Source organism: Paenibacillus arenilitoris (assembly GCF_014705655.1).
Classification (GTDB): domain Bacteria; phylum Bacillota; class Bacilli; order Paenibacillales; family Paenibacillaceae; genus Pristimantibacillus; species Pristimantibacillus arenilitoris.
In genome coordinates, this window is the sequence record NZ_JACXIY010000030.1 from 1 (window position 1) to 96,586 (window position 96,586).

At 58.6% G+C, this 96,586-nt stretch carries 97 protein-coding genes, 1 pseudogene and 1 riboswitch; of the genes and pseudogenes, 23 read left to right on the plus strand and 75 right to left on the minus strand.

Annotated elements, in window-relative coordinates; translation table 11 throughout:
• Positions 1–347 precede the first annotated feature (347 nt).
• The 3 genes from IDH41_RS22735 to IDH41_RS22745 all read left to right on the plus strand — a co-directional run bounded on the left by IDH41_RS22735 (position 348) and on the right by IDH41_RS22745 (position 2,537).
• Positions 348–1,082, plus strand: coding sequence for a collagen-like protein (locus tag IDH41_RS22735; RefSeq protein WP_190865187.1), 735 nt, complete (start codon positions 348–350; stop codon positions 1,080–1,082).
• A gap of 20 nt (positions 1,083–1,102) precedes the next feature.
• Positions 1,103–1,834: a collagen-like protein gene (locus tag IDH41_RS22740; RefSeq protein WP_190865189.1), complete on the plus strand. Its 732-nt coding sequence runs from the start codon at positions 1,103–1,105 to the stop codon at positions 1,832–1,834.
• Between the two features lie 202 nt (positions 1,835–2,036).
• Positions 2,037–2,537 (plus strand): CBO0543 family protein, encoded by a 501-nt coding sequence (locus tag IDH41_RS22745; protein WP_190865191.1) that lies wholly within the window; start codon positions 2,037–2,039, stop codon positions 2,535–2,537.
• A gap of 15 nt (positions 2,538–2,552) precedes the next feature.
• Here the strand turns inward: IDH41_RS22745 and IDH41_RS22750 are convergent, their stop codons facing one another.
• Together IDH41_RS22750 and IDH41_RS22755 are read right to left on the minus strand one after the other, a co-directional pair.
• On the minus strand, positions 2,553–2,801 hold the full coding sequence (locus IDH41_RS22750) for a hypothetical protein (protein ID WP_190865193.1): 249 nt from the start codon (positions 2,799–2,801) through the stop codon (positions 2,553–2,555).
• Positions 2,791–2,988, minus strand: a complete 198-nt coding sequence (locus IDH41_RS22755; RefSeq protein WP_190865195.1) for a hypothetical protein — start codon at positions 2,986–2,988, stop codon at positions 2,791–2,793. The genes IDH41_RS22750 and IDH41_RS22755 overlap by 11 nt, the downstream gene beginning before the upstream one ends.
• 185 nt (positions 2,989–3,173) lie before the next feature.
• Here IDH41_RS22755 and IDH41_RS22760 point away from each other — a divergent pair, with 185 nt between their 5' ends.
• The gene (locus IDH41_RS22760) at positions 3,174–3,332 is read left to right on the plus strand and encodes an asparagine synthase (protein ID WP_190865196.1); all 159 of its coding nucleotides are present in this window, start codon (positions 3,174–3,176) and stop codon (positions 3,330–3,332) included.
• 54 nt (positions 3,333–3,386) lie between these two features.
• On the opposite strand, the gene IDH41_RS22765 is transcribed toward IDH41_RS22760, so the two are convergent.
• On the minus strand, positions 3,387–4,373 hold the full coding sequence (locus IDH41_RS22765) for a 2-hydroxyacid dehydrogenase (RefSeq protein WP_190865198.1): 987 nt from the start codon (positions 4,371–4,373) through the stop codon (positions 3,387–3,389).
• A 237-nt stretch (positions 4,374–4,610) separates the two neighbouring features.
• Between IDH41_RS22765 and ku the strand changes: the two genes are divergently transcribed.
• Positions 4,611–5,453, plus strand: coding sequence for a non-homologous end joining protein Ku (ku, locus tag IDH41_RS22770; RefSeq protein WP_190865200.1), 843 nt, complete (start codon positions 4,611–4,613; stop codon positions 5,451–5,453).
• A 48-nt stretch (positions 5,454–5,501) separates the two neighbouring features.
• Entirely contained in the window at positions 5,502–6,455 is a 954-nt protein-coding gene (locus IDH41_RS22775; protein WP_190865202.1) for an ATP-dependent DNA ligase, read from the plus strand.
• A 348-nt stretch (positions 6,456–6,803) separates the two neighbouring features.
• Here IDH41_RS22775 and IDH41_RS22780 read toward each other — a convergent pair whose 3' ends face one another.
• Positions 6,804–7,559, minus strand: coding sequence for an N-acetylmuramoyl-L-alanine amidase family protein (locus IDH41_RS22780; RefSeq protein ID WP_190865204.1), 756 nt, complete (start codon positions 7,557–7,559; stop codon positions 6,804–6,806).
• Between the two features lie 167 nt (positions 7,560–7,726).
• Between IDH41_RS22780 and IDH41_RS22785 the strand changes: the two genes are divergently transcribed.
• Complete coding sequence (locus IDH41_RS22785; RefSeq protein WP_190865206.1) at positions 7,727–7,885, plus strand: hypothetical protein; 159 nt, start codon at positions 7,727–7,729, stop codon at positions 7,883–7,885.
• A 100-nt stretch (positions 7,886–7,985) separates the two neighbouring features.
• On the opposite strand, the gene IDH41_RS22790 is transcribed toward IDH41_RS22785, so the two are convergent.
• From IDH41_RS22790 to IDH41_RS22855, 14 genes are all read right to left on the minus strand, one after another.
• Complete coding sequence (locus IDH41_RS22790) at positions 7,986–8,765, minus strand: glucosaminidase domain-containing protein (protein ID WP_190865208.1); 780 nt, start codon at positions 8,763–8,765, stop codon at positions 7,986–7,988.
• 238 nt (positions 8,766–9,003) lie between these two features.
• Positions 9,004–9,825 carry a TatD family hydrolase gene (locus tag IDH41_RS22795; protein ID WP_190865210.1) on the minus strand — a complete coding sequence of 274 codons (822 nt, stop codon included), beginning with the start codon at positions 9,823–9,825 and terminating at the stop codon, positions 9,004–9,006.
• Between the two features lie 146 nt (positions 9,826–9,971).
• Complete coding sequence (locus tag IDH41_RS22800; RefSeq protein ID WP_223829979.1) at positions 9,972–10,751, minus strand: ABC transporter ATP-binding protein; 780 nt, start codon at positions 10,749–10,751, stop codon at positions 9,972–9,974.
• A gap of 151 nt (positions 10,752–10,902) precedes the next feature.
• Complete coding sequence (locus tag IDH41_RS22805) at positions 10,903–11,682, minus strand: ABC transporter permease (RefSeq protein WP_190865212.1); 780 nt, start codon at positions 11,680–11,682, stop codon at positions 10,903–10,905.
• On the minus strand, positions 11,672–11,974 hold the full coding sequence (locus tag IDH41_RS22810) for a thiamine-binding protein (protein WP_190865214.1): 303 nt from the start codon (positions 11,972–11,974) through the stop codon (positions 11,672–11,674). The genes IDH41_RS22805 and IDH41_RS22810 overlap by 11 nt, the downstream gene beginning before the upstream one ends.
• Before the next feature lie 39 nt (positions 11,975–12,013).
• On the minus strand, positions 12,014–13,066 hold the full coding sequence (locus IDH41_RS22815) for an ABC transporter substrate-binding protein (RefSeq protein ID WP_190865216.1): 1,053 nt from the start codon (positions 13,064–13,066) through the stop codon (positions 12,014–12,016).
• Positions 13,067–13,244: 178 nt separating this feature from the next.
• A riboswitch (TPP riboswitch) is annotated at positions 13,245–13,356 on the minus strand.
• A gap of 52 nt (positions 13,357–13,408) precedes the next feature.
• The gene (locus IDH41_RS22820; protein ID WP_190865218.1) at positions 13,409–14,629 is read right to left on the minus strand and encodes a glycosyltransferase; all 1,221 of its coding nucleotides are present in this window, start codon (positions 14,627–14,629) and stop codon (positions 13,409–13,411) included.
• A gap of 88 nt (positions 14,630–14,717) precedes the next feature.
• Positions 14,718–15,809 carry a GerAB/ArcD/ProY family transporter gene (locus tag IDH41_RS22825; protein WP_190865219.1) on the minus strand — a complete coding sequence of 364 codons (1,092 nt, stop codon included), beginning with the start codon at positions 15,807–15,809 and terminating at the stop codon, positions 14,718–14,720.
• A gap of 19 nt (positions 15,810–15,828) precedes the next feature.
• Positions 15,829–17,049, minus strand: a complete 1,221-nt coding sequence (locus IDH41_RS22830; protein ID WP_190865220.1) for a Ger(x)C family spore germination protein — start codon at positions 17,047–17,049, stop codon at positions 15,829–15,831.
• A gap of 18 nt (positions 17,050–17,067) precedes the next feature.
• Positions 17,068–18,615, minus strand: coding sequence for a spore germination protein (locus IDH41_RS22835; protein ID WP_190865221.1), 1,548 nt, complete (start codon positions 18,613–18,615; stop codon positions 17,068–17,070).
• Between the two features lie 117 nt (positions 18,616–18,732).
• Positions 18,733–18,933, minus strand: a complete 201-nt coding sequence (locus IDH41_RS22840) for a CLC_0170 family protein (RefSeq protein WP_190865222.1) — start codon at positions 18,931–18,933, stop codon at positions 18,733–18,735.
• A gap of 37 nt (positions 18,934–18,970) precedes the next feature.
• Entirely contained in the window at positions 18,971–20,206 is a 1,236-nt protein-coding gene (locus tag IDH41_RS22845; protein ID WP_190865223.1) for a Ger(x)C family spore germination protein, read from the minus strand.
• A complete protein-coding gene (locus IDH41_RS22850) occupies positions 20,175–21,296 on the minus strand; it encodes a GerAB/ArcD/ProY family transporter (RefSeq protein WP_190865224.1) in 1,122 nt (373 codons plus the stop codon). Before IDH41_RS22850 ends, IDH41_RS22845 begins: the two co-directional genes overlap by 32 nt.
• A 3-nt stretch (positions 21,297–21,299) precedes the next feature.
• Entirely contained in the window at positions 21,300–23,012 is a 1,713-nt protein-coding gene (locus IDH41_RS22855; RefSeq protein WP_190865225.1) for a spore germination protein, read from the minus strand.
• A 222-nt stretch (positions 23,013–23,234) separates the two neighbouring features.
• Between IDH41_RS22855 and IDH41_RS22860 the strand changes: the two genes are divergently transcribed.
• Together IDH41_RS22860 and IDH41_RS22865 are read left to right on the plus strand one after the other, a co-directional pair.
• Entirely contained in the window at positions 23,235–24,527 is a 1,293-nt protein-coding gene (locus tag IDH41_RS22860; protein WP_190865227.1) for a DNA polymerase IV, read from the plus strand.
• A complete protein-coding gene (locus IDH41_RS22865; RefSeq protein ID WP_190865229.1) occupies positions 24,524–24,850 on the plus strand; it encodes a YolD-like family protein in 327 nt (108 codons plus the stop codon). The genes IDH41_RS22860 and IDH41_RS22865 overlap by 4 nt, the downstream gene beginning before the upstream one ends.
• 16 nt (positions 24,851–24,866) lie before the next feature.
• Here the strand turns inward: IDH41_RS22865 and IDH41_RS22870 are convergent, their stop codons facing one another.
• The gene (locus IDH41_RS22870; RefSeq protein ID WP_223829980.1) at positions 24,867–26,147 is read right to left on the minus strand and encodes a DUF2515 domain-containing protein; all 1,281 of its coding nucleotides are present in this window, start codon (positions 26,145–26,147) and stop codon (positions 24,867–24,869) included.
• Between the two features lie 173 nt (positions 26,148–26,320).
• Here IDH41_RS22870 and IDH41_RS22875 point away from each other — a divergent pair, with 173 nt between their 5' ends.
• Positions 26,321–27,016, plus strand: a complete 696-nt coding sequence (locus IDH41_RS22875) for an SOS response-associated peptidase (protein WP_190865231.1) — start codon at positions 26,321–26,323, stop codon at positions 27,014–27,016.
• 48 nt (positions 27,017–27,064) lie between these two features.
• Here IDH41_RS22875 and IDH41_RS22880 read toward each other — a convergent pair whose 3' ends face one another.
• The 5 genes from IDH41_RS22880 to IDH41_RS22900 form a co-directional block, all read right to left on the minus strand.
• A complete protein-coding gene (locus IDH41_RS22880) occupies positions 27,065–27,352 on the minus strand; it encodes a stage VI sporulation protein F (protein WP_190865233.1) in 288 nt (95 codons plus the stop codon).
• 75 nt (positions 27,353–27,427) lie between these two features.
• Positions 27,428–29,479 (minus strand): ATP-dependent DNA helicase RecG, encoded by a 2,052-nt coding sequence (gene recG, locus IDH41_RS22885; RefSeq protein ID WP_190865340.1) that lies wholly within the window; start codon positions 29,477–29,479, stop codon positions 27,428–27,430.
• 7 nt (positions 29,480–29,486) lie between these two features.
• On the minus strand, positions 29,487–30,344 hold the full coding sequence (locus tag IDH41_RS22890) for a DegV family protein (RefSeq protein WP_190865235.1): 858 nt from the start codon (positions 30,342–30,344) through the stop codon (positions 29,487–29,489).
• Positions 30,345–30,374: 30 nt separating this feature from the next.
• Positions 30,375–32,096, minus strand: coding sequence for a DAK2 domain-containing protein (locus IDH41_RS22895; RefSeq protein ID WP_190865342.1), 1,722 nt, complete (start codon positions 32,094–32,096; stop codon positions 30,375–30,377).
• Between the two features lie 56 nt (positions 32,097–32,152).
• On the minus strand, positions 32,153–32,512 hold the full coding sequence (locus IDH41_RS22900; RefSeq protein ID WP_190865237.1) for an Asp23/Gls24 family envelope stress response protein: 360 nt from the start codon (positions 32,510–32,512) through the stop codon (positions 32,153–32,155).
• Positions 32,513–32,805: 293 nt separating this feature from the next.
• Here IDH41_RS22900 and rpmB point away from each other — a divergent pair, with 293 nt between their 5' ends.
• Positions 32,806–32,994 carry a 50S ribosomal protein L28 gene (gene rpmB / locus IDH41_RS22905; protein ID WP_190865344.1) on the plus strand — a complete coding sequence of 63 codons (189 nt, stop codon included), beginning with the start codon at positions 32,806–32,808 and terminating at the stop codon, positions 32,992–32,994.
• A 96-nt stretch (positions 32,995–33,090) separates the two neighbouring features.
• Here rpmB and spoVM read toward each other — a convergent pair whose 3' ends face one another.
• From spoVM to IDH41_RS23010, 21 genes are all read right to left on the minus strand, one after another.
• On the minus strand, positions 33,091–33,171 hold the full coding sequence (gene spoVM, locus IDH41_RS22910; protein ID WP_010345573.1) for a stage V sporulation protein SpoVM: 81 nt from the start codon (positions 33,169–33,171) through the stop codon (positions 33,091–33,093).
• Positions 33,172–33,292: 121 nt separating this feature from the next.
• Positions 33,293–33,565, minus strand: coding sequence for a hypothetical protein (locus IDH41_RS22915; RefSeq protein ID WP_190865239.1), 273 nt, complete (start codon positions 33,563–33,565; stop codon positions 33,293–33,295).
• A gap of 11 nt (positions 33,566–33,576) precedes the next feature.
• Entirely contained in the window at positions 33,577–34,221 is a 645-nt protein-coding gene (gene rpe, locus IDH41_RS22920; RefSeq protein WP_190865241.1) for a ribulose-phosphate 3-epimerase, read from the minus strand.
• A gap of 5 nt (positions 34,222–34,226) precedes the next feature.
• Positions 34,227–35,189, minus strand: coding sequence for a ribosome small subunit-dependent GTPase A (rsgA, locus tag IDH41_RS22925; RefSeq protein WP_190865243.1), 963 nt, complete (start codon positions 35,187–35,189; stop codon positions 34,227–34,229).
• Positions 35,152–37,254, minus strand: a complete 2,103-nt coding sequence (gene pknB, locus IDH41_RS22930) for a Stk1 family PASTA domain-containing Ser/Thr kinase (protein WP_190865244.1) — start codon at positions 37,252–37,254, stop codon at positions 35,152–35,154. The genes rsgA and pknB overlap by 38 nt, the downstream gene beginning before the upstream one ends.
• 5 nt (positions 37,255–37,259) lie before the next feature.
• On the minus strand, positions 37,260–38,024 hold the full coding sequence (locus IDH41_RS22935; protein WP_190865246.1) for a Stp1/IreP family PP2C-type Ser/Thr phosphatase: 765 nt from the start codon (positions 38,022–38,024) through the stop codon (positions 37,260–37,262).
• Between the two features lie 7 nt (positions 38,025–38,031).
• On the minus strand, positions 38,032–39,078 hold the full coding sequence (rlmN, locus tag IDH41_RS22940) for a 23S rRNA (adenine(2503)-C(2))-methyltransferase RlmN (RefSeq protein WP_190865248.1): 1,047 nt from the start codon (positions 39,076–39,078) through the stop codon (positions 38,032–38,034).
• A 100-nt stretch (positions 39,079–39,178) separates the two neighbouring features.
• Complete coding sequence (gene rsmB / locus IDH41_RS22945; protein ID WP_190865250.1) at positions 39,179–40,633, minus strand: 16S rRNA (cytosine(967)-C(5))-methyltransferase RsmB; 1,455 nt, start codon at positions 40,631–40,633, stop codon at positions 39,179–39,181.
• Positions 40,630–41,577: a methionyl-tRNA formyltransferase gene (gene fmt, locus IDH41_RS22950; protein WP_190865251.1), complete on the minus strand. Its 948-nt coding sequence runs from the start codon at positions 41,575–41,577 to the stop codon at positions 40,630–40,632. The genes rsmB and fmt overlap by 4 nt, the downstream gene beginning before the upstream one ends.
• Before the next feature lie 4 nt (positions 41,578–41,581).
• Positions 41,582–42,067, minus strand: a complete 486-nt coding sequence (def, locus tag IDH41_RS22955; RefSeq protein WP_190865253.1) for a peptide deformylase — start codon at positions 42,065–42,067, stop codon at positions 41,582–41,584.
• A 41-nt stretch (positions 42,068–42,108) separates the two neighbouring features.
• Positions 42,109–44,601, minus strand: coding sequence for a primosomal protein N' (gene priA / locus IDH41_RS22960; RefSeq protein ID WP_190865255.1), 2,493 nt, complete (start codon positions 44,599–44,601; stop codon positions 42,109–42,111).
• A complete protein-coding gene (coaBC, locus tag IDH41_RS22965) occupies positions 44,598–45,812 on the minus strand; it encodes a bifunctional phosphopantothenoylcysteine decarboxylase/phosphopantothenate--cysteine ligase CoaBC (RefSeq protein ID WP_190865256.1) in 1,215 nt (404 codons plus the stop codon). Before coaBC ends, priA begins: the two co-directional genes overlap by 4 nt.
• A gap of 57 nt (positions 45,813–45,869) precedes the next feature.
• Positions 45,870–46,394, minus strand: coding sequence for a YfiT family bacillithiol transferase (locus tag IDH41_RS22970; RefSeq protein WP_190865258.1), 525 nt, complete (start codon positions 46,392–46,394; stop codon positions 45,870–45,872).
• Between the two features lie 86 nt (positions 46,395–46,480).
• The gene (locus IDH41_RS22975) at positions 46,481–46,669 is read right to left on the minus strand and encodes a hypothetical protein (RefSeq protein WP_190865259.1); all 189 of its coding nucleotides are present in this window, start codon (positions 46,667–46,669) and stop codon (positions 46,481–46,483) included.
• 58 nt (positions 46,670–46,727) lie between these two features.
• Positions 46,728–46,916, minus strand: coding sequence for a hypothetical protein (locus tag IDH41_RS22980; RefSeq protein ID WP_190865261.1), 189 nt, complete (start codon positions 46,914–46,916; stop codon positions 46,728–46,730).
• Positions 46,917–47,112: 196 nt separating this feature from the next.
• Positions 47,113–47,322: a DNA-directed RNA polymerase subunit omega gene (gene rpoZ / locus IDH41_RS22985; protein ID WP_190865263.1), complete on the minus strand. Its 210-nt coding sequence runs from the start codon at positions 47,320–47,322 to the stop codon at positions 47,113–47,115.
• A gap of 16 nt (positions 47,323–47,338) precedes the next feature.
• On the minus strand, positions 47,339–47,956 hold the full coding sequence (gene gmk / locus IDH41_RS22990) for a guanylate kinase (RefSeq protein WP_190865264.1): 618 nt from the start codon (positions 47,954–47,956) through the stop codon (positions 47,339–47,341).
• Between the two features lie 13 nt (positions 47,957–47,969).
• A complete protein-coding gene (remA, locus tag IDH41_RS22995; RefSeq protein WP_005548256.1) occupies positions 47,970–48,230 on the minus strand; it encodes an extracellular matrix/biofilm regulator RemA in 261 nt (86 codons plus the stop codon).
• 305 nt (positions 48,231–48,535) lie between these two features.
• Complete coding sequence (locus IDH41_RS23000; protein ID WP_190865346.1) at positions 48,536–50,425, minus strand: bifunctional homocysteine S-methyltransferase/methylenetetrahydrofolate reductase; 1,890 nt, start codon at positions 50,423–50,425, stop codon at positions 48,536–48,538.
• A 30-nt stretch (positions 50,426–50,455) separates the two neighbouring features.
• Complete coding sequence (gene dapF, locus IDH41_RS23005) at positions 50,456–51,286, minus strand: diaminopimelate epimerase (RefSeq protein ID WP_190865266.1); 831 nt, start codon at positions 51,284–51,286, stop codon at positions 50,456–50,458.
• A gap of 121 nt (positions 51,287–51,407) precedes the next feature.
• Entirely contained in the window at positions 51,408–54,191 is a 2,784-nt protein-coding gene (locus tag IDH41_RS23010) for a calcium-translocating P-type ATPase, SERCA-type (RefSeq protein WP_190865268.1), read from the minus strand.
• A 179-nt stretch (positions 54,192–54,370) separates the two neighbouring features.
• Between IDH41_RS23010 and IDH41_RS23015 the strand changes: the two genes are divergently transcribed.
• Positions 54,371–56,116, plus strand: a complete 1,746-nt coding sequence (locus tag IDH41_RS23015; RefSeq protein WP_190865348.1) for an Rqc2 family fibronectin-binding protein — start codon at positions 54,371–54,373, stop codon at positions 56,114–56,116.
• Positions 56,117–56,280: 164 nt separating this feature from the next.
• Here IDH41_RS23015 and IDH41_RS23020 read toward each other — a convergent pair whose 3' ends face one another.
• The 7 genes from IDH41_RS23020 to IDH41_RS23050 all read right to left on the minus strand — a co-directional run bounded on the left by IDH41_RS23020 (position 56,281) and on the right by IDH41_RS23050 (position 63,405).
• Complete coding sequence (locus tag IDH41_RS23020) at positions 56,281–57,144, minus strand: PHP domain-containing protein (protein ID WP_190865270.1); 864 nt, start codon at positions 57,142–57,144, stop codon at positions 56,281–56,283.
• A complete protein-coding gene (locus tag IDH41_RS23025; protein ID WP_190865272.1) occupies positions 57,135–58,046 on the minus strand; it encodes a selenium metabolism-associated LysR family transcriptional regulator in 912 nt (303 codons plus the stop codon). The genes IDH41_RS23020 and IDH41_RS23025 overlap by 10 nt, the downstream gene beginning before the upstream one ends.
• A gap of 132 nt (positions 58,047–58,178) precedes the next feature.
• Positions 58,179–58,616, minus strand: coding sequence for a hypothetical protein (locus IDH41_RS23030; RefSeq protein ID WP_190865274.1), 438 nt, complete (start codon positions 58,614–58,616; stop codon positions 58,179–58,181).
• Positions 58,617–58,808: 192 nt separating this feature from the next.
• Positions 58,809–59,072 (minus strand): YlbG family protein, encoded by a 264-nt coding sequence (locus IDH41_RS23035; RefSeq protein WP_190865276.1) that lies wholly within the window; start codon positions 59,070–59,072, stop codon positions 58,809–58,811.
• A gap of 22 nt (positions 59,073–59,094) precedes the next feature.
• Positions 59,095–59,583 (minus strand): YlbF family regulator, encoded by a 489-nt coding sequence (locus IDH41_RS23040; protein WP_190865278.1) that lies wholly within the window; start codon positions 59,581–59,583, stop codon positions 59,095–59,097.
• 70 nt (positions 59,584–59,653) lie between these two features.
• A complete protein-coding gene (locus tag IDH41_RS32025; RefSeq protein ID WP_190865280.1) occupies positions 59,654–61,705 on the minus strand; it encodes a helicase-associated domain-containing protein in 2,052 nt (683 codons plus the stop codon).
• The gene (locus IDH41_RS23050) at positions 61,702–63,405 is read right to left on the minus strand and encodes a DNA repair helicase XPB (protein WP_190865281.1); all 1,704 of its coding nucleotides are present in this window, start codon (positions 63,403–63,405) and stop codon (positions 61,702–61,704) included. The genes IDH41_RS32025 and IDH41_RS23050 overlap by 4 nt, the downstream gene beginning before the upstream one ends.
• A 178-nt stretch (positions 63,406–63,583) precedes the next feature.
• On the opposite strand from IDH41_RS23050, the gene IDH41_RS23055 reads away from it, so the two are divergent.
• Positions 63,584–64,432 carry a thermonuclease family protein gene (locus IDH41_RS23055; RefSeq protein ID WP_190865282.1) on the plus strand — a complete coding sequence of 283 codons (849 nt, stop codon included), beginning with the start codon at positions 63,584–63,586 and terminating at the stop codon, positions 64,430–64,432.
• Between the two features lie 54 nt (positions 64,433–64,486).
• Here the strand turns inward: IDH41_RS23055 and IDH41_RS23060 are convergent, their stop codons facing one another.
• Together IDH41_RS23060 and IDH41_RS23065 are read right to left on the minus strand one after the other, a co-directional pair.
• Positions 64,487–64,918 carry a CBS domain-containing protein gene (locus IDH41_RS23060; protein ID WP_190865283.1) on the minus strand — a complete coding sequence of 144 codons (432 nt, stop codon included), beginning with the start codon at positions 64,916–64,918 and terminating at the stop codon, positions 64,487–64,489.
• Positions 64,919–65,009: 91 nt separating this feature from the next.
• Positions 65,010–66,188 (minus strand): amidohydrolase, encoded by a 1,179-nt coding sequence (locus IDH41_RS23065; protein ID WP_190865284.1) that lies wholly within the window; start codon positions 66,186–66,188, stop codon positions 65,010–65,012.
• Positions 66,189–66,440: 252 nt separating this feature from the next.
• Between IDH41_RS23065 and IDH41_RS23070 the strand changes: the two genes are divergently transcribed.
• Together IDH41_RS23070 and ftsW are read left to right on the plus strand one after the other, a co-directional pair.
• Complete coding sequence (locus tag IDH41_RS23070) at positions 66,441–66,785, plus strand: YugN family protein (RefSeq protein WP_190865285.1); 345 nt, start codon at positions 66,441–66,443, stop codon at positions 66,783–66,785.
• A 10-nt stretch (positions 66,786–66,795) separates the two neighbouring features.
• On the plus strand, positions 66,796–67,956 hold the full coding sequence (gene ftsW / locus IDH41_RS23075; protein WP_190865286.1) for a putative lipid II flippase FtsW: 1,161 nt from the start codon (positions 66,796–66,798) through the stop codon (positions 67,954–67,956).
• Between the two features lie 72 nt (positions 67,957–68,028).
• On the opposite strand, the gene IDH41_RS23080 is transcribed toward ftsW, so the two are convergent.
• Entirely contained in the window at positions 68,029–68,412 is a 384-nt protein-coding gene (locus IDH41_RS23080; RefSeq protein WP_190865287.1) for an Asp23/Gls24 family envelope stress response protein, read from the minus strand.
• A 183-nt stretch (positions 68,413–68,595) separates the two neighbouring features.
• Here IDH41_RS23080 and cax point away from each other — a divergent pair, with 183 nt between their 5' ends.
• Positions 68,596–69,654: a calcium/proton exchanger gene (cax, locus tag IDH41_RS23085; protein ID WP_190865289.1), complete on the plus strand. Its 1,059-nt coding sequence runs from the start codon at positions 68,596–68,598 to the stop codon at positions 69,652–69,654.
• A 71-nt stretch (positions 69,655–69,725) separates the two neighbouring features.
• Here cax and IDH41_RS23090 read toward each other — a convergent pair whose 3' ends face one another.
• From IDH41_RS23090 to IDH41_RS23110, 5 genes are all read right to left on the minus strand, one after another.
• Positions 69,726–70,013 (minus strand): YlaN family protein, encoded by a 288-nt coding sequence (locus IDH41_RS23090; protein ID WP_190865291.1) that lies wholly within the window; start codon positions 70,011–70,013, stop codon positions 69,726–69,728.
• A 138-nt stretch (positions 70,014–70,151) separates the two neighbouring features.
• Positions 70,152–70,394 carry an HPr family phosphocarrier protein gene (locus tag IDH41_RS23095; RefSeq protein WP_190865292.1) on the minus strand — a complete coding sequence of 81 codons (243 nt, stop codon included), beginning with the start codon at positions 70,392–70,394 and terminating at the stop codon, positions 70,152–70,154.
• 136 nt (positions 70,395–70,530) lie between these two features.
• Positions 70,531–71,646: an aminopeptidase gene (locus IDH41_RS23100; RefSeq protein WP_190865294.1), complete on the minus strand. Its 1,116-nt coding sequence runs from the start codon at positions 71,644–71,646 to the stop codon at positions 70,531–70,533.
• A 2-nt stretch (positions 71,647–71,648) separates the two neighbouring features.
• On the minus strand, positions 71,649–72,428 hold the full coding sequence (locus IDH41_RS23105) for a hypothetical protein (protein ID WP_190865296.1): 780 nt from the start codon (positions 72,426–72,428) through the stop codon (positions 71,649–71,651).
• A 135-nt stretch (positions 72,429–72,563) separates the two neighbouring features.
• Positions 72,564–74,423 carry a sensor domain-containing diguanylate cyclase gene (locus tag IDH41_RS23110; protein WP_223829981.1) on the minus strand — a complete coding sequence of 620 codons (1,860 nt, stop codon included), beginning with the start codon at positions 74,421–74,423 and terminating at the stop codon, positions 72,564–72,566.
• Between the two features lie 439 nt (positions 74,424–74,862).
• On the opposite strand from IDH41_RS23110, the gene rpsD reads away from it, so the two are divergent.
• Positions 74,863–75,462, plus strand: a complete 600-nt coding sequence (rpsD, locus tag IDH41_RS23115; protein ID WP_190865354.1) for a 30S ribosomal protein S4 — start codon at positions 74,863–74,865, stop codon at positions 75,460–75,462.
• 106 nt (positions 75,463–75,568) lie between these two features.
• On the opposite strand, the gene IDH41_RS23120 is transcribed toward rpsD, so the two are convergent.
• Positions 75,569–77,059: a flotillin family protein gene (locus IDH41_RS23120; protein WP_190865300.1), complete on the minus strand. Its 1,491-nt coding sequence runs from the start codon at positions 77,057–77,059 to the stop codon at positions 75,569–75,571.
• Between the two features lie 26 nt (positions 77,060–77,085).
• The gene (locus tag IDH41_RS23125; RefSeq protein ID WP_190865302.1) at positions 77,086–77,616 is read right to left on the minus strand and encodes an NfeD family protein; all 531 of its coding nucleotides are present in this window, start codon (positions 77,614–77,616) and stop codon (positions 77,086–77,088) included.
• A 266-nt stretch (positions 77,617–77,882) separates the two neighbouring features.
• Between IDH41_RS23125 and IDH41_RS23130 the strand changes: the two genes are divergently transcribed.
• Both IDH41_RS23130 and IDH41_RS23135 read left to right on the plus strand, forming a co-directional pair.
• A complete protein-coding gene (locus IDH41_RS23130; protein ID WP_190865304.1) occupies positions 77,883–80,930 on the plus strand; it encodes a transglycosylase domain-containing protein in 3,048 nt (1,015 codons plus the stop codon).
• An 18-nt stretch (positions 80,931–80,948) separates the two neighbouring features.
• On the plus strand, positions 80,949–81,332 hold the full coding sequence (locus IDH41_RS23135) for a VOC family protein (protein ID WP_190865306.1): 384 nt from the start codon (positions 80,949–80,951) through the stop codon (positions 81,330–81,332).
• 101 nt (positions 81,333–81,433) lie between these two features.
• Here IDH41_RS23135 and IDH41_RS32210 read toward each other — a convergent pair whose 3' ends face one another.
• Entirely contained in the window at positions 81,434–81,550 is a 117-nt protein-coding gene (locus IDH41_RS32210; RefSeq protein WP_397328462.1) for a putative collagen-binding domain-containing protein, read from the minus strand.
• Between the two features lie 18 nt (positions 81,551–81,568).
• Positions 81,569–83,293, minus strand: a complete 1,725-nt coding sequence (acsA, locus tag IDH41_RS23140) for an acetate--CoA ligase (protein ID WP_190865308.1) — start codon at positions 83,291–83,293, stop codon at positions 81,569–81,571.
• 183 nt (positions 83,294–83,476) lie between these two features.
• Between acsA and IDH41_RS23145 the strand changes: the two genes are divergently transcribed.
• Together IDH41_RS23145 and IDH41_RS23150 are read left to right on the plus strand one after the other, a co-directional pair.
• A complete protein-coding gene (locus IDH41_RS23145; RefSeq protein ID WP_223829982.1) occupies positions 83,477–84,112 on the plus strand; it encodes a GNAT family N-acetyltransferase in 636 nt (211 codons plus the stop codon).
• A gap of 47 nt (positions 84,113–84,159) precedes the next feature.
• A complete protein-coding gene (locus IDH41_RS23150) occupies positions 84,160–85,338 on the plus strand; it encodes an acetoin utilization protein AcuC (protein WP_190865310.1) in 1,179 nt (392 codons plus the stop codon).
• 57 nt (positions 85,339–85,395) lie between these two features.
• Here the strand turns inward: IDH41_RS23150 and IDH41_RS23155 are convergent, their stop codons facing one another.
• From IDH41_RS23155 to IDH41_RS23170, 4 genes are all read right to left on the minus strand, one after another.
• Complete coding sequence (locus tag IDH41_RS23155; protein ID WP_190865312.1) at positions 85,396–86,097, minus strand: 5'-methylthioadenosine/adenosylhomocysteine nucleosidase; 702 nt, start codon at positions 86,095–86,097, stop codon at positions 85,396–85,398.
• A gap of 5 nt (positions 86,098–86,102) precedes the next feature.
• Positions 86,103–87,107 (minus strand): catabolite control protein A, encoded by a 1,005-nt coding sequence (ccpA, locus tag IDH41_RS23160; protein ID WP_190865314.1) that lies wholly within the window; start codon positions 87,105–87,107, stop codon positions 86,103–86,105.
• Between the two features lie 453 nt (positions 87,108–87,560).
• Positions 87,561–87,974 carry a hypothetical protein gene (locus IDH41_RS23165; protein WP_190865316.1) on the minus strand — a complete coding sequence of 138 codons (414 nt, stop codon included), beginning with the start codon at positions 87,972–87,974 and terminating at the stop codon, positions 87,561–87,563.
• A gap of 157 nt (positions 87,975–88,131) precedes the next feature.
• Entirely contained in the window at positions 88,132–88,569 is a 438-nt protein-coding gene (locus IDH41_RS23170) for a VanZ family protein (RefSeq protein ID WP_190865318.1), read from the minus strand.
• 51 nt (positions 88,570–88,620) lie between these two features.
• Here IDH41_RS23170 and IDH41_RS23175 point away from each other — a divergent pair, with 51 nt between their 5' ends.
• On the plus strand, positions 88,621–89,151 hold the full coding sequence (locus IDH41_RS23175) for a type 1 glutamine amidotransferase domain-containing protein (protein WP_190865320.1): 531 nt from the start codon (positions 88,621–88,623) through the stop codon (positions 89,149–89,151).
• Here IDH41_RS23175 and ptsP read toward each other — a convergent pair.
• The 6 genes from ptsP to IDH41_RS23205 all read right to left on the minus strand — a co-directional run bounded on the left by ptsP (position 89,148) and on the right by IDH41_RS23205 (position 95,926).
• Entirely contained in the window at positions 89,148–90,890 is a 1,743-nt protein-coding gene (gene ptsP / locus IDH41_RS23180) for a phosphoenolpyruvate--protein phosphotransferase (RefSeq protein WP_190865322.1), read from the minus strand. The two genes, IDH41_RS23175 and ptsP, sit on opposite strands and share 4 nt — an antisense overlap.
• The gene (locus IDH41_RS23185; RefSeq protein WP_190865324.1) at positions 90,887–92,773 is read right to left on the minus strand and encodes a glucose PTS transporter subunit IIA; all 1,887 of its coding nucleotides are present in this window, start codon (positions 92,771–92,773) and stop codon (positions 90,887–90,889) included. Before IDH41_RS23185 ends, ptsP begins: the two co-directional genes overlap by 4 nt.
• A 164-nt stretch (positions 92,774–92,937) precedes the next feature.
• The gene (locus IDH41_RS23190) at positions 92,938–93,513 is read right to left on the minus strand and encodes a hypothetical protein (RefSeq protein ID WP_190865326.1); all 576 of its coding nucleotides are present in this window, start codon (positions 93,511–93,513) and stop codon (positions 92,938–92,940) included.
• A 106-nt stretch (positions 93,514–93,619) separates the two neighbouring features.
• Entirely contained in the window at positions 93,620–94,054 is a 435-nt protein-coding gene (locus tag IDH41_RS23195; protein WP_190865328.1) for a CoA-binding protein, read from the minus strand.
• A gap of 27 nt (positions 94,055–94,081) precedes the next feature.
• Complete coding sequence (gene aroA / locus IDH41_RS23200) at positions 94,082–95,377, minus strand: 3-phosphoshikimate 1-carboxyvinyltransferase (protein WP_190865330.1); 1,296 nt, start codon at positions 95,375–95,377, stop codon at positions 94,082–94,084.
• A gap of 21 nt (positions 95,378–95,398) precedes the next feature.
• Positions 95,399–95,926: a shikimate kinase gene (locus tag IDH41_RS23205; protein ID WP_190865332.1), complete on the minus strand. Its 528-nt coding sequence runs from the start codon at positions 95,924–95,926 to the stop codon at positions 95,399–95,401.
• A gap of 135 nt (positions 95,927–96,061) precedes the next feature.
• On the opposite strand from IDH41_RS23205, the gene IDH41_RS23210 reads away from it, so the two are divergent.
• A complete protein-coding gene (locus IDH41_RS23210) occupies positions 96,062–96,394 on the plus strand; it encodes a hypothetical protein (RefSeq protein WP_190865334.1) in 333 nt (110 codons plus the stop codon).
• Positions 96,395–96,406: 12 nt separating this feature from the next.
• Here IDH41_RS23210 and IDH41_RS23215 read toward each other — a convergent pair.
• Positions 96,407–96,586, minus strand: a pseudogene (locus IDH41_RS23215) (NADP-dependent phosphogluconate dehydrogenase); the annotation flags it as partial.

Here is a 96,586-nt window from a genome sequence, read left to right on the forward strand (position 1 = left end):
CACGGCCTAAACCGTTGATTTACCTTTCACGCTACAGGTCTGCCTTTTGAGGCACACTGTATCGAAAAATCGCAAGATTCAAGTTATATCATTAGAACAAGAGAGTTGATAGATATCGCCGTTACGATTACGGTAAAACCGCGGCTTCCCCACGAATGTCGCGATAAAAACGAAAGCCCTAATTCTCATAAATGTTTGAAGGCCTCCGCTTTCGCATAGTCTTCGACTTTCGCGGCGCCCTTTTGCTTCTATAATAGGCCCCTGTCTATAAATCTAGTTACCTGTCTATCACCTCCCTTTTGCAAAAACATATGATAACGCATCTATATCGGGAGGGGTGTAGTTATTTGATTCTCGAGACGATTCGTCGCGATGAAGAATTGCAAAAGAAAGGTGCCGATCACTGCAGGAACGATTTGCAAGTAGTAGCCCCAAGGGGGAGACAAGGCCCCGCGGGGGCACGGGGACGGCGAGGACCTTCCGGGCCGCAGGGGCTGCCGGGCATTCCCGGGGCAGGGCTGCTGACCTTCTATAATTTCGTTCAAATTCCGAACCCGATGACGGCGGGCGGGCCGGCGATCGTCGTGCTCACGCCTCCGGCCGCGCCTGCGACAACGGGGCCCGAGGTGCAGGTCAGCAATCAATTTCTGGAGCTTCGCGGCATCGCCGCCAGCAGCCGAATCGTTTTGTCGGTCACCGTTGTTTGGGGTTTTTCCTTCGTCACGCTCCCCGCGCCCGAGGTGGCCGCCGGAACCCAGCGAATACAATTCAGCCTGTTTCGCGACGTACCGTTGACGGGACTGCGCATAGCCCAAATCATATCGGCCGGCACCGTGACGCAGATCAACACGGAAGGCACGGATACGACGACCGTGACCGGTACGTTCACGTCCTCCTTCAGCTGCACCGATTCGGGTTTGACGGGCGGGGCCAACTATTATTTGACGGCAGCCGCCGGTCCTTCCACCGGGATTAGCACGAATCTGATTACCATGGATCCTGAGCCTATCGGTACGTTTATGAATATCAACATCAGCGAAGTTCATATTAGCGGGAAGGTTATCGGACCTAACGCTGTCTAATCGACCAGGAGGTGTAAACCGTGCATTGCGCACCGCGCCGTAAAAAAAAGGTGTTAACCAAAAAATGCTGCACGCGTAAAATTAAAGTCATCGTCCGCCGCGGACCGAGAGGACCCGCTGGCCGCGTAGGACCAAGAGGTCCCGCCGGACCTGCGGGCCCTCAAGGCGTGCCCGGCCCGGCGGGAACCGGGCTGCTGTCCTCTTATGATTTTGTGGAAATACCGGATCCGATGGTTGCCGGCGGCCCGGCCATTACATCGGTTCCGCTGCCCGTTGCGCCTGCGACAGTCGGACCGGAGGTACAGGTTTCGGGCGAATTCGTAACGCTTGGCGGCATCGGTGCAGGAAGCCGGGTAGCGCTTAGCGCGACCGTCGTCTGGAGCTTTATGTTCTCAACCGCCACTCCCCAATTGGCGGTCGCGAGCCAAGTGATGCGATTCAGCATTTACCGCGACGCGGCAATAACGGGCACGCTGGTCGGGACGATCGTGGACGGCGGTACCGTTACGGAAATCAATACGGAGACCGGAACGACGGAAATTCTAGGCGTTTTCACGTCAGCGTTCACGATTACCGATACCGGCGCGCCGGGACCGTCGGCGAACTATTTTTTGACGGCTGCCGCCGGCCCGGCCTCCGGCTTCAGCGTCGCCGATGGACCTATGGGACCTATGCCGATTACGAATTTTAATAACCCGGTTATCACCGAGATCCATTTTAACGGCGAGGTTATAGGGCCGAATACGATCTAAGATATCGTGTCATTCGACTGAACTAAACAAACGGCCTTTCCCCTCGATCGCCGGATCGATGCGGGAGAGGCCGTTCCTCTTCCTTCGCCCCCTGAGCCGTGAATACCTCTGCAGCAATTCGCCAATCCTATCCACTAATGCTTGAAATGGATCTCCACTCGTCCGGGCATTCATCTACTAATGAGACTGCGGGGGCTTCATCATGTATTTGGTTACCAATGCTCTATTCTTTGCGGCTCTATTCGTCACCGGCGCGGCAAAAAAATGGAGAGCGCATTACGCTACGATGATCTATATCGCCTTTTGCAATCTTCTTTATAGCCTCTTGTGCGACGATTATTTGCTATGGTCGTTCCACCCGGCAATATTTAAGAATCACAAAACGATTGACCTGTTGAATACGTTCGTGTTGCTCCCTTCCACTACGCTCCTGTACTTAGTCTTTTACCCGACCCGCGGCAGCAGAAAGCTTGCGTATTACCTGTCATGGATTGCCGGCTTCTCGCTGCTGGAGTACGTCTGGAAGCGCTTCGGCTACATTACGTACGGCCACGGATGGAATTATTATTGGTCGGTCGCCTTTTACTTCGCGATGTTTTTCTCGCTCCGGCTCCATCATACGAAGCTTGCCCTGGCCTTGCTCTTTTCGGCGGTTACGGTCGTGCTGCTTCTTGTCGTGTTCAAGGTACCGGTCTTGAAATGATCGGTCAAGCCTTGCTTAACGCAGCCAATTTCCCCGATTCGGGGCAGGCTTATCCTCCGCCCTGACATACATCACGCGAAACGAGTGCTCCTTCCGGTCCCACAGCACGAAGCCTTCCTTGACGAGCAGATTGATCGCGTCCTTCACTTGGTCCTCCGTCCGCTGCGAGCGCTGGCTGACGTAGCCGACATCGATGCGGCACGGATCGTTGCGATAGGTGTTCCATAGGACGGTCAACACTTTGCGGGAGGTATCATCCAGCATGCCGCTTCACCAACTCGACGTCGATGATCCGGTCGATGAGGAAGACGCGCGGGGCGCTGGCCGTTAGGCAGTATGCCTTCACTCTGCCGCCTCCGACCGACTTGATCTCGATCGTACGGAAGGAAATATTCCGATTGCGGTTCATATAGATGATCTGGACGGTTCGGCCGACCAACGTTTCAAGCATGGGTCTTCACCTCGAATAAGAACGTTTGTTCTTATCATATGCCAAACGTGCGTTCGAGTTCCATGTTAATTTCATCCAGCCGAGTCGGGCAAATGATCGAAGAAGCTTGGCCCGCCTGCATACGATTCGCCCTTTCGAAGCAAAATAGAATGTCTTGCCAAACATAACCAAAAGGAGTGTTGAATGTGCGCGAAGGTTTGATTCCTGCCGTTCTCGGGACGGTCGTTACGGCTTCCGGTGCCACGCTGCTGAGGAGCAAGTATAAGCTTGCGGCAACCGGTATACTCGGCTTCGGTCTCGCTCATGTCATTCTTGGGGCGATCGACCTGGTGGAGCACCGGTAAGTTTGGCGAGATGAAGGAGGGAGGCTGCGCCCGCAGCCTCCCTCTCTTGCGTTCTTATTCGCTTGCCGCAAAGGCGTCCCGGTTCACCAAGTGCGCCGGCAGCTCGCCGGAGAGCCCTTGCAGCAAACTGTCCGCCGCGATTTCCGCCATCCGGGTCCGCGTCCGGATCGAAGCGCTCCCGATATGCGGAAGCGTGACGACGTTCGACAGCGTCAAGAGCGGATGATCGAGCTTGACCGGCTCCTCTTCGAAGACGTCAAGGCCCGCCGCCCATATCGTGCCGCTTGCCAGCGCGTCGTAAAGCGCCCGCTCGTCCACGATGCCGCCCCGGGCCGAATTGATCAGGATCGCCGACGGTTTCATGAGATTCAGCTCGCGCGCGCCGATCAAATTGCGGGTGTCCGGCGTCAATGGCGCCATGACGCACACAAAGTCGGAATGCGCGAGCAGATCGTCCTGCTCCGCGTATTCGATGGCCATGCTCTGCTCGGCCTCCCGCTTGCGGCTGCGGTTATGATACAGAACGCGCATGTCGAACCCTTTGGCCCTGCGGGCCAGCGCCTCGCCGATCCTCCCCATCCCGATAATGCCAAGGGTCGCCCCGTATACGTCCTGGCCGGTAAGCTGCATCGGCGACCAAGCCGACCACCCCCCCGCCCGTAAAAAATCGGAAGCTTCGACGATTCGGCGCGCGGCCGCCATGAGCAGCGCGAACGTCAAATCGGCCGTCGTCTCGGTCAGCACGCCCGGCGTATTCGCTACCATAATTCGTCTCCGGCTCGCTTCTTCGATATCGATGTTGTTAAAGCCGACCGCCATCGTGCTGACGACCTTCAAACGGGGAGCGCCGGCCAGCAGCCGCGAGTCGATCGCGTCCGTCAGCATGCAGTATAAGCCGTCGGCATCCCGAATTTTCTCCTCCAGCACCTCCCGCGGAACCGGGATATCCGCCTCCGGCCACATGTCGACTTCGCAAGCCTCGGCCAGCTTGCGCACCGCGTGCTCCGGTATCGTTCGCGTAATATAGATTTTTGCCTTCATCTCTTCCGATCACGTCCTATCGCTTTAGTCTCGCGCCCCGCTAGGGCGCCCTCGCGGTTTCGCCGCTCATTCGCAGCCGTCCATCGACTTTGCCGGACAACTTTGCGCATTATATTCCAATCTTTAGCCTATTCGCCTCCCGCATGCCTTTCTCCTCTCGCAACCATCCGAACGAATAAAACCGCCCCGTTTAAGCGCATCCTATTGGAATAATCCGACAATAAGGAGACTTACGCCATGCATACCGTTTGGAAAGGCGCGATCAGCTTCGGGCTTGTCCACGTCCCGGTCAAAATGTTTACGGCGACGGAGGACAAGGACATTCATTTCCGCAGCCTGCACAAGGAATGCGGGATGCCGATTTCCTACGCCAAAACATGCCGCCACTGCGATAAGGAAGTCGTTCCCGAGGATATCGTGAAAGGCTTCGAGTACGAGAAGGGCAAATACGTGATCGTCAAAGAAGAGGAGCTGGAGAGCATCAAGCCGGAATCCGCCAAAACGATTCATATTTTGGATTTCGTCGATTTAACGGATATCGATCCGATCTATTTCCAAAAAGCGTATTACCTGTCCCCCGACATGGCCGGCGGCGGCGCCTACAGCCTGCTCGTCGAGGCCATCCGAAAAACGGGCAAAATCGGCATCGCCAAAATCGCGATTCGCAGCAAAAGCAGCCTGGCCGCCATCCGGGTCGTCGAGAACTGTCTCTGCCTGGAGACGATGTTTTTCCCCGACGAGATCCGTTCCGTGTCCCAAGTGCCGAACTTGCCCGAGCAGCCCGCGGTGAACGAGAAGGAGCTGACGATGGCGACGATGCTGGTCGAGCAGCTCAGCGAGCCTTTCCAGCCCGACAAATATACCGACGACTACCGCAAGGCGCTGCTTGAATTGATCGAGCACAAAATCGCCGGCGAGAGCGTCGACATCGTGTCGGCGCCGGCCGCCGAAGCCCGTACGAACGTCATCGACCTGATGGCCGCGCTGCAAGCGAGCCTGGAAGCCGCGAAATCGCCGCCGCCCGCCGAGCAGCCCAAGCGGAAAAGAACAAGCAAAAAAACGAAGGACAATGTGTCTTGAGCCGCTCAAGCCGCCTCCTTCGAGCTATCGCATTTTGGGAGGTTGGCCATGGAACTCAAGCCCGTTTTTCCATTCGAGCCCGTAAGCGCGTCCGTTTCCCCCGAAGGAAGCAACTGGGTGGCGCAAATCAAATGGGACGGCGTCCGGATCCTGCTCTATTACGACGGCGGCGGGACGAGGCTGTTCAACCGGAAATTGAACGAGAGGACGCTGCAGTTTCCCGAATTTGCCGACATCGGCGCGTTCTGCAAAGCTCATTCCGTTATTCTGGACGGCGAAATGATCGCGTTCGATCAGAACAAGCCTTCGTTTCACGAAGTGATGAGAAGGGACAGCTTGAAGCAGGCGCACGGCATCGCGCAAGCCGTCTCCCGGATTCCGGTGACCTACATGGTGTTCGACGTATTGTTCTGCAACGGGGAATGGGTGACGGACCGGCCGCTCGAATACCGGCAAGCGCTGCTGGGGCAAATGATCGTTCCGCAAAGCCATGTGCAGCTCTCGCAAAATTTCGACGACGGCGAAGCCTTGTACGAATTGATGACACGGCATCGAATGGAGGGCGTCGTCTTCAAAGACCTCCGCAGCGCGTACGGCATCAACGGAAAAGACGGGCGCTGGAGAAAACGGAAGGTCAAGAAGGACCTCTACGCCGTCGTAGGCGGGGTTACATTCAGGCACGATACGGTGAACGCCCTGCTGCTCGGCCTCTATTCGGACGACCGGGAGCTGATTTACATCGGCCACGCCGGCACCGGCAAACTAACGCAAAAAGATTGGGCAGCCATTACCGAAGGCACCCGAAGAATGAAAGTACCCGATAGGCCTTTCCTTAACGAGCCGGCAAGGTCCAAGGAGGCGGTCTGGGTCAAGCCCGAAATCGCCGTAAAAGTCGAATTTCTCGAGCTCACGCCGGGCGGGACGATGCGTCACCCGAGCATTCAGGCCATCGTCGGCCTGAACGGCCGCGAATGTACGATCGATCAGTTGAAGGGGCTCTAGGCGAATGCCGCTCCATGCCAAATACCCAAGCCGAACGGGTCAATCGCGCATAAACTGCATTGTACGATGAAGCAAGGAGGTGTTACGATAATGTCCGGTCTCGTAGGTGGAGCTTTTACAAACACGGGTACAATTTTGGTACTTTTTATCCTTTTGGTGATTATTGCATGCAGCTGTGGGCTAGTAAGCCCTTACGGTAAAGGCTATTGATTTTGATTCTCCGGGCGGCGTATCCTCCGTTGCGCCGTATCCCGCGGGAAAAATCGGAAGGCTCATTTCGATGGGCCTTCTTTTTCGTTTCGAGCCCAATAGAGAAGCCTCCGATCAGGGAGGCTTCCGCTACGTGCGTTACTGCGTAGGCTGGCCGCTCGCGATCCTCAGCTCGTTCGCCAGCCGGTTGAACTCCTTCCGAGCCTCCGGAACGTCCGTCGCCATATAGGCCGCGCTCAAAAACCGAATGATTTTGTTGGCATCCTCCGCCGTCATAGGGCCGCTCACCTCCCCCGGTTCCTCTACTTCCGCTTCCTCCACGATATACGGGACGTTGAAATATTCGCATAAGCCGCGCGCCAGCTCCTCCGCGCACTCCGCGCGGTAAGCCCCGGACAGCAGCAGCGCCGCGTCCTCCCTGTTCGTCATAAACGCGCATTCGACGAGCACGGCCGGCATGACCGTATCGCGCAATACCGCGAAGCTGCCGCTCGTCTTCACGCCGCGGTTCGGGAGCGGGGTTCCGCCCGTCAAATGGCGGTGTATGATCTCGGCCGCCTTGCGTCCTTCCGCGCTGCCGGTATAGTAATACGTCTCCGTACCTCTTGCGCCGTTCCAGCCTCCGATCCCGAAAGCATTGGCGTGAATGCTGATATAGAAATCGGCGCCCGCCGTATTCGCGAGCCGAATCCTCGCATGGAGCGGCGTGTCCGCGTCGGTCGGGGCAACGGGCAGCGTGCGGAAGCCGCAGCGCCGCAGATGGGTATCCAGCATGGCCGCTACCGCCCGGTTGAATTCATTTTCCCTCATGAACGAGCCGTCAGGCAGCATAGGCGTGCGCTTCCCGGCCGTCTCCATGCCATGTCCGTCGCATATTGCGATGAGTTTGGCCATCCTCCTTCCTCCTTCCTTCTCTCTTATCAGCGTATTGCGCCCCCCGGCTATCGGTGAACCCGTCTTTGCAAAATCGGTCAACATTCGCGTATTTTTGAAACCGTACCGTCCATAAAAGCGTTAATACCGAATATACTTTCTGGAAAAGGCTAGGAGGCGATTCAAAGATGGAAACGTTTGGCAGAGGCTGCCTGTACATTATTTTGGGCATTGTTGCGGTCATGGCGTTAGCCTTCATCGTAGGTGGCACGATCACGATTCCGTGGTACATTCTCATTCCCCTGATCATTCTCGCGTTTTGGGCCGCATCCAAAAAAAACAAATGAAAATCCGGCTGCCGGATACGCTCGTCTATCCGGCCGCCGCAATAGAGCCGGCGTTCTCGCTTTTCGCGCCTGCTCTCTTTTTTTTGAGGCAGCCTCCCCGTCAGTCCAGCAGCACGGCTCTTGCCGACGCGTCCCAGCTTGCCGTCATGCCGATTACGGCCGCCAAATCGCGGATTGGCACGTAGCCGGTCGATTCCGACAAAACCGTCACCAGCGCCTGCCCGTTCACCGTTGCCTGCTTCGTTGCCGCCACCCAGTCGATTTCCGCGCCGAGCGCCTCCCCCAGCAGCCTCGCCGGCACCCAAGTTACGCCGCGAAGCAGGTAGCCGTCCGTCATGACCAGGCCGTCATGAAGCACGGCGACGGACTCGGCTTCCTCCAGCATCGACGGGTTCGGCACTTTTTTGGTGCCCGCCGCATCGTACCTCTTAAGCCCATACCGCTGCATGATCGATTTCAGCTTGGAGGCGTAAGCGGGGTCCGTTGCGTAGCCGCTTGCCTGCAGCATATCCGCCTGCTGCTCGGGCGTCATCGACCGGCGGACGCGATCGTATCGCGGGTTGGCCAGCAGCAGGTCCGAATCCTTATAGAAGTGATAGACGCTTTTGTAAGCGCGGAACGCGGCTCTCGTACTCGCGTTTCGTCCGTCGACGTACTCCCATGTGCCCTTCACGACCGCTTGCCCCTGCCAGTAAGCATTGACCTGCCCGCTTCCGACCTTAATGCCGCCCAAGTTGTTCCAGGAATGAATGACGCCGCCGGTTTCGAGCAGGTTTTGCGCAAGCCGAACGGAAGGAAACATCGTCGAACCTTCCCTTCGGACACGTATGACCGTAGGCGCCAATTTCGCGAAAAATTGATCTCTCGTCAGTGCAGCCATCTTCCTTCTCCTTCCCGCCAACGATTAAGGCATGTAATCTCAGGCTTTCCTTACTTAATTTATGCGGCGGACGCCCGAGGGGCAACGGACAAATCGGCATATATCCCGCCAACCGTGACGATGAGCGGGTCGAGGGAACGGCGCACGGACTTCCCTCGCCCTCGCGACGAGCGGCATACGCACGAAAAGGCCGGCCTAGCGGATCGCAAGATTCCGTTAAGCCAGCCCTCTGCCCAATCTATAATTGCTCCCGCATGCCGTAGAAGCGGCGCGTATTTGCCAGCAGACGCCTGCCCGTCTCCTCGGCGGGGAGCCCCCTCAGCGCCGCGATACGGCTCGCCGCGTCGGCAGCCATCTCCGGCCGCGTCGCACGGCCCGCGTAGGGACCTTCGAAGGGCCACGGCCCGTCCGTCTCCACCATCATCAGCTCGAGCGGATAGCGTTCCGCGATCGGCCGGATCTCGTCCTCGTAGGCGACGTCCGGCGTAACCGAGATCATGTAGCCGCTGCGCGCCATGCGTCGCATGACTGATTCGCTTCCCTTGAACCAATGGAAGTGGGCGCGCCGGACGCCGTTCCTCTCCAATAAATCGCACGCCTTGTCCGCGTCCTCGTACACCGCGTGGAGCACGATCGGACGATCCAGCTCCGAAGCGAGCGCCGCGAACCGGTCCAGCAGCTCCAAATAAGGCTCCTCGTCGAAGCGCCCGCCGGCTGCCTCCGCCTCCGTCCGCGTATAGTACGGAAGTCCGACTTCGCCGATCGCGAACCGTTCCCCCGCCTCGTGCCGCTCGCGGATCCATGCGAACAGCCGGTCGATCTCCTCCGCCGGCGGAATCGGCTGTTCCGGATGAAAACCGTATGCGGGGTGAACGCGTCCGGGGAAGCGCTGCGCAAGCGCCCGGTTCGCCTCGGAGGAAGCCAGATGCATCGACACCGCCACGACGGCCTCGACGCCGCGCGAGAAAGCGTCCTCGAGCAGCCCGGCGCGATCCTCCTCCGCATACAAATCTATGTGTACATGCGCGTCTATGCATAGCGCCTTTGCGTTGTCCGCCATCGTCCATCCTCCTAAAGTTTTGCACAGCAAAACGGCTTCGTAAGCATGGGCTAAAGTTTTGCGCAGCAAAACGGCTTCGTAAGCACGGGCTAAAGTTTTGCGCAGCAAAACGGCTTCGTTAACCTTTGGCTTCGTTTTACGCGCGCTTACGGCTGCCTCAACAGCTCGTAAATTCGCTGCTTCATCGCATTGAACGCCGGTTCGGTCCAAAGCGCTTCGCGGCGCGGCCGCGGGAAGGGAACCGCGAATTCCTCCAGCACGGCGGCCGGTGAAGCCGACAGCACGATGACGCGGTCGGACAAATAGAGCGCTTCTTCGATGCTATGCGTTACAAGCAGCACCGATCTTCGGCTCTCCTCCCAGATGGACGTGAGCCACTGCTGCATCTGCAGCCGGGTGAGCGCGTCCAAGGCGCCGAACGGCTCGTCGAGCAGCATGAGCGGCTGCGGCGCGAGCAGCGCCCGCAAGAACGACACCCGCTGCGTCATGCCGCCGGACAGCACATGCGGGTAAGCATCCGCGTATTCGCCTAGTCCGATCCGCGCAAGCCACTCTTTCGTCTCCCGCTTGGCCGTCCGACGGTCCAGGCCCGATATCGTCAGCGACAGCTCGATATTGCCGGCGACGGTCCGCCACGGCAGCAGCGCCGATTGCTGCGGCACGTACGAGATGTGGCCGCGCTCGCCCGTCGTCTTTTTGCCGCCGATCCATACTTCGCCTTCCGTAGGCGGCTCCAGTCCGCCGATAATTTTGAACAGCGTCGTCTTGCCGCTTCCCGATGGCCCCACGATCGAGACGAATTCCCCTTTACCGACCGAAACCGACAAGCCCCCGAGAACCTCCTTGGCGGCGTCCCCATTGCCGAACCGCTTCCGGATCCGCTCCGCCTTCAGCGCCATGCGGTCATCCGCCGTACCAGTATGCATAACTTTGCCTCCTCAAAGGTTTGCACAGCAAACCTTGCTTCGTAAGCATCTGCTTAGGTTTGCGAAGCAAACCTTGCTTCGTAAGCATCTGCTTAGGTTTGCGAAGCAAACCTTGCTACGTAAGCATCTGCTTAGGTTTGCGCAGCAAACCTTACTTCGTAAGCTCGCCGCTTCCGGGCCGCCAGCGAATGAGCAAGCGCTCCGCCAGCGCGACCAGTCCGAACAACAGCAGGCTGAGCGTCACGATGATAATTACCGCCGCGTAGACGCGGTCGGGCTGGAAGCCTTTGGACGAGATCAGCATGAACGCCCCCAGCCCCTTGTTCGTGCCGAGCCATTCCGCCACGACGGCGCTAAGCACGCTGTACGATGCGGCGATCTTCAGGCCGGAGAACAAATGGACGATCGCATGCGGCAGCTCCAGCCGCCAGAACAGCTGCCACTTGCCGGTGCCGATCATCCGGAAGTAGTCGCGCAGCTGCGGATCCGGGTTTTCGAGCCCGCTCAGCATAGCGATCGTAATCGGGAAGAAGCAAACCATCCCGACGAGAATCGCCTTCGGCAGCAGCCCCCAGCCGAGCAGCATCGTCAGAATCGGCGCGATCGCGACGATCGGGACGTTCTGCGACAGCACGAGCAGCGGGTAGGCGACGTTGCGCAGCCACGGGATTAAATGCAGCAAAGCGGCGAGCCCGAAGCCCGCCGCCGATCCTCCCGCGAAGCCGATCAGCATCAGCCGCACCGTCGCTCCCGTATGGTCCATTAACCGCGGCCAGACGGCAATCGCCTCCTGCACGATCGATACGGGCGCCGGAAGCAGCCACGGATCGATGCCGCCCCATGTGACCGCCGCCTGCCAAAGCGCGAGAAGCGCCGCCAGCGTGACGGCCGGCGGCCAAATCTTCGCCCATAAGTTTCGCTTATTGCCCATCGGGGTATTTCTCGAGCAGCCGTCCCATCGAAGCGCCGCTGCCCGGATTGTAATAAATTTTCACCTGCGAGATGACGGACGGGCAGCCCATCTCCGCCATCGCCTCGCTCATCGTCCGCACGACGCCGAGCAGATGGCCGAGCTCGCCCTCCATCGTCGTCTCCAGCGGCGCGACGCGGTAAGGCACGCCCGCCGCTTTAATAATGTCGATCGCGCGGTCGACGTAAGGAATGACGCTCTCGCCTCCGGGCGTCGTCGGCAAAATTTGAATGCTTACCAATGCGTTTGCCACCTAGATCCCCCATTTCCTAAAGTTCGATAACGCCGGCCGTTACTCCGGCAAAAACTCGTTCGTGAACGCCTTCTCCGCCTCCAGCTCCTTCTCGAGCAGCTTGTGCTCGAACATCCAGTCGGCGTAATTTTCCCATACGCTCAGCTTCTGTTCACCCCAACGAGGCGCGTCGTCCTGGTATTTCGGGCTGAGCCATTTCTGGCTGGCGCGCACGAGCTCGGCGTTGAGATCCGGCTCGGCCTTGATCAGCACTTCCGCCGCGTCCTCTGGATGATCGATCGCGTATTGATACCCTTTCGCCGCGGCCGCCGTGAACGCCTTAACGAGCTCCGGCTTGTCCTTGATCAGCGTTTCGTTCGTCGCCAGCACCGGCGTATAGTAATCCAGCTTGTCGCTGTAATCGGTCAAATAAACCATATTGATTTTCTCGCCGCGAAGCTCCGCTTCCACCCCGGTCCACGCGTAATAAATCCACGCGAAATCGATGTCCCGCTTAACCGCCGTGAAGAAGTCGCTGTCGCCGATGCTTACGATGTTCACTTTGCCGACGTCCGCGCCTCGCTCCTGCATGAGCGAGGCGATGACCGCTTCCTCGACGGGAGCGCCCCAGCCGCCGTACGACTTGCCCTCGAACTTCTCCGGCGCGTCGATCCCCTTCGCGAGCGGCGAAGCGAAGCCGGACGTATTATGCTGAATGACCGCCGCGATCGACACGAGCGGCACGCCCGCGATGCGGGCCATCGTAATCGACTCCTGATAGCTTACGCCGAACTGCACCTCGCCCGAGGCGACCATCTGATCGGCTCCGCTTTGGCCGGGCTGAATAATTTCGACGTCGAGGCCCTGCTCCTCGAAAAACCCTTTATCCCTGGCGACGTAAAGTCCGGTATGATTCGTATTCGGCGTCCAGTCCAGCACGACCTGCACCTTCTCGAGCGGCTTGCCCGCTCCCCCTTCCTGCTCCTGCCCGTTCCCGCTTGCGGCCGGCGCGTTATTGCCGCCGTTTCCGCCGCAGCCGGCCAGCGCCAAAGCCATGACGAGCATGGCGGCGGCGATTCTCCATGACGCTTGTCCTGCTTTCAACCGCTTCATGATGCCTGTTTCCCCTCTCCGTACCTCTATTTGTCGTAAGCTGACGACGCCCCGGCCATATCCGGTTCGATCACCTAATAAAAAAAAGCGCCCTCCCGATCCGGAGGACGCCATGCATTCGGCTGCGCGGCTGCCCGCATAAGCAATAGACTCGGCCGCTTCGACCGGGTCCGCTTGCGCGAACAAAGCTTTTTGTCCCTACGCTGGCATTACCCAGATCAGGTTAACGGGTCGGAATTGTGCTGCTCATTCCCTCTCAGCCGGCTTTACCAGCTCCCCGGAACATATTCGGTTTCGTCAACAAGGTCAATTGTATAGCAAAACCGGTCCAAAAGGCCAGCATTATTTTGGCGGCGACGCCGATGCGGCTTTCCGCCTGCGACCGAACGCGAGCAACCAAGAGGATGCGGGCCCGCCCGCCGCCTCGATCTCTACGCCGGTCAAGCCGGCAAGCCGGTAAAGCTTCTTGATTCGCCGCTTGCTGTACAAGCGGCTCTCGAAGCGGCCGAGCAGCCAGCCGTTCGGCTTCAGCGAGCAGGCAAGCCGCTTCAGCGCCCGCGGCTTGCCGTACGCGCGGGCGCGGCCCGCGATAATGCCGTCCAGCCACGCGGCCTCAATCGGCCGCGCGCGCCGCCCGTTCGGGCGGAACACCGTAATGCCGGCCGCCCGCGCCACGTCCGCCGCCTTCGAGGACGGCTCCGAGCCGTACCATGCCGCCCCCGGAAACAGCTTCTTCAGCTGCAGCAGCGACGCCCCGCAGCCGCAGCCGATCTGCATAATGGCGCGTTCGCCGCGCATATAGCCATGCGACGCCCGCTCGAGCATCGCGCGGATATCCGGTTCTCCATCCGCGGCCGCGCAAGGGGAGAAGCCCCATTTTTGCCTGAACAAGGATGCGTCGGCACGAGGCTCCGGGCCGTCTTCCCCTTGATGAACGTAAACATCGCCGCAGTATAGGAGCGCATAGCCGGCCAGCCGCAGCCGCAGCCCGAAATCGATATCCGCGCAGCGGGCGCCGGCGAAGCGCTCGTCGAACGGTCCGGCCTTCCCGTAAGCGGACCTGCGCAGAAGCAGGCACGAGCCGTCAAGCGCCAGCCGCTCCTCCCGCTTCGACCGGTCGGGGACGGCATGCAGCGCGGAGGCGGCAAGCTCCAGCTCCTCCTCGGTTTCATAGGCGACCGGCAGGCGCCCTCCCGCATTGCGGCTCGTCGCCGGGCCGGCCGCGCCGACTCGCGGATCGCCCAGCAGGCCTCGCTGCAAGGCGTCAAGCCAGCCCGGCGTAACGGCCGCGTGCCGGTCCAGCAGCGCGACGAGCTCGCCGGATGCCGCCGCGATCCCGCGATTGCGCGCCTTCGCCGTCCCTTCGTTGCAACCGCTCTCTATTACGGCGGCTCCGATTTCGCGAAGCGCCCGCGCCGCCGCGCCCCCGTTAACGACGGCGATCAGCTCGGTACCGCTTCGGTCCGTATGCCGCCGCACGCGCTCCACGCACCGCATCGCGCTCTCCGGTTCGCCGCCGGCCATTACAATGACGCTTGTCATGCCGATCCTCGCATCGCTCACGCGAATCCCCCTCAAGCCAGGCTATCTCCATAAACTATGTTCGAACAGCCGGTCCGGTGAGCGTTCGCCGCCTATAATACACCATAAACTAGGATGTCTTAGTCTTAGCCTTATACTTCTTCCTGACGCCGACCAGAAGCATGAGCAGGGGCAGCGCCACCTGGAACAGCGGCACGACCTTCAGCGTAATGTCGAGGCCGATCCAAATATGGTACGTATTGTTCGGTTCGAGGAACGAAGAGCCGTAAATGAGTAGGCCGATCGGCATGACGCAATAGCGGTACGCGATGCCCGTCACGGCATTGACGCTGAAGACCGACGCCATGTACAGCGCCGTCATCTTCACGTACAAGCCGATGAACAGCAGCAGCGTGACGATGACGTCAAGCCTCTCGAGGAAGTTGGCCAGCCTGATGAGCTGGACGACCTCGAGAAGCGGCAGCGAAGATACCGAGGCCAGCTCCGGCCCGAGTACGGACATGATGACGACGTTCATCATGATGAGGAATATCGATACGCCCGTCTGCGACCAGTACGTGATGCGGCCGATCTCCTTCTTCTCGGCGACGTATTTCCAGAAGACGAGCATAATGACGATTTGGCCGAACGGAAAGGAGAGCAGATCGGGGAACGCGGCTCTCCATACCGGCGCGAAGCCGTTCTCCAGCACGGGGCGCAAATGATGAATGTCGGGCAGCCCGGTTATGAGCAGCAGCAACAAGACGAGCGCATAGCTGACCGCCGCGATCGGGAACAGCAGCTGTCCGACCCGGACGAACACCTCAAGCCCCTTGCTGACCGTATAGGCGGACGCGAGCAGAATAAGCAGCATGACGATCCATTTCGGCGTTAAAGTCAGGAGCGCCATCGACGTCAGCTCGCCCACGTCCCTTACGTTGCGCATCGATTCGTACGCGAACCAGCAGGCGTGGAGCAGCCCGACGGCCCCGCCGAGCCACTTGCCGAAATGCATCATGTACAGCTCGGACAGCCCCGCTTCCGGCGCGCGCTTATGGATGCGAAGGTACATGACGGTAAGCAGCAGCCCGGCGGCGGCGGCAAGCGTCATGGCGATCCAGGCGTCCTGCTTCGCCTTGATGCCGAGCTCGAACAGCGGCGTGCTGCCGATCAGGAAAACAATGATGAGTATCGACATCTGCCTTTTCCCGATTTGCTGCATACCGTCCCTCCTATTCCGGCTACGAACGCGCCTTCTTCTGCGTTTTTTTGAACCCGCTTCCGCTCATGCCGGTCGTGCCCACCTTCATGCGGACCGACAGCCGCGCGTCCATCCGGGAGAACTCCTCCGGCCAGTCGTCCTTCATGCTCTTCCATGCCTTGCTGTCGTTCTGCCGAATGCTGCCGCCGAAGCCGACGACATCCGTCTTGTGCTTACGGACGGCCTGCCAGCCGAGTTCCATCTCCCGCTTGATTTCTTCCTCGATCGCCTTCTCGACCTTCCCGACGTCGCCCGGCTTCGTCAAATCCCCTTCGCAATTGTATTCCATCAGCGTCCCTTCGGCGTCGACCGCCACGTGCATGACCCACTTGCCGCCCGACTTCTCGGGGCGAAGCTTCGTCTTCGCGCGCGTAACGAGCACGGAGGACTCCTTCAGCCCCTTGTCGTCCTCCCTGCACGAGAAGGCGACCGTCGCCCGTTTGATATGGCCGGCCAGCCACATGACGCCGCGGCTCTCCGATTTCGAAATCCAGCCGACCAGCCTATCCTTGTCGATGAGCCCAAGGTCGTTCAGCCTTACCTTGGACGGCGTATTCGTGCGGCTGAGCTTGTCCGCCTGATCCAGGCTCTCGCTCGAACCCGCGACCGTCAGGCTCGGGATGCCGGTCGCCTGCGACGCCCCGAGCAGGTCGAACAGCACGTCGTGCATCGTCATTTCCCGGAAGACGGAGCTGTTCGCCTCCTCGTTGGCAATCATCCGCTGAATGGCCGCGCCCGGTATTTTCTCGAGCGGGATGAGCTGCTCGAGCATGCGCCTCGCGCTTCCCTTTGCCAGGAAAACGCTGACCGTCTCGCGCGAATCGGCGTTTCGCAGATAGACGTCGAACAGCTGCTCCAGGCCGCTCCGAGCCGCCTCCTGGCTAATAATAACGATCTGATTGTGCGCAAAATAGAGCCTCCTCGACGTCTCCTGGCTCGCCCTGCTGATCGCCGACCTGAAGCTGTCTCCCGTGGTCGAGAACACGTTGACGGCGGCCGCCGAGCTCGGCGTGCCGACGTTACCCGATATCGCCTGCGGAATGACGACCTGGTACGAAATTTGCCATTTGCCTTCTTTCAAGTCGACCCCCGTCGCCGAGACGATCCCGATCTCGTTCAGCTCGACCCGGTTCCAGCAGCCGCCGGCCGGGAGAGCAAGCACAATCGCCAGGAACAGCTTGAACAGCTTGCCTATACTCACCGCTATCGCTCCCTTACGCTACGGATTGTCGGAATGACGCTGCGCGGCCGGCTTTCTGCCGTTCGGCCGCCGCTTCGGATTGCGCAGCTTCATATCGAGCGGCCGGAGGACGACGGCCCACCAGGGCAGCCTGACGAAGACGTCCCGCCATAAGCCCTGCTTCTTTGGGCCGGGCGCCATCGGCGACATATAAGGGACGCCGAACGAACGGAGCGAGGTCATGTGGATCAGCATGAACAGCACGGAGATGAAGATGCCGAAGAAGCCGAGCATCCCCGCCATCAGCATGAACGCGAAGCGCAATATGCGGGACGTTGCCGCCATATTCGATTCCGGCATGACGAAGTTCGAGATGGCCGTGAACGACACGACGATGACCATGCCCGCCGACACGATGCCCGCCTGCACGGCGGACTGCCCGAGGACGAGGGCGCCGACGATCGAAATCGCGGGTCCGATCGCCCGCGGCATGCGAAGCCCCGCCTCGCGCAGCACCTCGAACGTCAATTCCATCAGAAGCGCCTCGATCAGCCCGGGGAAAGGGATGCCCTCCCGCTGGGCGGCGAGACTGATGAGCAGCGTCGTCGGCAGCATTTCCTGATGGTACGTCGTGACCGCGATGTAAAGCGCCGGCAGCAGCATCGAGACGATAAAGGCCGCATACCTGATGATCCGCACGAACGAAGCGATGTCGTACCGCTGATAGAAATCCTCCGGCGATTGAAAGAAGGTGAAGAAGTTCGTCGGCGCCATTAGCGCGATCGGCGTTCCGTCCACCAGGACGGCCACCCGCCCTTCCAGCAGCGCGGCGGCAACCGTATCCGGGCGCTCCGTGTTCAGGAGGGTCGGAAACAGCGTGAACGTCTCGTCCTGAATAAATTCCTCGATATAGCCGCTTTCGAGCACGCCGTCGATATCGATGTCCGCCAGCCTGCGGTATACCTCCTTCAATATCCCTTCGTCGACGACGCCGTGCAGGTACAGCACGGCTACGTTCGAATTCGTCTGCCTGCCGATCTTATGCATTTGGACGTGGAGATTGGGGGACCGGATAATGCGGCGCACCAGGCTGATATTGGTCCTTATGTTTTCGACGAAGCCGTATTGCGGCCCCCGGATAACCGTCTGCGTCTGCGGATTCGTAACGGCCCGCTGGTCCCCGCCGTTCGCGTCCGCCGTCAAGGCCGCGGCGCTGCCGTCCGCCAGGATGAGGCATAAGCCGTCCGCCATGCCCTGCAGCGCCTCGTCGAGCGTCCGGACCTCCCGCACCGATCCGACGGAAACGACGCAGCCGCGCAGCGCGTCGATCATCTTCTCGCCCTTCCGCGGCGCATGCTCCGGCAGAGCCATGCCCATCAGCGGCTCCATGATGCTTTCGTTAATCGTAGAGGCGTTTACGAGCCCGTCCACGTAGACGACGGCCAGTTCGCGATCCGGTGCCGCGTCGCTGCGGAACAGCCGCACAACCAGGTCGGAGCTGCCTCCGAATCGGCTGCGGACCGCCTTCACGTTGGCGTGCAGCGACGGGCTGAGCGGCGTCAGCGCGTTTTGGGTTTGCTTGTTCATAGGGAGCACCTTCGTTTCCATGTTGCATCTATTTTGGCGCATTCTGGCTTTGAATATGTGCCCGGCTTTCCGGCGGTCCGCCTGCCGGAAGCGCCCCCTTGCGGCGCTTCATGCGCCTTAAAGAATGAACTTCAGCACGAGCAGAACCGTCCCCAGCACGAGATGCGTCCAGCCGATGAAGCGCGATATTTTGTGATCCTTGTTTTTCCCGGCCAGCTTATAGCCTCTCGCATCGATCAGCAGGATAAGCGCCCCGCAAATCAGAAACAAAAAAATAACGTAGCTGAACGAGCCCATCGTATATCCGTTGCCGATCATTCCCAATCGCCTCCCCGGCTCTTATGCCAACCGGCGGCTATTTCGCTTTCATTCCGATCCGGCGGACGTTTACCGTTACTGAAATGTCGAACGTCGCATCCTTGTATATCCGCTGCCAGTTTTCCTTCGTTTTGATTTTTTTGCTCCAGTAGCCCGGCTTCTTCGCCCGGACATGCTCCCCGAAGCCGAATATGTCGGAGCCCTTATCCTGCGTTTTGGCGATGATGTTCTCGTAAAACACAACGGAGGCCTTCTCCTGCTGTTTCTCGATTTTCTCGATGATTTGCGGATTGTCGATGTACATCGCCTCGTTGATTTTCTCCTCGATGTTCACTTCCAGGTCCACTTTAACCTTAAAATGCGGAAGATCGTTTTTGATCTGAAGATCGATGTTCGAGCGCCGCTGCGTGACATAGGTGATCACCGTTTCCTTGGCGCCATCCAAATTGATGAACGCGCGGTAGCCGGCCGGATTGACTCCTCTGAGCCCCAAATACCCGGCAATTTCGAGCGGCTTCGTCGAACCGACCATTTGATTGCCCTTGAAATAGGCAAGGCCCATAATTTCGATGTTCTGGTCCTTCTTTCTCTCCACGTAAGGCAGGAAGCCCTCCTGCCCCTTCTTGGACAAATTGCTCCAGAATATGCCGATATAATCCTTCGGAAATTTCCCCATTCGGATCCCTTCGTCGAGGGTCGACATCAAATAGAGCGTCGGAATCCGCTCCAGCTTGGGAGCGGCCTTCAAAAGGCTTAGCGCGCGTCCCTTCGAGATCATCATCCAGGCCATCCGCCGCACCTCCGAATTGCGGCGGAAATAATCGTTGACGTTCTCCAGCCCTTTGCGCGCGACCGCTTCGGACACGACGATGACGCGCAGATGCCCGAAGAACAGCCGGCTGGACACCTGCTGCTGCAGGTTCATGAAGGCGTCGTCGATGGAATGGCCGACGACGTCGATGACCCAGACGGTTTTGCTCGAATCGCCTTGGCTGCCGCCGCTTTCGCCCGGTCCGAGCGGGATGCGGCCCGGCAGCGCGATCTGCACGCCGACGCGCACCATCCCTTTTTTGGGCGGGGGAAGCGAGCCGCGGGTGTGGGTAACCTCCGACTCTTCCGCTTCCGATTCGTCCGAAGCCGTGTCGATGGATACCCCGAGCACGACGGCGCGCTCCTCGATTTCTAGCCGGTCCCAGCACCCCGTCAGCAGCGGGACGACGAGCAGAATGACAAGCGACAGCTTAACCGCTCTCATCCATTGCTTGGTCTTCATTGCGATTCCCTCTTTTCTTGCGAATGATCGCAATCAGTAACAGCAGCCCCGGATATCCGATCGTAATATACAACCCGATTCGGCCTACGTTCTCGATGATGTCGTACAGCTGCACGATATTTTGGGGCAGCATGGCCATGACGAAAACGAAGGGGAGGAGGAAAAAGGAAAACAGCTTATGATCGTCCAACCGGAACAGCTGGCTTATGGCGTATATCGTCAGAAAATAACTGGAAAGCAGCGTCGTGAACACCGCCGTTACCCACACGGCCAGAAAGGCCGCGTCCAAACGCTCCAGGATGTTCGCCGGCAGCGAGGTCGCCTTCGCGAGCTCAAGCGTCGGCCACAGCAGGTTCTTGATTTCCTCCGCGCCGAACACGCTGACCGCGGCCGTGACGATGATGACGTACAGCCCTCCGGCGATGATCATCCCCCAGACGCTCGCCTTCATCGCTCTTTGCGGGCTGCGCATCGAAGGGATGACCATGCTCAGAATGAATGCGCCCTGGAATAAAGCCGCGATCGTCATCGACCCCTTCGCGATCTCGTACACGCCGCTTGCCCATATCGGCTGCAGGTTGATGACTTCGGCATTTTTCAAGGACAGCGCGACGATCAGAATACCCGGCACGAGCAGCAGCGGAAAGTAGAAGGTATGGATATACGCGAACGTCGTAATCGTATTGCGCGTCGAGATCGCCGCCAATATGAGCATGACGATGACCGTCACCTCCACGGGCGTCGTCTTCAAGACCGAGGTGACGACGACCTCTCCGAACTCCCTCGCGGCAAGCGACGTCAGCACGGCGAAAAATCCGATGATCGCGGCGCTGCCGAGCCAGGCGGGCCATTTGCCGATAATTTCCTCGCTGTAGCGGATGATGGTCTTGTCGGAGAACCGTTTGCCGAGCCAGGTCACGAGCATTAGTCCGAGAGAGGCCACGAGCATGCCGAGTAACGTAACCAGCGGAGCGGCGGAGTCGGCCGCCCGCACGGCGAAGAGCGGCAGCGGCAGCACCCCGACTCCGATAATCGTGCTGACGAGAATGGCCGCGGTTTGGATGACGGTAATTTGGCGCGTTCTCTCCATGTGTCAGCCCCCCTCCTCCCGCTTCGCGTCCGCTGCCGGCTTCGGCGACGGATCGGATTGTCCGGTTTGTCCGGATTGATCGGACCTTTCGGATGATCCGGATTGCCCTTCGGATTGCTCTCCGGATAGTCCGGACTGCCTCACAACGTCGTGCGCGGCCCCGCCGCCCGTCTTCACCTTGTCGACGGGCCTCAGGAACGACGGCCTGTCCTTCATCCAGCTGAGCGGCCCGCGGACGATCAGGTCCTTCATCCCTTGGAAATCGCCCGGCACGAGCGGGCTTAAATAAGGCACGCCGAACGATTTCAACGACAACAGATGGTTCGCGATAAGGATCAACCCGATCATGACGCCGTATAAGCCAAAAATTCCCGCCATGAAAATGAGGGGAAACCGGAGCAGGCGCAAAGCAAGCGCCGCGTTGTAGGCCGGCGTCGCGAAGGAGCCGATCGTCGTCAGTGCGATGATGACGACCGTGATCGGGCTCGCGAAGCCCGCGGCCACGGCCGCCTGGCCGATGACGAGCACGCCGACGATGGAGAGCGCCCCGCCGACCTGCTGGGGCAGGCGGATCGTCGCCTCCCGCAATACTTCCATCGACACTTCGATGATGAGCACTTCGACGACGGCCGGGAACGGAACGCCCGCGCGGCCGCCCGCGACGGCGACGGCGAACTCCGTCGGGATCAATTCCGGATTGAAGGAAATGATCGACACGTAAATCGACGGAAAGACGAGCGAGAACATGAGGGCGACGAGTCTCGCGAGCCGGATCGCGCTCATCATGAGGAACCGTTCCGTATAGTCCTCCACGGTCTGGTAGAACTGGCTGAACACCGTCGGCACGACCAGCGCGAGCGGCGAGCCGTCGACCAGGATCGCCACCCTGCCCTCGAGCAGGTTGGCGACGATTTTGTCCGGACGTTCGGTATACTGCACCTGGGGGAACGGGGACAGATGGTTGTCTTCGATGAACTGCTCGAGATAGCCCGAGTCCATTACGCCGTCGATGTCGATTTTGGACAGCCGCTTATTGACTTCCTCGACCAGCTTCGGATTCGTGATGCCCTCCATGTAGCAGACGGCCACCTTCGATTTGGTCCGCCGGCCGATCTCCGACGATTCGATGCGCAGATCGGCCGATTGCAGCCGGTAACGGATCAGCGCGATATTCGTGCCGATCGGCTCGATGAAGCCTTCCCGCGGCCCCCGGATGACCTGCTCGGTCGCGGGCTGGTCGATGCTCCGCTTCTCGATGCTGCGCGTTTCGACGACGATCGCTTCCCGGATGCCGTCCACCGCGATGACGGTACTCCCCCGCAATACGTTTTCGACCAGCGCGGCAAGCTTGTTCTCCAGCTTGGATCCGGTATAATACAACGCATCGTTCATGATGACGTCCTTCAGCCGGTCAAGCCCGATGTCGTCCGCGTCGATATGCGGAGGCGGATACATGAGCGGCTTCAACAAATCCGAATGGATCGACGTTTGGTTCACCATGTTGCAGAAGTAGAACATGGCGGCCGGATATTTGCCGAACATATGGAACCTGCGGATGACGGCATCCGCGTTCGCCCCGATCATATCCTCGACGAAAGCGATCGTCTTCTCGAGGTCCCCGTCCAATGGAACGTCGTCGTACTCGGCTAATGCCCGACTCGGAACGGCGATCGTCTGTTTTGTGCCCGATTTTTTTAACCCTTTTCCAAATGGCATGGCTTTCCCGCCCCGATCTTGTCATTTCGCTTTCTTCCTTTAGGGAAGATGAAGGCGTACACGCAGTAGCTTTTGCTTGTTGAAGCAATATTATCCATCGCTGCGTCTCCACGGACGGCTTCCATCAAATTTTGACAGTAACATCCATAAAAAACCTATAGAATAAGAACAAGCGTTCTGTATATAATAAGAACAAACGTTCTTATCTCGGAGGGATGCATGATGGAGGTTGAACGACGGCGCGGCGCGGCGGCCCCGAGGAGGGTCGTCCTACTCGCGGACTGTCAATCGTTTTACGCGTCGGTGGAGAAAGCGGAGCGTCCCGAATACAAGGATAAGCCGGTCGTCGTGGCCGGCGACCCCGAACGCAGGTCCGGCATCATTCTCGCCGCGTGCCCCATCGCCAAGCAGTTCGGCGTCACGACGGCGGAGCGGCTCGGCGATTCGCTCGCCAAATGTCCGGATCTCGTCATCATCAAGCCGCGCATGCAGCTGTACATCGACGTTTCGATGACGATTACCCGCATCTACCAGTCGTTCACCGACCTGGTCGAACCCTATTCGATCGACGAGCAGTTTCTCGACGTGACGGGCTCGCTCCATCTGTACGGCACCCCGGAGGCGCTCGCGCGGATGATTCAGGCGCGGATTCAAGAGGAGCTCGGCGTGTACACCCGCTTCGGGATCGCCGAGAACAAAATATTGGCGAAGACGGCCTGCGACAATTACGCGAAGAAGAACGATTCCGGCATCTACGTCCTGCCCAAGGAGCATCTCCGGGAGACGCTCTGGACGCTGCCGATCGGCAAGATGTTCATGGTCGGCAGCCGCATGACGCGCCATTTCAATGCCATGGGCATCGACACGATCGGCAAGCTCGCCGAGACGCCGCTCGAGAAGCTGAAGCAGCTGATGCGCCGCAAGTTCGGCAAAAACTCGGATATCAATGCCGAACTGTATTGGCGTATCGCGAACGGCATCGACGACAGCCCGGTCAGGCCCGGCACGCACGAGGTCGCGCCGCAGTCGGTCGGCCATATGATGACGCTGCCGCGCGATTACGCCCGGCTCGAGGAGATTAAGGTCGTGCTGCTGGAGCTGACGGAGCTTGTCTGCCAGCGCTGCCGCGGCAAAGGGTTCATGGGGCATGTCGTGTCGGTCGGCTGCATGGGAGCCGATTACGACCGCCCGAGCGGCTTCAGCCGCCAGATGAAGATGGCGGACCCGACCAACGTCACCAATCAGGTGTACCGCGCGGCGGTCGAGCTTCTGGTGCGGCATTGGGACGGCATGCCGGTACGGAAGGTCGGCGTCAGCCTCTCGCAGCTGTCGGCCGACGACGAGTACCAGCTCTCGCTGTTCGATCGGGACCGCGAGAAGACGATGGCGCTGGAGCGGGCGACGGACGCGATCAAACGGAAGTACGGGGATGCGACTATTTTAAGAGCGGTCTCGATTACGCCTGCCGGGCAGGCTCAGCACCGCGCAAGAAAGATCGGAGGACATTACAAATGAGAAAGAAGCTGGAAGGAAACGGGCTTTGGGAATCGAGCCGCATGATGCTCCCCGAGCACAAGGTTGCGATCAACGACCACGAAGCGGCTTTGCGGCAGCGGCGGCGCGTGGAGCTTGACGAGCAGGAGTGGGAGCATGTCGCCCGCTCCGTGGCCGAATCGCTGCGGCAGCGGCGGCAAATCGCGCTGCGGATGTTCCATCCGGTCGAAGAGCTGACCGTCATCGGCATCATCGACCGCATCGATCCGCTGAAGGGGCGCTTCATGGTGGACGGCGAATGGTTTCTTATCCGGGACATCGAGGGAGCGGCGCCGGAAGAATAGGGGCGGCAAGAGGGCCTCAATCGCGCCGCTGCGCGGCAAGCACCGCCAGCTCGATCTTGTTCAGCATGAGCCCGTATTCGTTCGTGATTTCAAACTGGCGCGGAAGCGGCAGCTTCCGGAAGTAGGGCGCCACGCCCTCCGCCGACCGGAACCAATCGCCCGGCTCCGGCGCCGGGAAGGGCCGGTCGCTCCATGCGGCCCCGAGCTCCGGGCTGTAGAGCGGCTCCGCGCCGGGCTTCAGGCGGCCGCCAAGAAGCCGTTCCGCGTAAGGGCGCCCGGGCGGCAGGCGGCGCACCCGCGCGAACAAGTCCGGCGCGTAATCCGCCCGCGAGCCCGTATGCGGGGCGGCGGCGGCGAACCGGCAGACGCCTTCGCGGACGCGCGGAATGCCGAACAGCACCGCATACAGCCGCTTCCCGAACTCGATCCGCTCCTCCAGCCGCTCGAACCGCTCCATAATAAGCCCGGCCAGGCGCAGCGGGCTCCCTCCGGCGCCTTGGCCCCGCCCCGCTCCGTACGGCATGATTACGCCGTTCAACTGAAGCAGCGATTGCAGCCCGAAGAACAACGTATGAAGCACCTTATCGCGAAAGTACGAATGCTGCACGACGCGCTCCTCGATATAATGCTGCTCGTTGACGATGAGCGCGACCGTGAGCGGCACCGGATCGCGGTCCCGCCAGAACAGCCGCCAGACCGGCTGCATGAACGCCGAGACGCCGAGCGCCGGCAGCAGGTGGAATAAGCTCCGCCCTAGCCGCTTGCTCCGTTCGTAGAGAAGAAGCTGCGGATACGCGTCCTGGAATATATAGGCGTTGGCCCGCTCCAGGAAGAGGAATACGTCCTCGCGCTGGTCGCTGCGGAGCAGCCGCGGCAGCCATTCCCCCTGCAGGTCCGTCATGTTCCACCCGCCGTTGCGCGATACCGTATGCGCAAGCAGCGCCCAGTGAAGCTCGGGGGTGCGGAAGTATACCTGCCGATACGCCTCGGTACGCGTCACGTTATTCCGGTTCGCCGCGGCGGTCTCCTCGCGCAGACGCCCGGCGAGTACGAGCTCCTCCCCGCTTAAAGGGACGGAGGCGCTGCCGCCGAGCTTCGTCCAAGCCGCGGCGAGCTTCGCGGCCGAAGCCTGGGAAAGCCGCAGCGGTACGGCCTCCTCCGCCATCTCGTGCGATGCGCTCATGGCGTTCCACTTGCCGACCGCATAGTCGAATGCCGCCCCGGGCAGCGCGAACAGCTGCGCCAGCCAATCGCCGAGCGAGCGGCGGGCCGCGCGCGCACCATTCTTGTCGTCCATCGTCAACGCTCCTTATCATCGTCCCGCGCGGCGAAGGCACGGCCGCTCGGGACGTTCTCGTTACCAGTATCCGCCGCGAGCCGCCCGGCCATACCGTAGTAGCAGCATATGCGCCCGTCGGCCAGGCGTTGTATAATAGAGACTAGCGGCAAGACAGGAGGCGAGAGAGACTTATGTGCGGAAGATATACGATTACCGTCACGCTCGAGGAGCTGATGGTCCGATATATGATCGGGGAGACGATGATCCCGTTCCACCGGCCGAAATACAACGTGGCGCCGAGCCAGCAGGTGCTCGCCGTCGTGAACGACGGGCAGAGCAACCGGCTGGGCGAGCTGAAGTGGGGACTTGTACCGCCGTGGGCCGAGGACCCGAAGATCGGCTTTCAAATGATCAACGCGCGCTCGGAGACGGCGGCGGACAAGCCGGCCTACGGAGCGCCGCTGCGCCGCAAGCGCTGCCTCATCCCGGCGGACGGCTTCTATGAGTGGAAGACGACGGCCCGCGGCAAGCAGCCGATGCGCATCGTGCTGAAGAGCCGTTCCTTGTTCAGCATGGCGGGGCTGTTCGAGACGTGGATCGCCCCGGACGGCGCCAAAATCAACAGCTGCACCATTCTGACGACGACGCCGAACGCTCTCGTCGCGCCGATCCATGACCGCATGCCGGTCATCTTAAAGCCCGAGGACGAGCCGCTGTGGCTGGATCGCAAGGTGACGGACATCGGCGTCCTGCAGCCGCTGCTGCGGCCTTACGACGCCAGCGAGCTCGAAGCCTATCCCGTGTCTCCCGCCGTCGGCAGCGTCAAGAACGACGACGCCTCGCTCGTCGAGCCTTATGCGGCGGACGAGCAGCTGGAGCTTTGGTAGGCCGGACTCTGCCGCCGCGGGCAAAAAAAAATCGCCGACCGAAAGCGGTCAGCGAAACATTCCCCACAGCTTCAACAGATGAAACGTGTTGTTCGGATCGATTTTTTGCGCGAGCACGAAGTTGACGATCTGCTCCTCCTGCGTGTCCGTAAGCTGCTCCTGCAGGACGACGGCGGCCGATTTCACGAGCCTTCTCACCTTCGGCCGGTCCTGCAGATCATATTTCGTCACATTTCCGAGCAAGTCGCGAATCCGGTCCTTCACTGCGGGATTTTTCATTTTAAATTTGACGCGTTCGACCAGCTGCGGCCGAATGCCGTACTTTTGGTAGCTCACTACCCCGACACCTCCATCCGGCAATCGAATCCAAGTCAATCGTTAAAGCATATGCCGGATGGTGGCGAATATTGCCTAGTCGAGCTGTTCCCCTTGAAAATAAGAATCCTTCTGCAGCACGCCGCGGACTCTCGCATAGGAGGCGTCGCTCCAGAAATCCTCCCTCTCCGTCAGCTCGGCGGCATCCTCGCGCGCGGTTTCCAGCAGCTCGTAATCCGCGACCATGTCCGCCAGCCGGAATTCCGGCAGCCCGCTCTGCTTCGTCCCGAAGAAATCGCCCGGGCCTCGAATTTCGAGGTCTCGTCTGGATACCTCAAAGCCGTCATCCGTTTCCGTCATGACCTTCATCCGCTCTCGCCCGGTCTCCGACTTCGGATCGGCCACCAGAATGCAGTGCGATTGATGCTCTCCCCGGCCTACCCGGCCGCGCAGCTGATGAAGCTGCGACAAGCCAAACCGCTCAGCATCCATAATAATGATAAGCGTCGCGTTCGGTACGTCGACGCCAACCTCGACGACGGTCGTCGCGACCAGCACCTGGGTCTCATTCGAGCCGAAGGCGCCCATGGCGCCGTCCTTCTCCGCAGCCGTCATCCGCCCGTGCAGCAGTCCGATCCGAAGATCGGGGAACGACTGCTGGGTCTGCACGTACAGGTCGATGGCATTCTGGACGTCCAGCTTCTCCGATTCTTCGATCAAGGGGCAGATGATGTACGCCTGGCGTCCTTTGGTTACCTCCTTGCGGATAAACGCGAGCACGCGCTCCATCATCCCGTGCTTCACCCAGTACGTCTTGATCGGCTTGCGCCCGTGCGGACGCTCGCGGATCGTCGAGACGTCCATGTCGCCGAACGCCGTAATCGCCATCGTCCGCGGAATCGGCGTCGCCGTCATCGTAAGCACGTCGGGGTTCATCCCTTTGCGGCGGAGGATGCTTCTCTGGTTCACGCCGAAGCGGTGCTGCTCGTCGACGACGACGAGCCCCAGGCTGCGGAAGAATACGTCCTCCTGGATAAGCGCGTGCGTGCCGACCGCGATGTCGATAATGCCCATTTGAAGGCCGGCTAGCGCGTCGCGCCGCTTCCGCTCGGTCAAGCTTCCCGTAAGCAAAGCGACTTCAACGCCCATATCCGCGAACAGGCGCTGAAGCGACCGCATATGCTGCTCGGCCAAAATTTCGGTCGGCACCATGAGCGCCCCCTGATGTCCGGCCTTCACCGCCCCGTAGAGCGCAATGGCCGCGACGACCGTCTTGCCGGAGCCGACATCGCCCTGCAGCAGCCGGTTCATGCAGGATGGCCTGCGCATATCCGTCAAAATCTCATTGACGACCTTCTTCTGCCCGTCCGTCAGCTCGAACGGCAGCGTCGCCGCGAACTCCCGGATCGTCTCGCTTTCGATCCGGTGCGCGATGCCGTCCGTCCGCTTGCGGTTAAGCGCGCGGTAGGCCTGAAGCTTCAATTGAAACAGAAACAGCTCTTCGTACACGAGCCTCCTGCGGGCGGCTTGTCCTTCCGACGCGTCGTCAGGCAGATGGATTCGCTGCACCGCGTCTCGTCTTGCCATCAGATCGTGCCGCTCCACGAGCTCGTGAGGAAGAAGCTCCTCGATCATCGTCCCGTACTGCGCGAGCGCTTGGCGAATCGTTTTCCGGATCCAGGCCTGCGTCATGCTTCCGCTTACGGAATAGACCGGCTGCAGCGTACCCGATTTGGCGGATCGGGCGCTGTCCGGGAACTCGGATTCGGACACCGTCATTTGCAGCCGTCGCTGCTCCCACTTGCCGGTAAGCATCACTTCCCGGTTGACCGTAAGCTGGTCCTGCAGAAAGTGACGGTTGAACCACACGGCCGTAACCAGCCACTGCCCTACCTCCACCTTGCAGGTCAGCCTTGACTTGCTGCGGCCGTAGCGCTGCAGCACCGGCACGCCGCGGACGATGCCGAGCACCGTTACCTTCTCGCCGTCCTTCGCGTCCGCCAGCTCGCGGATGCGGTAATCCTCGTACCGGAACGGAAAATAATCGAGCAAATCGGCGACGCTGCGCACGCCAAAGGCGTGAAGCTCTTGTTCCTTCGGAGCGCTCACGCCTTTGATTTGCCGAACGGAAATTTGATCCAGCTGCATCATGCGATCACAACCTGTGCATGAACACGGCCGACGTGCCGGGCCCCGTATGCGTGCCGATCGTCGATCCGATTCTCGCCTTGTCCATGCTTTGCACGTTGAAGCGGCTTTTGATCAACTCGCCGAGCTCCTCGGCCGTCTCCTTATGGTACGACCACGCCATCGTGGCATGCACGGGCTCGTCTCCGAAGCTTTGCGCCAGCAAATCCACGATTCGCTGCATCGCCTTCTTGGAGCCGCGCACCTTATCCACCGCCTGTACGACGCCTTCCGGATCGAGCGACAGAATCGGCTTAATGTTTAAGATGGAGCCGATAAAAGCCGACGCCTTGCCGATCCGGCCGCCCTTCTGCAAGTAATCCAGCGACTCGACGAGAAAGTACAGCTCCGTGTTCTTCTCCAGCCGTTCGACTTCCTCGATGATCCGCTCGACCGCTTCGCCCGCCTGCGCCATCTCGGCCGCCCTGACGACGCGGCGTCCGTACCCGTACGAAGCCGACTTGGAATCGATGACCGTAATGTCCGCTTTCTCCTCGATCATCGATTGGGCGATAACCGCGGATTGATACGTGCCGCTGAGCGCCGCAGACAAATGAATCGACAAGATCGGTGCGTTGGCGTCTTCGGCCAGCAGCCGCTGATAAACGTCCGAGAAATCCATCGGCGAAGGCTGCGACGTGGTCGGAAGCGACGGCGACTGGGCAAGCTTCTCGTAGAACTGCTCGATCTCGATTGTCACCGTATCCAAATATGTTTCTTCCCCAAAGATCACCTTGCACGGCACGACCGAAATGCCCAGCCGCTCTCGAACCTCCGCCGGAATGTCAGCCGCGCTGTCTGTTACGATTCGGACCTTCCCCGCCATACAATCCCCTCCAACCTGGTTACGATCATTTTATTCCAACGCGAATATATACGGATACAGCGGCTGTCCGCCCTTCTGCACCTCAAGCTCAAGCTCCGGGTATTGCTCCGCGACCCACTCGCAAATTTCGGCCGTTTCGGCCGAATCCGCGCCTTCTCCGGTCAGGACGGTCAGCAGATCGCCGCCTTCCTCCAGCATGCTGCCGATCAGCCCTTTGCAAGCCCCGGTAAGGCTCGGCTCCGATACGACGATCGTCTTCTCCTTAATGCCGATAAAATCGCCCTCGCGGATCGTGACGCCTTCAATGGACGTATCCCTGACCGCTTTCGTCACTTGTCCGGAGACGACCTGCTCGGCCGCGCTCTTCATCCACGCCGCATTGCGCTCGGCCGACTCCTCCTCCTTGAAGGCCAGAACCGCCGCCAGTCCTTGCGGCACGGTCCGCGTCGGGATGACCGTGACGCTCCGCTCGCTAAGCTCGGCGGCCTGTTCCGCCGCCAAAATAATGTTTCCGTTATTCGGGAGGATATAAATATGCTCCGCGGAAAGCGACTCGATCGCCTTGACGAAGTCTTCCGTGCTCGGATTCATCGTCTGCCCGCCCGATAGGACGGTATCGACGTCGTTCCCGAGAAAAATGTCCGCAATGCCCTCGCCCATCGCAACGGCGATTATGCCGAACGGCGCGCGTTCGAATACTTGTCCGGGAGGCGTCGCCGGAACGGAGCCGGCCAGCAGCTCCGCCGCGGAGTAGTCGGCCGGGCCGCCGGCTTCCGCCTCGTGCCCCAGCAGCTCGCGATGCTGCTCGCGCATGTTCAGAATGCGTATGTCGTTCAGCTCGCCGTACGGGAGCGACAAATTAAGCACGTCCCCCGGCTTGCGCGAATGTACATGAACCTTGATGACATCCTCCTCGGCGATGACCAGAATCGAATCGCCGTCTTTCTCAAGCGCCTTCTTGTAAGCGGATTCATTAAAAAACACCGGCTTTGCGCCTCCGAGCTTACGATTGATAAAAAATTCCATATCGTATAAAAATTCGATCGCTTCCGTCGATAAGCGCGATTGCGCGGAAACCGTCTCCTGCGGCCGGCCCGCCGCCGGCACGGCCACTTCCTCGGGCGGCGCAGCTTCGGAAGACAAGGCATGCGAGGCCGAATAGCCGTCGCTCTCGCTGCCGGACAAGCTGTTCGCGAAGCCCTCGTATATGAATACGAGACCTTGTCCGCCGGAATCGACGACGCCGACCTGCTTCAGCACGGGCAATAAATCCGGCGTGCGCTGAAGCGCTTCCTCCGCCTTCCGGTGGACCTCCCGCATCAATTCGGCTACGTCGTTCTTGCGGCGCGCATACTGCACGGCATGCTTGGCCGCTTCCTTCGCAACGGTAAGGATCGTTCCTTCCACCGGCTTAACGACTGCTTTGTAGGCAAGGTCGACGCCGTGCTGCAGCGCCGCCGCGACTTGGGCCGCACCCGCTTCCTCGAGGCCGGCCAGCGATTTGGAGAAGCCGCGGAACAGCTGCGACAAAATTACGCCGGAATTGCCCCTCGCCCCCATCAGCAGTCCTTTGGATAATGCTTCTGCCGCCTTGCCGAGATGGGCGGATGGCTTGCTGCGAAGCTCGCGGACGCCGGAGGACATCGTTAAATTCATGTTGGTTCCCGTGTCGCCGTCCGGCACCGGAAATACGTTCAAAGCGTTGACGCGCTCCGCGTTGCGCTGCAAATAATCCGCGCCCAGCAGTGCCATTGCGGCAAAATCAGATCCGTTTATAAAGCGCTTGCTCAACGAAAATTCCCTCCCTGCTACTTGGATACCCTGACGTCTTGCACGAATATATGGACTTCTTCCACTTGTAGACCGATTACGTCATTCAGCACATATTTCACCTTCGATTGAATGTTATGCGCCACTTCGGAAATTTTGGTTCCATAGCTTACGATGATGTACAGGTCGATATGCAGTTTCTCGTTATCCCGCCTGACTTCTACGCCGCGGGTGAAATTGTCACGGCCGAGCAGCTCGGCGATTCCGTCCTTCAGCTGTTTTCGGGAAGCCATTCCGACGAGTCCATAACAATCCATGGCTGCAGAGCCGGCAAGAACGGCTATGCAATGGTCTGTGATATGAATGGAACCTAGTTCGGTGCTTAGCTGCAGAGGCATGGAAAAACACTCCCTTACTGTATATTATGGACTATGTACCATTGTACTATAAACGTCACCTTTATAGAAGTCCGTTCGCAAAATCCAGTTATTCCGCGAAAAATCGCGAATTTCGCCTACTAAGAAACTTGAATGCCCGTATATTTAGGTTGAACAGTATCGATGTTTGTGATACGATATTCAAGTGTGTTTATTTGCTATTTCGCTAATGAATGAAGTTTTCCTCACGCATAATGAAGCCGATGCATATGGAAACCGAAGCTGCTTCAGCAATACTTAAAGGAGGTGTAGTCATGTCCCGCAAATGTTTTCTTACAGGCAAAGCGCCTGGCAAAGGTAACAACGTATCCCACGCTAACAACAAAACTCGTCGTGCATGGGGCGTAAACGTGCAGAAGGTCCGCATCCTGGTTGACGGTAAGCCGAAACGGGTTTATGTCAGCGCGCGCGCACTGAAATCCGGTAAAGTTACCCGCGTATAATGATGGCTTCAGCCATAGACAAAAGCACCTGAGCGCTCAGGTGCTTTTTTTCATCGTTCACGACCCGCTGCCGCAGGGAGGCTTCCGGCAGCGGGTCTAATTTTTTTGAAAGGTGTTCAAGATCGCTTTAACGAACCCGCCCAAAAACTTCGGGAGCTTTATCGTGTAAAATTTCATGCCTCATCCCTCCTCAGACACGCTCATCGAATTGAACCGTGGCAAGAACCTTCGCTTATGTAACCATCCTATGCGTTGCCGGTTCGTCCTATTCCATCGCGAGCGCGCCGCGAGGCGCCTATTATCCCGCCGCCGGGAGCGGATTATCCCTTATGAACGCAACCATCGCGAAGATGACCGCGACTAGAAAATAGAAGAAGATGCCAAGCACGAAAAACGTAATTCGAAGGCCGAGCGTCTCGAATCTGCGAAAAAACCGAATCCCTATGTATATGGCGAGCAGAGAGAAAATATACTTATAAATTTCGGTAAGCACCGAAAAGACGGCAAGCAGCGTCCCCGCCAGAAACGTATAGCCGAGCACCCAGAGCGTCGTTTTTACCTTCTCGTTCATCCGATTCTCCCCTACCGCAGCGCGGCGATCGCCGCGGCCCGGTCCTTCTCGGCGAATACGGCGTTGCCCGCCACGAGCACATCGGCGCCGGCTTCGCGGATCGATCCGGCGGTAGCCGGGTTGACGCCGCCGTCCACCTGCACATGCACGCCGGTCAGTCCCCGGGCGGCGAGCATGCCGCGCAGCTGGCGCAGCTTATCCAGCGAGTACGGAATAAACTTCTGGCCGCCGAAGCCCGGATTGACCGTCATAATGAGGACGAGGTCCAGATCGTGCAAGATCGGCTCGAGCGCCGAGACAGGCGTCGCCGGATTGATCGCTACCCCGGCAGGAAGCCCTTTTTCCTTGATGTAATGCACGGTTCGGTGCAAATGCACGCAAGCCTCGGCGTGAACCGTGATCCGGTCGGCTCCGGCCGCGATGTAATCGTCCAGCGACACCTCAGGCCGCTCGATCATCAAATGAACGTCGAAAGGCAGCCGGGTCGCCGGCCGCACGGCGGCGATGACCGGCGGTCCGAACGTCAGGTTCGGCACGAAGCGGCCATCCATGACGTCAATATGGATCCAATCCGCTCCGGCCGCGTCCACCGCCTTAATCTCTTCCCCCAGCCGGGCAAAATCCGCCGATAATATGGAAGGCGCGATAATCGTCATAATGGTTAGTACCTCCGTTTTTTCTCTTTCAATTCCGCCAGGAACAAGATGTAATGGTCGTATCGGCTTTGCTCCAGCTTGCCGGCTTCCAGCGCCGCGAGGACGGCGCAGCCCGGCTCATGCACATGCGTGCAGCCCCTGAACTTGCAGTCGGGCGAGAGCTCGCGCATTTCGACGAATCCGTATGCCAAGTCCTCGATGCCCAGCTCCGCGAAGTCAAGCTGGCTGAAGCCCGGCGTGTCCGCCACCAGCCCGCCGCCGATCTCGATCAGCTCGACGTGCCGGGTCGTATGCTTGCCCCGTCCGAGCCGGTTGCTGATTTCGTTCGTTTCGAGCGTAAGGCCCGGCACGATCGCGTTGAGCAGCGAGGACTTGCCTACGCCGGACTGGCCCGCGAATACGGCCAGATGGCCGGCCAGCCTTTCCTGCAGCGGTTCGATCCCTTCGCCGAGGCGGGAGCTCGTCCCGTACACCTCGTATCCGAGAGGCCGATATATACGAGTAACGGAGGCGGCCGCAGCCTGCGCCTCCTCCGTCTCCATCCCTTCCTTCTCCAAATCCCGCTTGCTGAGGCAGAGCACCGCCGGAATGCCGGCGTGCTCGATATGGACGAGAAACTTATCGAGAAGCTGCAGGTTAAGCGCCGGCTCCGTCACCGAGAAGACGAGGATCGCCAGATCGATGTTCGCGACCGGCGGACGGATCAGCTCCGAGGAGCGGGGCAAAATCTCCTCGACCGTTCCTTCCCCGTTCTCCGTCAGACTGAACGTCACCTCGTCGCCGACGAGCGGAGAGATGCCTCTTTTCTTGAAGATGCCACGGGCGCGGCATTGAATCGTCGCCGCGTCTGGGGCGGCATGCTCGGGCTTCACGTAATAATAGCCGCTCAGCGCCTTGACGATCGTCCCTCTGAGCTTTTCGGCGCCGCTGCTACTGCTGCTGCTGCTGTTCTTCGTCTGTTTCCTCATCGCTATCGTCAACCTCCGCTTGTGTCTGTTCCCCGTCAGGCGGCGCGTCATCCCCCGGTATGGTCACGGTGGATGAGTCCGAGCCTTGCGCAAGCTCATCGTAAGTTATGGTTTTTCGATCGATGAACTGGTTGTCGCGGTATACGACGACGCTTGCCTCCGATTCCGGCGCGACGACCACCGTTACGGGGAAGGTTTGCGTGCCTGTAATTTGCCTTTTGCCCCACTCGATATCGTCTCCGCGCGCATCCGTATAGACGATCCGGACCTCGCTCGTTTTGCCTGCTTCCGCGGGAGAGATGACGATATTGAACTGATGCTCCTTCGCGTCGGCCGGCGGCCCCGAGCTGACCCGGAGCGAGATTTTCGCCCCTTTGGCCACTTTATCGTTCGGATTGTAAGGATCCTGGCTAATGACGAAATCCTTCTGATGCAGGTAGCTTGGTTCGTACAAAATATCGGCGTCCTCGAGCACGAGCTCGTTGGCTTTGATCAAATCCTTCGCCTCGGTGAGGCTCGTGCCGATCAGGTTCGGCATCGGAACCGTTTCCCGCCCTTTGCTGACCATGAACGTGATCTCGAACGATTCCGGGTTGAATTCCTCGCCCCCGTTCGGCGTCTGCTGCAGAATCGTGTCCGGCTCCTTCTCGCTGAATACCGGATCGACGGTAATTTGCTTCTCCGTTATGCCGAGGGCGCCAAGCTCGTCGATCGCCGATTGCAGCGTCTTCCCGACGTAATCCTTCAGCTCCTCCAGCTCCGGGCCGTCGCTGACCGTCAGCTCGATGAGCGAGCCTTCCTTCACCCGCATGTTCGACTTCGTCTGGCTGATAACCTGATCCTTCGGGATTTCCTTGTTATGCTCGCGGGTGACCGGATCCTGTACCTTAAGCCCGGCCGCCTCGATCATCTGTCGAGCTTCGGCCTCCGGCTTGCCGACGACGGAAGGCACTTCCACCTCGGCGACGTCAAGCTTGCCCAGCAGCCAGATGAAGCCCCAAATAATAAGAGCCAGCAACACAAGCGTAACGCCGACGACGGTCAGCGGCTTCTTCCAGCCGCCATTCGCGCGCGGCTTCGGACCGTCTTCCTCCTCCTCGGCCGCCGCGCCGGATACGACGGCCTGCTCGGCGCGTTCCGGAACGGGAGAAGTCTCCTGCCGGACATCGCCCCGGATAGCCGGCATGACGCGTGTCTCTTCCATGTCGTTAACGGCGTTAAACGTAATTTTCGGTTCGTTTATCCGATCCGGTCGAAGGCAGCCGTCCAAATCCGCCTGCATTTCGTGGGCGGAATGGTAGCGCTCGTTCATGTTTTTGCGCATCGCCTTAAGAATGATGTTCTCTACGCTTTGCGGAATATGAGGATTCACGACGCGAGGCTCCTCGAAGTTTTCCTGCAAATGCTTGAGCGCGACGCTGATCGGGCTCTCGCCGAGAAACGGCAGCTTCCCCGTGAGCATCTGGTAAAGGACGATGCCGAGCGAATACAAATCCGACTTTTCCCCGGTATTGATCCCCTTGGCGTGCTCCGGCGAGAAATAATGGACCGAGCCGATAACCGAGCCGGTTTGCGTAATCGTAGACGAGGTTACCGCGCGGGCGATGCCGAAATCGGTTACCTTGACGCGCCCGTTCTTGCCGATCAGAATGTTATGCGGCTTAATGTCGCGATGGATAATATGATTTTGGTGCGCGTGGTCCAGCGCGTCGGCGATTTGCATGGCTATGCGAACCGCTTCGTCGGCCTGGAGCGGCGCGCGCTCCTGTATGATTTCATTTAAATTATGGCCTTCAACGTACTCCATCACGATATAATGCGTATCGTCCTCTTGTCCTACGTCGTAGATGCTGACGACGTTCGGATGAGACAGCGCGGCCGCCGACTGCGCTTCCCGGCGAAAGCGGCGGATAAATTCCTCGTCGTTGACGAATTGCTGACGCAGCACCTTGACCGCGACGTTCCGGTTAAGCAGCACGTCATGCGCTTTGTAGACAAGCGCCATTCCCCCGCCGCCGATTCGCGTCAGTATTTCGTAGCGTCCGCCCAAATCGTGTCCGATCATATCCGTCACACCTCCCGATCCGTGCCGGCCGCCTCTTCCTGCAGGAGCACGACCGTAATATTGTCGTCCCCGCCGGCATCCAGGGCTAGCTGAATAAGATGATCGGCCTTCGCTTCCGGCTCCAGCGTCTCCGATGCGACCGTCTCCAGCATCTGCTGTTCGGTGACCATATTGGACAGGCCGTCGCTGCACAGCAGCAGCACGTCCCGCGGCGACCAGTCGACCGACAGGACGTCCACGTCGACATGCGCGTCCGTCCCGACGGCGCGGGTAATGACGTTGCGCCGCGGGTGGTGGGCCGCTTCCTCCGCGCTGAGCTGCCCGGACTTGAACAGTTCGTTCACAAGCGTATGATCGTCGGTCAGCTGCGTAATGACGCCCTCCGCGATTTTATAAGCCCGGCTGTCGCCGACATGCCCGATGATGGCATTGTCCTGCTTCACCAACGCGGCCACGATCGTCGTGCCCATATTATGGTAGAGCTCGTTGCGAGAAGCGAGCTCGTACACGGCTTCGTTCGCCTGCGAAATCGCCTGCCGGATAAGCATCTTGCCCTCCTGCAGCGACAAGTCCGCCTTCGCCGCGCTCTGCTCCAGCATGCTGCGGAAAGCGTCCACCGCCATGCGGCTGGCCACGTCGCCCGCTTGATGGCCGCCCATGCCGTCCGCGACGATGGCGAGCGTCACCCCGTTGTCAAGCTGGCCGATCCAAGATTGGTCTTCGTTGACGTGACGCCCCAATCCGATATCCGTTCGGTTTGCCGTTATCAATCCGTCATCACCTCGCCGTGGACTCCATATGTTTCGCCCTCAATTGACCGCAGGCCGCCGCGATGTCGTGCCCTTGCTCCCTGCGGATGGTCACGCTGATTTTGCCCCGCTCCAGCACCCGCTGGAATTCGAAAATATCCTCGCGCGGCGTACGCACGTAATTGCGCTCCGGCACGTGATTGACCGGAATGAGATTGACGTGGCAAAGCATGCCCTGCAGCACCTCCGCCAGCTCCTGCGCGTGCTCAGGACGGTCGTTCACGCCTCCGATCAAGGCGTATTCGAACGTGATTCGGCGTCCCGTCTTCGCGATGTAATGGCGGCAAGCCGCCATGACGTCCTCGAACGGGAACCGGCGGTTGACCGGCATCAGCTTCGAGCGGAGCGCGTCGTTCGGCGCGTGGATCGACAGCGCCAGGTTGATTTGCGTATTCTCGTCCGCGAATTTGTACATGCTCGGAACGATGCCGCTTGTCGATACGGTAATATGGCGCTGGCCGATGTTCAGCCCCTTCTCGTGAATCATCAGGCGAAGGAAGGTCATCGTCGCGTCGTAGTTCTCGAACGGCTCGCCGGAGCCCATAATGACGATGCTCGATACGCGCTCGCCCGTCGCGTCCAGCATTTGCTGCGCGGTAACGACCTGGGCGACGATCTCGCCCGCCGTCAAATTCCGCTTCAGCCCGCCGAGCGTCGACGCGCAAAACGTGCAGCCGATCCGGCAGCCGACCTGCGTCGTTACGCAGATGCTGTTGCCGTAATTGTGGCGCATAATGACGGTTTCGATCGCGTGCGAGTCGTGGAGGCCGAACAAAAACTTGACCGTGCCGTCCTTGGATTCGAATCTCGTAATCTCGTTCAGCGTCAGGATGGAATAATGCTCATCCAGCTTCTCGCGGAGCGATTTCGGCAGGTTGGACATATCCTCGAAGCTCTTCACGCGCTTCACGTAGAGCCAGTCGAACAGCTGCCCGCCGCGGAAGACCGGCTCGCCGTTCTCCTTCATCCACTCTTGGAGCTGCTCGAGCGTATAGTCGTATATACATGGTTTCATTTCATCACACCTGTACCTTAAAGTAAGGCGGCATCTGTCATTCTATGCGCCGCCATCGATTTATTTTACCACAAACGACCATCGCGAGCCATAAGCCCCGCTACCGGCGCCTTACCATGCGGGCGATGTAGAAGCCGTCGCTGCCGAAATGCTGCGGCAGCAGCTGCGCCTGGCCGTCGAAGCACTCGCCTAACGCTCCCGCGCCTTTAAGCTTCTCCACGATTTCCTCCGGCCAATCGGCGCTCAGCTCGAACTCGGGATGCTCGGCCAAAAACCGGGCCACCTGCGCCTCGTTCTCCTCCCGCTCGATCGTGCAGGTGCTGTATACGAGCGTTCCGCCCGTCCGGACGAGGACGCATGCCGCTTCCAGCAGCCGCCGCTGCAACGCCGCGATCTCCGCAACGTCGCCCGCGGTTTTGTTCCATTTGATTTCCGGCTTGCGGCGGATGACGCCGAAGCCCGAGCATGGCGCGTCGAGCAATACGGCGTCCATCGATTCCGGCTTGAATCTCTCGCCTAACGCCGCCGCGTCACCGGTTATCGCCTCGACGTTCCGCAGCCCCAGCCGCTCCGTCTGGGCTGCGATCAGCTCCCTCTTATGCGGATGGACGTCGTTCGCCCACACTTTGCCCTTGCCGCCCATCAGTTCGCCCAGGTGCGTGCTCTTGCCGCCCGGAGCCGCGCAGCAATCGAGCACCTGCATGCCGGACGCCGGCGCCACGACTTCGGCAACGAGCATCGAGCTCTCGTCCTGCATCGACCATAGCCCGTCGCGGAAGCCGTCCGCCTCGGCCAGGTTGCCGCCGCGGCTTACGATAATGCCCGCCGGAGCGACCGCCGACGCCTCGGCGTCGCAGCCGGCCAAGCGCAATCGCTCAAGCAGCGCTTCCCGGCCAAGCCTCAGCGCGTTCGTCCGGATGCTCGCCTTCGGCGGCTCGTTGCCGGCCTCGCATATCGCCTCGGCCGTCTCCGCCCCGTACGCTTCCGCCCATCGTCTCACCAGCCACTCGGGATAAGAGTGCCTGAGCGCGATTTGAACGATCGGATCCTCGTGCGAGATGGCCGGAATGCTAAGACCGGCCCGCTCCCGGTTCACGCTGCGCAGCACGCCGTTCACCATGCCGGCAATGCCCGCGTGGCCCCGTTTCTTCGCGATCGTTACCGCCTCGTTCACGGCCGCGTGCGGCGGGATCCGGTCCAGGAACAGCAGCTGGTAAGCGCTTAGGCGCAGCAGCTGGAGCACCCACGGCTCTAGCTTATGTAATCCTTTCGAGACGAACCGGCCAAGCCAATGGTCCAGCGTCGCCTGCCGCTGGATCGTGCCGTATACGAGCTCGGTTGCGAGTCCCGCGTCGGCCCGCTGAAGTCCCGCTTCCTGAAGCGCGCGATTCAGCTGCAGGTTGCTGTAGGCGCCCGTCTCCGCCACCTTCGTCAGCGTATCCATCGCCAGCTCGCGCGGCGACTTCGATTTGCCAGGCGCCTGCTGCCGCATCTGGCCGACACGGCCTCCCGGCTTCGCGCCGCCGCGCGGCCGCTTCGGACCGCCAGCCGTCATACGGCACCTCCGTTGCCCAGCACCGTACCCGCTTCAAGCCGCGCGCCTTTGAGCCATTCGGCCGCGTTCATCGCCTTCTTGCCCGCCGGCTGGATCTCCTTCAGCACGAGGACGCCCTCGCCGGTCTGCACCCGAATGCCGTCGCCGCCCGCGGCGAGCACGGTACCCGGCGCCTTCGGCGCGGCCGAACCTTCGGCGGGTACGCAGGACCATACTTTGAACACTTCGCCGTTCAGGTAAGTGAACGCGCCGGCCATCGGCGACAAGCCGCGCACTTGGTTGAAGATCGCCCGCGCGGATCGGTCCCAATCAATCTTTTCGTCGTCGCGCGTCAAATTCGGTGCGTAGGTCGCGAGTTCGTTCGGCTGGGGCACCGCCTTCGCCTCGCCCGCGATGAGGGCGGGCAGCGTGCGGCCGAGCAGCTCCGCGCCGGCGGCGCTCAGCTTGTCGAACATCGTGCCCGCCGTATCCTCATCGGTGATCGGAACCTCGACCGCGCTGATCATATCGCCCGTATCAAGCCCCTCCGCCATGTACATGATCGTGACGCCGGTCACGTCTTCGCCGTTCATGATCGAACGCTGGATCGGGGCGCCGCCGCGGTATCTCGGCAGCAGGGAGCCGTGAACGTTAATGCAGCCGAGGCGAGGCAGATCCAGCACCGCCTTCGGCAATATTTGCCCGTAAGCGGCCGTTACGATCAAATCCGGCCGCAGCTCGGCGAGCGCGGCGACCGCGTCAGCGCTTCGCATGCGCTCGGGTTGGAGCACGGGCAGCCCAAGCGACAACGCCGCTTCCTTTACAGGCGGCGGCGTCAACGTTTTTTTGCGGCCCTTCGGCCGGTCCGGCTGCGTCACGACAGCGACAACATTGTAATTTTGCTCGATGAGAAGGTTGAGAGAGGGAACGGCAAATGCCGGCGTTCCCATAAATACGATACGCATGAAGCTATTCGCCGCCTTTTCTCGGTCTTTCCGTAATGTCGTACACGTTCTCCGCCAGATCGGTGAACAGAATGCCGTTCAAATGATCGACCTCGTGCTGGAACGCGCGCGCGAGAAAACCGCTCGCCTCGACCGTGAAAAACTGTCCGGAACTGTCTTGGCCCTTCACGACGATGCGGTCGGCGCGCAGCACGTCGCCGTTCAGGTTCGGGATGCTCAGGCAGCCCTCCGGACCGAGCTGTTCGCCCTCCTGCTCCACGATGACCGGATTGACCATTTCGATCAAGCCTCGCTCGTCGCCGACGTCGACGACGATGACGCGCTTCGAAATGCCGATCTGAGGGGCGGCGAGCCCGACGCCGTCGGCATCGTACATCGTTTCGGCCATATCCTTCAGCAGCTTTTGCAAATTGGCATTGAATTTGGTGACTTCCTTCGCCACTTCCCGCAATACCGGATCGGGGTCTTTCACGATTAGTCGGATACTCATTGTATTCCCATCCTTTGCCTGCATTAAAATCGTAATGACATTTATAGTATGACTTGCGGATCCACGTCGACGCTGAACTGCACCTGCCGCTGGGGCGGGCCGTCCGCGAACGGCTCGAGCGCCTTGCGGACGAGCGCAGACGCATCGAGGTTTCCACGATATTTTATCACACATTGAAAACGGTAGCGATCTTTCATTCTTGCGATCGGCGAAGCGACGGGCCCGAGCACCTCCATCGCCCGGCCGAAGCCGCTGCCGAGCGGAAGCAGGACGCCTTCGTGCTCGGCGAGCTCCCGCAGCCCGGCCGAGAACCGCTCGCTCACCGTCGAGAGAAGCGGCAGCTGCTCGTGCGACATCGTGACGAGGATCAGCCGGCAATACGGCGGGTAGCCCATGGCGCCTCGGTGGCGCAGCTCCTCGGCTACGAACGAGGCATAATCGTGCTTCTTGGCGGTCACGATCGCATAGTGCTCCGGCGCGTAGGTCTGAACGACGACTTCGCCGGGCAAATGATGTCTGCCCGCCCGCCCCGCGACTTGCGTAAGCAGCTGGAACGTCCGCTCGGCGGCCCGGAAATCGGGCAGGTTGAGCGAGGTGTCCGCCGCGATGACGCCTACTAACGTAACATATGGAAAATCAAGCCCTTTTGCTACCATCTGCGTGCCGAGCAGCACGTCCGCCTTGCGGTCGCCGAACTGCTTCAGCAGCTTCTCGTGCGCGTTCTTCTCCGTCGTCGTGTCCACGTCCATCCGGATGACCCGGATGCCGGGGAATAGCTTCGCGAGCTCCTCCTCGACCCGCTGCGTGCCGGTGCCGAAATAGCGGATATGCTCGCTCTGGCAGGAAGGGCAAGCGGCGGGCGCCTGCTCGGCATGTCCGCAGTAATGGCAGCGGAGCGCCCTCGACTTCTGATGATAGGTCAGCGAAATATCGCAATGCGGACACGTTGCCGTATAGCCGCAGGAGCGGCACATGACGAAGGTCGAATAACCGCGCCGGTTGAGCAGCAGCACCGACTGCTCGCCCCGCTCCAGCCGCTCGGCCAGCGAGCGATGCAGCAGTCTGCTGAACATCGAGCGGTTCCCGTCCTTCAGCTCCTCGCGCATGTCGACGACCGTGACGGGCGGCATCGGCCTGCCGCCTACCCGGTCCGGCATCGGCAGCAGCGCCGGCTCGCGGCTCTGCTCGCTGGCCGGCGCTGGACGGCTCGCCGCGGCATACGTTTCGAGCGAAGGCGTAGCCGATCCGAGCACGACCGCCGCGCCATGCTGCTTCGCCCGGCGGACGGCGACGTCGCGCGCATGATATTTCGGGCTTTCCTCCTGCTTGTAGGACGACTCGTGCTCTTCGTCGATGATGATCAGCCCGATTCGCTCGAACGGCGCGAATATGGCCGAGCGGGCGCCGATCGCCACCTGCACCTGCCGATCCCGGATTTTGCGCCACTCGTCGTAGCGCTCGCCGCTCGACAGCCTGCTGTGCAGGACGGCGACCGCGTCGCCGAAGCGCCCCTTGAATCGCTCGACCATTTGCGGGGTAAGAGAGATTTCAGGCACGAGCACGATCGCCTGCTTCCCGCGCTCCAAGCAATATTGGATCGATTGCAAATACACTTCCGTCTTGCCGCTCCCGGTAACGCCGTGCAGCAGCATCGTCTGCGGCTCGCCCGCGCCGATCGCCCGCGCGATGCGGGCGTACACCTCCCGCTGCCCCTCCGTGAGGGGCAGCGGCTCCGTTCGCTCGAAAGCCCGATCGGCATACGGATCGCGACGCTGTTCCACTTCGCGGAGATCGAGCAGACCCTTCTCCGCGAGAGACCGCACGCTGGGCGCGGAGCTTCCCGTCGCCGCGATCAACTCCTGCAGCGGCAGCGGGCCGCCGTGCTCCAGCATGAAGCCCAGCACCTCGCGCTGCTTCGCCGCCCGCGCCGGCAGCTTCGCGAGCGCCTCCCGCGCCGCCGACTCGTCCTCCGGCACGAACACGGTCAGCACCTTGCGGATGGCGAGTCTGTCGCGGATCGACGTCCGCTCCGCGAGCACGCCGTCCCGAAGCGCCGCCTTCACCGCCCTCGCGTGCTCCGGGTACTTGCTTAGCAGCGTCTCCAGCTTGACGAATTTCCCGCTCGTCCCGATCCATTCAGCCAGCTCCGGGGGAAGCGCCAGCACGGCCGCCTGGTCGTCCTGTATGCCGACGAGCCGCTCGGCTTTCCCCTTGAGCGCGGTCGGGATCATCGCCTGAAGCGCGGTCGTCCACGAGCAGCAATACTTTTCGCTCAGCCACTTCGCCAGCTCGATCAGGTCGGGCAGGAGCGGCGGCACCGGATCAAGCAGCTCCGAGAGTGGCTTCAGCCTCCTCCGATCGATGTCCGCCTCGTCCGTCAACCGGGTGACGAAGCCTTGCAGCACCCGACTGCCGAAAGGCACCCCGACGCGGCTGCCCACCTCGATCCATTCCTCCATCGAGGAGGGCACTTCATAATCAAACGGCCGATCCGTCTGGCGGCTCGGCACGTCCACAATGACTTTGGCGATCATACTCCGCTCCCCCCGAATTGCGGGAGCCGCTCCGCGACAAGCTCCAGCAAGCGGGAGGCCGTCTCGCGCTTGGACAATAGGGGCATCGCTTCGATCAGCCCTTCCTCGCCGTAAACCGAAACGATGTTCGTATCTCCGTTAAAGCCCGCTCCGTCCGCGCTGACGTCATTGGCGACGATAAGGTCGCAATGTTTCCGCCGCAGCTTGTCCATCGCGTACCGCTCGATCTGCTCCGTCTCGGCCGCAAAGCCGACCAGGAACTGATGCTTCTTCCGCTTCCCGAGCGTCTCCAGTATGTCCGTCGTCCGCTCGAGAGCAAGCGTAAGCCGCTCCCCGTCCTTCTTCAGCTTCGTGCCGCTTATGCTGGCCGCCCGGTAATCCGCGACGGCCGCGGCTTTGACGACGATATCCATCTCGTCATACAGCTCCGTTACCGCCTCCAGCATCTGCTGCGCGGATTCGACCTTTACGAGCGCCACGCCGGACGGCGGCGCCGCCGTCGTCCGGCCGGCGACCACCGTCACCTCGGCGCCCATCAGGCGCGCCGCTTCGGCGATGGCAAAGCCCATCTTCCCGGAGGAATCGTTCGTGATGTATCTTACCGGATCCAGCCTCTCCATCGTGCCGCCCGCGGTTACGAGCACGCGCCTGCCGCGCAGCCGCCCGCTTACTGCGAACCACGCTTCGACCGCGGCAACGATCTCTTCGGGCTCGGCGAGCCTGCCCTTGGCGACGTAGCCGCAGGCGAGCTGGCCCGTGCCGGGCTCGACGAACATCGCGCCGCGCGAAGCGAGCAGCTCGATGTTGCGGACGACGGCCGGATGCTCATACATATGTACGTTCATGGCGGGCGCGATCAGAATCGGACAAGTTGCCGCCAGCAGCGTCGTGCTGAGCATATCGTCCGCATGGCCGCCCGCCAGCTTCGCCAGCACGTTCGCCGTAGCCGGCGCGACGACGATCAAATCCGCGTGATCCGCCAAATCGATATGCGAGACGACCGACGGATCGCGCTCGTCGAACGTATCGACGTATACCGGATTGCGCGACAACGTTTGCAACGTCAGCGGCGTGATGAATTTGGTTGCCGATTCCGTCATGATCACGTTCACTTTCGCGCCCGCCTGCGTCAGCTTGCTGCAAAGCGCGGCGCCCTTGTAGGCCGCGATCCCGCCCGTAATGCCGAGTATGATCGATTTCCCTTTTAGCATGCCTTATCTCCCATCGCCTATCAATCTTATCCTATATGCTTAAGTGCCGGCTTTCGGTCACCAGTCCTTCCGCTCCCGCAAGCTCGCGATCTGCGCGACGTGATGCTTGCCGTGCCATGCGACGAATCCTAGAAAATAAGCGAGGCCGATCTGGCTTCCCTTCTCCGGGTGATAGAACATTTTATCGAAATCGGACGCCTGCATCGAACGCAGCAGCAGCGTCCAGCGCGCGTAAATGCCTTCGATGATGGCAACGCTTAGTTCCGTCGAAGCGTGCAGACTGTCCGCCGTCTCCGCCCAGCGCTCTTCATTGAAGGGCTTGATCGTCGGATTAGACTCCGTGAGCGCAAGCTTGAAGCGCGAATAGCAGTTCATCGCCGCATCCGCGATATGATGCACGACCTGCCTGACGGTCCAGCCGCCGCTGCGGTACGGCGTATCGAGCTGCTCTTCGTCGAGTCCCGCCAATGCGGCCTTCAGCTGGGCGGGGAGATTCTCGACGTCGGCGATCCACAGCTCCCTCTGCTTGACGGTCATCCCTTCATACGAGTATCTGCCAATCGGATAACGCAATTTGTCCATTCCGTTCCCTCCTGTTCTGGATCACGCAAGCTTCGTACGCTCCCTTAATCATACCATACGGGCCTTCAAAATCTAACTGTCCCTCCTCATTGCGCGCTAATAAATTGGAACACGCCGAGACCGATGAACATAACGACGAAGACGACGATAAAGCCGATCGCAAAGTTCACCCATCCCGGCCTCCGCCGGTTCGCCCCCGTGCTCAAATCGTCCACCTGCGCCTGCAGCTTGCGCAGCGACTCTTGCATGTCCTTGATTTCTTCCTCGCTTGCCACGTCCGGATCCCTCCCGCTTGTTCGTTCGTGCGTGCGGCTTCCTCTCCATCCCCGAAGCCTACAGGCGTTTATCGATAATATGCTTGCTGTCCTGAATTTCTTTCCTAAGCAGCCTGACTTCCTCCACAAGCGCTTTCATCTGCTTCGTCGCCTCTGACGAATCGATGGCGCCCCTTATGACGAGCGATAGGAGCAGCAACGAAATGACGATCCCGAGTATCGCGAACACAAACAAAATCGGATCCACTCGATCCCTCCTTCCGCGGACGAATGCGGCGCGGCCTTCACCGCGCAATTTCGACCGGATGATTCAATAGTTTAACAAATCGTCCCCGATTTTTGTAGCCGCTCAAGGCGCGACTTCGGCCAACTTAACAAAAAAAAGACTGCGCGGCCGTTGCCGGCCTGCAATCCTTCTTCCCCTGCATGTATGAAAAAAAATGCTACTCCTCTTTCGAAGCGACCTTCTCGACCTGCAGCATGTCGCCGTAAATTTCTTCAAGCGCAACGCCTACGAATTTACGAGAGCGCGGATTGCGAAGCTCGGATTTGTCTCCGTTGCGAAGCATGCGCGCGCGTCTCGAAGCCGCGACGACCAGCGTATATTTACTGTCGACCTTCTTTACCATCTCGTCAATGGACGGATATAACATCGTACATTCTCCTCACTCAAGCTTTCTCGATTGCGGCCACCATGCCCGTTACGTAGGGGATGAACCGCTCCCTGCGGCAGTGCTCGGCAATAATGATGCTGCGGATGCGGTCGCAGGCGGCATCGATCTCGTCGTTCAGCACCGCGTAATCGTAATGGCGGAGCAGGTTCATCTCCTCCACGGCGACCGTCATCCGGTTATTGATCGTATCGAGCGATTCCGTGCCCCGTCCCGTAATGCGCTGCTTCAGCTCGTCGAGCGAAGGGGGAAGCAGGAAAACGAAGATGCCTTCCGGAAACTTCTGCTTCACCTTCAAAGCGCCTTGGACCTCGATCTCCAGAATGACGTCCTTGCCGCTCGCGAGAGTCCGTTCGACGAACTCGCGCGGCGTGCCGTAATAATTGCCGACGTATTCGGCATGCTCCAATAAGGCGTCATGCTTGATCATGTCCTGAAACTGCTCTTTGGACTTAAAAAAATAATTGACGCCTTCCACTTCGCCTTGGCGCGGCTGCCTGGTCGTCGCCGAGACCGAATAAACCAGGTCCGGCATCTTGCCGCGAAGCACCGAGCAGACCGTTCCCTTACCGACCCCGGAAGGACCGGATAATACGATTAACAATCCCTTATCCATAATACTCCCCGTACTATTCGTCGTTATCGTCGTCCTTCGTGGACAACCGGTGCGCCACCGTCTCCGGCTGCACCGCTGATAGAATGACATGATCGCTGTCCGTAATGATCACGGCGCGCGTGCGGCGGCCGTATGTCGCGTCGATCAGCATATGTCTGTCGCGCGCCTCTTGAATAATCCGCTTGATCGGAGCCGATTCCGGGCTTACGATTGAAATAATGCGATTTGCAGATACAATATTACCGAATCCGATATTAATGAGTTTAATAGCCAAGCCTGGTTCCTCCTCCGCCTGCGGCCTTCTGTGCGATAGACCGGTCTGTTTGCGTCCGGCTCTGCTTAACTGCCAAATACAGACAGAACTACTGCACTATTGTTGACATAAACAACAAGGAGCATACGTCATACGCGGACGCCCTGCCCCGGCAGCGGCCTATACCTCTAGGACGGCCTGTCCCGCGCAGGTCGCATTCCGCATGGCAACTGTATCCACGATTCATTTTAATTGATTTTTTGCAAACGAACAAGCGAAAAACGCGAAAACGAGCAAAAAATGCTGATTTCCTATGAAAATCCGCCTTATTCGGCTGCTATGCGCCTCGCCTTTTGCCACACGTAATTCGTTAGCTGCACGCCCATGTCGTAGAACATAAACGGCGTGATCAAATAAATGCCGTTAAAATGCGGCATCGCGGCATCGAGCAGCTCCTTGGCGATCTGAACGCCCTCTGCGCGTCCCGCCTCACCTTCAAGTCCCGCCATCCGGCGGCGCACCTCGTCGGAGAGCTGAATGCCCGGCACTTCGTTATGCAAATACTCGGCATTGCGTCCGCTCGCCAGCGGCATAATGCCGATAAACATCGGCACGGACAAATGCTTCGTCGCCTCCGCGACGCGCTCGATGAGCGCCGGGTCGTACACCGGCTGCGTCATAATGTAGTCCGCTCCCGACTTGATTTTCCTCTCGAGGCGCTGCACGGCTTTGTCCAAATGCTTGACGTTCGGGTTAAACGCGGCGCCGACGACGAACTTCGCCTTCTGCTTCAGCGGCTTGCCCGAGAATGCCGTTCCGTCGTTCAGCTGCTTGATCATGCGGATCATCTCGAACGAGGTCAAATCGTACACCGAGCTGGAATCCGGCAAATCGCCGAAGCGGGCCGGATCTCCCGTCACGGCCAGCACATGGTCGATATCCAGCGCGTCGAGCCCCATCATGTGCGACTGCGTTCCGATCAGGTTCCGGTCGCGGCAAGCGATATGGACGAGCGGCCGAATGCCGACCTTCTCCTGCAAGAGCGCGGCAAGCGCAATATTGCTCATCCGGGTAACGGCGAGCGAGTTGTCGGCCATCGTGACCGCGTCCGCCTTTGCCGCCTTGAGCGCGGCCGCGCCGTCCATGAACTTCCGGATGTCGAGGTCGCGCGGCGGATCGAGCTCGACGATGACGGTATGCCTCTGCTGCACCAGTTCGACGATCGAAGGCTCCCGAACCGCCTGCCGCTGCGGCAGCGGCGATTCCTGAGCGGGCTTCGCCTGTCTGGTCACTTGAACCGAAATGATCTCCCCCTGATGGGTGATCTTGGCCGTTTGCCCGAGCTGCGGTACGTATCCGTCCAGCGCCTTGGCCATCGCCGCGACATGCTCCGGGGTCGTGCCGCAGCAGCCGCCGATCAGCCGGGCGCCGCGGTCGGCGAAGCGCCGCGCCGATTCGGCGAAATATTCCGGGCCCGCGGAGTAGGCGTACTTGCCGTCTACATAGTCCGGTATCCCGGCATTCGGGTAGACGGAAAGCGGGAGCCCGACGGGCCCGGCGATCGAGTCGATCGCGCGAAGGATGCCGTTCGGACCGCTGCGGCAGTTGAAGCCGACGACGTCCGCCCCTTCCTCCTGCAAGCGGTCGAACGCTTCCTTAAGGCCGTTCCCGTCCTGCGTCCGGCCGACGTCCTCCACGGCGAACTGGCAAATGACCGGGAGGTCGGATTCGGCGCGGGCGATCCGGAGCGCCAGCAGCATTTCGTCCAGGTCGTAGAACGTTTCGAGCAGCAGCCCGTCCACGCCTTCGTCCAGCAGCGCGTGCATCTGACTCTTGTACGCTTCGATAACCTTCGCCGTCCGCAAATTTCTCCGTTTGCCGTCCCGGATGGAGCCGACCGCGCCTACGACGTAGGCGTCGGCGCCCACCGCCGAGCGCGCGGCGCGGACGCCGGCTCGGTTGATCGCGTCCATCTCCCCTTCCAGGCCGTACTTCGAGAGCTTCTCCGCGTTGGCGGAGAACGTGTTCGTCTCGATGACGCGGGCTCCCGCCTCGTAGTAGCTGCGATGAATGCCCTCGATCACGCCGGGGCGGATCGTATTGAATTCCTCGTAAGAAACGCCGACAGGGAACCCCATCTGGTACAGATAGGTTCCCATCGCGCCGTCCCCGGTCAAGATACGCTGTCCAAGCGCTTCCCTCAAATCCGGTTTCATGTTATTCATACCACCCATCATCCGTCGTTCTTACAAGGTGCCGCGGAAGGATACCGCGGCCGGACCCGTCATGTATACGTGATTGTCCGCCTCGTTCCACTCGATGAGCAAATCGCCGCCTTTGAGCGATACGGTGGCGGCCCGCTCCGTAGCGCCGTTCAGCACGGACGCGACCACGGTTGCGCAAGCGCCCGTGCCGCATGCGAGCGTCGGGCCGGCTCCGCGCTCCCATACGCGCATATCGGCCTGCGTGCGGGAATTCACGGTGACGAACTCCACGTTTATTTTACGGGGAAAGAGCGGATGCGTTTCGAGCTTCGGTCCCCATGCGTTCAAATCGAAGCCCACGGCGTCGTCGACGTAGATGACGCAGTGCGGGTTGCCCATAGATACGGCGGTAAAACGGAACTCGCGGCCGTCCACCTCGATCGGATGCCCGATGACGCGCTCGGCGTCGATCGTCGTCGGCACCTGCAGCCCGTTCAGGATCGGCTCGCCCATGTCGACGCGAACCGTGGCGACCTTGCCGTCCGCGACGGTCAATTGCACCTTCTGCGCGCCGGCGCCGAGCGTTTCGATCGTAATTTCTTCTTTATCGGTCAACCCGTTGTCGTAGACGTATTTCGCGACGCAGCGGATCGCGTTGCCGCACTGCTCCGCCTCGGAGCCGTCGGAATTGATGATGCGCATGCGGAAATCCGCGATTTCCGAAGGCAAAATGTAAACCAACCCGTCGGCGCCGATTCCGAAATAGCGGTTGCACAGCTCGACGGCCAGCTCCGCGACGTTGTCCGGCAGCTGACGCTCGTCGGCGATTACGATGAAGTCGTTGCCTAGGCCGTTCATTTTCGTAAAGTTCATAGGAATGCTCTCTCCTTGCCCTATCAATCGGTATATGATTAGGTATGATTTTTCCTATTAGCATACCGTAAAGCAAGGAGAAACGCTATTCATAATTTGTATCATCATTTGCATTATCCCGTTATCTCGCGGCGGATTGCGAGCTGAGCGGCCACTTCGTTTTCGGATTTTTTTTCTTGGTCGAGCCGAGCACGCTGCCGATGCCCATGACGAAGGTCGGAATGCCCGCGGCCACGAAGACGAGGCACCATTCCCTGAATCCGATCGGAACGGTTTTGAAGATCGGCTGCAGCGCTTCGATGTATAGCACGCCGAGCATCAGAAGCAGCGACGACACGACGGCAAGCACCAAATATTTGTTCTGCAGCGGGTTCCGATGGAAGATCGAGCGCGAGCTCCTGCAGTCGAATACGTGGATGAGCTGGGCCATGACGAGCGTCGCGAACGCGACCGTCTGCGCCTCCATCAGCTGCGAGGCGCTTCCCGGCGCCTGACGGAGCGTTATCCAGAACGCGCCGAGCGTACATACGCCGATCAAGATGCCGCGGCTGATGATTTTCCAGCCGAGCCTGCGCGAGAAGATGCTCTCCTTCGCCGAGCGGGGCTTTTGCTGCATCAGGTCCTTCTCCGCCTGATCCACGCCGAGCGCCATCGCCGGCAAGCCGTCGGTGACCAGGTTCACCCATAGAATTTGAATCGGGACGAGCGGCAGCGGCAGTCCGGCCATCATCGCGAGGAACATGACCAAAATCTCGCCGACGTTCGAAGCAAGCAAATAGCGGATGAACTTGCGTATATTTTCGTAGATGCCCCGGCCTTCCTCGATCGCCGCCACGATCGTCGAGAAATTGTCGTCGCTCAGCACGAGCGCCGAAGCTTCCTTCGACACGTCCGTGCCCGTAATGCCCATGGCGATGCCGATGTCGGCCGCCTTGATCGCCGGCGCGTCGTTCACCCCGTCGCCGGTCATCGCCACGACATGCCCTTGGCGCTGCAGCGCCTTGACGATCCGCAGCTTATGCTCAGGCGACACGCGGGCATAGACGTAAATGTTGTCCACGAGGCGGTCAAGCTGCTCGTCGCTCATCGCCTCCAGCTGCTTGCCGCTCATCGCAATGCCCCCGCGCGGCATAATGCCGAGCTGCGAGGCGATCGCCTCGGCCGTCAGCTGGTGGTCACCCGTAATCATGACCGTCTTGATGCCGGCACGGCGGCATGTCGCGATCGCTTCCTTCACCTCGCGGCGCGGCGGGTCGATCATGCCGGTCAAGCCGACGAACACGAGCTGGCATTCGGCGTCGCTCTCCGTCTCGCAAGTCTCGCTAGCGCGAAGATCGCGATAGGCGAACCCGAGCACGCGCAGCGCGGACTGCGCCATCGCCTCCGCCGCCTCCGCGCATTTGCGCTTAAGCGTGGCGGTGAAAGGCACGACCTTGCCGTCCCAGAGGACGTACGTGCAATGCTCCATCAGCATGTCCGGCGCGCCCTTCGTGCAGACAAGCCTGCCGCCCTGATGCGCGACGACGACCGACATCCGCTTCCGCTCCGAATCGAACGGAAACTCCTTCTCGCGCTTGTAGAGCGGCTCGAGCGACTTGGCGGACGAGCCGAGCTTGGCCGCCAGCACGGCGAGCGCCCCTTCCGTCGGGTCCCCCTTGAGCTGCCATTCCTCCTGCGGTTCCTTGCTCTTCCTCTTCTTCGGCTCTTCCGCATCCAGCTTGACGAGCTGTGCGTTGTTGCACAAGGCGCTTATTTGCAGCAGCCGTTTGATCGACTGATCGTGCTTGACGTCGAGCGTCTTGCCGTCCTCGAACATCGAACCGGTCGGCTCGTAACCCTCCCCGCTGACTTCGAGCCGCCGCCCGCCGATCCATGCGTGGGTAACGGTCATTTTGTTCTGCGTCAGCGTGCCGGTTTTGTCCGAGCAGATGACCGACGCGCAGCCGAGCGTCTCGACGGACGGCAGCTTCCTCACGATCGCCTTCCGCTTGATCATCCGCTGCACGCCGAGCGCGAGCGCGATCGTGACGATGGCCGGCAGCCCTTCCGGAATGGCGGCTACCGCCAGGCTGACGCCGGCCAGGAACATGCCGTAAGCCGGCTGGCCGTGCAAAATGCCCGCCACGACGACCAATACCGTCAAGGCGACCGCGACGACGATCAATATTTTGCCCAGCTGCTCCAGCCGGTGCTGAAGCGGCGTTTCCATCGATTCCGTCTGCTCGATGAGGCCGGCGATTTTGCCCATCTCGGTATCCATGCCCGTCCGGATGACGACGCCTTTGGCCGTTCCCCTCGTAACCATCGTGCCCATGAAGCCGGTATTGCGCTGATCGCCGAGCGGCAGGTCGGGTTCCGAAATGACCGCGGCGTGCTTGCCCACCGGAACCGACTCGCCGGTAAGCGCCGACTCCTCGACGTAGCAGCTGTTCGCTTCAAGCAGCCGCACGTCGGCGGGGATGCGGTCGCCGCTCTCGAGATGGACGATGTCGCCCTTCACCAGCTCCTTCGCCGGAATCGTCGCCAGCTCGCCGCCCCGCATCACCTTCGCCGACGGCGCGGACAGTTCCTTGAGCGCGCGCAGCGACCGCTCCGCGCGGAATTCCTGGGCGAAGCCGAGCGCCGCGTTCAGGACGATGATCGCGACGATCGTGATCGCGTCCAAGTATTCGCCGAGCAGGCCGGAGATTAAGGTCGCCCCCATCAAGACGAGCACCATAAAATCTTTGAATTGATTCAAGAACAGCATGATCGGCGAAACGCGCTTGCCCTCCGACAGCTCGTTCCTCCCGTGCTCCGCGAGCCGCTTCGCCGCTTCGGACGCCGTCAGCCCCTGATCCGGGGAGCTGGCTAACGCTTCGACCAACTCGGACTTCCCCATTTGGTGCCATTTCACTTGTTCCATGGTATAACTCCCTCCCGTGATATGCAGAGCCAAGCGACAACGGCGCAGGCCCTTCGGACAGCCCTTCTGTGGTAAATGTATTCGGACAGCCCGTAAAATATCCCAACAAGGGCTTAAGTTTTTGTCCCAACTATGGCATGATAGAAGCAGACTGTTTGAGAAGGAAGGAACGATACAACATGGCACTCGACGGCATCGTGACCCATGCGATCGCGCAAGATTTGCAGCGCTGCGTAGGGGCGCGTATCCATAAAATCCACCAGCCGACCGAGCACGAGCTCGTGCTCGGCATCCGCGGCGCGGGCATGCAGGGCAGGCTGCTGCTGTCCGCGAACCCGACTTATCCGCGCGTCCATTGGACGACCGCTAGCTACGTCAATCCTCTGGAAGCGCCGATGTTCTGCATGCTGCTCCGGAAATACTGCGAGGGAGGCGTCATCGAATCCGTTAAGCAAATCGGACGCGAGCGCATCCTTCATATTGAAGTCAAGCACCGCGACGAGCTCGGCGACCTGTCGAACAAAACGATCGTCGTCGAAATTATGGGCCGCCACAGCAACATTATTTTGATGGACCCCGCGACCGGCTTGATCCATGACGGCATCCACCACGTCACGCCCGCGATCAGCAGCTACCGGATCGTCATGCCCGGCAGCACTTACACGGCTCCGCCCGAACAAGGCAAATCCGACCCGCTCTCGCTGCTGACCGAGCGGCAGTTTGCGGACGCACTCGGAACTTCGGACGAAGCGGCGCCGCCGCATAAGCGGCTCGTCGACTCGCTCAGCGGCTTCAGCCCGCTGCTTGCCAAGGAGCTCGTGTTTCGGGCGAAGGCAGGAGGCGAGACCGCGGGTATCGCCGATTTGTGGAACGTATTCGCCGGCTTTGCGGAGGAAGTGAGGGAAGGACGGTTCGCGCCGGCGATCGTGATCGAGGAGCATAGCGGCAAAGCTTACTTCTCGATTACGAAGCTGACGCATATCGAGGGGGAAAGGACCGAATATCCTGATGTGAGCGCTTGCCTCGAAGCGTTCTACGGCGACAAAGCCGAGCGGGATACGGTGAAGCAGCGCGCGGCAGACCTGATCCGGTTCGTCCAGAACGAGAAGGCGAAGAACATCGCGAAGATCGGCAAGCTCGAGGACACGCTCGCCGGCGCGAAGGACGCTGAGAAATACCGGGTGCTCGGCGAGCTGCTTACCGCCTACATGCATCAGATCGACCGCGGCGACGGCTCGGTAACGCTGGTGAACTTTTATGACGAGGAGCAGGCGGAGGTGACGATCGAGCTTGACCCTCAGCTTTCGCCGTCCGACAACGCCCAGCGATATTTCCGCCGCTATACGAAGCATAAGAACAGCCTGTCCGTCGTGGCCGAGCAGATGGAGATCGCGCGCGCGGAAATTCAATATTTCGAGGCGCTGCTTCAGCAGCTGGACAACGCCTCGCTCGCCGATATCGGCGAAATCCGCGACGAGCTTGTCGAGCAGGGCTACATGAAGGATCGCGCGCGGCGCGGACCGAAGAAGAAAAAATCGCTACGTCCGGCCCTTCTGTGCTATACGTCCTCCGAAGGCGCAGCCGTGTACGTCGGCAAGAACAACACGCAAAACGAATATTTGACGAACCGCCTCGCGGCGCCTTCCGATACTTGGCTGCATACGAAGGATATTCCGGGATCGCATGTCGTCATCCGGGGAAGCGACTTCGGCAACGCGACGCTCGAGGAAGCGGCCATGCTCGCGGCGCATTACAGCCAGGCGCGGGAGTCCAGCTCCGTGCCCGTCGATTACACGACGATCCGCCATGTCCGCAAGCCAAGCGGGGCTAAGCCCGGCTTCGTCATCTACGACAATCAGAAGACGCTATTCGTCACGCCGGACGACCAGCGCATTAAATCGCTTGCCTATGTAACCAAGGCGTAAGGAAAGCCTCACGAAAGCAAAGTCTGCCGGCTCGGCGGCAAATCGTAAAAATGGCGGTGCCAGTACTATCTGGACCGCTGTTTAAACAATAGATCGGTCCAAATAAATAGAGCTGTCCCGTCGGTCGCTTCAAGACCGATTAAGACAACTCCAGCCCCTGCTATTTAATTGGAAGGCTTAAGCCTGTCCAGCACCTCGGTCGAAACCGTGCGGCTCCCTACCGCGCCATGGAAAACTTGCCCCTGGCGCGAGCCGTGAAAATCGGAGCCGCCGGTGACGATCGCCCCATGCTTCTCCGCAAGCTTGGCGTAACGCTCCTCTTCTTCTTCGGAGTGGTCGGAATGGTACGCCTCGACCCCCTGCGCGCCTTGCCCGAGCAGCTCTTCGACCAAGGCATCGTCTCCGTACAGCCCCGGATGGGCGATGACGCTCGTGCCGCCCGCTTCCTTGATCCACGCGATCGCCTCAAGCGGATGCACGCGCGGCGGATTGGCGTAGGCGGCCGCTCCCGCGGCCAAATACCGGTCGAACGCTTCCTTTATGGTCGAGACGGCGCCTTTGCGCACGAGCGCTTCCGCGATATGGGGGCGGCCGATGCTTCCCTCCTTCGCATGTCGCGATTGGCTGTCCCCGTCCTTCGCCGCGGCCAATACGTCTTCCATCGTTATGGCGATGCCAAGCTCCTGCAGCTTCCCGACGATCATGGCGTTCCGCTGCTCCCGAGTGCCGCGCAGGCCGGCCAAGCGCGCCAGCCACCGTTCGTCCTTGTTGTTCGTGTAATAGCCAAGAATATGGATGTCCTTGCCGCCTGCCACCGTGCTCACTTCGACGCCCGGCACGACGGCTATCCCGATACGCCCGCCCTCGATCACGGCCGCCTCCACCCCGGCTACCGTATCGTGATCGGTGATCGCCACGGCCGCGAGTCCCGCCTCCTTCGCGAGACGGACGTTCTCCGCGGGAGACTGCATGCCGTCCGAAGCGGTCGTATGCGTGTGCAAATCCGCCCTTCCACGCGCTAGAGCCATTGGTTCAAATTCCTCTCTCTCAAAAAGGTTAAAAAGGTAACCGCCGAAATCGGAAGCAGCGCGGACTTCAAATAGATCGAATAAAATTGCCGCTTAAACTTCGTATCCGTAATTTTGACCATGCGGATAAGGCCAAGCGCGACTTCGTGCTTCACGGACGAGGCGGACACGAAGGAGATGCCGAGTCCCGCTTCGACGGCCGACTTTACCGCGCCCGTGCTCCCAAGCTCCATGACGATCTTCATGGCGGCGGGATCGATGTTCTTCTCCCGGAGCTGCTCCTCCATGACGAGACGCGTCCCCGAGCCCTGCTCGCGCAGGACGAACGGGTATTCCATCACTTCCTCCAGGCTGACCGAGGAGCGGCTCGCGAGCGGATGGTCCTTGGAGACGATGAGCCGCAGTTCGTCGCTCATGACCGCTTCCATATGCATGTCCGGATGATTGACGGGAGCCTCGATCAAACCGAAATTCAGCTGATGGTTCAGGATGTCTTCCATGATTTGGGACGTATTCATCACCTTCATGCTGATCGCGATATGCGGGTATTCCTGGCCGAACGGGCCGAGCAGCCTTGGCAAAATATATTCGCCGATCGTCAGGCTGGACCCCAGCTGCAGCCGTCCTTTCAGCTGCTTCGTGAATGTGGACATCGCTTGATCCGTGTCGCGGATCAGGTCGATGCTGCGCTGCGCGTAAGGCATGAGCGCCCTGCCGGCTTCCGTCAGCTCGATCCGCTTGGTCGACCGCTGGAGCAGCTTCGTGCCGAAATAATCCTCCAGCGACTGTACCTGCATCGTCACGGCCGGCTGGGTCATATGTAAGGATTGCGCGGCGGCCGAGAAGCTGCCCCGTTCCGCAACCGTGTAAAAAATATGGAGCTGGTGAAAATTCAGTGCCATCGTTCAAACCATCCTTTCTTCTGTCGTTATTATACTACAACCCACTTTGGAATTCGCATAAACGCCATAAAAAAAAGCGCTCAATCTTTTCAGATTTTACGCTCGATCCTTTTAATTCATCCGTTACGGCGCTTATTTGCGCTTCCTGCTGCTCTTCACGAGCGTCATTCGGCGCGAATGCCTCAGCCAGGAGTAGTAGGATTTCAAATCCCTCAGTTCGATCGTTTCCGACATGCGTCCGAGGAAGGTGACGACGATCATTTTATGTAACGGGTTGCCGATAATGTCGGTCTCCGAGAGAGACTCGGTGAATTCGGCGACGAAGACGAGGTCGTCGTCGATTAAGTATACGTCCTGCTCGTTGCGATAATACGGCTCGATCCGGCCTTGCTTCAAACATTCCCACATAAATTCGGCGATATCCTCGAAGCCCGTTTTCTCGCTTTCGATTCGGTCAAGCCACCGGCTTTTGGCATGGTTCGTAATGACGATGTCCGCCACTTTCTTATCCCCAAGATCGACATAAAACGACTCGTACGTATTCCATCTTTTCGTCATTTTATCTTTCATCCCGCAACCTACTCCTTCCAAGGAACCAGGGCTTTTATACTATTCACTTACGTACATTTTACCACGATTGTCCGATATTACAACATTAAAATAAAGTCGGACCATATATGTAAATTTTTGGTTGTTTATAAATAAAAAAACCGCTTCCCGGCGCCGTTACATGCCAAGAAGCGTATTGTTCGTAAACCTTTATTACAAGCTGTAGGTCCTTGTTTTGTCTTCGGTGTCCTTGCTGTACTCGGTCTTGAGCTCGTTCCGGTAGGAGCGCTCGATCTTGCGGACATACGGAAGCTTCCCCATCTGCCGGACGGATTCCTCCGAGCGCTCCGCGTTCATGTACATCACGACGTAATGCATCTTGCGCGACATATAATGAACCGTGCCGAATCGTTCAAGCGACCTTGCCGCCTTCAAATCGCTTACCCATACGATATAACCCGTTCTCTCCGGTAACATCTCATCCCTCCTGCCCTATCCTCTATCCGCAGCCGCCGCTTCCGCAGCTGCACGAGCCGCCGCTTCCGCAGCCGCCGCCGGCTTTCTCGTTGCCCGGCACCTTAATCGTCTCGGACACCGACTCCGCGATCAGGCGCGATACGTCGTACAGCATTTCGTCGACGGCCTGCTCGGCGCTCTTGAACCGGCTGACGCATTCGATCCGGCCAAGCTCGCTTTCGATTTGCTTCACTTTATCCTTCGCCGCGTTGTAATCGGGATGAAAGCGTCCGAATCGCTCGCATTCGGCGAACAGCTCCTTCGCGTCGGCGAATTTCTTCGACAATCGCTTGACTTCCTCATCCTCGTTAACAACTGACTTCCAATATAAATATTCGGCAACTTCCGCCGACTGATTGATCCAATCCCCCAGTTCGTAAGCGCAAAGCATCAGCGACGCCATATCAAGCGATGAAACGGCGCCATCGGGCAGTTCTTCTCGAACAACCGTCAATTCCTCTGCAGCGGGCATTCGTCCACCTCTTTTCCATTCGCTAATTCCTACCCTATCATAACATACGCGGCCAGCCAATAGATAGACGCTATATTGGGTCCGAACGGCCCGGTATGACGAGCCGCATCTCTTCCCACATATCGGGCGTGAGCCGGATCGGCTGCCGTTCCGGCTCGTCCCTCAGCAGCCCGATTACGGCCCAGCCGCCGTCCTTCTGCTCAAGCCGCTCGGGCACGAACGACCGAAGCCCTTGCTTCATCCGCAGCTGTACGGGCGTTTGCCATTGCAGCGCCTGCTCGATCAGTTCCTTCCGCGTTGAGGAATGGTACTCCCGCAGCTGCTTGGTCCACATCGCGGGAATGCTTCCGCGGTTTGCCGCCGAAGCGAGTAGCCGCTCTCTTGCGGCGTTTGCCGCAAGCTCGAAATGGTGCAGCGGGAACGTTTCGTATACATACGCGAAAGGGGAATCGGTCAGGCATTTCCCGACTTCCCGTTCGGGCCCGGGCGCCGGATCGCCGAACATCACCATATCCGGATACGGGCGAGCCTCATCGGCGGCATCCGCAGCCTGCATCCCTTTGCGCGGCGGATACCCCGCTTGCTGAAGCAAACGCCTGATTTCGCCGACATGAGCCGGATCGACGATGAAAGCGGCGGGTCCCAGCTTCTCGAGAAGCAGCGGAGCAATGACCGGATGGCTCTCGACGATTGCGGCCATTTGCTCGTTATCGCAACGAAGCAGAACGGCTTCCGCGAATGAAGTCCGGCAAGCCCGGCTTGTCCAATCCGCGACCATCTCCTCGACCTCCCGCGGAATGCCTTCGCCGCCCGAAGCATCGTGCAGGAACCGCCGGATCGATTGCCGCGTCCTGCCGTTCTCCAGCGCCCGGGCGATGCTTGACGCAGTAAGGCGGTAGACGGTAACGCGTTCGTCCGAAACCCTCTCTGCGAGCAGCTCAAGCTCCCAGCGCGCAGTAAAGGGACATTCGGGCTCCGCGATCAGTTCTCCGCTCGGCTGCACGTTGATCCAGCGACGAAAAGGTGCAGCCTGTTCTTCGACAATCGATTTCGCGCCGTCCATGTCCGTATCGATGACCCACTTGAAAAAAAATTGCCGCTCGCCACCGGAACGGCTCTCCACCCGCTCAAGCCAGCCCAGCGCGTGAAAAAGGGCGCACCACAAACCGGCGGAATCGCGCTCGGCATCCTCTGCCGCAAATGCCGCAATACCGGACGAACCGAGAAAACGGGAAACTTCCCTTTCGGCATACCATTCCCCGGCTTTGAGACCGATTATAGCCGCAGCCGCATGTGCGCCGGATCCGCAGGCAGGCAGCAGCATCGAAAGGCACCAATCGAGCAGCCGCCTCTCCCTCTCTTCCTCATTAAGCTCAAGCCAGCGGCCAAATGCCGGAACGTTCCACCGCAGCGAATCGGCCGTCGTCATCAGCAGCCCTTCTGCCGATGCCGCCTCTAGTATAAAGGCGGCTTTAAGCGGATAATGCTCGCGATGCGGCCAGTTCAGGCCGAACGGCAGCAGCTGCCGATCGTCCAGCTCGGCCGACTCCGTCAGCTTCGAGATCGTCTTTTTGTTGAGCGTCCCCTTCGAGGTAAGACCGAGTCCGCATGCCGCAAGCGCGGCGAAGGCGGACAGCAGCTGGCGCCCGAGCGGCCTGCAATTCGGCTCCATCTCGCCGTTCATCAGCTTCTCCCTTTCTCGCGGCGCGAGCGGCTCCGGCCGGAACGGAATCATCGCTTGCTGCCACGGGGCGAACGTATCCGGCGGTATAAAGTATAGACTCTCCCCCCACACTTTCCGGACGGCGAACAAGATGCCCGCTTCCTCCAGCTCGGCCAAGGCGACTTGGCATTCGGCGCCGGATAGGGCGGCATTCCTCCGGATTTCCTTAAGCAGCTTGTCGCCTTCAACGGGCGTCGCCGCGAATAACCGCAGCATCCAGGCGAGTACGGCCGCCGCGTCCGCGGACAGCCGCGTCGCCGCTTCCCGCACGGCGAGTTTGTCCTTGGCCGCTACTTGCCAAGTCATCCCCCGGTGCGCGGCTTCGGTCCAAACGGCGCTGCGCATGAACTGCCCCTGCCTCTCTTCGCCCAGCTTGGCTGCCAAACGATTGATGTTCACGGCGCCCCATCCCCTTCCGCCAAGGCACCGATCGGCATATTCATCCGATCGTATCGGTAACCCTGCTCCAGCATGAATAACTGTCTCCTCATCGCAAACTCCGTTTCCTTCGTTTCATCGGTCACGATCGAATAGAACCAAGCCGAATTGTCGCCTTTCTTCGGCCTAAGGAGGCGGCCGATCCGCTGCGCTTCCTCCTGCCGCGAGCCGAAGCTTCCCGAAAGCTGGATCGCGACGGCCGCATCGGGCAGATCCACCGCGAAATTGGCAACCTTGGATACGATCAGCACCGAGATCGCACCTTCCTTAAACCGCTCGTACAGCCGCTGTCGTTCCTGTTGCGGCATCTCTCCGGTCAAGAGCGGCGCCCCCAGCCGATCGGCGATTTCGTGCAGCTGATTCAAATATTGCCCGATGATCAGCGTAGGCTTCCCTTCATGCTCGCGCAGCAGCTGCCGGACGATAGCCATTTTGCCCGGATTTTCCGCGGCGAGCCGCAGCTTGGATCGCGCGCTCGCTTCCCGGTACGGCTCTTCCTTGTCCATATGAAGCGGAACCCTGATTTCCGTGCAGGATACGGCCGCGATATAGGCTTCCGTCTCCGCCGTTTTCCACTGCATATCGTACAGCTTCGGTCCGATCAGCGAGTATACGTCCTCGGCGCAGCCGTCTTCCCTCACGAGCGTCGCGGTCAGTCCCAGCCTTCTCGTTGCCTGGATATCCGCCGTCATGCGGAATACCGGCGCGGGCAGCAGGTGGACTTCATCGTAGATGATCAAGCCCCAATCCCGCTCCGAGAACAGCTTCATATGGGAAAAAGGCGCATCCTTCGAGCTTCGGTGGGTTAATATATGATAAGTGGCGATCGTTACCGGCCGAACCTGCCTCATGGTTCCGCTGTATTGACCCACCTCTTGTTCGGTCAGCGTCGTCTTATCGAGCAGCTCCTCCTTCCACTGCTTGACCGACGTGCCGTTCGAGGTAAGAATAAGCGTCGCCCGGCTATTCCTGGCAAGCGCGGCGATGCCGACGACGGTTTTTCCGGCGCCGCAAGGCAGGACGATCACGCCACTCCCCCCTTGAACCGTTCCTTCCTTATAAAACAGCTCCACCGCAGCCCGTTGGTAATCCCTCAAGGCGAACGGACGGCCTCCCGCCGAAGTGATCGGCTTCATCCGAACGGACAGCTCTTCGCCGGCATGATAGCCCGCGAGATCGATGACCGGGTAACCGAGCCGCGTAAGCTCTTGCTTGAAGCTTCCTCTCTCTTCCTTCTTCAGCTCCCATATATCCGGCGATCGCTTCGCCAGCACGAAGCAGGTGACGGAAGCGCTATGAGCCAGCTCCTCCATGACGTCCAGATCTCCGTGCAGCAGCAGCTTTCCCCCATCCGTCGTAAGGCGAAGCTTGCCGTATCTTCCCGACAGCTTCCTCACCGCGGCTTCCGTTTGAAACGGGAGCTCGTATCTGCCGTATTCCGTCAGCCAGCGGCAGATCTCGTCGCCGCAGATGCCTGCGGATGCCGCATTCCATAGCGTCAATGCCGACATCTTGTAGGTATGGACGGTTCCCGCCCGCCTCACTGCGTCCGCAAAAAGGACAAGCTTTTCTCTCGCTTGCCATGCATCCGGCTTGCTCTCGTCTAGCAGAACCGTCAAGTCCGACTGCACGATAAGCGGCTTATCGTAACGATCGCGCATCGCACTCCTCCTTAACCGTTAATGAGATAGAAAGCCTCACCTGTCAGTATGAAAGTTTTTTCCTATTTTTATGCCTAAATGCCCCATCCGGAGCTTAGCGGAAATCGGACGAAATATGTGGTATAGTAAGAAGGGTCAATTATTTCGAAGCTACTATGAGCTGGAGGCCATTCAACCGATGAGAAAAAAATTATTCCTGCTCTTAACGCTCATTTCCATGCCGCTTACCGGCTGTTCCGCGATATCCGAACTGTCCTCGGGCGCCGTACACACGAATCAGTGGTATTCGGTTTCCGGCTATGTGGACGGCGATACTTTCAAAATACGGACCGGCTCCGACGACACGACGATCCGTCTGTTGTACGTCGACACGCCGGAGACGAAAAAGCCGAACGAGCCGGCGGAATCTTACGGACCGGAAGCCGCCGCGTTCACCGAGAAGCTGCTCGCCGAATCGGGCGAAGTCCGCCTGACCTTCGACAAGGAGCAGAAGGACCACTATGACCGTACCCTCGCGGTCGTGGAGCTGAAGGACGGAAAGATTCTAAACGAGCTTCTGCTCGAGCAAGGCTTGGCCGAGGTGCTGATCGTCGAACCGAACGTCAAGATGGAAAACGTATACAAGCAGCTCGAGCAGCAGGCCAGACAAGCCAAAAACGGGATCTGGAGCAAGGCCGAGAACGGCTTCAGCTCGGATTTTCCCGTCAAAAAGGCGGCGCGAAGCGGCATTCTAATCGAAGTCGACAAGCGCGCCGAGCTGGTAACGATTACGAACACATCGCAGGAGCCCGTCTCGCTGAACGGCTGGAAGCTCGTAAGCGTCCGTGGCAATCAGACTTATCCGTTTGCCGAGTTCGAACTGAAGGCTCAGCATAAAGTGATCGTTTCCTCGGCGGATGAACCGGATGCGCACGGGTACGACGTATTGGCATGGGGGGCTTCCGACATATGGAACAATGCGGAATCCGATCCCGCGGAGCTGTACAATGCGTACAACGAGCTCGTCGCGGTATGGGAGGATGAATAAAGGGGATGTTCCTAGGGCCGGGCGGCCTTAGATACATCCCCCTTTTTTTGCGCGTTAGTGAACGGCCGCGTGCTCGTGCTCGGAAATCGCGCTCAGCGCCTCTCCGGCTTCGTTGACGAAAATTTCGCGAACGGCCAGGTCGCCGATGGCCAGCACGCCGATCAGCTCGCCATTGTCGACGACGGGCAGCCTTCTGATCTGCTTCGCGGCCATAATGCCCGCAGCTTCGTCGGTCGTCGTATCCGACGTGATCGACTCCACATCGCGCGTAATGACTTCTTCCACGCTCGTAGAGCCCGAATGCTTGGCGGCATAGCCGCGGATGACGAGGTCTCGGTCCGTCACGACGCCGATCAGCTTCTTGCCTTCGACGATCGGAATAAATCCGATATCGTGCTGCTTCATCTTAACCGCAAGCTCGTAAATGTTATCCTGCAACGCAGCCGTCACGCAATCCGTCGACATAATTTCCTTCACCGTTTTCACTTGGGCTTCCTCCTCGATTATGAATTCGAGGATAGCTTCTCCGAATGCGGCGGTGCTCATTCCGGTCCGGGCAGGTTCGGACATTGGCAAATTATGCCGAATAATCCTCCGCCATGCCGATGAGGAGCCGCGCCGCTTTCAACATGGCCCGCTCGTCGATATCGAACTTCGGATGGTGGTGCGAATAGACGGCGCCGCACGCCTCGTTGCCCGCTCCGACGAACATGAAGCAGCCGGGAACCCGCTGCAAATAATAGGAGAAATCTTCGGCGACCGTGATCGCTTCGGAGAGAATGACCGATTGCTCCCCGAATAATGCTTTGCCGACCTTAAAGAAGCGATCTGCTTCCCGGTCATCGTTCACGACGGGGGGGTAACCGATCCGCAAGTCGCACCGAACCTCCGCTCCGTGCATGGCGCCTGTATGCTTAACGACCGCGTCCAGACGTTCGTGGATAAGCTTTCTCGTCTTCTCGTCGAACGAGCGAACGGTCCCCTTCATCCTGCAGCGCTCGGCGATAATATTGTTCGTCGATCCGGCCTGGAACGCACCGATCGTGACGACGGCCGGATGCAGCGGATTGACGCTCCGGCTTACGATCGACTGCGCCGCCTGCACGAGCGACGATCCGACCAGGATCGCATCGACCGCTTGATGCGGCAATCCGCCATGTCCGCCCCTACCGGTTATATCGATGACGAATTCATCCGCGGCGGCCATGAACGGTCCCGGCTTCGAGGAGACGAGCCCATACGCGAGCGGCGTCCATAGATGGACGCCGTACACGGCATCCGCGCCGTCCAGCGCCCCGTCCTTGATCATCGGCAGCGCGCCGCCGGGCGTCACTTCTTCCGCCGCTTGAAACAGCAGCCGGCGTTCGCCGCGAAGCCCGGATCGGTTAGCCGAATAGTAGGACGCGACCGCCAGCAGCGCCGCGGTATGCGCATCGTGCCCGCACGCATGCATCACGTTCGGCACCTTCGAAGCGTATTCGCAAGTTTTCTCGTCCTGGATTGGCAATGCGTCAATATCCGCCCGCAACGCGACGGCAGGTCCCGGGAGGTCTCCTTGGATAACGGCCATCAGGCCGTGCCCGCCGACGCCGGTTCGGACGGCGCAGCCCATCTCCGTCAATTGGGCGGCGATCCAGCTTGCCGTTACCCGCTCGTGGAACGACAGCTCCGGATACTGATGAAGATGCCTGCGCCAACGAATCATGTTCGGGTATAGCTGCTGCAGCGCTCGATCTACGATATCCTCTTTCTGCATGTCCGGAAGGCCTCCTATCCGCAATCGTTGCTCGCAACGATTTCAACAATTTTATCTAGTTTAACAGATAACCGCCGGAATAAGGAAGCTTATCGGACAGGATAGGAACATCGGCCCGACGGGCGGAGCCATTTTTCTTCAAACTGTCACTTTTCCTTGCCGCATACAGCCCGAGTAAGGCTTGCGCAAGCAGGGGAAACATACTATCATGAGTAAAGAATGTACAACTATGCCTGTTTGGGAGGAACTACCATGATTATTGAAAATACCGGTCTTAACGGTGTTAAAAGCGAACTTGACCATTTGGACGATTCCGCGGAGAAAGTCGGTTTTGTTCGCTGGCAATGGGAATATTATCGCGCTACATACGATTTGAAACTTGAGGACCGCGCGAGCGGCTCCGAATATTTCCTAAGGATCGCCACCCGCGCCGTGGAAGGCAAGCTGGAATCGCCGCATGCCGTGCTGGTAATCGAATCCGTCTACATCGGCCGCGCCACGTTCCCGCACGGACTTGAGTACGAATCGCCGGTGCCGCAGCAGATTTTGAACACGGCTACGCAAAGACTGCAGCAGCTGAAGCAATTGCTGGCGTAACGGTGCCGTCATGAAGCCCGCGCAGAATAGTAGCCGAGGTAGACCGGACTTTCTGCTTCTCATCTTGACGCTATTGCTTGTAGGCTTCGGGCTTGTCATGGTATTCAGCGCAAGCTCGAGCGTTGCCGTCGTCACCTATAACGATTCACTGTATTTCACGAAGCGCCAGTTCATGTGGGCTGGCCTTGGAATTTTCGTCATGCTGGTTATGATGAATCTCCGTTACGAAGCATTTAAACGATTCTTCATGGTCTTCTTTGTTCCTGTCGTAATTATGCTTCTTCTTGTCCCGTTCATCGGGAAAGAATTCAACGGCGCGAAGAGTTGGTTCGGCGTCGGCTCGCTCGGCATCCAACCGACGGAGCCCGCCAAGCTTGCCATTATTTTGTACCTTGGAGCGCTAATTACGAAGAAGGGCGATAAATTCCGCAGCTTCAAGAAAGGCCTGTTGCCGGTTATCGTCATCGTAGGCTTCATATGCGGATTGATCATGCTGCAGCCTGATTTGGGCTCCTGTCTCGTGCTTGCTTCTGCTGCAACTGTCATGATTTTGGCTGGCGGCGCCAACTTAAAGCAAGTATTCGTAGTAGGCTCACTTATATCCATTCTTCTCACCGTCATACTAAGTTTAGCTATGGCTTTATCGGCCGATGTGAGGGATGCATGGGCGTATCGTGTAGATCGGCTAACGATATTCAGAGACCCGCTCAGCGACTCGCAGGACGCCGGATGGCATCTCGTATCGTCCTTGCAGGCGCTTGGTCATGGCGGATTGACGGGCGCGGGCTTCGGCGAGAGCGTGCAGAAGCTGCATTACTTGAAATATCCGTACAATGACTTCATATTTGCGATCATCGCGGAAGAATTCGGCTTTATTGGAAGCGCCATCTTCCTCCTGTTCTATTTGTTTTTCTTATGGCGCGGACTTATCGTCGCCTTGCGCTGCCCGGATCAATACGGCACGGTCGTCGGCGTCGGTATCGTCGGTCTGATCGCCATTCAAGCTTTCGTCAACATCGGCGGCGTCACGTCCACCATTCCGCTTACCGGGGTTACGTTGCCCTTTATCAGTTACGGGGGCTCGTCCCTCCTATTCTGTCTCATGTCCGTCGGCGTGCTGCTAAGCATCTCGAGGGAATCCAACCGGACCGAGAACGCCGCCAGAAAATAACGGGCGAATGCAAAAAAACGGTATCTCTTACGCGGAGAGATACCGTTTTTTTTCGATCCCATCTATTAAAAGTCATTTCAGCCTTTGCAGCTGCTGCTCTTCCGCTTCCTCTTCCTTGAACGCGACGCCCTCGACCTTCACGTTCACTTCAACGACCTGCAGGCCTGTCATGTTCTCGACCGACTCTCTCACGTTAAGCTGCAGCTGCCTGCATACTTCCTGGATCGGGATGCCGTAATGAACGATGATGCGAAGATCGATCGCCGCTTCAAGCGAACCTACTTCGACGGATACGCCCTTCTGCACATTTTTGCCGCTAAGCCGTTTGGCGAGCCCTTCGGATATGCCACCCGACATCGCCGCTATGCCGGGCGTTTCAAGCGCCGCGAGACCGGCTATCGTAGCCACTACGTCATCAGAAATTCGGATTATGCCTGTTTGAAGCTCTTCGTTCATGCGACTCACTCCTCATTTTGCCATATACGTTTATTGTAATGGATGGCAAGTCGCGAAGCAAGGACGGCGCATGGAAAGGCGGGCTTCATTTGTTTTTTATTGGTAAAGTTTACATGAAGGAACATTTCCGCTATATTATTATCAGGTTTTCCGAATGACAGCACATCACAATGAGGTGAGCATTTGAACCAGAAGCTGTTTTTCTCCGGGTTGATCGTCATGTTCGCGTTAAGCGCGGCCGGACATTACTTCCACTTTGGCAATACGCTGCAGTTTATTATTTCGGCGATTGCCATCATCTTCGTCGCCGGGTTCCTCGGCAAAGCGACGGAAAGCGTGGCCCATTACGCCGGCCAGCGTCTTGGCGGATTTCTGAATGCCACCTTCGGCAATGCGGCGGAGCTGATCATTGCGATCTTCCTCATCAGAGCCCGGCAGTTCGAAATGGTGAAAGCGAGCCTGACGGGCGCTATTATCGGCAACCTGCTCCTCGTACTCGGCCTCAGCGTCCTGCTTGGCGGTCTTAAGTATAAGGAGCAGCGCTTTAACAACCGGTTGGCCGAACATAATGCGACGCTTATGATCATGGCGGTAATCGGACTTTTCGTTCCGGCCGTCTTCGTCGTGTCGGAGAGGTTCACGTTCGATCAGGATCAATTTTTAAGTCTGGCGGTTGCCGGCATCCTGATCGTCTCCTATATACTGTGGCTCGTCTTCTCCATGATCACCCACAAGGATATGCTGGCGGACGAAGTCATGACCGCCGATCACGGCGAAGCCCCCGCCTGGTCCAAGGGCAAATCAATCATATACCTGGTCGTCGCGACGGTCATGGTCGCCTTCGTCAGCGAATGGCTCGTGCATACGCTCGACGCCTTCAGCGAGCAGTTCGGCCTTTCGGAGCTGTTTATCGGCGCGTTTGTCATCGCGATCGTCGGCAACGCGGCCGAGCACAGCGCAGCGGTGCTGCTCGCCATGAAGAACAAGATCGGAGCCGCGGTCGAGATCGCGATCGGCAGCAGCCTGCAGATCGCGTTGTTCGTCGCCCCGGTTCTAATTCTCGTCAGCGCCATGTTCGGCAACACGATGGATATCGTGTTTACGCCGATCGAATTGACGGCGATCGGCGTCTCCGTCTTTATCGCCAAGTCGGTCTCCCGCGACGGGCAGACGAACTGGTATGAGGGCGTGCTCCTTCTTATGGTGTACGTCATTCTCGGCATCGCCTTCTACCTCGTATAGCCTGCCGATCCGATCTCCGCTAAGTGTGGCAGTTCCCCCCTCCAAAAAAAAAGAGTAGTCTCCATGGGAGGCTACTCTTTTTTGTCCAGTGCTTCGTATAAAAGAGCTAAATTGCGCTCCAACCTGCTCACGATTTCTTTGCCCGCCTTCTCGGCGATCAGCCCCGCGCGAACCGCAAAATCGACTTCCCGAGAGAAACCGTACATTTGCGTATCCAACACCTCTTCGTACAGCGGACATTGACGCGTGGTCAAGTTTTCCATCTGAACTTCAATTAGCTTTTCTATTTTACCCGCATCATCCTGAAGGAGACGAAGCGCTTTCTCATGCAATTGTACCGTAATTTCCGGTGAAGACATCGTTTTCCCCCCTGTGCGCGTATCCGCCGTCTTCTATACCCTTTATATTAGACGAAAAAGAGCGATAGCACAAGGACAAAACAGAAAAGCGCTCCTTCCGATAGGAAGAAGCGCTTGTTCCATCGCGCGAAGAGCTTGTTAATCCGAAATGACCGTTACGTTCAGGTTATGCTTGGCGAAAACGTCAGCCATCGCCTGCTTGGCTTCATCGGCGTCGGGGCCGTGCACATGCAATTCATATGCATGTCCGCCAACGAGCGTCGTGAATAGTCCGAGGATGCTTTTTACGTCGATATATTTGCTCTCGGCTTGCAGTACGATCGAAGAGGTGAATTGGCTAGCCGTTTGGGAAATTTCTACAATAGCTGCATTGTTGGACATGGGAGATCCCTCCAAATTTTTTAGTAAAGCTTACCTTTGTCACCATGATAACCCGAAACGGAGCATCCAGCAAGAGGGAAAATGAAAAACGCTTTATTTTCCAATTTTTACGCATTAAAGCGGGCGATTGCTTCGATTATTTCAGGTTTTCGGGATTTAACCCTTCGAGCTCGGGAAGAACGAACCGTCCATCCTTGCGGATCAGCGCGTCGTCGAAATAAATTTCGCCGCCGCCGTACTCCGGACGCTGAATAAGCACCAAATCCCAATGGACGGACGAGCGGTTGCCGTTGTCCGTGTCCTCATAGGCCTGACCAGGCGTGAAATGGAGGCTGCCCGCGATTTTTTCGTCGAACAAAATATCGTTCATCGGATGCAAAATATGCGGATTAAAGCCGATCGCGAACTCGCCGATGTAGCGCGCGCCTTCGTCCATGTCCAATATTTCGTTCAAACGGGCAGTATCGTTGCTCTCCGCCTTGACGATCTTCCCGTTCTCGAAGGTGAACGAAATGTTCTGGAACGTGACGCCCGAATAGACGCTTGGAGCGTTATAGGTAATCGTGCCGTTCACCGAATCGCGCACGGGAGCCGAGAACACTTCGCCGTCGGGAATGTTGCGGTGTCCGGAGCATTTTTTGGAGCCGATATTTTTGATGGAGAACGTCAGATCCGTTCCCGGCGAGACGATTCTCACCCGGTCCGTTCTGTTCATTAGCGCCTGGAGAGGATCCATCGCCTTCTCCATCTTCGCGTAATCGAGATTGCAGACGTCGAAATAGAAGTCCTCGAACGCCTCGGTGTTCATGTTCGCAAGCTGCGCCATCGACGCGTTCGGGTATCTGAGCACGACCCATTTCGTCTTTTTGACGCGTTGCTCCATATGTACGGGATTGCGGTAAAGCTGCTCGTATAAGCGCATGTTCTCGTCGGGAATGCCCGCGAGCTCGTTGACGTTCTCGCCGGAGCGAACGCCGATGTAGCCTTGCATGTTTTTCATTCTTTCCAAATCAAGCGCCGACCAGAGCTCCATCTGCTCCTTCGTGGCATGCTGCAGCAGCGTGCGCAGGACGGAGCGGTCGCTCGTCTCGACGAACGGCCTGCCGCCACGCTTCGCCACTTCTTCGATGAGGCATTTTGCCAGCTCGCGCTCGGAGCCGATCATATCGATCAATATATTTTCGCCGGGCTGCACGTCGATCGAATAACCGACCAAATTTTGGGCTAATTTTTGCAAACGCGGATCGCGCATGGTCAATTCCTCTCCTTTTCCCTTTCGATGGGTACCGAATCCATGGTATCACGACTTTGCGTCTGTTGAACAGAGCCGGTCGACGAGCCGTCGAAGGATTGAAAGCGCACGCTTGTCTTTCTTTCCTCCGACAGCTCGCGGCCTTTATGGGCGAAGCGGAACGTCGTATGCTCGTCCATCCGAAGCGGCAAAAGCCGGTCGCGGTCGATAACCAGCTCGTATTCCGCCTCGGCTTCCAAAGTCGAGAGCATCGCGTCCAGTTCTTTTTTCGATCGCGCAAGCTCCGCGTTCCATTCATCCTTGTAAGGACTGTCTTCCGATGGCGCGCCTGCCATCAGTTGGTCGAGCTGCTGCCGGAGCCGCTGCTCCCATTTCTCCTTCGACGCCTTCTTGCCCTCCGTTATGCGCAGCGTGACGGTCTCGCCGTCGCTCGACCCGCCTACGACGCGTACCTCTTCGTGCTCATCCTTTAACGCCCCGAGCACCTGCACGGGATTCCAATGAAGCGGGTCTTCGCTGCTCGTTTGAAGCGTGAGCTGTTCATGGTCGACCACTTTCCCCTCGAACAGCTGCGGTTTGAACGTCATCCCGTCGGCCGTCTGCATGCTCATCGAACCGGTGAACGCGTATTGGTCGGTAGCCGCGAGCCCAGAATAGGAGAGCGACAGCCACTCCTCCGGCGAACGCCGGCCCGCGACGTCCCCGCAAGCGGTCAGCGGGACCGCCAGTACAATCATCCATACGCAAAATTTACTTGCTTTGCTTGCCGTCATGCCTCTCATTTTCGCCAGCCTCCCGTCCGTCCTGTTACTCTTGTAGGGTCTCTATCCCGCTGCAACCTTATTCCGGTCCGGGTCCAAAAAAATAGGATGCCGTCTCCGGCATCCTGTGGCTGTGCAAGCAAGCTCCGCTCCGCTTCAGCCGACGATTATGCAGTTTCTTCCGTTGTTCTTCGCTTCGTAGAGCGCCATATCCGCGCGGTAAAACAACGATTCGACGCTGATTTTCTCGTCTTCGAACGTCCACTCGGACACGCCGCAGGAAGCGGTCACGACCGGATCGGTCTCTTCCTGCACCCGCGCCCGCACTCGTTCGGCGATACGCGATGCTTGCTCCGCGCGGATTCCCGGCAAATAAACGGCCAGCTCTTCTCCGCCCCACCTTGCCGCGATGTCGCCTTGCCGGATCGAAGCGCTAATAATATGGCTCACTTGAATAAGGATCCGGTCGCCGACCTGATGGCCGAACGAGTCGTTCACCCGTTTGAAATAATCGATGTCGACAAGAATCAAGGAGCCGAAATGGTCCTTTCGCTGCCTTCTCTGGATCTGTTCGTTCAAATAATGTCTGGCGTGCAAACCGGTAAGATTGTCCGTAATAACCATTCGCCGCACTTCGGCGTGCAAGGAAGCGTTCGTAACGGCAAGCCCGATATGCGTGCTCATTACTTGAAGCAATTTATAATTCTCATAGGAGAAAAAGTTCGGTAGTTTATTCGTAACGAGGATGATGCCGACAACCTCGCCGTCGACTATTATGGGGGCCGCGATAAGCGACCGGGATCCCGTATTGTCCATAAGCTTGGAGGTGACGACCCGCGTATGCCAGTAATCCGATATGATCATCGGCTCCCGCGTCCGGTAGACGATACCGCAAAACCCGTACTCCGGCGAAAACTGCTCGCTCGCCAGCGGCGGGAAATTGCAGGACATGACGACGAATTGCTTCGTCTCCTTGTCAAGCTGAAGCACGCAGCAGTAATCGGCGTCAAATACGGTAAGCAGCTCGTTTGCGGCGAACTGGAATATTTCCTTCAGCCGCAGCGATTGATTCAGACGCTTCGTCAGCTCGTTGATCAGTCTGAGCTCGTTGATGAGCAGATTCGACTGCTCGTACAGCTTGGCGTTCTCGAAAGCCGAGCCCGAGGTGTCGGCCAGAAGCAGAAATGCCGGCAGTTCCGAATCGTCCCAGCGCTCCCTGTCGGTCGACATGCACAGCACCCCGTAAGCGGCCTGCTTGCCCGTCATCGGTGCCGCCAGCCGTACCGTGCCGTCTCGGTCACGCTCGGTCACGGCTTTTCCGTTAAGGAAGGCTTTGGCCACGATGTCGCGTTCGGCGTTCTTGAAGACGAGCGGCTTCACCCTCGGATCGCCGTTCAAATGATCCTGGGACAAGTACAGGTGCGCTTCGGAGCTCGGATAGAGCTGCTCCAAGCTTTGAAGCAATTCCGACAGCACGGACGAGACGTCGATTTGATCGTAGAGCCGTTTGGCGGCATGGAACAAAGCTTCCCGTCTGCCCGCCTCCTTCTCGGCCCGCTTCTGCTGCAGAAGCATGTCCTTCACGAATAACTGCTCGAAATGCAGGTAGAAACAGCTCCGGAAATGCAGCGCGCACGTTTGAATCTCGGATAAGCTCAAGGGCGCTGCGACAGACGACTCGTACGCGAACACGGCGAATACGGCACCGTCCTTCCGCCGATGCACGGGCACAGCCGCGGCCGCCTCGTCGTTCCCCTCAAACAGGCTCGGCCCTCGGCCGGACGCCGCGCTCAGGGACGCTTCGCGAAGCGCGGCGCCTTCTCTTTCTGAGGGCGCCCTGTCCGTCGCGGCGAGCCTGTCCGCGTTCTTGTCCAGCAATACGAATCGGCCCGCTTGAAACAAGGCGAGGCCTGCAGCTTCCCTCTCCCATTGACGAAAGCTTTCTTCCAGCAGAGGCGGCAGCAATGGCTCGTCGGCATCGCTTATATCTTCGCCGCGGAACCAGATCGGTTGCAATTCGGCCGACCTCTCCGCCAGCATTGACGTCGCACGATGCGCAATATTGTTTTCCGTTCGATCAACCATGCAGCACCCAACCCTTCCATCCGTCAACCAAGGAGATGAGCTTCCCATTTGTTCGAAAATGCATAATAATAACAACATCATACTTCATTTTTGAGAATTTTGCACTACCGCTTCCATAATATATAGGACTTTCGACGGTTATGCGGAGCTGTTATTTTCATGCCCGATTCTTGACAACCGCGGTGTTCATCATATATTATTTATTGATGAATAGATGGGCGTACGGTTTTGTGTCACCCTCATGAAATACGTTCGCTGCAGGCCTGCGGCTGACTTGCCTGACAGGGACGAGCTTGCTCGGACATTGAGCGTATTCGGCGAAACACAACCCCATTCACAAATTTATTTGATGAAGGAGTTAACTTTACGTATGTCACGTTATACTGGCCCTAAATTTAAACTCAGCCGTCGCCTCGGCATCTCCCTGAGCGGCACCGGCAAAGAATTGAAACGCGCATTCCCTCCGGGACAACACGGCCCTAACCAACGCAAGAAGCTGAGCGGTTACGGCGTTCAATTGCAAGAGAAGCAGAAGCTTCGCCACATGTACGGCTTGAACGAGAAGCAATTCCGCAACTTGTTCGACAAAGCGGCAAAAATGAAAGGTAAATCCGGCGAAAACTTCATGAACCTTCTTGAAAGCCGTCTCGACAACCTTGTTTTCCGTCTTGGTCTTTCCAACTCCCGCGCAGGCGCGCGCCAATTGGTGTCCCACGGCCACGTTACGGTTAACGGCAAGAAAGTCGACATCGCTTCCTACAGCGTTGCCGTAGGCGACGTAATCGGCCTGCGCGAGCGCAGCCGCAGCCTCAAAACGATCAAAGAAGCGATGGAAGGCCGCCATCACCTTCCGAACTACCTGGAATTCAACGATCAGGCGCTCGAAGGCAAGTACGTCCGCCTTCCGGACCGCGGCGAGCTGTCCCAAGAGATCGACGAGAAACAAATCGTCGAGTTCTACAGCCGTTAATGCCAGCAGAAAACCTCGAACCGATTGGTTCGAGGTTTTTTTTGCGCCCGATCGCCCGAAGCCGGGCATCTCGCTCTCGTGGCAAAGACGCCGCCGTAACTTGCCGTCAGCGTTCTCCGTCGCCTTCGCTTAACGATGCGGGGAGCGCTGTTGCTCTTGCCGTCAGCCCTTTGATGAGCGAGTTCACGTCGATGCCCGATACGTTCTTCAGCATCTCCGGCGCCGTCGCCATCAGCGACGTGACGTAGTTGCTCAGGCGCGCGGCGCCTTCGCCGTTGCCGGTATCGACGACCGTCAGCTTATCGATGCCGCCGATCGGCTCGGCCACCTTGCCCGCCAGCTCCGGAAGCATCTTCACGATAATGTCGAGGATCGCCGCTTCGCCGAACTTCTCGAACGCTTCGGCCAGCTTCTCCTTCGCCTCCGCCTCGGCCAAGCCGCGCAGCCGGATGACTTCCGCTTCGGCCGTCCCTTTCGCCCGTTCGGCCTCGGCGACGGCGAGCCCGTCGAGCCGCTTCTGCGCCGCATGCGCCTTCGCTTCCGCTTCGATCCGGTACTGCAGCGCGTCCGCCTCGCGCAGCTGCTTCGCTTTGTTCGCCTCGGCCGCCTGCTCGACGGCGTAACGATCCGCATCGGCCTTCTTCTTCACTTCCGCGTCATACTGCTTCTCGCGCCGCAAAATTTCCTTCCCCTCGAGATCGATTTCCCTTTCCTTCCTCACGAGCTCGACCTTCATCTGCTCCTCGACGACGCTTTGCTTCGCCCGGGCTTCCTGAATCGAGTAAGCTTGATCGGCTTCCGCCTTCGCCGTATCCTGATCCTTCTTGAACGAGGCGACCTTCATTTCCTTGTCCCGCTCGGCTTCCGCAATATTCGTATCGCGCAGCAGCTCCGCCTTTTGCCCCGCTTCGGCCGCGTGCGCCTTCTGGATTCGGGCGTCGCGGATCGCCTCCGCCTCGGCGATTTCGGCATCCCGCTTCACGGCGGCGATTCTCGGCTTGCCGAGCGCGTCCAGATAGCCGTGCTTATCCCTCAAATCCTTAATCGTGAACGAAACGATTTGGAGCCCCATTTTCTTCAGGTCCTTCGCCGCCACGCCCTGCACCTCTTGCGCGAACTTATCACGGTTGCGGTATACCTCCTCGACGGTCATCGTGCCTAGAATCGCCCGCAGATGCCCTTCAAGCACCTCCTGCGCCTCGCCCTTGAGCGCTTCCGTCGGCTTGCCCAAAAATTGCTCGGCCGCCGTCGCGACGTCCTCGACGGCTCCGCCGATTTTGATGATGGCGACGCCGTCTGCCATAACGGGAACGCCCTGCTCCGTGTAGACCTCGGGCGTCGATACGTCAAGCTTATGCGAGAGCAAGGAGAGGAACTCGGCTTTCTGGAAGATCGGCAGGATGAACGCGCCTCCTCCCCGTATGATTTTGACCTTGCGTCCCGATTCGTCGACGCTTGCGTTGCGGCTCCCCAGGAACGAGCCCGTCACGAGCATCGCTTCATCCGGACTGACCGTACGGTAACGGGCCCAGAACGCAAGCCCCAATACGACGATGACGGCTACGACAATCGTTGGAATTAGCAAATAATCCGGCATAGCAGAATCTCCTCCCAGTATAGGAATTAGTCGAAATGCACTTCGGAAACGTAGAGCGTGCTGTCTTTCACTTCAACGACGACGACCCGGCTTCCGCCGGCGATGTCGACGCCGTCGAAGCTGGCGGCGATCTGGTTCGTATAACCGGCGCCCACCTTCACCATGACCTCGCCGTACCCGGCGGCCGGTATCGGCACGAGCACTTCCGCGAGCTTGCCGGATAAGGAATGGACCGAGAAGGCGATCGACGATTCGCTGTTCTCCATCGGCCTGACGTAGAGAAAAAACACGCCTCCTCCGGCCAGCACCGCGATCAGCAGCGACACAAACAGGATCGCGCCGGATCCGAGAACGGAATATTTCTCGAGCATGAGCCCCGCCCCGCCGAACGCCGTTATGCCGCCGACGATCGAAACCGGCGATAGCCAGGAATGGCCTTCGAACGATAAAAAATCGAGCGCCCCATCGAGCAGCTGGCCGATCCAGTCGCCGAATACGACGCTTACGACGGCATAGATGATTCCTCCGATCAGACAAGCCAAAAATAACGTTTCCAACTCCCTCCTCCTTTCATAAAATCCATAACCTGCTAACAATCCCTATATTTATTACGTCGAAAATGGCATTTTGTTTCTCATATATACAAAGCTTGCAGCATTTTATCGATTCAGCAGGCTTGATTAGATCATAAGGACAAGCCCCGCTCCCACAACCTTTCTTCGCTTCCGAGCGTCTATCTATTTTGAGCGCGACGGGCGAAAACCTGCTTACTTTGCCGTTTTATGTTATAATAAGTCTGCAATTTGGAGGAGGAGACAGCACTATGCAAGAAGAACGTCAACCAACGCCAATAAAACGAAGCAAATGGCGCACATTCGGACTCGTAACTTTTATTACCGTCAAATGGATGGTTTACTTCGGAATCTTTATCGGGCTGCTTGCCGGAGGCGCGGTTACCGGCTACGTCGCGGCGCTCGTGAAAGGCGAAGAAGTGCGGCCGCGCACCGTAATCGAAGAGAAGGTCGGCGAAAACTCGATTACCGGGTACGTTTATTTCAACGACGATTCCTTGGTAGGACAGCTTAGAACGTCTGAAGACCGGACGATCGTTACATATGAGGAGCTGCCCCCTCAGGTGATCAACGCCGTGCTCGGCATCGAGGACAATAACTTTTTCGAGCATAAGGGCGTCGATATCTACGGGCTCGGACGCGCCGTGAAGCAGAAGCTGCTGAACGAGGACATCCAGACGGGAGGCAGCACGCTGACCCAGCAGGTGGCCAGACGCGTTTTCCTGAGCTTGGACAAAACCGACAGCCGGAAATTCAAGGAAATTTTCCTGTCGCTGCGGATGGAACGGTATTTGACGAAGGAAGAAATTTTGACCGCTTACCTGAATAAAGTACCGTTCGGCAACGGCTCGAGCGGCTACAACTTGTTCGGCATCAAGGCGGCGGCCAAAGGCATCTTCAACATTACCGACCTGAATCAGCTGAACATCGCTCAGTCCGCTTATTTGGCCGGCCTGCCTCAGCGCCCTTCGGCCTACACCGCGTTTACCGGCAAGGGCGAATTCGATCAAGAGGGGTTCGATCTGGCGATGGGCCGCCAGCGCACCGTCCTGATGCGCATGCTGGAGACCGGCCGCATTACGCAACAGGAATACGACGAAGCGATGAGCTTCGATATTCGAAAGACGCTCGCTCCGCCGACGGAGAAAGCGTATACGACCTATCCGTACCTGATGCTGGAAGCGGAGCGCCAAGCCGCCGAAATCATGATCATGCAGCAGGACCCGACCATTACGAAAGCGGATTTGCGCAAGAAGGAGAACGCCCCGTTGATCGAGGAGGCTCGCGACCACCTTCTCCGCGGCGGCTACCATGTCTATACGACGATAGACAAAAAAATCTATTCGTTGATGCGCGAAATCGGCAGCAACGAAGACAATTTCACGCCGTACAGCGAGAAGAAGGGCCTCGAGCAGATCGCCGCGGTCATGCTCGACCATAAGACCGGCGCAATCATCGGCATGCTGGAAGGCCGCGACTTTTACGAAGAGCAGCTGAATTACGCGACCCAAATGACAAGGCAGCCGGGATCGACCATGAAGACGCTTGCCGCTTATTTGCCGGCGATCGAGAAAGGCATCATCCAACCGGCTAGCATCGTCGACGATGCGCCTATCGTCATGAAGGACGGACAAAAGGGCTTCCACATTCCGATGAACGTCACGAACAAGTTCGCCGGTCTCGTCACCGCGCGGGATGCGCTCAACCAGTCCTTCAACTTGCCGGCGCTTAAAATTTTCAACGACGAAGTGAAAATCGAAAACGCCTGGGAGTTCGTGAAATCGCTCGGCATTACGACGCTGCAGCCCGAGGACTCCTACGCGCAGACCGGCGTCATCGGCGGGCTTCGAATCGGCGTATCCGTCGAAGAGTTTACGAACGCGTACGGCTCGATTCCGAACAAAGGCGTACTGAGCGACGCCTACATGATTGAGAGGATCACGGACGCGAACGGCAAAATCGTCTACGAGCACAAGGTCGAGCCGAAGCGCGTATTCACCGAGCAGAGCGCGTTCCTTATGACGGATATGCTTACGACCGTTATTTCGGACCGGAAAGGCTCGGGCCACAGGCTGACGTCGGAGTTCAAGCATTACGGGGAAGTTCCGATCGCCGGCAAAACGGGCACCACGCAAAGCTATGGCGACGTGTGGTTCATGGGCTTCTCGCCCGACGTCACCCTCGGCGTATGGGCCGGTTACGAGGAGCAGGTCAATTCCTTGACGACCGATGGAAGAACAAGAGCCCGCAAAATCTGGGCGCTCATCATGGACCAGGCCATCGAAGCCAAGCCTGAATTGTTCGCAACGGACAAATTCGAGCGGCCGAAAGGCATCGTGAAAGCGACCGTATCCAGCGCGAGCGGCCTTCTTCCGAGCCAATTGACCAAGGAAGCCGGCATGCTCGTCACCGATTGGTTCAACCAGAAATACATTCCGAAGAAGACGGACGACGCGCTCGTCAAGATGGCTTATATCAGCTACCAAGGCGTGAACTACGTGCCGAATCCGGCAACGCCGCTTGACTTCATCAAGGAGCAGACCGTCATTAAACGGAAGAAGCCGCTCGACGCTCTTATGGACGAAATCAAAGCGGCGCAGGCCAAATTGCCGGCTGGCAGCCGAAGACCGCTCTCCGTGTATTTGCCGGCCGATGCGGATCAAGACGCGCCGTCCAAGCCGGATCCGCGCAAGGATGACGGAGCGGCGCCGCCCGCCCCGGGCAGCGTGAAGCTGCAAGCCGCCGACGGAGGCGTGCTCGTTCTGACGTTCAGCGACAGCTCCGCAAAGGATGTCGTCGGCTACCGCGTTTACCGATCCGTTAATCAAGGCAATTACGAGAAAGTCGGGGAATCCATTATTGCCGGCGAAGACAACAAAGCGAAATTCTATGTCTCAAGCTCGCAATCTTATTCATATTACGTAACGGCGGTTGACGTCGCAGGCAAGGAATCCGCGCCAAGCCAGCCGGTTGCGTACGGCAATGTTCCGGTCGTTCCTGGGCTGCCTGACGGCGGCGGTTCGGACGGAGAGGGGGCGCCATCGGCTCCGGCGGGCGTGAAGGCGGAGAACACCGGACTTAGCATCCGGCTGAGCTGGACGCCGAACGCCGAGTCGGAACAGGTGTCGCAGTATCATATCTATTACAGCGCGAACGATGACGGGAGGTACGAACGGGTCGATTCGACCTCGCAGCCGAGTTACGAATACGTCGCTCCTCTCATCAAAGGAGCCTTCTTCATCACTTCGGTGAACGAGCACGGCGAATCTTCCCCATCCGAAAAAATAACGATCAACTAATCGAATGGAGCGGTTACGATGGCAAATAAACGTTTGGATCATGTAGGCGTAATGGTAAAAAATATCGATGCTTCGATCGCCTTCTATACCGAAATTCTCGGCTTCGAGCTCAAAGGGCGCACACCGCATACGAACGGCGTGATCGAACTGGCTTTCCTCGGCTTCAGCTCCGGCGACGAGACCGAGCTCGAACTCATTCAAGGCTATAACGACAGCCTTCCGGTCGAAGGCAAGGTACATCACTTTGCCATCCTGGTGTCCGATTTGCAGGCGGAATTCGAGCGGCTGAAGCAGCTTGACGTCACCTTCGTCGATGAAGGCATTACGACGCTGCCGAACGGCTACCGCTACTTCTTCGTGCAAGGGCCGGACGGAGAGCGCGTAGAATTGTTTCAACGTTAGACGTAACCGGGTTTAAACAGAGCAAGAGAGGATGTCGCCGCGAACCGGCTGACATCCTCTCTTGCGTTAGGTGACTTTTTTATTCGAACCGCTGGTCAAAATCAATTCAGTACCAACACCCAGTCTTCTCCGCGGCCGGATGTAGGAGGAACAAATTTCATGCTTTCTTTTCTCTTCTTGGTGCTATCGATTATTTCGACCGCTAATTCCGTATCGATTCCATGATCGGAACCGTATTAATCTTCGATCGTCGACAGGTCGCCCGTAGGCAAATTCAGCTCCCATGCCTTAAGCACCCGGCGCATAATTTTGCCGCTGCGCGTCTTCGGAAGCTTATCCTTGAACTCGATTTCTCTCGGTGCCGCATGGGCGGACAAGCCGACTTTGACGAATTGCGAAATTTCCTGCTTCAATTCCTCCGACGGGGTGAAGCCTTCGCGAAGCGCGATGAACGCTTTAATGATCTCGCCGCGCATCGGATCGGGCTTGCCGATGACGCCCGCTTCGGCTACGGCCGGATGCTCGACCAGCTTGCTCTCCACCTCGAACGGACCTACCCGCTCGCCCGCCGTGTTAATGACGTCGTCGATCCGTCCCTGGAACCAGAAGTAGCCGTCCTCGTCCATGTACGCGGAGTCGCCGGATACGTACCATCCCTTCAAGTAGAAATATTCTTCATACTTCGAAGGATTGTTCCAAATTTTGCGCATCATGGACGGCCACGGCGTCCGGATCGCCAAATTACCCATACGGTAAGGCGGGACCTCGTTACCGCTATCATCGATAATGGCCGCCTTCACGCCCGGCAGCGGCTTGCCCATGGAGCCCGGCTTGATGTCCATGCTCGGATAGTTGCAAATAAGCTGGCCGCCCGTCTCGGTCATCCACCACGTATCGTGGATTCGCTGGCCGTATACCTTCATTCCCCAACGGACGACTTCCGGATTGAGAGGTTCCCCGACGCTCAGAACATGGCGCAGGCTCGAAAGGTCGAATTGCTGCGTCACCTCATCCCCCGCGCCCATGAGCATGCGGAACGCGGTCGGCGCGCTGTACCATACCGTTACGCCGTATTTCTGGATGACGCCGTACCAGTCGGTCGGACTGAACCGTCCTCCTCTTATGACGTTCGTTGCGCCGTTAAGCCACGGTGCGAATATGCCGTAAGACGTGCCCGTAACCCAGCCCGGGTCGGCCGTGCACCAGTAAATATCGTCCTCCTTCAAATCGAGGACGACCTGGCCGGTGTACAGATGCTGGATCATCGCGTTTTGGACATGATAGACGCCCTTTGGCTTGCCGGTCGAACCGGACGTATAATGCAAAATAAGGCCATCCTCGCGGTCCAGCCATTCGATATCGGCTTCCTCGGATGCGCGGTCCATCTCGGCCGCGTAATCGACGACGCCTTCGTCCCCCGGCTGCTCTTGGCCGAACACGATGACATGCTTCAGGTTCGGAAGCTCGTCACGCTTGATCCGCTTATACAGCGCCGGCGTCGTCACGATGGCAACCGCCTCGCTATCCTGGAGCCGGTCCTTGACCGCCGTCTCCATGAACGCCTCGAACAACGGCCCGACGACGGCTCCGATCTTCAAGGCGCCAAGGACGCTCACGTACAGCTCCGGCGTTCTCGGCATAAAAATAAAAACCCGTTCGCCCTTCGCGAGCCCAAGCCCCCGTAAGACGTTCGCGAACCGGTTCGATAGTCGGCTAAGCGTCTCGAACGTGTAAGATTCCTCGCGCTCGTTGTCGCTGTAGTATAGCGCGGTTTTGCCGCCCTTCCCCCGCTCGATATGGCGATCGATTGCTTCGTAAGCCATATTTAATTTGCCTGTCGCATGCCAGCTGAACTGGCTTTCGACCCGGCTCCAGTCGAACGTGGCGGCCGCTTGCTCGTAGTCGGGCAAATTCGGATTGGTCGCGGTCGCCGGAATACGTTCTTGATGTAAGTTGATCATACTATCACTCTCCCATCAAATCTCTCTTTTATCGCACTGAGAATACGCTTACAAACCAACACCTCCCATTATAGCACATCCTTTTTCCGTTCGACTACGCTTTTCAATTTCGCAAATGTTTGTTATAAAGAGTAAAAGACGGTACAACTGCTGTACAAATCTAACGGCAAAGGGGATTACGCCTTGGAACACCGAAAGCGTTCGCAGCGGGTACAGCTCGCTTTGGACGCGGGCCGCGAACTTGTAATTGAAGGTCCCGTTCCGCCGGAACGGTTGTCGGGCATGACGATGCATGCGGCACTGGACGCTTTCCGAAGACCGCGAGAGCAGCATGAAGCGCTCATTGAAATCGCGGGACTCGAGGAAGGACGGATCATTTTGGCGCGCGAAGGCGATAAGATCGTCGGTTACGTTACGTTCCACTATCCGGACGAGCTGGAGCGCTGGTCCGAAGGCGGCATGCCCGATCTGATCGAGCTCGGCGCGATCGAAGTGGCCGATGAATACCGCGGATACGGCATCGGCAAACGGATGATCCAGCTCGCTTTCGCCGAGGGGCAGCTTGAGAACATGATCGTATTCACGACCGAGTATTATTGGCATTGGGATCTGGAGGGCACGAAGCTCACGGTCTGGGACTACCGCAAGATGATGGAGAAGCTGATGAAATCCGTCGGGATGGTCTGGTTTGCCACCGACGATCCCGAAATTTGCTCGCATCCCGCGAACTGCCTGATGGTGAGAATCGGACAAGAAGTGCCGCTCAGCTCCGTCGAGCAGTTCGATCGTGTTCGATTTCGCCAGCGTTTTATGTATTAAGCGGGTTTGCTCCGCAAACGCAAGCTATGTCTTTAAGGAGGATCGTTATGGCTTCGAACGCTGTATTTATACACCATCCGGGCTCGCACGGCTATAAATTCGGGGAGGAACATCCGTTTAACCCGCTCCGGCTGACGCTGACGATCGACCTGCTGAAGGCGGCCGGCGCCATATCGGACGAGCAGATCGAGCATCCCCTCGCCGCTTTGGACGACGATCGGCTGACGCTCGTGCACCGGACGGACTACGTGGACGCCGTCAAGCGGTTAAGCGCGGACGACAAACCTGAGGAAGCCGATAGCATCGCGAGCTCATTCGGACTGAATACGGAGGATACGCCTTATTTTGCCGGCATGCACCAAGCTGCGGCGGCCATCGTGTCCGGCTCCGTAGCCGCCGCGGACGCCGTCATGACCGGCAAGGCCGCTCATGCCTATCATCTTGCCGGGGGGCTTCATCACGCCTTTCCTGACCGCGCATCCGGCTTCTGCGTCTATAACGATGCCGCCGTTGCCATTAAGCATATCCGGCAAACGTATCAGGCGAGGGTGCTGTACGTCGATACCGACGTCCATCACGGCGACGGGGTGCAGTGGGTTTTCTACGACGATCCGGACGTGTGCACGTATTCCATACACGAGACGGGCAAGTATCTGTTTCCCGGAACCGGCTTCGTTCATGAGAAAGGCATGGACAGAGGCTTGGGGGCATGCTTCAACATGCCGCTGGAGCCCTACACGGAGGACGACTCTTGGCTGGAAAGCTTTAATGCGACGCTCCGCAAAATAATCGCGGCATTTAAGCCGGACGTCATCATCAGCCAGCATGGCTGCGACGCGCACGCGTTCGACCCGCTCTCGCACATGCAGTGCAGCATGCGGATCTATGCCGAAATTCCGGCCATCCTTCACGAGCTGGCCCATACGTACACGAACGGCCGCTGGATCGCCATCGGCGGCGGCGGTTACGATCTGTTCCGCGTCGTGCCGAGAGCTTGGTCGCTCGTCTGGCTGACCATGATCGACCATCCGATTGCGGCGGAGGCCGCTGCCGGACGCGATAGGCCGCTGCCGGACGAGTGGCTTAAGCAGTGGGCTCCGTCATGCCCGCAAGGACTGCCGTCCGGCTGGCTCGATAACGTCTCTTCCTTCGATCCGATGCCGCGGCGCGCCGAGATTGCGGTCAAGAACAGGGCCGTTCAAGCGGTCGTCATACAGGATTTATAGCCGGAAAAAGTAAAAGACGCCAGCGGTTGGCTGCATACCGCCGCTGGCGTCTTGCTATTATCCGATGTGCCGAACGATATCGTCGATGATTTGATACGAATTGTTGGAGGCCGTCACCGTGAACTCGGCAAAATTCACGTGCGCCGAGCCGTCCGCTTTGTCCGACATGGAGCGGATAACGACGAACGGTATTTCGTTCATGTCGCACACTTGCGCGACTGACGCCCCTTCCATCTCGGCGCAAGCGCCGCCCATCGATTCGTGCAGCAGCTTAACCGTCTCCCTGCTGGCGATGAATTGGTCGCCCGACAGCACCTTGCCCTTCAGGCTGCGCCCTGGAAACAGCCGGTCGCAAGCTGCCGACGCAAGCCCGATCAGCCTGTCGTCGGCTTCGAACTCCGAGCGGGCATGGAACGGAATCGTGCCTCTCGCAAATCCGAGCGGCGAGCAATCCATGTCGTGCTGCACGCAGCTCGTGGATACGACGATGTCGCCGATGTTCAGCTGCGGGTCGACGGCGCCGGCCACGCCGGTGAAGAGCACGCCATCCGCGCCCAAATCAAGCAAAATCTGCGTGCAGACGGCCGCGTTCACCTTGCCGACGCCCGATTTGCAATAGATGACGGCTTGGTCGTGAAGCTTCCCTTCATAATAAGTGATGCCGGCTTTCGTTACTTGCGACGTTACGTTAACATGCTCGTGCAGCAATTGTATTTCTTCGGCCATCGCGCCGATGATTCCAATCTTGTTAAACGGCATTTCTTCTACACGCCTCCAACCGATTGACGCACAACGATCTCATGCGGGAGCACCACTTTGGATTGATCGACGTTTTCCTTCTTCATCAGCTTCGTCAGCAGGCGCATGGACACGGCGCCGATATCGTACATCGGCTGCGCGACCGCCGTAAGCTGAGGACGTACCATCGAAGCCATCCGGCTATTGTCGACGCTGATGACCGAAATGTCGCTTGGCACTTTCAAGCCGTGATCTTGAATGCTGTGAATGGCGCCGATCGCCATCTCGTCCGTCGCGGAGAAGACGGCCGTAGGACGCTTGTCCAGCTCAATGAAATATTTCATGGCGTCCGCGCCGGATTCATACCGGTAGTTGCCGATGCGAACGAGCGTATCGTCGTACGCAATGCCCGCGTTCTCGAGCGCGCGCTTATAGCCCTGGAACCGGGCATAGCCGATCGAAGGATCCTGCAGCGTGCCGCTGATCATCGCGATCCGGGTATGTCCCTGCTCCAGCAAGTTCTTGACCGCGTCGTAAGCCGCGTCCTCGTGATTGATGTCGACGGACGGGATCTGCCCGCTCTCGTCGGATGTCGCGCAGAGGACGATCGGCACGTTTGCCGTCTTGAACGCTTGCAGATGCTCGTCCGTTACCGCACCGCCCATGAACAGAAGACCGTCGACCTGCTTCTCGAGCAGCGTGTTAATGACGCGGATCTCCTTGTCCTTCTTCTTGTCGGCGTTGCACAAAATAATATTATAATGATACATATTCGCAATATCTTCGATACCGCGGGCGACTTCGGCAAAGATTGCGTTCGAAATGTCCGGGATAACGACTCCGACCGTCGTCGTCTTCTTGCTCGCCAGTCCTCTTGCGACCGCATTGGGACGATAGCCAAGTCGTTCAATCGCTTCATATACTTTCTTACGAGTCGCCGGCTTCACGTTCGGATTGTTGTTGACAACCCGCGATACCGTAGCCATCGACACACCAGCTTCTCTTGCTACATCATAAATGGTTACCGTCACAGTGCTTCTCTCCATTTGCTCAGATTTTGACAAAACGTACTTTCGCATATTAACGTAATCATAGCATAAAGGGAGAAGCAACGCAAAGCAAAAGACGGCAAAAACCTTGTTAATTCGAGCTTTCATTGATTTTCAAGAGGAATTGGCAGCCCTCGCGCGCCAGCTTTTGGCTGCAAAATGATGAGCCTTTAGCCCTCGTCATGCAACATTTTATAACCTTCGTCCGGTCCGAATCCGGCAAAAAAAAGGAGCCGAAAAAAATTTTTCGGCCCGCTCTTCATGAAATAAGTGCTTCCATCCGCTCCTCAGCGCCTCCGTCTCTTCGCTTAACCCCCGGTCACAGCCTTTCCAAGCGATCTTCTATGCTGCGTGCTTGTACGACGGCCCCTCCCGCCATGCATAGCGCCCGCCTTGCTCCGATGTGCTGCATATATGTATATAAAATCCGAGGTTTTATGTAAAGAGCGGTCGGCGGCTAATTTGCTCGAGACGTTTATTGATATCCGTAATCCAGGCTTCGTCGTTCAGCGATTGGGCAAGCAGGTATAGATCCAGCAATTTGTTGACCCGCTGCTCGATTAACCGCTCGACGGCGTCCTGATCGGTCTGCTGCTTCTCGGCTTTCGCTTCGAGAAGCAGATCCGCCCATTCGTTGCATTCGTTGAACAAAAAAGTCTGCTTATCCGGCTTGGCGCCGAGTTGGGCAATAAGACCGGTCAGGTCGGGCTTCACCTCGGGAAACACCTCGCTACGGCTGCAGGTTGGGCAGGAATAGATCGGCACGTTATCGATTTCGACCTTCCCCGAATAAATGACTGTGCGCAGCTTCATCTTCATGATGTCACCACAATGACACCGCTTTTGCAAAATGGTCCACTCCTTCTTCTTGCGGCAAATGCCTGCCGGCATTGCTCCCCAGAGTTGCGTTGAATAGATTATTCGACCTTTTTTGCAAAAACTCCTGCTATGAGAGCCTATGTAATTTTTACTATCATCACTAATTTTACGCATTGCCGCCCATCGATTATGACGCGAATTTTCGCCATATCCTTCTCACCGGCGGGATCGCCGAGACCGCCGTCCAAAGCGCGGCTCCGATCATGTCGTTGCGCAAATCGGCGGGATCGAGCATTCGGCCGCCTACGAACGATTGGTGGTATTCGTCCGTCACGCCGTAAACGCCGCACAGCAGCACGATGAAGACCTTCATTCCGAGCTTGTCCGCGCTCCCGCCGATGGCGTAATCGATGGTCATCGCGAGCACGAAGTACGATACGAAATGTCCCCAGTTGAAATCGTCCATGAACGGGAACAGCTTCCGGAAGAGAGGAAGCATCGTGTCGATTTCGTCGCCGGTTCGGGAGGATAATAGGAATATGACGGACATCCATAGCAATGCGGGCAAATAACGGAGCGCCTTACGGTAAACCGGCGCGGGCTTGCCAAGTTTCGATTGCTTCATCGTTACTCCTTCGCTACAATGATAGAGAATTTAATAGATGGAGGGATAAATATGTCCTTGCAAAACAAAACCGTCATCTGCCTGCTCGACGACGAGTTCGAAGATTTGGAGCTATGGTATCCCGTATACCGCGTCCGCGAGGCAGGAGCGACCGTGCTCTATGCCGGACCGGAGAAGGGCAGGAAGCATATCGGAAAGTACGGCGTGCCCGCGGTGGCGGACCTGTCCTTCGACGAAGTGAACGGCAACGACATTATCGGACTGCTTGTGCCCGGCGGTTGGGCGCCGGATAAGCTGCGCCGCTACCCGAAAGTACTGGAGCTCGTGCGGGAGCTTAACGCCGAAGACAAGCCGATCGGTCAAATCTGCCACGCCGGATGGGTGCTCATTTCTGCCAAAATTTTGGAAGGACGAACGGTGACTTCGACGCCGGGCATACGCGACGACATGGAGAACGCCGGCGCGACCTGGCTGGACGAAGCCGTCGTCGTGGATGGAAACCTCGTTTCCGCACGCCGCCCGCCCGATCTTCCGCCATACGCCAAGGCGTTCGTCGACGCGCTCACGCAGCGAATGGGTTAACCATTCGCTGTTTTGCTGCCCACGCGCTCCATGAAGGACTGCAGCAGCTCCAATATTTCGGTGCTCGTACGGCATTCCTGCAGCTTCAGAACGACTTCGCGGCTGTCCTTCTGCGAGGTGCGAAGCAGCCGTTCTTTCACTTGCAGAATCGAATGCGACGACATGCTGAGCTCATCCACGTCCAGACTCAGCCAGATCGGCAACGCCCTCAGATCGCCGGCAAGCTCCCCGCAGACGCCGACTTTGATGCCATGCCGCTTGGCGGCTTCGACGGTCATGCTGAGCATTCTCAGCAGAGCCGGATGATACGGTTCGTACAGATGCGAAATTTCCTCGTTCATTCGATCGACCGCTAGCGTGAACTGTACCAGATCGTTCGTTCCGATGCTGAAAAAATCAACCTCTTGCGCGAGCAGGTCGGCGATCATGACGGCTGCCGGCACCTCGATCATGATGCCGATTTTCAGTCCCCGGTCAAACGGAATCCCTTCCTGCTCGAGCTCCCGCTTCGCTTCGTTCAATATCGCGTTGGCCGCGCGAACTTCATCCACCGACGATATAAGAGGATACATCAGCTTCACCTGTCCGTGATGGCTCGCCCGGAGTATGGCGCGCAGCTGCGTCTTGAACAAATCCTGCCGGTCCAGCGATATCCGGATCGCCCGGTAGCCGAGAAACGGGTTATCCTCCTCCGGCAGCTCGAAATAATCTAGCTGTTTATCGCCGCCGACGTCGAGCGTTCGGATGACGAGCGGTTCCCCGCCAAGCTTCTCCGCCACGCTTCGGTAAACTTCGTATTGCTCCTCCTCCTTCGGAAACCGGTTGCGGTCCATATAGAGGAATTCGGTCCGGAACAACCCGACCCCGTGCGCCCCGCTCGAAAGTGCTACCTCCAGCTCCTTGAAAGAGCTTATGTTCGCGGCCAGCTCGAGCGTCTTGCCGTCCGGCGTAATCGGCCGAAAGCCCGCAATGTCGTGCAGACGCTTCTTCGCCTCGGCTTGAAGCCGGTGCAGCTCCGTGTAAGAATCGATGATTCCCTTGTCGGGCTCGATGTAGACCGCCCCGTCTCCGCCGTCGATGATCAGGTTCTGTCCGGTTTGAATCGGCTCCTCGAGCTTCATCTCGATCCCTACGACGAGCGGCACGCCAAGCGCCCGCGCCATAATAGCCGAATGGGAAGTCGTGCTGCCCGCCAGCGTTACGATGCCGAGCACATGCTGCGGATTGATATGCGCCAGCTGCGACGGCGACAGCTCCTTGGCGATTAAGATGAAGGGCTGCGTGTCGGAGGGCAGCGTAATTTCCGGAGCGCCAAGCAGATGCTTAAGCAGACGGTTGCCGACATCCTTAATGTCAAGCGCCCTCTCCTTCATATATTCATCGTCCAGCAAGTCGAACATCGTGACGAAATGATCGATCGCTTCCTTCACGGCAACTTCGGCCGCCTTGTATTGCCGCTGAATAATTCCTTGAATTTCATTCATGAAGACAGGATCGTCCAAAATGGCGAGATGCGCGTCGAAAATTTGCGTTTCGTCCGAGCCGACGACTTCCCGAAGCTCGTCCTTGATTTGCTCGATTTCCGACTTCGACGTGCGAATGCCCTCGTATACGCGTTCGAATTCCCGGGCAAAATCGGCTACGTCAATTTTTTGCTCCGGCAGTTCCCACTCCCAGTTCGGCAGCACGAACGCTCTTCCGATCGCGATGCCTGCTGACGCTCCTATTCCTTGAATCATTGCGTTTCCCCTCCACCGTTTCTCTCTTTAAGAACAACCGACATGACGGAAGACTGCCCTTTCTTCACCGCTTTGAACGGCGCGTACCTCCACGAGTGCACGAGATCGGAATTCGTAATGACCATCGGCGTCGCGAGCGACTTGCTCTCCCTCCGCACCCGCTGCAGGTCGAATTTCACGAGAAGCATGCCCGGCGTAACCTGATCGCCTTCCTTGACCACGGCGTTAAAATACCTTTTGCCCGTAAGCTTGGACGTGTCGATCCCGATATGAAGCAGCACTTCCAGCCCTTCGGGCGTCCGAATGCCGATTGCGTGCATCGTCGGATAGATATGTATGATCTCGCCCTGCACCGGCGATACGAGCTCCCCCCTGTCCGGAATGAACGCGACGCCTTGTCCGACAAGCTTGCCGGCGAAGATCGGATCCGGAACCTCTTCGAGCGGAATCATCCTGCCCTGCATCGGCGAATGGAACAGCACCTGCGCCTGGTCGCGGTGAATCGTCTTAAAGATTTCCTCGCGAATCAGCTCGGAATAGGTGCCGAATACGACCTGCACGTGCCCGCCGCCTAGCTTGATGACGCCCGCGGCGCCCAAATTGCGCAGAGCGTTGATGTCGACCAGCTTCTCGTTCGATACTTTGAGGCGGAGCCGCGTGATGCACGATTCCATGCGGACGATGTTCTGCTTGCCCCCGATCGCCTGCAGGATGAGCGGCGCCCTGTAAGGAATGTCGCCGGCCCATTCGTCCAGCTGCGAGCCTTCCTCGCGTCCCGGCGTCGGAATGCGGAACCTGCGGATAGCCCAGCGGAACAGAAAATAATAAATAAGTCCCACGACAACGCCGATCGGTAGGATAAGCCATCCCCGAGTCGCCAAATGCTCGTTGATGGCGTAATCGATCGCCCCCGCGGAAAACGAAAAACCGTGTTTGATGCCGAGCTCGTACGTAACCCACATAATAATGCCGGACAATATCGCGTGAACGACATACAAGTACGGAGCCACAAACAAGAAAGCGAACTCGACAGGCTCCGTTACGCCCGTGAGAAACGAAGCCAGCGCGGCGTATAGGAACGTCTTGCGGATTTTGGGCTTCAAATCCTCGCGCGCCTCGTGAATAATCGCGAAGGCGATGGCCGGAAGAGCGAACATCATCGTCGGATACAAGCCCGCCATAAATGCGCCAGCGGTCGGATCGCCCGCGAAGAAGCGCGGCAAATCGCCGTATACCATCTCGCCCGCCTCGGTTTCGTACCCGCCGATTTGGAACCAGAATACGTGGCTGACCAGATGATGCAGGCCGAATACGACTAAGATCCGGTGAACGAAGCCATATAGAAATACGCCGAAGCCTCCGCCGGAAGCCACCACCTCGCCCAGCTCGACAAGCAGCTTCTGCAAGTATGGCGCGACTCCGAGCATGCCGATCGAGAACAGCAGGGCCACGAGGCTGACGAATAGCGGAACGAAGCGCGGTCCGCCGAAAAATTGAATATATTCCGGAAGCCGGAGATTTTTGAATCGTTCGTGGCTTACCCCGGATACGATGCCGATAATCGTCCCGATGAGCACCGTAGGCTCGATCGGCGATTCCGCCGTACCCGTTATTCCGCTGTAGATGATCATGCCGACGAGCGCCGCCATGCCCGCCGCAAGCGCGTTGCCCGTAAGGCCGAGCGAAATGCCAAGCGCGAATAGGTAAGGTAAGTACGTAAAAATCGTATTGCTGGCGGCAATCAAATAGCCTTCCATGCCCGGCAATCCGATCAAATCCCAAGGCAATCGGCTTAAGCTCAAAAAAATAGCTGCGCCCGGCAGCACGATCATCGGCAGCATGAAAGCCCTACCCAGCTGCTGCAGGCTTCCCATGAAAAACATGCTGCACCCCCTAAAAGGTTACGAAGTAAAACCGGCTTCGAAAGCGAGTGCTTTCTCGCCGTCTATATCGATGTTAAGCGTTTGCTGGATATTTGTCAAAGTAAAACGACGGGCCGCAAGGCCCGCCGCTGTTGATGATTCTTTACTTATTCATGAAGTGACGGTTAGCGCATTCCGCCGGAATACGGGGAATTGTTGCTGCTTGCTTGCCAGCCTTGATGCGAAATGACAGGACCCGCTTGCTGGTAAGCGTTCGTCGCTTCATATACCGGATGCGCGGACGAAGTGTAGGAGTGGGAAGGCGTCATGCCGTATCCGCTTTGCGCGTTCGATTGCGCGAAGCCGCCGTAATTGGCTTGTTGATTGAATTGCGACGCGTTTTGACGGAAGGATTGCTGTGCATCGGAACCTGCTTGGTAGCCGTAATGCGCAATAACCGGACCGACATTGCCGAATGCGGCTGCCGGAGACGAAGCGTGGCTTTGAACCGGTTGATGCGATTGGTACGCATTGTACGATGCTACCGGTTGATTGAAAGCGGAATGGCTTGTCGACGCGAACTGTTGGTTCATGCCGCGGTATCCGCCTTGCGCGCCACCGACAATCGAATTCGTTTGTCTGCCGAAGGTTGGCTGGCTCAGTTGGCCTTGATAGTGCGATTGCACATAGCCTGTAGGCCCTTGGTTTTGAAAGCCTTGTTGACCTTGGAAATTAGCCGATTGCTGCGAGTATTGATGCACGTGATGTCCTCCTTGGATACAATCGAGAAGTCTTCAAGCCGGCAGCCGGTTGCGCCGCTCTTGAAGCCTTTCTTATTGTGCAGGAGAGTCCGTCATTTTATAACAGTCAGGTTTTGGATTTCCCGCCCGGGAGAAGAATCGAATCCTCCACCTTGATGCAGCGGTCCATAATGACGTTCAGCCCGCCTTCCGCGGCGATTCGTGCCGCTTCGTCGCTCGCGATGCCGAGCTGCAGCCATAGCGTTTTGGCGCCGATGGCGACGGCCTCCTCGGCGACGGGAGGCGTATGCTCGCTTCTTCGGAACACGTTGACGATATCGACCTTCACGGGGATGTCTTTCAAGGACGGATAGCTCTTCTGCCCCAAGATGGTGTCGGCGTTCGGATTGACGGGTATAATGGTGTAGCCTTTCGCCTGCATCGCCTCGGAAACCATGTACGACGTGCGGTCCGGTTTATCGGACAGTCCGACGACGGCAATGACGTCGCTGCTTTGCAATATTTCCTTGATCCGTTCGCGGTCGGGATTAACAAAAGCCATCACAGCACCTCAATCTTTATTGGATTATTAGCCTTCGATCCATTCGACGTTGGCGCCCAAAGCCTTCAAATGATCGAAGTAAATGGGGTACGACTTCGCCACGTGATGCGCGTCGCGGATGCGAAGAGGCTGCTTGGCGCGCAGGCCGACGACTGTGAGCGCCATAATGACGCGATGGTCGTAATGCGCGTTGATCTCGACGCCTCCTTCCACGCCTTCCGGACGTCCGTGAACGATAATTTCCGCCTGACGCTCCTCCACGTCCGCTCCCGCTCTGCGCAGCTCGTTCAAATAATCGGTAATGCGGTCGCATTCTTTGTAGCGTAAATTTTCAACGTTGTAGAAACGAGACGTCCCCTCGGCGAATACGGCGGCGGCAACCATGGCCAGCACGGCGTCCGTGGCGTGGTCGCCGTCGAACTCGACCGCCTTCAGCCTGCCGTTCCCTCTTACGTGAACGTCGCCGTTCTCGTGGGTAAGCGGAACCTCCATCATCTTCAGCACGTCCACGACGGCGCGTTCGCCTTGCTTGCTTTTCTCCTCCAGCCGATGCACGATGACGTCCGACTGCGTAACGGCAGCTGCCGCCAGAATGGCTGCGGAGCCCGGGTAGTCGCCCTGCACCGAGTACGTCTTCGCTTCGTAACGCTGGCGGCCAGGCACGCGGAAGCGCATGTAATCCTCATCCGCATGGATGACGATGCCGGCTTGCTCCAGCACTTCAAGCGTTTGGCCGACGACGACCTTCGACTTCAAATCATGGAGCACTTCGATCTCGCTGTCCTCTTCAAGAAGCGGAGTCAGGAACAGCAACGCGCTTAGAAACTGGGAGCTGATATTGCCCGATACTTGAATCTTCCCGCCCCTCGGCGCGCCGCCGCGGATCGTGATCGGCAGCTTGCCGTCGTTGTGCTCGATCGTCACGCCCATCGATGTTAAGGAATCGATCAAGTCGTCATGCGGGCGCTTGCCGAGCGAATCCGGGTAACGGTTAATGAACGTCACGTCCGGACATAAGGCCGCGATCGCCATCAAGAATCGAAGCACGGCGCCGGCGTTGCCGACGTCAAGCCGGTCGACCGGCTTCGGATGGCGGCCGAAGCCGGTAATGACGATTTTCTCGTCGTCCTCTTCGACGATTGCGCCGAGATCGCGGATGCAGCGGCGCATCGCGTCGCTGTCCTCGCTGTGGGCAGGGTAATAAATCGTGCTCGTTCCTTCCGCTAGCGCGGCGACCAGCAAGTAGCGGGTCGTATAGTTTTTGGATGACAGGGCCTGAATCTCGCCTGCCAGTTTCGGCGTTGGCGTAACGAAAACGTCCATCGTTCGTATGATCTCCTTTTCCTATAAAATATACGCTTCGTAAGCTTCCATGATGGCCGACGCGACTTGTTCGGCCGTAAGGCCCGTCGTATCGACGGTGAAATGAGCGAAATCGTACGCGTGTTTGCGCTGCTCGAGCAGCGTATGTACCCTTTCGGCGGCATCTCCCTGCAGCAAGGGGCGCGAGGAATCGGACTTCACCCGCTCGATAATATGCTCCGGACTCGCTTTCAGCGCGACGACCCACGCATGATCAAGCATAAGCGACCGGTTGTATTCGCTTAAGACGGCTCCGCCTCCGGTAGCGACGATCGCGGGGGACTCGTCCTTCAGTAGCGACTCCAGGACGGTCGTTTCGATCCGGCGGAAGCCGGCTTCCCCGTCGGCGGCAAAAATGTCGGAAATCCGCTTGCCGCTGACCCGCTCGATCTCCTCGTCGCCGTCGAGGCGCGCCCATCCGAGACGCCCGGACAAAAGCCGGCTGATCGTAGATTTGCCGGTTCCCATGAAACCGATCAGCACGATCTTGTTGAATGGCTGCCTTTCCATTGTCGACCCCTTCACCCTTCTCGCGGTTTCAAACCGTTTTTCATCAACATCATATCATTTTTTTGCTGCCGAGGGGTATAAAAAAGTCGCATCTGCCGTATGGATGGTAATGATGCCTAATCCAAGACAGGAGTGATGCCGGTGACGAACGGCGAACTGCAGCTGCCCGCCCTGGACCCTACGGAAAGAAGGATTAACCGAATTCTCGATCCGAATCATCCCTTATGCCGGGAGGACGTCGTTTGGGCGCTCGAATTCATTAAAAAAAAGGTGGCTGACGAAGATCCGGTTCTCATGGATCTGTCGCAGCCACGCTTAATGCAAAACTTTCGTTTTTTTGCCGAAGCGGCCATGTCTCTTATCCATCGCAGGCATTATGGCGATCAAGAGGCCGACCGGTTACGCGACTGGCTGCGCCAAGCAGCATATGGCTTGTACAAGGACACCCCTCGCGAACCGAATCGTTAAACGGTTATTTCATTAAGATTGCATCCAGTTGAAGTGGAACGTGCCTTCCTTGTCGACGCGCTTGAACGTATGGGCGCCGAAATAATCGCGCTGCGCTTGAAGCAGGTTGGCCGGCAGACGCTCCGTGCGGTAGCTGTCGAAATAAGCGAGCGCGCTTGCGAACGCAGGCACCGGAACGCCGTTCGTGACGGC

Bases quoted from the DNA above. Each gene is read 5' to 3' on its own strand.
- IDH41_RS22745 (WP_190865191.1), top strand. From the start codon at position 2,037: ATGTATTTGGTTACCAATGCTCTATTCTTTGCGGCTCTATTCGTCACC.
- IDH41_RS22750 (WP_190865193.1), bottom strand. From the start codon at position 2,801: ATGCTGGATGATACCTCCCGCAAAGTGTTGACCGTCCTATGGAACACC.
- IDH41_RS22755 (WP_190865195.1), bottom strand. From the start codon at position 2,988: ATGCTTGAAACGTTGGTCGGCCGAACCGTCCAGATCATCTATATGAAC.
- IDH41_RS22765 (WP_190865198.1), bottom strand. From the start codon at position 4,373: ATGAAGGCAAAAATCTATATTACGCGAACGATACCGGAGCACGCGGTG.
- ku (WP_190865200.1), top strand. From the start codon at position 4,611: ATGCATACCGTTTGGAAAGGCGCGATCAGCTTCGGGCTTGTCCACGTC.
- IDH41_RS22775 (WP_190865202.1), top strand. From the start codon at position 5,502: ATGGAACTCAAGCCCGTTTTTCCATTCGAGCCCGTAAGCGCGTCCGTT.
- IDH41_RS22780 (WP_190865204.1), bottom strand. From the start codon at position 7,559: ATGGCCAAACTCATCGCAATATGCGACGGACATGGCATGGAGACGGCC.
- IDH41_RS22785 (WP_190865206.1), top strand. From the start codon at position 7,727: ATGGAAACGTTTGGCAGAGGCTGCCTGTACATTATTTTGGGCATTGTT.
- IDH41_RS22790 (WP_190865208.1), bottom strand. From the start codon at position 8,765: ATGGCTGCACTGACGAGAGATCAATTTTTCGCGAAATTGGCGCCTACG.
- IDH41_RS22795 (WP_190865210.1), bottom strand. From the start codon at position 9,825: ATGGCGGACAACGCAAAGGCGCTATGCATAGACGCGCATGTACACATA.
- IDH41_RS22800 (WP_223829979.1), bottom strand. From the start codon at position 10,751: ATGCATACTGGTACGGCGGATGACCGCATGGCGCTGAAGGCGGAGCGG.
- IDH41_RS22805 (WP_190865212.1), bottom strand. From the start codon at position 11,682: ATGGGCAATAAGCGAAACTTATGGGCGAAGATTTGGCCGCCGGCCGTC.
- IDH41_RS22815 (WP_190865216.1), bottom strand. From the start codon at position 13,066: ATGAAGCGGTTGAAAGCAGGACAAGCGTCATGGAGAATCGCCGCCGCC.
- IDH41_RS22825 (WP_190865219.1), bottom strand. From the start codon at position 15,809: ATGCAGCAAATCGGGAAAAGGCAGATGTCGATACTCATCATTGTTTTC.
- IDH41_RS22835 (WP_190865221.1), bottom strand. From the start codon at position 18,615: ATGAACAAGCAAACCCAAAACGCGCTGACGCCGCTCAGCCCGTCGCTG.
- IDH41_RS22840 (WP_190865222.1), bottom strand. From the start codon at position 18,933: ATGATCGGCAACGGATATACGATGGGCTCGTTCAGCTACGTTATTTTT.
- IDH41_RS22845 (WP_190865223.1), bottom strand. From the start codon at position 20,206: ATGAAGACCAAGCAATGGATGAGAGCGGTTAAGCTGTCGCTTGTCATT.
- IDH41_RS22850 (WP_190865224.1), bottom strand. From the start codon at position 21,296: ATGGAGAGAACGCGCCAAATTACCGTCATCCAAACCGCGGCCATTCTC.
- IDH41_RS22855 (WP_190865225.1), bottom strand. From the start codon at position 23,012: ATGCCATTTGGAAAAGGGTTAAAAAAATCGGGCACAAAACAGACGATC.
- IDH41_RS22860 (WP_190865227.1), top strand. From the start codon at position 23,235: ATGGAGGTTGAACGACGGCGCGGCGCGGCGGCCCCGAGGAGGGTCGTC.
- IDH41_RS22865 (WP_190865229.1), top strand. From the start codon at position 24,524: ATGAGAAAGAAGCTGGAAGGAAACGGGCTTTGGGAATCGAGCCGCATG.
- IDH41_RS22870 (WP_223829980.1), bottom strand. From the start codon at position 26,147: ATGGACGACAAGAATGGTGCGCGCGCGGCCCGCCGCTCGCTCGGCGAT.
- IDH41_RS22875 (WP_190865231.1), top strand. From the start codon at position 26,321: ATGTGCGGAAGATATACGATTACCGTCACGCTCGAGGAGCTGATGGTC.
- recG (WP_190865340.1), bottom strand. From the start codon at position 29,479: ATGCAGCTGGATCAAATTTCCGTTCGGCAAATCAAAGGCGTGAGCGCT.
- IDH41_RS22890 (WP_190865235.1), bottom strand. From the start codon at position 30,344: ATGGCGGGGAAGGTCCGAATCGTAACAGACAGCGCGGCTGACATTCCG.
- IDH41_RS22895 (WP_190865342.1), bottom strand. From the start codon at position 32,096: ATGGCACTGCTGGGCGCGGATTATTTGCAGCGCAACGCGGAGCGCGTC.
- IDH41_RS22900 (WP_190865237.1), bottom strand. From the start codon at position 32,512: ATGCCTCTGCAGCTAAGCACCGAACTAGGTTCCATTCATATCACAGAC.
- rpmB (WP_190865344.1), top strand. From the start codon at position 32,806: ATGTCCCGCAAATGTTTTCTTACAGGCAAAGCGCCTGGCAAAGGTAAC.
- spoVM (WP_010345573.1), bottom strand. From the start codon at position 33,171: ATGAAATTTTACACGATAAAGCTCCCGAAGTTTTTGGGCGGGTTCGTT.
- IDH41_RS22915 (WP_190865239.1), bottom strand. From the start codon at position 33,565: ATGAACGAGAAGGTAAAAACGACGCTCTGGGTGCTCGGCTATACGTTT.
- rpe (WP_190865241.1), bottom strand. From the start codon at position 34,221: ATGACGATTATCGCGCCTTCCATATTATCGGCGGATTTTGCCCGGCTG.
- rsgA (WP_190865243.1), bottom strand. From the start codon at position 35,189: ATGAGGAAACAGACGAAGAACAGCAGCAGCAGCAGTAGCAGCGGCGCC.
- pknB (WP_190865244.1), bottom strand. From the start codon at position 37,254: ATGATCGGACACGATTTGGGCGGACGCTACGAAATACTGACGCGAATC.
- rlmN (WP_190865248.1), bottom strand. From the start codon at position 39,078: ATGAAACCATGTATATACGACTATACGCTCGAGCAGCTCCAAGAGTGG.
- rsmB (WP_190865250.1), bottom strand. From the start codon at position 40,633: ATGACGGCTGGCGGTCCGAAGCGGCCGCGCGGCGGCGCGAAGCCGGGA.
- fmt (WP_190865251.1), bottom strand. From the start codon at position 41,577: ATGCGTATCGTATTTATGGGAACGCCGGCATTTGCCGTTCCCTCTCTC.
- def (WP_190865253.1), bottom strand. From the start codon at position 42,067: ATGAGTATCCGACTAATCGTGAAAGACCCCGATCCGGTATTGCGGGAA.
- priA (WP_190865255.1), bottom strand. From the start codon at position 44,601: ATGATCGCCAAAGTCATTGTGGACGTGCCGAGCCGCCAGACGGATCGG.
- coaBC (WP_190865256.1), bottom strand. From the start codon at position 45,812: ATGCTAAAAGGGAAATCGATCATACTCGGCATTACGGGCGGGATCGCG.
- IDH41_RS22970 (WP_190865258.1), bottom strand. From the start codon at position 46,394: ATGGACAAATTGCGTTATCCGATTGGCAGATACTCGTATGAAGGGATG.
- rpoZ (WP_190865263.1), bottom strand. From the start codon at position 47,322: ATGTTATATCCGTCCATTGACGAGATGGTAAAGAAGGTCGACAGTAAA.
- gmk (WP_190865264.1), bottom strand. From the start codon at position 47,956: ATGGATAAGGGATTGTTAATCGTATTATCCGGTCCTTCCGGGGTCGGT.
- IDH41_RS23000 (WP_190865346.1), bottom strand. From the start codon at position 50,425: ATGAAACCGGATTTGAGGGAAGCGCTTGGACAGCGTATCTTGACCGGG.
- dapF (WP_190865266.1), bottom strand. From the start codon at position 51,286: ATGAACTTTACGAAAATGAACGGCCTAGGCAACGACTTCATCGTAATC.
- IDH41_RS23010 (WP_190865268.1), bottom strand. From the start codon at position 54,191: ATGGAACAAGTGAAATGGCACCAAATGGGGAAGTCCGAGTTGGTCGAA.
- IDH41_RS23015 (WP_190865348.1), top strand. From the start codon at position 54,371: ATGGCACTCGACGGCATCGTGACCCATGCGATCGCGCAAGATTTGCAG.
- IDH41_RS23020 (WP_190865270.1), bottom strand. From the start codon at position 57,144: ATGGCTCTAGCGCGTGGAAGGGCGGATTTGCACACGCATACGACCGCT.
- IDH41_RS23025 (WP_190865272.1), bottom strand. From the start codon at position 58,046: ATGGCACTGAATTTTCACCAGCTCCATATTTTTTACACGGTTGCGGAA.
- IDH41_RS23030 (WP_190865274.1), bottom strand. From the start codon at position 58,616: ATGAAAGATAAAATGACGAAAAGATGGAATACGTACGAGTCGTTTTAT.
- IDH41_RS23035 (WP_190865276.1), bottom strand. From the start codon at position 59,072: ATGTTACCGGAGAGAACGGGTTATATCGTATGGGTAAGCGATTTGAAG.
- IDH41_RS23040 (WP_190865278.1), bottom strand. From the start codon at position 59,583: ATGCCCGCTGCAGAGGAATTGACGGTTGTTCGAGAAGAACTGCCCGAT.
- IDH41_RS23050 (WP_190865281.1), bottom strand. From the start codon at position 63,405: ATGCGCGATCGTTACGATAAGCCGCTTATCGTGCAGTCGGACTTGACG.
- IDH41_RS23055 (WP_190865282.1), top strand. From the start codon at position 63,584: ATGAGAAAAAAATTATTCCTGCTCTTAACGCTCATTTCCATGCCGCTT.
- IDH41_RS23065 (WP_190865284.1), bottom strand. From the start codon at position 66,188: ATGCAGAAAGAGGATATCGTAGATCGAGCGCTGCAGCAGCTATACCCG.
- IDH41_RS23070 (WP_190865285.1), top strand. From the start codon at position 66,441: ATGATTATTGAAAATACCGGTCTTAACGGTGTTAAAAGCGAACTTGAC.
- ftsW (WP_190865286.1), top strand. From the start codon at position 66,796: ATGAAGCCCGCGCAGAATAGTAGCCGAGGTAGACCGGACTTTCTGCTT.
- IDH41_RS23080 (WP_190865287.1), bottom strand. From the start codon at position 68,412: ATGAACGAAGAGCTTCAAACAGGCATAATCCGAATTTCTGATGACGTA.
- IDH41_RS23090 (WP_190865291.1), bottom strand. From the start codon at position 70,013: ATGTCTTCACCGGAAATTACGGTACAATTGCATGAGAAAGCGCTTCGT.
- IDH41_RS23095 (WP_190865292.1), bottom strand. From the start codon at position 70,394: ATGTCCAACAATGCAGCTATTGTAGAAATTTCCCAAACGGCTAGCCAA.
- IDH41_RS23100 (WP_190865294.1), bottom strand. From the start codon at position 71,646: ATGCGCGATCCGCGTTTGCAAAAATTAGCCCAAAATTTGGTCGGTTAT.
- IDH41_RS23105 (WP_190865296.1), bottom strand. From the start codon at position 72,428: ATGAGAGGCATGACGGCAAGCAAAGCAAGTAAATTTTGCGTATGGATG.
- rpsD (WP_190865354.1), top strand. From the start codon at position 74,863: ATGTCACGTTATACTGGCCCTAAATTTAAACTCAGCCGTCGCCTCGGC.
- IDH41_RS23120 (WP_190865300.1), bottom strand. From the start codon at position 77,059: ATGCCGGATTATTTGCTAATTCCAACGATTGTCGTAGCCGTCATCGTC.
- IDH41_RS23130 (WP_190865304.1), top strand. From the start codon at position 77,883: ATGCAAGAAGAACGTCAACCAACGCCAATAAAACGAAGCAAATGGCGC.
- IDH41_RS23135 (WP_190865306.1), top strand. From the start codon at position 80,949: ATGGCAAATAAACGTTTGGATCATGTAGGCGTAATGGTAAAAAATATC.
- acsA (WP_190865308.1), bottom strand. From the start codon at position 83,293: ATGATCAACTTACATCAAGAACGTATTCCGGCGACCGCGACCAATCCG.
- IDH41_RS23150 (WP_190865310.1), top strand. From the start codon at position 84,160: ATGGCTTCGAACGCTGTATTTATACACCATCCGGGCTCGCACGGCTAT.
- IDH41_RS23155 (WP_190865312.1), bottom strand. From the start codon at position 86,097: ATGCCGTTTAACAAGATTGGAATCATCGGCGCGATGGCCGAAGAAATA.
- IDH41_RS23170 (WP_190865318.1), bottom strand. From the start codon at position 88,569: ATGAAGCAATCGAAACTTGGCAAGCCCGCGCCGGTTTACCGTAAGGCG.
- IDH41_RS23175 (WP_190865320.1), top strand. From the start codon at position 88,621: ATGTCCTTGCAAAACAAAACCGTCATCTGCCTGCTCGACGACGAGTTC.
- ptsP (WP_190865322.1), bottom strand. From the start codon at position 90,890: ATGATTCAAGGAATAGGAGCGTCAGCAGGCATCGCGATCGGAAGAGCG.
- IDH41_RS23185 (WP_190865324.1), bottom strand. From the start codon at position 92,773: ATGTTTTTCATGGGAAGCCTGCAGCAGCTGGGTAGGGCTTTCATGCTG.
- IDH41_RS23195 (WP_190865328.1), bottom strand. From the start codon at position 94,054: ATGGCTTTTGTTAATCCCGACCGCGAACGGATCAAGGAAATATTGCAA.
- aroA (WP_190865330.1), bottom strand. From the start codon at position 95,377: ATGGACGTTTTCGTTACGCCAACGCCGAAACTGGCAGGCGAGATTCAG.
- IDH41_RS23205 (WP_190865332.1), bottom strand. From the start codon at position 95,926: ATGGAAAGGCAGCCATTCAACAAGATCGTGCTGATCGGTTTCATGGGA.
- IDH41_RS23210 (WP_190865334.1), top strand. From the start codon at position 96,062: ATGCCGGTGACGAACGGCGAACTGCAGCTGCCCGCCCTGGACCCTACG.